This is a genomic window from Burkholderia sp. PvR073, from assembly GCF_054055695.1.
The window spans coordinates 1-113,874 of sequence record NZ_JBSRXO010000009.1; the positions used below are offsets into that span (position 1 = coordinate 1).

A 113,874-nucleotide genomic window follows, 5' to 3' on the forward strand; every position below is an offset into this window, starting at 1 on the left:
CGGATGGATCGCGCGCTGCGCGAGTTCCGGATTCGCGGCGTCACGTCGAACCTGCAGTTCCTCGAGAACGTGATCAACCATCCGGCCTTCATCGCGGGCGAAGTGACGACGCGCTTCATCGACAAGACGCCGGAGCTGCTCGCATTCGCGAAGCGCGGCGATCGCGCGACGAAGCTGCTGCGCTATCTCGGCGAGCTGAACGTGAACGGCAACGCCGAGATGAACGGTCGCGCGCTGCCGGCGCTGCCGTTGCCCAAACCGGTGCTGCCGAAGCTCGATACGGCCGTGGCGATTCCGGCCGGCACGCGCGATCGCCTGCGCGAGCTCGGCCCGGAGAAATTCGCGCGCTGGATGCTCGACCAGAAGCAGGTGCTGCTGACCGACACGACGATGCGCGATGCACACCAGTCGCTGTTCGCGACGCGCATGCGGACGGCCGACATGCTGCCGATCGCGCCGTTCTACGCGCGCGAGCTGTCGCAACTGTTCTCGCTCGAATGCTGGGGCGGCGCGACGTTCGACGTCGCGCTGCGGTTCCTGAAGGAAGACCCGTGGGAGCGCCTCGCGCTGCTGCGCGAGCGCGTGCCGAACATCCTGTTCCAGATGCTGCTGCGCGGCTCGAACGCGGTCGGCTACACGAACTACGCGGACAACGTCGTGCGCTTCTTCGTGCAGCAGGCCGCAAGCGCCGGCGTCGACGTGTTCCGCGTGTTCGACTCGCTGAACTGGGTGCGCAACATGCGCGTGGCGATCGATGCGGTCGGCGAAAGCGGGATGCTGTGCGAAGGCGCGATCTGCTACACCGGCGACCTGTTCGACACGTCGCGTTCGAAATACGACCTCAAGTATTACGTCGGCATCGCGCGCGAGTTGCAGCAAGCCGGCGTGCACGTGCTCGGCATCAAGGACATGGCCGGCATCTGCCGCCCGAAGGCGGTCGCGACGCTCGTGAAGGCGCTCAAGGAGGAAACCGGGCTGCCCGTGCATTTCCATACGCACGACACGAGCGGGATCGCCGCGGCATCGGTGCTCGCGGCGGTCGAAGCAGGCTGCGACGCAGTGGACGGCGCGCTCGACGCGATGAGCGGCCTCACGTCGCAGCCGAACCTGTCGAGCATCGCGGCCGCGCTGGCCGGCAGCGAGCGCGATCCTGGGCTTGATGCCGATCGCCTGCACGAAGCGTCGATGTACTGGGAAGGTGTGCGCCGCTACTACGCGCCGTTCGAATCGGAGATCCGCGCGGGCACGGCCGACGTCTATCGTCACGAGATGCCCGGCGGCCAGTACACGAACCTGCGCGAGCAGGCACGCTCGCTCGGCATCGATCATCGCTGGACCGAGGTGTCGCGCGCGTATGCGGACGTGAACCGCCTGTTCGGCGACATCGTCAAGGTCACGCCGACGTCGAAGGTGGTCGGCGACATGGCGCTGATGATGGTCGCGAACGACCTGAGCGTGGACGACGTGCGCAATCCGGACAAGGACCTCGCGTTCCCCGAGTCGGTCGTGTCGCTGTTCAAGGGCGAGCTCGGCTTCCCGCCCGACGGCTTCCCGGCGGAGCTGTCGCGCAAGGTGCTCAAGGGCGAGCCGCCGTCGCCGTATCGTCCCGGCGACCAGATTCCGCCGGTCGATCTCGACGCGGTACGCACGCAGGCCGAGGCCGCCTGCGATCAGCCGCTCGACGACCGGCAACTGGCGTCGTACCTGATGTATCCGAAGCAGACGATCGACTATTACGCGCACGTTCGCGCGTACAGCGACACGTCGGTCGTGCCGACGCCGGCGTTCCTGTATGGGCTGCAGCCGCAGGAGGAAGTGGCGATCGACATCGAACCGGGCAAGACGCTGCTCGTGTCGCTACAGGGCCAGCACGCCGATGCGCAGGACGGCATCGTGAAGGTGCTGTTCGAGCTGAACGGCCAGTCGCGCTCCGCGCTGGTCGAGCAGAAGACGGTCGTGCAGGCGGGCAAGGAGCGCCACGGGCTGCAGCGTGCCGATCCGGCGAATCCGCTGCATGTCGCCGCGCCGATGCCGGGCTCGGTGGTGACGGTCGCCGTGCAGCCGGGGCAGCGCGTGACGGCCGGCACGACGCTGCTCGCGCTCGAGGCGATGAAGATGGAAACGCACATCGCGGCGGAGCGCGACTGCGAGATCGCGGCCGTGCACGTGAAGCCGGGCGAGCGGGTCGCGGCGAAGGATCTGCTGATCGAGTTGAAAGATCCGACGCAATGCGTGTTGCCGTGAGGCTGACCGTGCCGGGGGTCGCAATGCGCCGGGCTCGCGGCACGTCTCGCACACGCGCACCTTCTCGTCGTCGGTGGAATCCGCGCGCCGGCACGGAATGAATCGGTTTGCTCGAGTGTTGTCGATAGATATCCGCTACCGACCTTGTTCAGGACCGAAATGACCTCTCCGACCGAACTGCTGGATGCTTCCGTGGCCGCGTGGCACGAGTCGATCGACGCGTTTTGTCGCTTGCAGGATGTGGGCTTCGTGGAACGCGGCGTGCATGGAACGAAGGCGATCTACAGTGGCGCGCCCGTGTCCGTGCTGAACGCGGTCATCAGCATGACGCGTCATCCCGATGTCGACGAAATCAGGCTGCTTTCCGGCGCGTTCAGCACGTGCGAAGTGCCGTGGAGCATTCAGACCCGCGACGCGAGCACGCAGGCCGACGAGATCGCGCGGATCGCGGACGGGCACGGCCTGACGCAACGCATCGCGTTGCCGTTCATGACGAAGCGTCTGGAGCGCGCCGCCACGCCGGCGAACAGCGACGGGCAAGCGGTCGTGCGGCGCGTCACGGCAGCGGACAGCGGACGGTACAACGGCGCGCTTGCCGCGGGCTATGAGGCGCCGGAGGGCGTATTTCGAAGGCTGAGCGCGCCGGCCGTGCTGGAAGCCGACGGCATGATGGGCTTTTGGGTGGAGGTCGACGGGATACCGGTCGCGACTTCGTTCGGCGTCGTGCGCAATGCTCAGGTCGGCGTATTCAATGTGTCGACGCTACCGGCCTATCGGCGACGAGGTTACGCGCGGGCCGCGACTCAGGCGGTGCTGGATGCCGCGTTCGAGACCGGCGCGCATACCGCGTTTCTGCATTGCACGCCGGCAGGGCGTCACGTGTACGAGTCGATGGGCTTTAGCACCGGCGAGGAGTGGCAGGTGTACGTCGGTCGCTGAGTGACGCGGGGAGCACGCAGGCGGGAATCGCTCGCGTCGCCGGGCGTTGATCGGCGCTCATTCCATCGCCGACAGTCAAAGCGATCGGGCTTTCGTCTCCGGCAACAGGAGCACCGCAAACAGCACGACGCCATAGGCCGCGCCCGAAAAGATCGCGATGGCCAGCGCGAGGCCGAGCGAATGGCTCAGCATCCCGACGAGGCTCGGGAACAGCGCGCCGATGCCGCGGCCGAAGTTATACGTGAAGCTTTGCGCATTCGCGCGGAAGTTCGACGGATACAGTTCCGTCAGGTAGGCGCCGACTCCGCTGAAGATCCCGCATGAAGAAAAGCCCAGCGGAAAGCCCAGCCACAGCATCTGCGCATTCGACAGCGGCAGCGTCAGGTACAGACACACCGACACAAGCGACAGCGCGGAGAACAGCATGAAATTGCGCCGGCGTCCCCAGAAGTCGGAAAGGTACGCGCCGACGACATATCCGCAGAACGACCCCACGATGATCACGAACAGATAAGCGCTCGTGTTGAGCACGGACAAGTGTCGCTCGATCTTGAGGAAGGCCGGCAGCCAGGTGGACATCGCATAGAAGCCACCCTGGATGCCCGTGCACAGCAGCGCGGCCAGGACCGTGCGGCGCACCTGCGAACGCGAGAAGATGGCCCACACCGACGGCTGGCTCGCGCCTTGTTTCCGGGCGGCGTCCGCCTGCACGAACACGTCGGGCTCCGGCACGTGCTTGCGGATGTAGAGCACGAGCAGGGCGGGCACGATGCCAACCCAGAACAGGCTGCGCCACGCCAGCGACTCGGGCAGGACGGAAAACGCAATGCTGTAGAGAATCGCCGCGCAACCCCAGCCGATCGCCCAGCCGCTTTGTACCAGCCCGACCGCCTTGCCGCGATGTGCGGGCGCGACGATCTCGCCGATCAGCACGGCGCCCACCGCCCATTCGCCGCCGAAGCCGAGCCCTTGCAGCGCACGAAGCACGAAGATCTGCTCGAAGTTCTGCGCGAAGCCGATCGCCAGCGTGCAGACCGAGAACCACAGGATCGTGCCTTGCAGTACCTTGACCCGTCCATATCGATCCGCCAGGATGCCGGCAATCCAGCCGCCCACCGACGAGAAAATCAGTGTCACGGTGCTCAGCAGGCCGGCCTTGCCGCGATCGAGGCCCCACAGGTCGATCAGCGAAGCCAGCACGAAGCTGAACACCATGAAGTCGAACGCATCGGTCGCCCAGCCGGCGAACGACGCCTTGAACGCCCGCTTGCCGGCGGGGTCGAGTTCCGCGTACCAGGACGAGCCGAATCCGGCTCGCAGTGAGACTTCCTCGGCATTTCTTGTTGGCGTCATCGTGTTGTTCACTGGGTGGGAACGGCGCTATCGAAGCGTGGAAGGCGCTTTACGGGCCGCGAGCGCGAGACGCACGACATCCGGCGTGGCCGGGGCTTCGCGGATGCGTACGCCGGTTGCGTGATGGATGGCATTCAGGATGGCCGCAGCCGTGGGGACCAGCGCCGGCTCGCCGATGCCTTTTGCCCCATACGGGCCGACGGCCGTCGGCGCTTCGATGAACATCGACTGCACGTCGGGCATGTCATGCACCGTCGGAATCAGGTAGTCGTGCAGATTGTTGTATCGGCCGGGGTGGTACTTCTCCATCAGCGCCATGCCGATACCTTGCGCCACCGCGCCTTCGATCTGTCCTTCGAGCAGCGTCGGATTGACCATTCTGCCGACGTCGTGCGCGGCCACGACCTTGAGTACGCGGACGCGGCCGCTGTCGCAGTCCACCGCGACTTCGGCCATCTGCGCGCCGAACGCGTAGGTGGCGTAAGGCGAGCCTTGCCCCGACGCATCAAGCGACGTGGTGGGCGGATCGAAGCTCTCTTCGGCCGCGATCACGTAGCCGTGTGCATCGACCGGCAGCGTCCGGAGATCGAGCACCTCGCCATTGACGGCAACACCGCGCGCATCGGCCGAAATCCGCGCGTCGGGTGCCGCGTCGGCGAAGGCGAGCAGCCGGTGGCGCAGCGTCGTGCCGGCGAGGAACGCCGCTCGACCGGTAATGAACGTCTGGCGCGAAGCGGACGTGCGCCCGCAATCCGGCGTCACCGACGTGTCCGGGCCGACGATGTGCAGCCGATCGACCGGTACACCCAGCGCATCGGCCGCGATTTGCGGAATGACGGTGTTCGCGCCCTGACCGGCGTCCACCGCACCCTGGTGCAGGACGATCGTGCCGTCGGGCCGGATGCCGAAGCGCACGGTCGACGGGTTCGGCAACGCGGTGTTGCCGCACCCGTAGAAGAACGCCGCCACGCCGACGCCATGACGCAGGTGGCCTGGCGCCGCCGCATTCAGCGTGGCGATCCGGGCGTGTGCGTCACGCCACGCCGGTCGCAGCGCATCGAGGCAGGCGACGAGCCCCACGCTGTCGTCCAGGACTTGCCCGGTCGGCAGGGTGTCGCCCGGCCGCAGCGCGTTCATCGCGCGGAATTCGAGCGGATCGATGCCGGTGGTAAACGCCAGCTCGTCGATGAGCTGTTCCTGGGACATCGTCGTTTGCGGGACGCCAAAGCCCCGGAATGCGCCCGCGGCCGTGACGTGCGTATGAATTGCACGTGCCCGCGCCGCATAGTGAGGAATGACGTACGGGCCGCCGGCATGCACCGGTACGCGATTGGCGACGGCCGTGCCCCACGACGCGAACGCGCCGGTATTGAAGTCGCCGTCGAACGTCACGGCATGCAGCCGGCCATCGGCATCGGCGGCCATGCTGGACGTCATTCGGCCGGGATGGCGCTTGGTCGAGGTGGCCATCGATTCCTCGCGCGACAACACCATCGCGACGGGCTGGTCGAGATGCCAGGCCGCGATCGCGAGCAGCGGCTGGACCGTCATGTCGAGCTTGCCGCCGAAACCGCCGCCGACCGCGGTCGCCACGACGCGCACCTGCTCCGGCGCGACCGCAAGAATGCGGGCGAGATCGGCGCGATGCGGATGCGGCGCCTGCGTGGACGAATGGATTTCGATGATGTCGCCCACGCGTCGCGCCCAGCCGGCCTCGGGCTCGAGGTACGCGTGCTCGACGAAACTGGATTCGAACGTTGCACTCACGACGTGACGGGCGCCTTGCATCGCGCGTTCCGGGTCGCCGCGGCGCACGTGCCCCTCGATCAGCACGTTGCCGGGACGATCGGCGTGCAGCTGCGGACTGTCGTCCAGTACCGCATCGGCGATCGCGAGCACCGGCGTCAGCGGTTCCCAGCTCACCGGAAAGCGGTCGAGGTCGAGCGCCGCGATGGCGGCGCGCTCGCCGACCACCAGCGCCACCGCCTCGAGATGGTGGCGCGCCTCCGTCTCAGGGAGGACGGGCTGATCCATGTACGGTGTCGCGACACCGTGCAGATTCATGCCGGGCACATCGGCGTGGGTGAGGACGCGGTGCACGCCCGGATGGGCGCGGACGAATGCGTCGAGGTCGCCGAACGCGAAACGCGCGCGGTGATGCGGACTGCGGACCGCGCGCAGGAACAGGCTGTCGGCCGGATAGCCGTCGGCGCCGAAGCGCTGGCTTCCATCGACCTTTTCCGGGCCGTCGAGGCGCGTCAGCGGTACGCCGACGGACGGCCCTTCGGACGGAGGAAGCGTGACGCATCGCGCGGCGCCGCCGCATCCCGCCTCGGTCACCGCGTCGACGATCTTCTGGTAGCCGGTGCAGCGGCACAGCACGCCGTCGATGGCGGCCCGCGCACTGGCGCGGTCGCTCACCTGGCCGGCGTCGATTGCGGCCGCCGCGGCCGTCAGCATGCCGGGCGTGCAGAAGCCGCATTGCACCGCCTGATGCGCGAGAAACGCGTGCTGCAGGCGGCCGCCGCAGCGGGTGCCGTCGGCGAGGCCTTCGACGGTGACGACACGGCGCCCCGCGACCTGTCCGACCGGAATCAGGCACGCGTAGCGCGCGTCGCCATCGACGATCACCGTGCAGCTGCCGCAATCGCCCTGGCGGCAACCTTCCTTGGTGCCGAACTGGCGCAGGTCCGCGCGCAGATGGTCGATGAGCCGCTGCGAGTGGTCCACCGGCAGGCTTTGCCGCGTGCCGTTGAGCTCGAACCAGTCCTGCTCCGGCGAAACCGGCGTGCTGCCGCCCGCGGTGGTTTCGCGAACCTCGGCCAGCTGATCAGGCAGTGGATGCGCCACGTGCGTTCTCCTCGATGCAGCATGTGAAAGCGCGCGTGACCGCCAGCCGCGCGAGATGAATGCGATGCAACGCCGTCGCCCGGCAGTCGTCGACCGGCGACAGCTCGGCAAGAGGGGCCGCCGCGATCACGCCGGCCAGTTCGTCGAGCCGCCGGCCTGCCAGTGCCGCCTCGAGCGCCGGCATCCGGCGCGCCACGTCGGATGCGCCGCCGATCGCAACGGCGACCGCGTCGACCGTGCCATCCGTGCCCACACGCAGCTGCGCGGCGGCCGAAACGACGGCGATCGCCGTGCCGTCGCGATTCGTGCATTTGATGAACGATGTCCGGTCGTGCGCGCGGGGTGGTGCAAACAGCACGGCGACCAGCAGTTCGTCCGCGTGCAGCGCGGTCCGGCCGTTGCCGAGCAGGAATTCGGCCAACGGCAAGCGGCGCACGCCGCGCAGGCTCGCCAGCTCGACGCGCGCGTCGAGCGCGAGGAGCGCAGGGATGCCGTCCGCCACCGGCGACGCATGGCACACGTTTCCGCCGATCGTGCCCTGGACGCGAATCTGCCGGGGGCCGACGCAAGCGGCGGCCGCCGTCAGCGCCACGGGCAGCCATGTCGTCCGGGCGATGGCTTCCCAGGTGCTCGCCGCGCCGATGCGGATCACGCCGTCGTGCTGCTCGATGGCGCGCAATGCGTCGACGCGGCTGATATCCACCCATGCCGAGCGGGCGGGCACGAGGCCGATATCGGCGAAGGCGTCGGTGGCCCCGCAAACGATGCGCGGCCGCGGCTGTGCCGCCAGCCGGCCGAGCACTTCGTCGATGGTGTTGGCGCGAAGATAGTTCATCGCAACGGGGCCTGCATCTTGATGGTCACGAGGGTCGACATGGGCGCCGGCACACGCTCAATCATCGATCGACGCATCCTTGCGGACCACCCGCAGCACGCTGTCGATCACGAACGTTTCCCAATGGCGCACGGCATCCGGCGCGTTCAGCTCCTCCCCGAGGAACGCGGACAACGTATACAGGTTCGATGTATAAAAGTACGCGGTCGAGATGATCAGCAGGAAAACGTCGCGCGCCCTCAGCCCCTTGCGAAACAGGCCTTGTTCGACGCCGTTCTCGAGAATCTTCGCGATGATCTCTACCGCATGCGACGAGTACTCGCCCCTGCGCTCGAGCTTGGACAAGTGCTTGCCCTTGTGCAGGTTCTCCGTGTTGAGCAGCGTGATGAAATCCGGATTGCGCCAATAATAGTCCAGCTTGAAGCGAATCACGGATTTGAGCGCTTCCACGGGGTTCGAAGCATCGGGCGCCATTTTGAGTTCCGCCTCGTCCATCCGTCGGTAGATGCCTTCGAGCACCGCAACGAACAGCCCCTCCTTGCTCCCGTAGTAGTAATAGATCATGCGGTCATACGACTTCGCCAGCCGCGAAATCCTTTCGACGCTGCCGCCTTCGTAGCCGTAGCGCGCGAAGACCTTGGTCGCCGCGTGCAGGATCTTGTCGCGGGTTTCCTGCGCCGCCGCCTCGCGGACACCGGTTCCACGCACAGTCTTGCCTTTTGCTGCTTGAGCCATACCGTTCCTATGGCGGCCGCCAACCCGGCCATGCCGCCTGAAAAAACTTGCACTAGCGCCGTTCTCTGACTTTCGTACAGGGAACGCTACATGAACTCCGGATTCTACGGAACTCTTCTCGCGTTCGCAACCCGACATAAATTTCTATAAGATTCAATGGCTTGCATCCATATTGCGCGGCCGATCCCGCAGCGTATCGAACGAATATCGCTATCTTCACATTTTTATTTCGAGAAAGTGCTGCTAACATTCGTTTGTGGAGTACTCACTACATGAAACGTTAATTTCAGGTTGGCAGAGGCCGCAACCCGGTACGCAGGAGATAGACGAATGAACAACGAACTCGACGATTCCTGCAGCGCTTTCGCTGCGCGGACTACCTGGAAATCGCTCTCCGGCCCGAGCGGCCCTGAAATGACCCCGGTCATCGAGGAACTCATGTCTCAATCGCTTCTCGCACTGGACGTGCAGGTGTTGCGCCAGATTTCCCACACGATGGCGGACGAGGTCGCGCCCGAGACGCGCATCGGGACATTGCTCGAGGCTGCGATACACGGCACGGCGGCGACGTGGGGCGTGATTGCGGTCATGCGCGACGGCGCCTGGGAGGGGGCCGCCAGCGCGACAGCGGCGCCTGCGCCGCCTGCGCCGCACGGGGAGCGGCTGCCGGCCGACCGGTTGCCGGTGCCGATCATTGCCGCCGCCGTGCATCTGCGCGACGGGCTGGTGCTGCGCGACGCCTGCGCCGCCGACCATTGGCGGACCGACGACTATGTGCGCCGTCGCAAGCCCCGCTCGGTGATGTGCGTGCCGATACGCTGCAACGGCGCATTGATGGGTGCGCTGTATCTGGAACACGGGGATTTGCCGGGCATTTTCACGTCGGCGAAAGCCGCGTTGGTCGAGATCCTTGCGCTGCATGCCGGGTTCGTCCTGGACAACCAGCGTCTGCACGACGCGCTTGCCGCTCGGCAGGCACGCGCGGACAGCATCGCGGCAAGGATCGGCGACACGCCTTCCGACGCGGATTGTGCCGAGCGGCTGAAGGCCTACGGCGAGCTGGCGGCTTCGATCGTGCATGAAGTCGCGCAACCGATCACGGCAATCGATACTTCCGCGCGCGCGGGGCTGAAGTGGCTCGATCGCGGCACGCCGAACCTCGACGCCGCGCGCGAGATGTTCGCCCACATCTGCGCGTGCGCCGAGCGCGCGCGCACCATCATCCGCGCGCTGCGCGCCAACGCACGGCACGAAACTCCCGCCTTCGCGACGTTCGATCTCGCCGACGCGCTTTCCGAGGCGGCCGAGATCATGGCAAGCACGCTGGATGCGATGAAGGTGAGCTTGCGCGTCGACGGACTCGCGTCCCCGCTGCCGATGCGCGGCGAACGCATTCAGCTGCAGCAGGCCGTCATCGGCCTGCTGATGAACGGCGCGGAATCGATGCTGTGCATCCCCGAGGAGCGCCGCGTCCTCGTGCTGGCGTGTGAAGCCGCTCAGGATGGCTTGCGGATTCGGATCGACGACAACGGCGACGGCATCGATCCGCGATTGGCGCAACGTATCTTCGACCCGCTGTTCACCACCAAGCCGCATGGGATGGGCATGGGCCTTTCCATCTGCAAGTCGATCGTGGATGCGCACGATGGTCAATTGGTACTGACGCCGCGCGTGGAAGGCGGCACGCGCGCAATGATGACGCTCCCGCGTTTTCCGGTTAGCGGTACAGCGGCCGCACATCAGGCGGCGTGACGCGCAGCGACGCGTGCAGCCATGTCCGCAGCCTATACGAACGTATGCGGCCATCTATCCTGACGGGTTGTGCAGCTAGCTACAGATGCTATGGATGCCGTTGACGCAGCGCCTTATTCTGGTTCCACCGGTACACGAATCGCATCGGTGACGACTCGGGCGACAGGTGATCGAGTCGGCTTCGCGATGTGGCGATGATGCGATTCGCGTGCGTCGCGACGATGCACACGACCGGAACCTGCGTGCCATTCGATACCAGCAACCCAAGGAATCCATCATGAAAATTCGACAAGTCATCCTGAATGGCGGCCTGGCGGCCGTCCTGCTCGCTGGCCTGCAACTGCAGGCATTTGCCGACGAAAGTGCCAATGCGGCGGGCACGGATGCCGCGGTGACGTCCACCCAGACATCCGCCCAGACGAAGAAGGCCACGCGTGCGGCCAATCGCGCGTTCTCGCGGTCGATTCAGAGGACGCTGTCGCGAACGAAGGGGCTGCAAGGGCAAGCGATCACGGTTTTCGGCAATGCCGCGACCGGACAGGTGACGCTGGCCGGCCAGGTGCAAACCGAACACGAAGACCATCTCGCGGTCGAGTCGGCCAGGAAGATCAACGGCGTCAAATCGGTGAAAAGCGAGCTGATGCTGCGTGAGAAAGGCGGCGCCTGAGCGAGGGCGCGCGCATACGCGGGGCCGAATGACGGGGTGTCGGTGATTCGTGCGTCCGCTTTCACATGATCGATCCGATTGATTGGGAGAAGAGGTGATGGGGATGCTGCATGAAGCGGACATCGTGGCTCGCACGTTGATCAATGTCCTGGATCCTTCGCAGGAACAGCGCAGCGTGTGCTTGCGAGCGCAGCGCACGCGATACAAGGCGCGACGCGTCGGGTCGCGTCAATGGAACGAGGACGATGCGCGTGCGCGCACCGAACCGCCTACGAGGATAGCCGTGATGGAACGCCTGTCGTTGTCCATGATCACTGTTTCGTGGAGCGACTCGTGTTCGGGGCGGTATGCCGAGCAAATCTGGTGCAGGAGCCGCGCGCGTGTCCCGTCGATATGTGCGCTGACGGGGCGTGCGATACAACGCGGGGACCCGGTGTTTCGTCCGCGGGGAAGCGATGTCTGTCTGCCCGGGAACCAGCAGCGGATGATTCTTGCCGCGACCGTCCAGTCGTGCATCGATGCGGCCGACGCGATTTAGGCGGGCGTCGAACGGCGGCGAACCGCGGACGAACGCGATGGCGCGTCGTCCGCGCGCGTCGATGCACGCCGGCGCTAGGTCGACGCGACCGTGACGACGACAAGCGCGGCGCCAGGAACACGCTCGGCCAGATCGAAGTGAACGGGAGGCTCGCGCCACCAGCGAGCGAACCCGGTGGGAGCGCGATATCCGACGACGATCATGTCCACGCAGGTTGTCGACGCATGCGCGGCGATAGCATCGGCCGCGCGTCCGAAGCGGAGATAGCCGCGCGCGGCGATGCCGTCGTCCGTCAGTGTGTCGACCGCCCGTTGAAGATCGTGATGGGCGGATTCCGCCAGACGCTGATGGGCGAGCTCGCTGAGCAGTCCGGCCGACCGTGCGTTGGCGGTGACATTGTCGACGATGGCGACGACGTCGACCGGGGCCGACAATGCGCGGGAAAGCGACGCACATCGTGCGAGTGCGGCGTTTGCTTCGTGGGATCCGTCATAGACGAGCAGCATTCTGGACAGCGATGACATCTTCGGCATGAGTGGCGGGGGAATAAGATCGCCCGTGACGGGCACCGGCACAAGCGGTCGGCGTTCGGTCACGTGCGCGGAAGCGGGCGCGACTGCTAACACTGAACACGCGATGGCGATCGTTTATTCCCGTGCGATCGCCCTGCGCCGGCGATCGTGTCGCGGCCGGTTCGCATCGAGAGGCGCGCGACGTCGCGCGTCGATGCGATGTCCCGTCTCCATGCGTGATTCGTCGGATTAGTCGGACACCAACCGAATCGCTTTGCGCGCACGGGAGATCCGGCTCATGATGGTGCCGATGGGTATGTCGAGCGTATCGGCTGCCTGCTGATAGCTGAGCCCATCGACGCTGACGAGCAGCAATGCGGTGCGTTGCGATTCCGGCAGCCGCTCGACGGCGTCGATGATTTGGCGGATGGCCAGTCCGGTTTCAGGAGCGGAGCCGGGATCGGAGACCGTCTCCAGCAATGCGTCGCTCAGTTCGAGCACGAGGCCGTTGCGATGATTGCGTTGCCGCAAGTCATTGAGCCATATCGACTGGATGATCGAGAACATCCAGCTCAGCGGCGACGTATCGGAGCGCAACTGATGCGCCCGCTCGAGTGCGCGCATGCAGGCTCGCTGCACGAGTTCTTCGGCATCGTAGCGATTCCCGGAAATGCGCATCGCGAACGACCACAGACGCGGCAGGATATCGGGAAGCATCGTTGAAAGTTCGGTTCGCTCCATGACGACTCGAGTCCGGCATGGGATCCCCGCTGCACATCGACCGCACGTGCGGCCTCGAGGAATCCCGGCATCTTCGTGGCTTCGCCCGGACGCGGATGCGCGGCCGCCGATGAAGCGCGCGCACGAGCCGGCGAGCATTGCGCCTGCCCGTGCCGGACCTCCGGAAAACGTCGTTGCTTCAATGGCCGGAATAGAGTTTCCTGAGCGCGTCGAGCTCGCCGCTCTGGCGCGCGCGAGCGAGCTCCTGACGCACTTCGGTACGTGTCTTTCCCATCGGCATCGCGACGGCCGGCGCCCATTGGGTCGTGGCCACGGCATCTTGATTCCCTGTCGACGAGTCGACAGGGGCCGCTGCATGGGCGCAGGCTGCGGTAGCAAACGCGACGAGCGCGAAGGTGATCCTTGAGGTCTTCATGTCGGAATCCGGAAGGTGGGTCGATCGAACGGAATGCACGGTATCTGGCGAACGCGGGGGCCGGATGCGCCGGCCGCGTCGCGAATGTCGTCAGAATTCGTCACATCTGTATTGAGCGCCGCAAAGGTATCCCGCATGTGTCCGCGGCGCGGCATTTTGCAATGTCATGTATCGATGCGGACACGCGATACATCCGGATACGAAAGCGCCGATCACGACGCGACGCGAGTGCGCTTCGGCAACTCGCATGCATTGGCCGGCGCGCGTTGTTGCATTGACGATATCGTGCTGGAACAATCGGCGGGTTCGCGTGTTATCACGGGTACCTGGAAGAAGGGCGAGGCGGCCGGTGAGGTGCGACACCGCACGAGCGAAATCGAGTGCGCCCCGCGGCCTGCGTCACGACCGCGGGTTCGAACGAACGGATACAACCCGGCATCCCGCCGCAACACGTGGCCGGTGGCACGGGTGCCGCATGCCGTGCTCCACGTCGCCGTGCCAGCGGCGTTCGAGCTGATGAACGCCACCGTTTCCTTACTGCATTCGCATGATCGAACTTTCGACACGCCGCTTTATCGAATTGAGCCCCGGCCCGCCACGGCTGCACCGTGCGATCGACGACCATGCGCCGTCGGTTCTGGTCGCCGGGCGGGGCGTCGCGGCACCGTCCGCGGTCGCGGCGCTGCAACGCGAATATGTGTTGCGCTCGGCGCTGCACGAACGCTGGTCCGCTGTGCCGCAAGCCATCGTGTCGCACGGTGGCGGCGCCGTGCTCATTCTGGCCGATCCGGGCGGGATGCCGCTCTCCGTTGAAGCTGTCCCGCAGCAGCGGTTGTCCGCATTTCTGCGGCGCGCGATTTCGCTCGCGACCGCGCTGGGCGAGATGCATGCGGCCGGTATCGTGCATCGCGCGCTTGCGCCGCATCGCTTCCTCGTGGATGACGATGATCGTGCGTTCCTGACGGGCTTCGGCTATGCGATCGGCCCCGATGCGACCGATCCGTTGCGCGATACCAGTCTCGAATGGGACGACACGGACTTCGTCTATACGGCGCCCGAACTCGGCACGCGCATGAACCTGCGTGTCGATGCGCGGGCCGATCTTTATTCGCTCGGTTGCATCCTCTATGAGCAGTTGACCGGCGTGCCGCCGTTCGATGCGACCGATGCCGCCGGGCTCGTGCACGCACACGCCACGCATTCGGCACGCGCCCCTCACGAACTCGTTCCCCATGTACCCGAGCAGATTTCGCGGATCGTCGTGAAGTTGCTCGAAAAGGCGCCGGAGCAGCGTTACGGCACGGCCGCGGGGCTCGTCGCCGATCTGCAGCGATGCGAGCAGTGCCTTCGCCGCGACGGTCGCATTCCGATGTTCGCGCTCGATGTTCACGCGGCGCTGCAGCGTCTGCAGCAAGCCGATCACGTGGTGGGCCGCGAACAGGAGATCGACGCGTTGCGCGCGCAGTACCGTGCCGTCGCCGCCGGTGGAGAGATGCGCGTCGCATGGGTTTCCGGCCACTCGGGCATCGGCAAGTCGACGCTGCTGCTGGAGGCCGTCGCGCGAATCAGGCACGACGGGGCGCTGCTCGTGGCTACCAGCAAGGGCGAGGAAGGGCGCCGCGGCACACCGTATGCGATGCTTGCCCAGGCGCTGGAGCCGCTGCTGCAGTTCGTGCTGGGTTGCGCGGACGACGAATTCGACATGTGGCGCGCGCGAATCGGAACGGCCGTGGCGCCCGTCGGACGCACGCTCGCGAGATTCCTGCCGGCGCTCTCGGCGGTGCTGGGCCCGCAGGCGGGGCCGCCGGAGCAATCCGAACTGGCGCCCGGGCTGGAGCGCGAGCGCGTGCTGCAAGCGATCGCCCGGCTGATCGCATGTTTCGCGGCACCGGAGCGCCCGCTCGCGCTGCTGCTCGACGATCTGCAATGGGCCGATGCGGGCACGATACAGGTGCTGGAGCGGCTGGTGCAGCAACACCGCGACACGGCATTGCTGCTCGTTGGCGCCTATCGCGGCAACGAGATCGATGCGGGTCACCCGTTGCGGGCCGGCCCGCTGGCCGACGTTCCCGATGCATTGACGGTGGAACTCGGGCCGCTGAACGAGCGCGCGACGACCGAGCTGATCGCCCACGCGCTGCATCAGGACACCGATGCGCTTCGCCCGTTGTCCGACCTGATCGGGCAGCGAACCGGCCGCAATCCGTTCTTCGTGCATCATCTGCTGCGCCTGCTGGCCGACGAAGGCATGCTCGACTACGACGCGGGCGCCGGCCTGTGGCGCTGGAACATGGCGCGCATTGCCGCGCATCGCGGCGGCGATGACGTCGCGATGATGCTGGCGCGGCAGTTCGAACTGCTGCCGGACGCCGCACGATTCATGTTGCGCCTGCTGGCCTGCATCGGCCAGCGTGCGTCGACGCGCCTGCTGGCCACGGCGGCCGGCCTGAGCGAGCCCGATGCGATCGAGGGGCTGCAGGCGGCGCTCGATGCCGGCAGTCTCCAGCGTGACGGCGACGACTGGACGTTCTGGCACGATCGCATTCGTGAGGCGGCGTATGCGTCGATCCCGGAGGACGAGCGCGCACCGCTGCATCATGCAATCGCGTGCCGTTTTCTGGCGGCCGGCGAGGCCTGCGCCGACACCTTCGTGCTGGCCGCGCAGGCGAACCTCGCCGGCACGATGGTCGCGACACCCGCGCAGCGCCGCGCGTTCGCGCGCGTGAATCTGGAGGCCGGGCAGCAAGCCCGGGCTGCCACCGCGCATCATTCCGCGCTCGGCTTCTTTCGCGCAGCCGTCGATTTCCTCGGCGAACGGGACACCAGCGGCGACGGGCTCGAGGCACGCATGCTGTGCGGCGAGGCCGAGTTCATGACCGGTGCGCTCGAAGCCGCCGAAGCGCGCCTGGCCGAGCTGGAGCGGGTAGCCGGCGACGGCACGTTCGGCGCGGATCTCACGCGCCTGCGCGCGGCGTTGTACACGGCGCTGGGCCGTTTCGATCTGGCGCTCGGCGTCGGCCTTGCGTTCCTGAAGCGCGCCGGCATCGATATCCCACCCCATCCGGACAGCGCAGACGTGCATCGCGAATACCTTCGCCTGCGCGGCTGGCTGGACCGCAACGGGATCGACGCGCTGCGTGACCTGCCGATCATCGCGGATCCGCTGCAGCGCGCGATTGTCGACATCTTTGCCGACCTGATCCCGCCGGCACTCTATTCCGACCAGGATCTGGTCGACATGATTCTGCTGCGCGCGGTGAATCTGGCGATCGAGCATGGCCATTCCGATGCATCGGCCGACGTCTATGTCTGCATGAACCAGATCTTCGGCGTACGTTACGGCGATTACGCCGCGTCGCTGGCATTTGGCGAACTCGCGCTGCATCTGGTCGACGAGCGCGGGCTCGATCGGTATCGCGGCCGCGTATACATGGCGCACGGCACGATCGTGGTGCCGTGGGTGTTGCCGGCGCGCTCGGCCCGCGCGTATATCTCGCGGGCATTCGAGATCACCGTCGAGTGCTGCGATCATACGTTCGCGCTCTATTGCAAGCGCAATGAGGCCACCGGCATGCTGTTCGCCGGCGAATTTCTCGGTGACGTGCGCGATACGGTGACGCACGGGCTTGCGATCGCGCGTGATGCGAATTTCCAGCTCGTGATCGATGCGCTGCTCGCGCAGCAGATGCTGCTGAGGCGGCTACAGGAAGGCGAGAGCGACGATCGCGACCTGTTGGCGCCGCCGGAGGGCAGGCCGCCGACCCTGGTTGATCTCGCCTACTGGGTGTACAGGCTGCAGGCCGCACTGTTGTTCGGCGATCTTCCGGACGCGCTCGACGCGCGTCGGCACGCGGAAGCTTGCGAGCATGCGGCGCGTTCGTTTGCCGAGCGGGCCGATTTGCCGTTCTACGGCGCGCTCGCACTGCTTGCGCTGCCCTGCCGCGATGCGTCCGAGGAGGCTGCGCTGCAGCGCCATGTCGAGCAGCTCGACGTCTGGGCGCGGGCGTGCCCGGAGAACTTCGTCGCGCGACGCGAGCTGGTGCGCGCGGAGCACGCACGCGTGAACGGGCAGCCGCTGGATGCCGCGGAAGCCTATGCGCGCGCCGTGGTGCACGCGGGCAGGCATGGCTTCACGCAGGTCGAGGCGCTGGCGGCCGAGTATGCGGCGCGATTCCATGCGGGGCGCGACACGATTGCCGCGCACGCGTATTTGCGCCATGCGGTGAGCGCATGGCAGCGTTGGGGGGCGCTCGCGAAGGTGCGCCAGTTGCAGGCCGCGCATCCCGATGTATTCGATGCCGGCGCCGGCAATCCCGTCGGGAGCCGGATGCACGCGCTGGACGTGAACGCGGTGCTGCGCGTGTCGAACGCGCTGGCGAGCGACATCGTGCCGGCGCGTCTCGTGGAAACGCTGTTGCGCACGACGCTCGAAAGCGCCGGGGCGGAGCATGGCGCGCTCGCGGTGTTGCGCGAGGGCGTCTGGCATGTACCGGCGCGCGCGGACGTGATCGACGGTACGATCGTCGTGACGCAGGAGGCCGTGTCGTTGACGGCGAGCGTGCTGCCCGTCTCGGTCGTGCAGGCGGTCGCGCGGACGCAGGAAGGGGTGGTGATCGACGATGCATCGGAGTCGCCGGTTCATGGCCAGGATGCTTATGTTCGCCGTCGGCGCCCGCGTTCGGTGATGTGCGTACCGCTGATGCGTTATGCGACGCTCGTCGGCGTGCTGTATATGGAAAACAATCTGGCGGCGCGGATGTTTACCGCGGCCAAGGCGGCGCTGGTGGAGGTGATCGCCTCGCAGGCCGCTTTCGCGCTTGAGAATGCGCGGCTCTATGAGGAGCTGGTCGAGCAGAACCGTCAGCGCGCGCATGCCGAGGAACAGTTGCGTGCCGCACTGGCCGGCCTCGAGCGCGCCAGCCGGCTGACCGCGATGGGCGAGCTCGTCGCGTCCATCGTCCATGAGATCGGACAGCCGATCGCCGCCGTCGACACATCGGCAAGCGCTGCGTTGCGTTGGCTGAACCGGGAACCGCCGGACGTCGGCGAAGCGCGGGAGATGCTCGCGCACATCAACCGGAGCGCGGCGCGGGCCAAGAGCATCATCCAGGCGCTGCGCGCGAAGGCACGCAAGGCCGCGCCGCAGTTTGCGACGGTCGACCTCGCCGAGGCCGTGCGCGAGGCCGCGGCGCTCGTCGCGCGGCAGCTCGACACGCTGGACGTGGTGCTGGAGCTGCGCAGTCACGAGGGGCCCGTTTACGTATACGGCGACCGGATCCAGCTCCAGCAGGTCGTGATCAACCTGCTGACGAACGGTGCCGAATCGATGGCCGAGCTCGAGACGGCGCGTCGTCTTTCGCTTGCGTGCGAAGCGCACGGCGTTGACAGTGTGCGCGTGAGCGTGGAGGATTCGGGCAGCGGCATTGCACCCGATATCGCGGACCGGCTGCTCGAACCGCTTTTCACGACCAAGGAGAACGGGATGGGCATGGGCCTCGCCATCTCGCATTCGATCGTGGACGCTCACGGCGGAACGTTGACGCTGTCGCCGCGCGACGGTGCCGGTACGCGAGCAACCGTGATGCTGCCGCGCGTCGATCCATGATGTGTGGTCCGTCGGCGGGCGACGTGCTGCGGGCCGACAGGTTCTTCGAGTTGTTGTGTTTGAGCCGCTGTGCGGCCACTCCTGAAAATTCATCAGCGAATATCGATGCCGGAAACCAGAATGCCCCACGCGACACCTGATCGGAACAGCCGCATCGTCTACGTCGTTGATGACGACGAATTCGTGCGCGCCGCGCTGATCAGCCTGTTGCGATCGATCGACCTGGAGGTTCGTGCCTTTGCGTCGACGGAAGAGTTTCTCGCGGCACCGAAGGGCGCGGGACCGTCGTGCCTCGTACTGGACGTCAGGTTGCGCGGGCAGAGCGGCATCGCGTTTCAGACGTCGCTGGCGGAGAGCGGCGGTCCGCAGATGCCGCTCATCTTCATCACGGCGCACGGCGATATCGCGATGACGGTGAAGGCGATGAAAGCCGGCGCGATGGATTTCCTGACGAAGCCGTTCCGCGACCAGGACATGATCGATGCGGTGATCGCGGCGCTCGAGCGCGATGCGAAACGGCTGCAGGACGATCACTCGCTGCTCGATCTGCGCGCGTGTTGGGAATCGCTGACGCCGCGCGAATGCGAGGTGCTGCAACACGTCGCGACGGGCCTGATGAACAAGCAGGTCGCGGGCAACATGGGCATCGCGGAGATCACGGCCAAGATTCATCGCAGCCAGGCGATGCGAAAAATGAAGTGCCGCTCGGTGGCTGAACTGGTGCGCAAGATGACTGCGCTCGGCATCAACGTGCCGTCGCGCTAGCGGCGGCGCGGGCGCGGAAAGCCATCGGCGCCGTGCATCGCGCGCCCCGCTCCGAAAAGGCGCGAGCGTCACTCGTTTACCCGGATCCTTCATCGACCGGCCCATGCACGCCCGCCGAGCCTACCCATACGTAGGTATGATGACGATGCCGCGGCGTGGCGGTATGCTGGCAACTTGGGTAACAGTGCTCGGGACGGCCCGTTCCGTCCTCCTCGTCATAAGCAGGGATGCCTTTTTCACTCTCAGCCTCCGATCTCGTGTCCATTGTCGACGACGATCCCTTCGTGCGCGCCGCCGCGGGAAGTTTCGTGCGTTCGCTGGGCGGGGAGGCGCGCGAATTCGCGTCGGGGCCGGCATTCCTGGCGTCCGATGTGGTGTCGCGCACGCGTTGCCTGATCTGCGACCTCCAGATGCCCGAGATGGATGGCCTCGAAGTGCTGGCCCGGATGGAAGCACGCGGGCTGCGCATTCCTACGGTGCTCGTCACGGCGTTCGTCAGCGTCCGCACGTCCGAGCGAGCGCGGGCCAGCACCGCGCTGTGTCTCCTCGAGAAACCGATCGACGCACAGGAGCTCGAAGGCTGGCTCGCCCGTGCGCTCGGATACGGCTGATCGCCGGCCCGCGCTGCAACGGCAACCTAAACCTTCGTAGGGGGTAGATGGCCGCTTGTTTGATGGTGCGAACCCCCGCACGCATGTTTTCATCTTCCCTGTACCGTCCGCCGCGACGGCGACAGGAGAACGAAGATGGCCAACATTCCTACCTTATCGTCCGGAGCCTGGTTTGAGGCTCGGCTCACGCGCTCCATACGCAACTTCAGCCGCGCATGCCGCGAGCATGCACGTGGTCTCGTCGCGTGTCCGGCCCGGCTGTTCGTCGTGGCTGGCGTGCTGTTCGTGGCGGCGGCGCTGTACGACGCTCGCGACCTGCTCGCGAATGCATTGCTCCCCGCCGTCGACCGCGATCTTCTGATGGCGAGCGTGACGGGCGCGATGCTTGCGCTGGTGGCGGCGGTGCTGTGGCTGCGCGCGCTGCGACTGGACGCGGCAATCCGGCAACTCGCCGCGGCACTCGAGGACCATGGGCTGGAAGAGCTGCCCCGTTCGCTGGTCGAGCGCGGCACGCCGTCGATCGCGAGACTGGCCGCCGCGATCAACGACGCGCATCACCAGCATGCGGATCGCGTAACGGAACTGCTGCATGTGCTCGCGGCCTATGCGCATGATCTGCGCACGCCGCTGACGCGCGTGATGCTGCGTAGCGGCATGCTGGAAGATCGCGCGTTGCGCGATGCGATGGAGCGCGACCTGGCCGAGATGGGAGAGCTGATCAACGCGAGCCTTGCCTGCGCACGGCTTCAGTGCAGCGTGGCGGAGCCGCCGCGCAGCGTCGACGTGGACGCGTTGCTCGGCTCGCTGGTCGACAACTATCGCGACGCGGGGCTCGCCGTCGCGCTGGACGGGCGGTTGGACTGTCCGCTCGTGACGTTTCCGCATGCGCTGCGGCGCGTGCTCGTCAACCTGATCGACAACGCACTGCGTTACGGACGCGATGTCCGCCTGTGCGTTCGCGTCGATGCCCGGCGCGTGATGCTTGCGGTGGTGGATTCCGGGCCGGGCATCGTGCCGGCGGAGATGGAAGCGGTCTTCACGCCGTGGTACCGGGCGCCGCAGACAGCGGCGCGTGCGCCGGGATCCGGATTGGGGCTTGCGATCGCACGGCGGCTGACGCAAGCGATGCAGGGCGAGCTGCAGCTGAACAATCGCAGCACCGGCGGCCTCGAAGCGCGCGTGACGTTGCCGCTTGCTGTCGCATGACGGCGGGCAGGCGATGTCGGCGGCGCGGCGTACCGGTATTGCCTCGACTTCCGTTTTCCGACCCGTGCGTGCGGCCGATGCGTTCGGTCGCGCTTGCCTAGACGCTCTCGTCGGTGAGTTCGTCGGCGACATCCTGCCGGCATTCACTCACATGGAGCCGATAGCCTTTCGCGTAGACCGACTGGATCGACCATTCCATGCCGATCGATCGCAGGCTCGCACGCAGTCGGCTGACATACATGTCGACCGACCGGCTCGTGGCCCCGCCGTCCCAGCCCCACACCACCGAATGCAGATCCTGCCGTTGGACGACGGTTCCCAGATGCGATGCCAGATGCCACAGGAGTTCGAATTCCTTGGTGCCGAGCGGGTGCGCGATGCCGTCCGCGACGATGCTGAGGTTCGTGCGGTCGAGCAAATGGCGCCCGACGATCATCTGCCTGCTTTCATTGGCCGACGCGCGAGAACGGCGCAAGAGCGCGCGGATCCGCGCGAGCAGCACCCTGCGGTCGAACGGCTTGACGAGGAAATCGTCAGCGCCAGTGTCGAGAATCCGGACGATATCCTCTTCATTCGAATGGATCGTCTGGAAGATCACCGGCACCGACGGGCTCGCCCGTCCACGGACCCACGCCAACAGCCTGTCGCCGCCGATGCCGGGCAGATCCCAGTCGAAAATCATCAGGTCGGCCCAGTGATCCGACAAGTAGTTTCGCGCATCGAGACCGTTGCCGAAGGCGCTCACATGATAGCCCTCGGTCTTCAGCCACGACGCCAGCAACGATCGCTGGATCACGTCGTCTTCCACGAGAACGATTCGTACTTGCTTGCCCATCATGACTCTCTTTTGACCAGCACAGCCTCTGACGGCCGCGCTTGCTCCATTTCCGGCTGCGTGAAAGCAGCGTCGGCCGTGGTGAGGAGGCGCCTGCCAGCAATCGCCGCGCTCAAGTCCCATCGACTTGAAGTCGGCGCCTCGACACCCGTCTCGCCATCGCACAGAGGGAGAACAATCGTCCTGACGCAAAAATTCCATCGCGGCAGTGTCGCTCCGTGGCTGCTGCCGGACAGGCTGCCGCGTGCGAGCCGGCACGAGCCGGTCGTTGCGGACGCTACCTTTCCTGACGTACAGCGGTTGCCCGTTTGCCGCGAATTCCGTCGCATGCGCGATGCCGCCCGATGTGAGTGATGTCGTTGAGGCATCCTACAACAGGATCAGATCGTGAAAATTGCCCGACGGGCTTTCAATGTATCCAATCCTTTCCGTATCCGTCACGGATACAGAGCGATACAAAAAACCTGTCGATTCACAGGCTATCGTTCGCTTGTTTTGCGTATTACGTGGAAATGGCGTTGGTGCATGTATCGCCGTCGTGCGGCGAAATATTCACAAAAAATGCATGGCGAAATTATTTATATTTATTCAATTCGCATACGCTGACCACTATGTGCTTTCCGCACGCAGCCGACATCGGTCGAGCACCCGCCCGCGATTCAGTGATCGGGCAGCGGCAGTGCGCCGTCGGGCAGTGCCGCGTTCCTGGGCAGCTTGACGAAATCGCCGGGCTGCGGATTCAGACTGCCCGGAATCACGGCGCGCTCGGGTGCGCCAGCCACGCTCGCTGACGGTAGCGGCATCGCAGGCGCCGGCACGGACGGCGACCGATACATCAAGTACGTGGCCGAATAGGGGACATTCAGCACCGAGCCCGCGAGCACGCAGGGCCGGTCGGGCGGCAAGCCGCCTTTCGTCTGCACCCGCAGGATGAGCCCGGTTCGTGCGAACCGGGTCTCGAAAACCTTGTCTCCGCCGTTGAATCGGGCGACGAGACGGGCCCATGGCAAGCTGTCCGGACTCACCGTCGCCTCGGCGTCCGGACGACTCACGACATAGCTGCCGTCGTAACTCGAAAAGTAGCCGCCCGGCAACGCGGTGCCGACACTCTCCCCGGTTGAATCGACGAGCGTCGACTGAACACCGCGATACACCCAGTTCAAGCCATTGTCGCCACGATCGCACCGATACACGACCTCTCCGCCGGCCGTCAGGATGTCTTCCAGCACGTCGTCGGGCGGTACCCTCAGCGACTCGGGCAAGTCGCGATTCATCGGCGGAAGCGGCGGCGCGGCGCACGCGGCGAGCGTGACGATCCACGCCGACAGCATGCGCCATCTTAGTGCGCGCCACCTCATGCAGCCGGTGGCCGCGTCGCTATTCAGGAAAAGCGCGCGTAATTGCTGCATGACTGCCGTTTGCCGACTGGCCGCGATATTACGCACCATAACGAACGCCTCGCGATGAATTGGATGAGGAGCGCAAATCATATTCGACGGAAAAATCGCGGCACGGCCGAGCGCGCCAAATAACCGTGGACGGTTCGCTTGCCGGCAACGCGCTTCGGCTCCAATGTGAATTCGCCTCTGTCGATTTGCCGTGCCCGGTTTGCGGATTCGCCGGTCGATGCATTGCTTCGGGAAGCCGCGTCTCGTGTTGGCGCGCCGGACGTACGATGCGACTCCAGGGCGATCGCGACCGGCCGCGCACGGCTGCCGGATTCGTGGATCGCATCTCACTCGTCGATGGTTTTACGTTACTCGTCCATGAAAGTATCGAGCATCGGGCTGCGTTGCCTTGTATTGATTTGCAGTGCAGGTGCGGTGCAGTTCGCGCGCGCCGACTGCTTCGATCATGCCGCTGCGTATCAGCATGTCAATCCGCTCATCCTGCGCGCCATTGCCTGGCAGGAGTCGCACAACCGTGCCGATGCGATGCACGTCAACGCAAACGGGTCGGTCGACTATGGAATGATGCAGATCAATTCGATTCATCTTTCGCCGCTTTCGCGCTTCGGCGTCGGACGAGAGGCACTCATGTCGCCGTGCAAGAGCGTGTACGTCGCGGCCTGGCTGTTGCGCCGTCAGGTCGACAAATATGGCAATACCTGGGCCGCCGTCGGCGCGTATCACTCGGCGACGCCGTCCCTGCGCGACGATTATGCGCGCCGGATAAGTGGCATTTTGCGGCGCTGGAAGATGCTTCCCGACGATCGGTCGGGCATCCGCACCGCGCAGCGGCCGGAGGCCCGTCCGATCGACGCTTCCACCACGGAACCGGAGCAGTCGACGGTCGTTGCCCGTCGCGTCAACGATCGGCATCGACCGGCCGTCGATGCCCGTTCGGAACTCGAACTGCTGGCGATGCAGGCCGATCTCGAGTTGGGACAGTCGCGCAGATAGCGGCGAGGACGCGCCACGCCGCTCCACGTTGCTGTCATGCGCGACCTCCCGATGCACTAGCCGTTGCCGGGCGAAAGCGCCGGGCCGCTGCGCGCCCCGGTACCGGCATACTCGATCGCAGTCGGTACGATTGCCCCGAGCGCGGCGATGCCGAGCCCCAGATAGTGATTCCAGTTCGCTTTCTCGCCAAGCGCCAACGCCGTGAAGGCGAGACTGAAGATGGCCCGAAAGGCCTCCTGCACGTTGCGGATCGTATAGGCGGACGGGGTGCCTTGCACGGGCGCCTGAGGCAACTTGCCCGCTTCTTTATTGGCCATTTCGGAAAACGTGGTGGAAAGCTGAAGCAAGGGGAATTCGCCCAGCAGAAACCTGACCGATCGCAGCCAGTTTTTGGTCCACGCGCGGTATGGATTGCTGTCGTTCTCCATGCCGATCTTCAGGAAACGTGCGAGGCGTCCGTCGCCCGGTTTGGCGCCGCCGAGAAATTGCCCGAGATTGGCGAACGCTTGCAATACCGAAGACGTCACGCCGAAGATCGCGGCGCGGTGGTTGATGTCCGAGAGCCACGCATTTTGAACGGAAGGGCCGATGGCGCCGAGCACGGACCCGACCGTGCTCAGGATCGCCATCGCAGCAAAGAACGCCGTTCTTCTCGGCGTGGCGCTGTCACGCAATTCCGCTATCGTGCGCTCCGCGTCCTGCGCATGCGCGAGTGCCGCGTCGATTCGGGTCAGGCGTTCGTCATCGTCGGGGAGATCGTTGCGGAACTGACGAACGGCGCTCTGTATCGCCGCGAGATTGCCACTGAACCGCTCGACGTGCGTTCCATAATCGGCTGCGGGCGACGCGGGAAGCATGTCGCCTGGAAGCACTTCATGTTCGCGAGGAAAGATGACCTCGTGCAATCGGGCGATTGAAGTACAGGCATTGTCCAGATCGGCCCTCATCTCGACGAAATCGTGGGCAGGGACGGTGTCGAGCCAGGTATTCAGAGCCGATTCTGGATTCCGTATTCCTGCCTGTTCCGCCGATGCAGGATTCGCCCGCGAAGTGTGGGAGGGGAGGAAGGAAGATCGATCGTCGCCGTGCGGTGCCGATTTCTTCGACAGCGTGTCGAAAACGGGCCGAAGCATGCGAATGATCAAGCCGTTCAACGCACCGGTTTGAAACGCAGCGCCTGCCGCGCTCAGTGCAAATCCGGCAACCTGATAGCCCGGAGGGGGCGCCTGCCCGGTAGCCTTGTTGATGCCGAACAGGATCGCGAGCGCGAACGCCTGGTCGAGCGCCTGCGCAAATCCCTGCAACTGGTTTATCTGACCGCCGGCATCCTTGAATCGTCGTTGCCCGTCGGTCGCAAGTGGATATTCCGTTAGTGCAGCGAAGAGCAGCGCAAGTGCCGATCGGGATGTCACCAGCTTCGTCATTTCCCCGACGTTGTCGAAGCGCACATGGGTCGCCGGAATGAGTCCGGGCAGCGCGTACCATGCCGCATTCTTGGCCGCGATCGCCCCGACTATTTCCGCGAGTGCAATGCCGCGCTGGGTTCTGCTGACCTTCGACGACGCACCGGAGTCGATCTCCGGCGATGCGGCGGCCAACTGTGATTCGAGGTCGCCAACCAGACGTTCGAGCAATGCCTTCACCGGCCCCGCAGCCGCGATGAAATTCTGCGCGTCATCGATCTTTCGACGGTTCTCCTCCGTCAGGCAATCGCTTTCCAGGCCGCGCAGTTCATTGGTGACCCTGCTGTGAAAATTGGCGGCTTTGGCCAGCGAGGCGGTGAGCCGGTGCGTCACCTTTTCCAGTCCCGCGAGCATCGCCCGCGCGTCGCGCACGCCGATTGCCGCAGGCGGATGAGCCTCGACGGCCCGCAGCTCGACGGCATTCGGTTCAAGCGCGATCGCTTCGTGGGAGATGTGCATCGAGGACGTCGTCGATGCCGTGCTGTTCGATGACGGTGCCCGACTTCTTCGGCGATTCTCCGGCGGTCTGGCTGCCGGGGAGTGGTCGCTCCGGCTTATCGCTTGAAGTGCGATCAGGCCAGGGGAGGCGGTCGTTCGAGATCGCGCCGTTTCCGTCGAGTTCGCCGGTGCACCCGCGTCGATCGGGTCGGCCGGGTCCGCCGAAGAGTCTGGCACGCCGGTATTACATAGGCTCGTGGTTCGCATGAGTATCTGCTTTCGTTGTCGATAACGCGCGGAAGCTCAATGATCGGCGGTACATCGTTCGATTGCTCGCGCAGCACGATGTGCGCATCGAAATTGCGAAAGCATTTGCGAGGTGAATGGGCGAGCGGTCTAGCGTCGAAGGCATTGTCTGACCTTGGCCGATGATCGTGCGGATTTTGCGCGGCGTTTTTTTAGAGCGGATGGGGAATAGCCGAACGCCTCGGGTGTTATAGATAGCGGAAACCGTCGCTCCCGCGCGTGAAATCCTGTAGTTATCCGGATGATCGATTCATTTTTGAAGGCCTCTCATCGACTGTGGAACGTCGCCAGATACATTCCGATACGCGACAGACATACGCGAGATACATGGCGGGCTCCCAATGACGCATGACGTCGAGTTCGGCGAGTCCGCGATCCCGCGGACGCACGGCAAACCCCCGTTTTCACGACGTGTGCGGAACCGGACGTCGATCGCAATTGACCGGGAGTACGACAATGCATGACAGCAAGGTTTGGTTCATCACGGGCTGCTCCGGCGGCCTGGGTCTTCAGCTTGCCGAGGCGGTACTTTCCGCTGGCCACAAACTGGCGGCAACGGCGAGGGACGTGACGCGTCTGGCCAGCCTGACGGACGCCTATGGCGATCGGATTCTAGCGATCCCGCTGGACATCACCGATCCGGACGCGGCGCGCGGCGCCGTCAGCCTGGCGGTGGAGCAATTCGGCCGTCTCGACGTGCTGGTGAACAACGCGGGCTACGCCGATCTGGCGTCGATCGAAGACATCACCGACAGCGCGCTGCACGAGCAGATCGAGGTCAACTTCTTCGGCGTGTGCAACGTCACGCGTGCGGCACTGCCGTTCATGCGTCGGCAACGGGCCGGCCACATCATTCAGATCTCGTCGGTGGGCGGAAGAGTCGGCGGCCCCGGGCTCGCCGCCTATCAGGCAGCCAAGTGGGCGGTGGGCGGGTTCTCCGAAGTGCTGGCGAAGGAGGTCCGCGATTTCGGCATCCAGGTCACGATCGTCGAGCCGGGATCGATGCGGACCCGTTGGGCCGGTTCGTCGATGACCATTCCGCCGATCAGCGACGCGTACAAGCCGATCATCGAGCCGGTAGCGGCACGCTTGCGCAGCATCGACGGCATGCAACCCGGCGATCCCGCGCGGATTGCCCGGGCGCTGCTCGGCATTGCCGGATCGCCGACCGCGCCTTTGCGATTGCTGATGGGCGGCGACGCGGTCGCGGTAGCCGGCGCGGCGGCAAGGTTCCGTGCGGAAGAGGACGCGCAATGGCGCGAATTGAGCGAATCGGTTTCGTTTCCGCCGGCGCAGCCCGAATGAAGCCGGCTGCCGGAGACCGCCGATGACCACGCCGTCCGAAGACAATATCGTCGCGCGGGTGCTGCTGAACGTGCTCGATCCGTCCGCCGAGCAGCTCCACGCGTGCACGAAGAAGTGGCGCGTCGGGTACCGGCCGCGCCGTGCAAGCACGGGTTCGCGCACGGCGAGGCGGCCCGTCAACGTCGTGATCGTCAGGCGGATTTCGGCCAGCGCGATCAGTGTCTCGTGGAGCGACGCGTGCCTGGGCAAGTCTACCGAGCAGATCTGGAGCAGAGGTTTCGCCGACGGCGCGGCGGTCTGTGCGCTGACCGGGCGTTGCATCGGCCGCGGCGATCCGGTGTTTCGCCCTCACGCCGGCGAGGCGCGCGTTCCGGTCAGTCGGGAACTCACGATCCTCGCCGCAACCGTCGCGCAGCGTCCCGATCTGCCGCTCGCCGATACCTGAGCGCGTCGCGCGCGCGTGCGGGGACGTGGGCGGTCGTCTGCGCCTATACGAACGTATGCGGCGCATCATCGGAACAGTTCATTTCCTCGATTGCGGATTGTGCGGATCATGTTGCGACGGCCCCGAGCGGCGACCTTTTCGCGTCGCTGCCCGAATCGACCGGAAACTTTGAAACAAGGGGAAGCATGATGGCCGATCCACGCACGATGTCGCCACGCGTCGCCTCGTTCGTGCTGCTCGGCGCGCTGCTGACGGCATGCGGCTACGGCGCGACGTTTCTGCTGTCGATGCATTTCCGTGTAGCGGGCGGAAGCGACATCGACACGGGAGCCGCACTGGCCGAAGCGATGATCGGTGCGCTGATCGGCCTGCCGCTGGTCGCGTGGTGCGCGCACCGGATCGGCGCCGCGCGGGCGACCGCGCTGGCGGCGCTGGTCGTCGGCGCAGGCGTCGTCGGCTTCGCGCTGATCGGGCGCACCGGCTCGCTGAGCGTCGTGCCCGGATTGCTGGTCGGCGTCGGTTGGGGCGGGTTCTGCCTCGCGGCGCCGATGATGATCGCGGAGCGCACGGCGGATATCGAACGTGAGCGCTGGTTCCTGCGGTTCGGGTCGTTTCAGATGGCCGGCGTCGGCGGTGGTCCGGCCGTTGCGGCACTTGCGATTCGCAATTGGCACTGGACGACGGGCGCGGTGTTCTGCACGGTCGGCGCGCTGTGCGCGACGGCTGCGGTGATGCTGGAATGTTTCGGCCGCCTCTCGCCTGCGTCGCACGCGGTTGCGCCGCCGAGGCGGGATCGGTGGGTACGCGAGATGGGCGCGATCGCCCGCACGCCTGCGATCTATCCGATCGCGATCATCGCGCTCGGCTCGAGCGTCTTCTCGGGGCTGATGACGTTCCAGATGTCGATGGCGCAGGGCCCGGGCGTGAAGGCCGGAACGTTTTTCGGTCTGTATTCGGCCACGGTGGTCGTCATCCGCGGGCTGCTCGGTGCGGTCGTGATTCAGATCCGCGTCAGCGCGACGACGCAGATCCTGCTCGGCTTCATGATCCTGAGTGTCGCCGTGACATTCGCCGTGCCGCACAACGCGCTGCTTCATTCGGCCAGCGCCGTGCTGCTCGGCACCGGATATGGCCTCATCTATCCAATCGTGCAGGCGCAGGCCGTCAACAGTGCCGATGCGCGGCACCGGCACGCCGTGCTGACGTGGTTCGTGGCGTCGTATTTCGTCGGCGCATTCGGATTCCCCGCGCTCGGCAGCATGGTGCTGGTCAGCATGGGCAAGACGATGCTGTTGATACTGATCGCGGCATGCGGGCTGGCGGCGCTGCTTCTGTCGATCGTCGAGCACCGCAAGCGGGTATTGCCGGTGGCGTGCTGAACGCACGCGCCGGGGTTCCGGAATCCGTCTGCCGCTGCGACGCGCGACGATGGTCGGCGTCGAGCGCGCACGAGGCGAGCAGCCTCCGACGGTCAGCTCACGGCTTCCTGGAGTATCGCGCGGACTTCTTCGAGCAGTCCGCGAATCGCGCCATGGCTCGTATGCGTGAGACGTAGCACGCCATCGATCGTGCACGCGCCGATGATCTGGTCGTCGGCGAAGCCCGACGTCACGATGGGGCCCCACAGCGCCTTGAGCGACACGCCTTCGTACTCGGAAGCAATCGGCTGATTGCCCAGATTCGACACCATGACGTCGAAGGCCAGCACGGCCGATAGAAACCCGGCCGCATGCTCGACGCTCGGCCGCGCGGACATCACCGCATCGAGTGCCTTCAGTTCCGCCGCCACGCTCGCGCGCGCTTGCGACGGTGCAAGATCCTGTTTGATCTTGCGGGCGGCGGTCCATACATCCGTACCGCGCGGGTGATCGTCGATCGTGATGGTCTGCGTGATGTAGACGCCGGCGGCGACACGCGCGTCGTCGGAGAGACCGCGCAGGTCGATCGGCGTGACGGTTCTCAACGCGCGTTCGGTCCACGCGCTGGACAGACGCCGGCCGGCTTCGTGAACGGCCGCGGCAATCGCGCCATGCACGGTGGTTTGCTCGGCACGTGCGCGGACCACGAGCCGGCGGGTGACGTCGGCGGAAAGCGCAATGGCGTCGACATGCGGCGCTTGCGCGGCGTCCGGACGAAATGGCTTGGGCGCGGGCGCCGGCGCGGGGGGCGGCAAGACGGCGGCGTGGCTCAGATCGGTATCAAGCATGGTCTCCAGCGACGGCACCAGCGGCAACGGTCCCGGTCGCTCGCCCGACAGGATGCGCAACAGATCGTCGATCAGCGATGCACTGCCCATGCCGTCGACCACGGAATGATGCGCAACCAGAATCAGCGTCGAGCTGCGTTCGCCTTGCAGCAAGGTCGCGCGCAGCAGCGGCGCCGCGGATCCGACGAAGCGCGTGGCGATTTCGTGGGCCGCTTCCGCCTGCCACGCAGTCGGGTCTTGCTCGAGCACGCGCAACGGCACCGCGGCGTCAGTCACGCGATAGAAGCCTGAATGCTGTTGCGCGTCGATGGCGATGCAGGTCGATAGCAGCGGATGCCTGTGCTGCAGCGCCTGACACGCCGCATGCCATGCGTCCGGCGAAAAGCGCCGATCGATCTCTGCAACCATCGCGAAATGCGTCGGCCGATTCTGGTCGAGCAGCCAGAACAGATGTTCCGTGCTCCCGAGCGCCCGCACGAGCCGCTGATTGTCCTCGATTTCCTGCGATTGATTCCGCACCGCCTGACTCCCGAAGTGATGGTCTGCCTCAACAGAACAATCGAGGAGGGGGCGCTATTCCGCCATGGCCGGTTCGCTCGACATGTGCCGGACTATTTTTTCCTGTCGTCGGGGTTGTAGGTCACATAGAGCTTCGTATAGCCGGGCGTGTCGAAATGTCCCGTCCATCCCTTCGGAAGCGTGACGGCTTCGCCGGTCTTCACGAGCATCACCGAACCGTCCGACGACGTGAGCTTCACGCTGCCCGCAAGAAAGTACAGGAACTCGTTGTACGGCAGCCCGCGCGGCCCCTTGATTTCCTCATACGACGGCCCGGATCGATACACGCCGGTCTGGTAAGCGTTGTCGGTCGACGTGAACGTCGAGACGTCCGCGCTCGTTTCGCCGCCTTCGTCTTTTTTCACGGCGTCGGCGCGATTGAATATCGCACCGGCAAGGTCGGACCTCGACGCCTTGATCGGCTTGATCGTTTCGGCGTGCGCGTCGACGGAGGTCATCACGCTGCACAACAGCAGCGCTCCGAGGGCGTATCTGGACATCGGCTATCTCTCCTTTGGTTTTTTCGTGGCAGCGACGTTAAGCGTGAACGCGCTGTCGTGGCGCCATTTTGTCGGAAAAACCCGCCTTCGTTTGGCGATCGACCGAAAACGAGACGGCAGTTTTGTTTCTCAATGTGTATGAAACCGGTCTGGATACATGACCTTGCAAAAGCCATTTGTCGAGACACACGTCAGATACGTGGTCTGGATTTAATGCATCTCATCGATCGAATCCGATCAGGGCGCTCGAGACGGCATCGCGAGATCAGCGACCGGCGAGGGCCCCGACAGATTCGCGACAGCCGAATTTATCCAGGAGAACGACATGAAAGTAAAGACGATCGCTTTGGTTTTCGCGGCGTGCGCCGCCGTTGCCGCCACCACTTCCGCTTTTGCGAGCAGCGCCGTCGACACGAGCATCAACGACCATGCCGTCGGGCAAGCGAGCCAATGGGCGCCGAGCGGCAAGGCGCCGAAGGGCAAGACGCGCGCCCAGGTTCGCGCGGAACTGGTGCAGGCGGAGAAGGACGGCCAGCTCGCGGCGCTCGAACAGCTCTACCGCGGCAGTTGATCGCGGGCCTCGCTATTCATCCACCCCATTCGACACGACACCGACCATGAACCACGAAACGAAAATTCTGTACACCGGCGAAGTTCGCACCACCGGCGGGCGCGATGGCGCCGCGCACAGCGCGGATGGCCGCCTGGATGTGAAGCTCTCCGCGCCCGGCTCGGCCGCGCCCGGCACGAATCCCGAGCAGCTGCTGGCCGCGGGCTGGTCGGCCTGCTTCATCGGCGCGATGGGCCTGGCCGCGCAAAAGCTGAAGGTTTCGCTGCCGCGCGACACGCATGTCGATGCGCAGATCGATCTGGCCACGAACGACGGCGCGTACTTCCTGCAGGCACGGCTGAACGTCAGCGTGCCGGGCGTCGACGCCGACGTCGCACAGGCGCTGGTCGATGCGGCACACCAGACGTGTCCGTATTCGAAGGCGACGCGCGGCAACATCGACGTGGTCGTCACGGTGATCTGATACGCGTGCGGCGCTCGACGCGATCGACGCGCCGTTGGCAACTCTCCGGAAGGTGCAATGACCGCATTGACGTGGTGTGCGATTTTTCTGGCCGCGCTGACGGCGATCTCGAAGATGCCGCGCGGGATGACGCTGAGCCTGCTCGCCATCGGCTATGCGATCGCGTTCGCGTCGCGGCAGTTGCAGCCGATCGCGCTCGTGCCGATCGCGCTGCTGGTCGGCACCGGCGTGCTGTTGCAGCGGAATCTGCCGGTCGCCGGCAAGGTCGTGTGCAACGTCGTCTTCTGCGTCATTGCGGTCGGTCTGTTTCAGCATTGGCTGCCGGGTTTCGACAATCTCAGGGTGATTCATGCGGCACGCCTGACGCCGGATGCGGCGCCCTACGCGATGTATCTGAACTTCGACAAGCCGTTGATCGCGTTCTGGCTGGTGCTGGCCTACCCGTGGGTTCTGCCGGAGAAGCCGCTGTCGACACGGGCGATCGCGGCGGTCGTCGCGTGCGCGGCGACCTCGGTGGTCTGCTTCTCGATTGCGTGGTGGGCCGGGGCGATTGCGTGGGCGCCGAAGTGGCCGAATTTCGCGTGGCTGTGGGTGCTCGACAACCTGCTGCTGGTCGCGTTCGCGGAAGAAGCGTTTTTCCGCGGCTATATCCAGGCGGGCGCGACACGGTTGATGCGTGCGCAACCGAATGCCGGCTGGCTGGCGCTGGTGGCAGGCGCCGTGTTGTTCGGCCTTGCTCATTATCAGGGCGGCGCGCTGCTGGCTCTGCTGGCCGGCCTGTCCGGCATCGGTTACGGGCTTGCCTGTCGCGTCGGCGGTCTGCAATCGGCCGTGCTCGCGCACTTCGGCGTCAACCTGGTGCAGTTCGGGTTGCTGACCTATCCATTCATCGCCCGGGCCTGAGCGAACGCACGCTCTGGTACGAGGACCTGTGATCCGGCAGTTCGGGTAATACGCGACGGCGGATGGAATATCTGCGCCGTCCAGCTGTTTACGTGGACTGCAGGGGTGTTGCCCGCTTAATTTCGCCTAAACCCATGGATACACGTCAGATACTGCAGTTCGTCAACGTCGGCTTGGTTGCACCGCGGGAGGATCGACGTAGATGACCGCAGCCGAACTGTCCGCCATGCTCCCCGCGATGCTGCCGCGTCTCTGGACCTTCGCGCTGCGAATCTCCGGTGACCGCCACGACGCCGAGGATCTCGTGCAGGGCGCGTGCGTTCGTGCGCTCGAACGAGCGCATCAGCTACGACCGGGAACCGCGCCGCTCAGCTGGATGTTCTCGATCGTGCAATCCACCTGGCTCAACGAACTCCGCGCACGCAGCGTGCGTCGGCGCTCGGGCATGGACTGGGACGACGACCTGCTCGAAACCATCGCCGATCCCACCGCGCCGACCCTCGAACAGCAGGCGCTGGATGCGCAGATCGTCAGGGCGGTGCAGCAGCTGCCCGAAGCGCAGCGCGTGGTCATGTTGCTGGTCGCCGTGGAGGGGCTCAGCTATGGCGAAGCGGCCGAGGCGCTCGGCGTACCCATCGGGACGATCATGAGCCGGCTTTCGCGTGCCCGTCAGACGATCGGCGCCCTGTTCAGCGATGGAAAGGAACGACCCATGAAAGGCGCAGCGAAGAGTGAGGATCAGGGGGCATGAAAATGGACGACATCCTGCTCATGGCATACGTGGATGGCGAACTCACGTCGCACGAGCGAGAGGAAGTCGACAGGGCGATCGACACGTCGGCCGATATCGCCAGGCGGGTTGCCCTGTTCGAAGCATCGGTGTTGCCCTATCAGTATGCGTTCCAGCGCCAGGAATGGCCGCCGCTGCCGCAGAGCCTGGTCAGCAAGGTCGCTGAAATCGCGCGGGCGTACACTGGGCCTTCGGCGCCGTCCGCGGTCGGCGGCGCGCGTCGCGCGGATGCGCCGGCGTCGCGGCCCGACGCGCGCGCGCCGTCGTCCGCGCCGGTTCGCTCGCGCGTTCGCACGATGGTGCCGTGGCTCGCGGTCGCCTTCGTCGCGGGCGCGTTCTGCTGCGGCGTCGTCCTGCACTTCGCGCCGCAGGATGCGCTGACGACCGCGCGGACGCAGATGTCCCCGTGGATCATGGCGGCCGTGAACTATCAGCGGCTCTATACGCGCGACACCGTTGCTTTCGATTCGTCGAATCTTGCGGCCGCGGCGCATATGGTTGAAAACATTCGCCGCGACGACGGGCTGCGGATCCGCATTCCGGACCTGCGCTCGGTCGGGCTGACATTCAAGCGCATACAGCGGCTGAATTTCAATCACAAGCCGCTGGTGCAGATCGTCTATCTCCCCGAAAAAGGCTTGCCCGTGGCGCTGTGCGTGATGAAGGACGAACGACCCGACACGGCGCTCGCCCGACAACAGGTCGGCAGCATGGAGGTCGTGACGTGGCGCCGTGCCAGGATGACCTATGCGCTGATCGCCGCGCCCGGCGACACCGACCTCGGCGCGATCGGCAAGCGGATCGCCGACAACGGCATGGAAGAAATGCTCGGTCAGCTGCAGCGGGCCGGCCCGGCGATCGCGAGCTGAGGGTTCGCGGCGACACCGTGCGGGCGCCGCGCCCGGTGCGGATGCGTCACGGTTCGCGGGGGCCGTCAGCGGTCGGCGTGATCAGCCGGTTGATGCTGACGCCCATTTGCTGCGCCTGTGGCTGAAGTTCCGCGATGACCTGGCTGGCATCCGCAATCGCACGCCGGCTCGCGACGGAATTGCTGATCCATTCGATCGGCGCCCCCACGCCGCGTAGCGTCTGCTCGCCGAAACGCATTGCGCCCTCGTCCGGATTGGCCTCGCGTCGGCGATTCTTGATATTGGTCACCATCCCCTGGGTCGACGCCGCGACGAACCCGATCAGCGCGCTCGCAAGCGCAAGAACCAACTGAAGGTGGAGCGGGATATGGTCGCTGCCCTTCAGCGCCGCGGAGACGACGCGCCCGCCCGCCAGCGCGCCCGCGCTTCCCAGCACGCCGAGGGTGAAGGTCTGGCCGAGGCGCTGCGACACTTGCGACGTGAACTCGAGGGGTTTCGTGAGCTTGGCGACCGCTTCTTCCCAAGCGAACGCATGCGAGCCATTCAGCGCGTCGTCCAGGAGGGCGCACGTGTCCTCGTGCAGGTTGTCCGTCACGATCAGGCGACGAAGATTGCCGACGTCCCGCTCGTAGGCGGCGATGGTGGCGTCGAGCTCGTGGGTGCGCGTGCTTCGCCCCTCCTCGAGTTCCTCGGGCGTGACCGGGCGCGTCTGCTGCATCTGCGGTTCGTTTCGACGTTCGTTCTTCAGCTTCGACAGTCTGGCGTCGAGGCGGTCGGCCACGCGCTGCACGATGTTCGCTTCCGCCGACACGACCATGTTCCGGCATTTCTCGATGCTGAGATCGGCCGCCGTGATGGTTCCGCGTCGATGGAGACTATCCGCCTTCCCCTCCTCGAAGAGATCGGCGTGCAGCATGTTGAGCTTGTGCTCGAGCTTCAGCCCGTTGACTTCGTCCTTCGCGGCAGCGAAGTGCTGGGCAATCAGCGCCGTCGCGGCGATGAACACCGACACGCCCGTCACGCCGTACCGTGAAGCCTTGTAAGGAAAGACCTTGCCGACCCAGGAGTCCGCCACGTCGGCAGCGGGCTTGCGGATGAACGGCGCGACGAGGCCGCTGCCGGAGCGAACGGTGCGGGGAGCGATCTGCCAGTAGGTGGATTCGCGCTGACGTTCGTGCGCGCCGTCGAGCGCCTGCATTTGATCCGTCAGCGTACAGAGTGCGACGAGATGCGCGAGGTGCTCCTTGCACGTGTTCGAGAGCGCATCCTTTTCGGCATTCGACAGGCTGCACGCGTCGATTTTCGCCGGATCGATCGTCCCGTCCGCCGCGACCAGACCATGACGGGCGAAGAGGTCGGCCACGGTGGCTTCGCTCTCTCGCACGGCCCTTATGCCGGCATCGATCTTCTGCTTGATCTTCGCCTGGGTCGTGCTCGAGTTGACGGTGGTCTTGTCCAGCTTGATTTCGCCGTGGTTCAGCCGCCGGCGATAGTCGATCGATCCAATGACGAGCGATTGGACCGGAGCGGTAACGAGCGGCTGAAATGCAGCCAGCAGAAGACTCGCGATCACGGAATGCCACGGGTTGCGCGCATGGGCGAACGCCAGTGGCGTCGCGATATAGCTGACGATGTTGAAGATCGTGCTGCTGGAAGGGATCTGCAATCCGGCCCGGTATGCGGCTTTTTCCATTCCATGGACCTGCTCCGGCGTGACGGACAACGCGGTGTACCACTCCTGAAGCGCTTCATCGGAGATATGGCGGACGAGTTCCTTGTGACTGGATGGCGAGTTCGGGTCGCTTCGGTGAAGCGGGTTGAATCGAACCGTCTGCAGGACGCGCGCGAGCGCTTCCAGATCGACGTCGCGATTCTTCTGCCGGTCGAGCGCCCGCTGCAACCGTTGCAGATCGACCGGCGTCGTCGCGCGAGCGGTCGCGGGGCTGTCGATCTCGTCGATGTCGTCGGCGTGCGTGCCGGCCATCGACACGCTTTCGCCCGACGCGCGGGTATGCACTGCATCGACATTGCCGGATGCGTGGGGCGCGTCGGAAGCCGGCGAAGCGGGCACGCTCGTTCGCCGGCTCGATTTCGCAGAGGGTGGCGGCGACGACGCGCGTCGCGACAACCCCGCGAGAGGCGTGGCGACACGCGAGCCGGTCGGCGAACCTGTCGGCGAACTTTTGGCGGGCCCGGCGCCGTTATCGGTGTGCGTGTCCGTGGGCGAGGCGAGACGATCGAGCTCGATCGACGAATGGGCGGGCGATATGGCGGTCATGGTCGGGTTGGATCACTTCGATATGCGTAGCGAATGTGCGAACGATTCGAATCGATCGTATTGATCGAATGTGACGCCCGGAAAAAACGCGGCGGAAGTTGCGTTCGACGATCCGAACTGTGATGGCCGCGATTGCACAGGTATCGACCAGACCGCGGGCGATCACGACGTCGACGCGCTTCGCCTGATGCCCGCGGGTTTCGCAATCCGGCGTATCTAATTCATCGCGATGCGCAACGATTCGGCTGGCGTTTCGCAGGACCTGCCACCGGCAAGCGGTCGGGGCATCGACCGATCGCCGTCTCGCCCCGCGATCCATTAGCCGCGCGAGCTGCCGTCGTGCGCCGGCTCGATGGAGCGGCTTCCATTTCCTCGCCTCGACCATTCGCCACGATGAACCCGATCCTTCCGACCCTCCCTCACGTTGACGCCGCGGATGCAGCAGACCACGCGGCACCTGCCGGATCGAAGAGCGTGCGGCCGCGAGCCCGTTCGCTTGCGACCGGTGCGGCAGCGTTCCGTGATCTTGCGTCGGCCAGGCGCTCGAAAAGCGAGCCGCCGCCCACGGTTCGACGGGCCATCGAGCCGGACCGGCAAGATCGTCCGGCCGCGGATGTCGTGCCGCGCGATGGTCGGGACGACGGCGCGTCGCTCGCGGACGCCGACGTGCCCGCTCGACACGGCGCGATGGCCGATATCTGGCGGAAACTGGATTTTGCTTCGCTGTTGAAGCTGCCCGGCACGCACGACGACCACGGCTTTCTCGACCGCATACGCAATGCGGAAACGGGCGACGGAAGCATCCCGAAACTGCTGGGCAAGCTTGGCGCCATCGAGCAGATGATCGAAGGCGCCGGATTCCCGGCCGAATTGAGCCGCACGCTGAAGGCGCAAGTGAGGCTGACGAGACGATCGCTGCAGGAAATCGAAACCGACAAGCACCCGGCCAAACGCGCGGCGATGGCGCTCCTGCCGAATCTGATCCTGGGCGCCGCGGCGCTGGCGGTCCCGTTGAAGTCGAATCCGCGCCAGCAACTGTTCGCGTCGGAGCTCGTCGCGCTCACGTTCAAGACGGTGCTCGAAGGGATCGGCATGGCGCTCACGCCGACGACTGGCGCCGGTCTCGTGAAAGAGCGCGTGATGGCGCGCAACTACGCGAACACGCTTCAGGCGCTGGAATTCGTGCTGCCGACCTTCGTCAAGCCGTCGGCGCATCTGAACCGGAAGACCTGGGTCGACCTGCTCGCGACGGTCGTGAGCACCACGGGGCTGTTCGCGGGATTCATGGGAACGGACATCAAGAATCAATTCGACAAGCGCTTCAGGAACGGCGTCGATCCCGCGTTGGCGAAGCTGGGCGCGGCGCTCCGCGGCGAACGACGCACCACGCTGGCCACCGTGGACGGCGAGGCGAAAGCGCTCCATCGCGCGGCGCTCGGCATGCGGGACGCGTCCATCGCGGGAGACACAAGCCAGGTGAGTCCGCACCTCGGCAAGCAGATACAGCTCGTGCTGCGCGCTTGTGGCAGGCTCGCGGAGATGACGTCGCATACGTTGGGCGAAGGCCGCGCAGCCGCCGGGAGCGGGGGCGAGCCGCCCGATGCGCGCGCGAATCCCGACCGGAATGCCAAGATCGCGCTCGCGCTGTTCACGGCCGCCGTCACGGCCAGCACCGCGCTGCTCACGTTCCCCGACACGATCGGGGTTGTCGATCTCGCGTCGGATGCGGTGTTTACCTCGATCCTGATGACGGTGCTGGCGAACAATCCCGACGTGAGCCGCCACGATGCACTCGAGGAATTCAAGACGTTCGCCGGACTGAGCGTGGTGCTGCTCGTCGTGCTGGCCGGGAACAAACTGGGACACGACTTCATCGATCGAGGCGATCGCGGTCTGGCCGTGGGTGCGTCGGTGCTCGCGTTGCTGAACGCGACCGTGCCGGGAATCGTCGGCGAGAAGGCGGCGAACGCCGTGGAGCGCGCGCTCGCCGGCGCATCATCGATGCGTGTCGCGGATCTCACCGAACCGCTGCGCGCGCTCGGCGATCTGCTGCATCGGTCCGCATTTGTCAACGGCCGCCGCACGCCGGCGGCGAGCGTCGTAGGCGCCAGCCCGGACGAAGCGGGCACCGACGCGCTCGAGCGTCACCGCGGGCACGGCTAGCATCGCGGCCCGCGACGGCTGTCGGGCGTCGCGCCAGAATGTAACAGATTGTCAAACAATAAAAATTCGGCGCGTGCGAAAGGCGAGAATCGCGTCACCGATTCATGGACGACTGAAGTTGTTCGTGCAGCTCCATACGCTGATAGGCGGCGCGTAGCGCGTCGCGAACCGAGATCGCATCTTTCGCGACGAGTTGCGCGAGATGATCGTTGAGCGAGCGCGACATGTTGTCTTCCTTGCGTCGGAGGAAGTCGGCGAGAAACGCCATCTTCGCCGGATCGACGAGCAAGGCGCTGATCTGCTGGTTGTGATTGAACAGCAGCTCGCTCGCCAGTACGAACTGGCTGCCGTCTTCGCTCGGTATCAGGCATTGGCAGATCACGCCGATCAGCGAGCCGGCGAGCGATGCGGCGTAACGCTCGCGTTGCTCCGGCGGGAAGAAGGACAGCAGGCGCGTCAGCGTGTTGAGCGCGCTGCTGGTATGCATGGTGGCGAAGACGAGGTGCCCCGATTCACCGGCTTGCAGAACGGCTTCGGCCGTCTCGCTGTCGCGGATCTCGCCGACCATGATCACGTCGGGCCGCTGCCGCATCACTTCGCGCATGCCGGACGAGAAGCTCGGTGTGTCGGTCGGAACTTCGCGCTGCGAAATGATTGCCTGATTGCCTTCGAGTCCGTATTCGATCGGCTGTTCGATCGTGACGATATGGCAGTTGCGCGTGCGGTTCAGATGGTCGAGCAGCGACGCGATGGTCGTGGTCTTGCCCGAACCGGTGGGGCCCGTGATCAACACGATTCCCCGGGTGCTGTCGAGCATGGTGCGGATATAGGCCGGCAGGCCGAGCTTGTCGAGCGGCAGCGGTTCGAGCGGCAGGCGGCGGATCGAAATGACGGTCTTGCGTCCGGACGACGTGCGAAACACGTGGCAACGAAGCCGGCAGCGGGTCAGTACGAACGGCCGGTCGAGCGCGCCCTGTGCCAAGCGTGTGTCCCATTGTTCGTCGATCGACGCGAGCAGCGGTGCCATCTCGTCGATCAGCACCGGGCCGCCGGGCGCCTCTTCCCAGCCGCGCGGCGTCTTGATCATGATCGGACGATCCTGTTCGATGTGGAGGTCGGTGAATACCTGGTTCTCGTCCACGAGACGAAGAATTTCGCGAATCAGGTCGCGCAGCTCGTTGGGAAGCGATGTCATGGCAAGAGTCGGATCGGCAGGGTAACGAGGGTGTCATCGTGTCAGCCCGCCGGCCGGATGTCCAGTGTCATGCCGATGCGGGCGCAAGGCAGGCAAGCGGCGACGCATGCGAATGCGCATCGCCATCGTGATGAGGTCAGGAACGCAATGCGCATGGTCGTGGCTCGTATGGTGTTGCTGTCGGCGCTCGGCGCCGCGTGGTCGCTCTGCGCATGCGCGGCGCACGCCGCGCTGCCTGATGCAGGTGATGCACGTGACGCGCAAGGGACGCCCGCGCCCATGTCGGCCGTGACGGTTCCGGACGCACAGGCCGGCGCATCGCCGACGCTCGCGAGTGAGCCGGATGCGCCGCGCGCCGCGCAGCCGGAGCGGGACACGCGGCGGACGTGGCGGATCGAGCTGTCGGACCGCACGATGCGTTCCGCGCTCGCGCGATGGGCTCGCGCGGCCGGCTGGCAACTCGTCTGGGAAGCGCCCGGGGATTTCGGCATCGACGCGGAGGCGAGCGTGACGGGCACGTTCGACGATGCGTTGCGCTCGGTCGTCGGCGCGCTCGCGCACTCGAACGCGCCGATCCAGGCGATTCTCTATCGCGGCAACAAGGTTCTTCGGATCGTTTCAAAAGGAGCGGGTTGATGCGGGGTTTGGTGCTGGCATACGCGTTCGCAGCGGTCCTTCTGGCAGGCTGCACGGGGCTTTCGCAACATCTCGCGAATGCGATCGATCGCGATCATGCGCGCACGCAGCGCGTGCTCGCCGATACGCGCGATGGCCATGCGCAGGTCGCGGAGTCGTCGGACGGCGTGATCGTCAGCGACGGGATCTGGCTGTCCGGCACGCCGATGCAACTGGAGCGCGAAGGCACCTTGCCGGCCGTGTTCTCGCAACCGGCGACCTTCGATCGGGAGGTCGGCTCGTTGCGCGAATTCGCGGAGCACGTGTCGCGTCTTTCGCATATCGCGACGCGAGTCGCACCCGACGCGGCGGCCGGCCCGCAGCTCGCGCCCGCAACCGCGCCGTCGGTGCCGGTGCTCGGGGCCTCGCCGCCGCCGCTGCCGACCCTGCCCGGCCTGTCGGGAGATACCGGCGCGCGCCCGTGGGGCGCATCGCAGCGCACGCGCATCGTGTATCGCGACGGCGATCTGCGTGGCTTGCTCGACACGGCGGCGGCGCGCTTCGGCGTGTCGTGGAAATACGCGGATGGAGCGATCGAATTCTTCGTGACCGATACGAGGACGTTCCAGGTCAGCGCGATTCCGGGCGATGCCACCGTGAATGCCAATGTGGTGAGCGGTGCAAGCAGCGACGGGTCGAGTGCGCAGGCAGGCGGCTACGGGCAGGCGGGAACGGCCGGGGCCGGCGCGGGTGCGGGTGGCGGCACGGGCAACGGGACGGCGACCGTCACGTCGAACAACACGGCGAACACCGTCGTGAACTCGCAGCTGTCCGTGTTCAACAGCCTGCGTGCGTCGATCCAGGCGATGCTGTCGCATTACGGTCACGTCGTGTCGTCGCCGGCGACGGGCTCGATCACCGTGACGGACACGCCGGACGTGCTGGATCGCGTCGCCGCGTTCATGCGCGCCCAGAATGCGTCGCTGTCGAAGCAGGTGCTGATCAACGTGACGGTGCTGTCCGTCGCGCAGTCCGCGCAGGACAGCTACGGAATCAACTGGACGGCGGTGTACCAGGCGCTCGGGACGGCCTTCACGATCACCAGCGTGTTTCCCACCACGGCCACCAATCCGGTGTCGCTCGCCGCGCAGGTGATCACGCCGAACAGCCGCGCGGCGGGCACGCAGGCGATCATCTCGGCGCTGTCGAGCCAGGGCAGGGTGCGGCGCAAGACGTCCGCGTCGATCACGACGCTGAACAACCAGCCCGTGCCATTGCAGGTCGCGACGCAGCAGGGTTATCTCGCATCGGTGTCGACGACCAACACCGCGAACGTCGGCTCGTCCACGGCGCTGGTGCCCGGCACCGTCACGACGGGCTTCAACATGACGCTGTTGCCGCACATCCTTGAAAACAGCACGGTGCTGCTCCAGTTCTACACGAACATCTCGTCGCTGATTCAGCTCAGGACGGTGCCGGCGGGCAACGGCCAGTCGATTCAGGTGCCGGAGGTGGACACGCGCAACTTCCTGCAACGCGTGTCGATGAAGTCGGGCGAGACACTGATCCTCAGCGGCTACGAGGGCGTCAACGACGATCTGGCGCAACGGGGCGTCGGTGCGCCGCAGAACTATCTGCTAGGCGGCGGCTTCGACGGTTCGCGGCAGCGCGAAGCCATCGTGATCCTGATCACGCCCGTCGCGATGAACGGCTCCTGAGCGGCGTCGCGCACACGGGAACCGGCAATGGCTACGCAAATCGTTCAGATCGGCCGGCAGCGCTTCGTATGCGGTCTGTTCTGGCAGTCGCTGTCGCGCCGCAGCGAACTGCGCAAGGAAGGCCACGAGCTCGCGAAGAAGCTCGACTTCGCGTTGATGGTGTTGCGCATCGACCGCGGCGTGGCGGCCGCCGGCTTTGCCAATCCGCACGAAGGGGTGCAGGCCGGCGTCGCGTCGCTCGGCGTGATCGTGTCGAGAACGATCGCGCTGCAGGGCGCGTTCTATGACGGGCGCCAGCAAAGCGCACCCAACTGGCTCGGCGCATTTCGCTTGCCGGATGACCGCTGGGCGTACTTCGCCGTGCGTGACGGATCGTTTCTTCCGAACGGCGACTGGGTCGGCAGCCGCGACGAAGTGTTCGAGCGCCTGACGTCCGATTACTCGCTCGGCGGATGGAACGTCGTGATCGGCGACGACGAAATCGATGCGATGGGGTTTCACAACGTCTACCCGCGCCGCATCGAGGACCTGCTCGGCAAACGTCGCGGCGAGCGCGTTCATGTGCCCGGCTGGGCCCGCCTGCGGCCCGTCGCGCATCGCGTGTCGCCGCGCACGGTGGGTGTCGCGGCGGCCGTGCTGGCGTGCGCCGGCGCCGCCGCATACGGCTGGCTCGCGCATCGGCAACACATGCTCGAAGCCGAGCGCGCGCGTGCGTTTGCCGCCGAGCGTGCCAGGCTCGAGCGGGCCGGCGCGCAGGCGACCGACGCGGCTGCGCAGGCGCGTCCGTGGGCCGGCGTGCCGGCGCCTTCGCAATTCGCGCGCACCTGCCTCGATCACTTCACCGAACTGGCGCCGGGCGGCTGGGACCTCGAGCGATTCGTTTGCCAGGCGGGCAGCGTCACCTATCTGTGGTCGCGCAACGGCTCGACGGTTGCGCTGCTGCTGGCCGGAGAACCGCAGGCCCGCATCGACGGCACGGGCGAACACGCGTCGCTCGTGCGGAACGTGCCGGTAGCGGCCGCGGCCGGCGACGATCCGCTGCTGACCCGCACGGATATCGATGCGCGGCTGATCGCCCGGTTTCAGCAATTCGACCTGCCGCTGTCGCTCGCGCCCCTTCCCGATGAACCGCCGGGCGCGCTTTCGACATTCTCCCGGCCCGACCGGCCGCGGCGTGCGTGGCATGCGTCGCGGCTGCAGGCGAACCTCGGCGTGATGCCGCCCGTCGTGCTCGCCGGCTATCTCGACGAACCGGGCGTGCGGCTCGACAAACTGACTTATCAGGCGGGCGCTTGGTCCGCGCAAGGAACCGTCTATGCCAGGTGACTTCAGGATCGTGCTCGGCGCCGCGGCGTTCGCCGGATGTCTCGTGCATGCCGCCGGCTGCCGCGCGGCCGCGGATGCGCCGCCATCGGCACCGCCGGTGCGCGAGGCGCCCGCATCCGATCGACGCACCGCCGACGAACTGATCCGTCTGCAGGAGCAAACCATGTTGCTGAAAGCCGAACTCAGGAAGCTCGACGTGCAGGCCCAGGTGGCCGAGCGTGCCGCGGCGTTGTCGCGCATCGGCAGCAACGGCCGTTTCCGGCCGGGGGACGATGGCGGCGCCGACGTGCCGCGCGTGATCGCGATCGAAGGGCTCGGACGGAATCTGTCGGCCACGCTGCAAGGCGCGGATGGCCAGCAGTTCGATGCCCGCGCCGGCGACATCCTGCCCGACGGGCTGCGGATCGTGTCGGTCAATGCCGGCGAGGTGATCGGCCGCAGGCGGGACCGGGTCGTGCATTTGCGGCCCGGCACGGCAGCGGGCATGTCGGCCGGCCCGTTGCCGCCGGCGAATGGTGGCCCGGGTGGCCCGGGCGTGCCGGGCCTGCCGCCCGGCAATCCGGCACTGGCGAGGGAGTGACGCGATGCAACCCACGAACATCGGAACCGCGGCCGGCCCGGGCGACGTGCCGGCCGGGCGCCACGTCCGCGCCGCCTGCCCGTTGTCCGATGTCGGGCCGTGGGCGGCGAGCGCCGAGGAGCGCAAGCTGCTGTGCCTGCTGGACGACGGCCGCCTGCTCGTCGCGGAGGGCCACGAGATGAGTCCGTTCGTGCTGTCGTACCGCGCGCGTCTCGACCGCCTGAACTTCGCGTATCGGGCTCACGCGGTCAGTCTCGACGAGGTGCGCCGGGCATACGAAGGCATGCGCCGAGACGGCACGGCTGAACGGCTGGACCATACCGCCATGCAGGTCGTCGCGAAGGACCTCATCGCGCAGGCCTGCCGGGAACGTGCGTCCGACATTCATATACGCGTGAAGCAGTTCAGCACCGAGATCCTGTTCCGGATCCACAACGAGCTGGTGCGGGTCAGCGAGCAGCCCCGCGAGCACGGCACGCGCCTGCTCGCCACGTTGTATTCGGCGATGGCGAGCGTGTCGGACAACACGTACAAGCCGAGCGAGCGACAGGACGCCAGCATCGGCGAGCGCGACAAGCTTCCGGAACAGCTGTTCGGCGTGCGCATCGCCACCGCGCCGACCAGCACCGGCAGCATCATGGTGCTGCGCCTGCTGTACAACGATGCCGGCGAATCGGCCGACCTCGAGCGGCTCGGCTTCACCGCGCTGCAAGCCGGACAGATCCTGGCACTGAGCCGATTGCCGCACGGCCTGACGATCTTCAGCGGACCGACCGGATCCGGCAAATCGACGACGCTGCAGCGCGTGCTGGCCGGCCTGATCAGCGAGAACAACGGCAGCACGCACGTGATCACGGTGGAGGACCCGGTCGAGTATCCGATCAACGGCGCGGTCCAGACGCCGGTCGTCAATGCGCCGACCGAGGAGTCGCGCTCGCTCGCGTTCGCCGCCGCGATCGCCAACGCAATGCGGCTCGACCCGGACACGATCATGATCGGCGAGGTGCGCGATCGCGCGTCGGCGCAAGGCGTGCTGCGCGCGTCGATGACCGGCCACCAGGTATGGACCACGGTGCATGCGAGCGGGGTGCTCGCGATCGTCGATCGCCTCGTCGATCTCGGCTTGCCGCTGCGCATGGTGACCGACGAAACGCTGGTCACGGGGCTGGTGAGCCAGCGTCTCGTGAAGGTCACGTGTCCGCATTGCCGCGTGCGGTTTCGCGATAGCGCGGCGGCGCGCGATGCGGCGCTTGCCGCGCGCGTGCTGCGTGCGGTCGGGAGTGCGTATGACCAGGTCTGCGTGCAGGGCGGCGGTTGCGTGCAGTGCGCCGGGCGCGGCACCGTCGGCCGTACCGTGGTCGCCGAAGTGGTGTGCACGGACGCGCGCTTCTTCGCGCTCCTGCGCGATGGTGACAAGTCCGGCGCAACCGATTACTGGCTCAGGGAGTTGGGCGGTCAAACGCTCGTCGATCACGCGCTGACCAAGGTCGCGGCCGGCCTGGTCGATCCGCGGGTGGCCGAGCGCGTGGTCGGTCCGCTCGTGCCGCGCGTCGAACCGGCACGACTGCACGCGGCGGCCGGCGGAGGGAACCATGCGCGTTGACTTGAATCGCCGTTGGGCGCGCCTGCAGGCAGGCTCCGACGCGCGCCTCAGGGTGTACCGGAAGATCGAGAAGATGCTGTCGAACGGGCTGCCGCTGCTGAAGGTGCTGGAGGAGCTCGAACTGCGCGCGGCGCATGAAGGGCGCAAGCCGAACGAGCCGGCCGCGATCATGCTCGGCGAATGGCGCAAGGCGGTGCAGAACGGCGGCACGCTCGCGGAAGGGATGGAAGGCTGGGTGCCGCAGGCGGAGCAACTGGTCGTGATGGCCGGCGAGCAGTCCGGCCGCGTGGAAGCCGCGCTGCGTTCGCTGGTCGCGATCGTGGTGTCGCAGCGCCGCATCCGCGCGGCGATCGTGGGCGGCATTGCCTATCCCGTCGCGCTGTTCGGCATCACGCTCGTTTATCTGTATCTGTTCGGCGCGCACGTGATTCCGCAATTCGCCGCGATCGTGCCGCCGCAGCGCTGGCATGGCCCGGCCCATCTGCTGTACCTGTTGTCGAGCTTCACCACGCAGTGGCTTGGCTACGGCGTCGCCGGCCTGCTGGCCGGCATCGCGCTGCTGATCCATTCGATGCCGCGCTGGTCGGGCCGGTTGCGCACCGCGCTCGATCGCTATCCGCCTTACTCCGTCTATCGGTTGATAGTCGGCATCAGTTTTCTCACGGCGTTCGCGTCGTTGCAGGCGGCCGGCCTCACGGTCGAGAAATCGTTGATGCGGCTCTCGTCGCTCGCGAAGCCGTGGCTGCGCGACCGGATCGACGACACGTTGTTCGGCGTCAAGTCAGGCCTGAATGTCGGCGAGGCGATGAAGCATACCGGCTATCGCTTTCCGTCCGCGGAGATCGTCGACGACCTCTGCGTCTATGCGGAGTACAAGGGCTTCGCCGAAGCGCTGAAGACGATGGCGGACGAATGGATGGAAGCCGGCGTGGAGCGGATCGCCGCGCAGATGCGCGTGCTGAACGGCGCGGCCATCGTCTTGCTGGCGCTGCTGCTGAGCGTACTGATCACCGGCTTTTTCGGCATTCAGCAGGAGATTGCTGCGATGACGAGATCGCTGCATTGAAGCTTGTTTCAACACGAGGCGAGGACGATATGAACCCATTCACGAACTCGAACACGACGGCCGCACCGAACGCGCGGGCCGGGCGCTCCCGCGCATCGCAGCGCGGCGCGTCGCTGCTGGAGGCGATTTCGTATCTCGGGGTCGCGGCGATCGTGGTGATCGGTGCGATCGCGCTGCTGAACGGCGCATTCAACAGCGCGAGCACCAATGCGGTGAATGAGCAGGTGAGCGCGATCCAGAGCGGCGTCAAGAAGCTCTACATGGGGCAACCCGGCGGATACGGAAATCTCGCCAACTCGGTGCTGGCAAGCGCGGGCGTGTTTCCGTCGACGCTCACGCCGTCCGGCGACCAGAACACCGTGACGAACACCTGGAACGGCGCCGTGGCCGTCGCCGGCGCCGGCAGCACCTTCACGATCACCTATGACAACGTGCCGCGCAGCGTGTGCGTGAATGCCGTCACCGCAGGCGGCAACTGGGTATCGATCGCCATCAACGGCAAGACGGAAACCGCGATGCCCGTGTCGCCGGATCTCGCGGCCACGGATTGCAGCTCGGATACGGCGAACACGATCGTATGGACGTCGACCTGACCGATGGCCTGCCCATGCTCGCGCGGCGCCGCTCGTGGCCCGCGGTCCTGGGTGGACCGCCCGGGCGCGGCTCGCCGTGGCTTCGCGCCGCTGAAGCTTGCGCGCGCAGGCGGAGGGGCGCGAACGTGATCGCGATCTGGGTCGCGCTTGTCTTCGGCGTGCTGGGCGGCATGTACGCGCTGATCGACGCCGATTACCAACCGGCGACGATGTCGGTATCCGGCTTCGCGCTGGCGCAGAGCATGAGCACGTACCGCGACGCGGTGGTGCGCTACGCGCTCGATCATCCGGAATTCGAAGGCAGCGTGACAGACGCGGCATTGCGACCGCTGCTGGCGCCGCAAACCCTCGATCCGTTGTGGCACAACTACGTGGCGCCGAACGCGGACGCGCCGGGCAGCCTCGTCGTGATCTACGCGACGTCGGCGAGCGCGACCGCCGCGGTCAGCGCGATCGAGCGATTGTCGCGCGGTTCCGCGCTGGCCGGCGTCGCGCTTGATGGCAGGGTGGTGTCGCGCGGCAACCCGGCCGTGCCGCTGCCTGTCGCGCTGTCCCGGGCCGTGCCCAATGGCATGCCGGTGTGGATGGCACAGGCGTGGTGATCTTGACCCGACACGACATGAAGCGCGCGGCGAATCGACAACGCGGGTTCACGATCATCGAATTGCTGGCGACGCTCGCGATCGTGTCGGCGGTGACCGCCGGCATCGTCGCGATGATCGGAACGTCGCTCGAGGATGCGCGCGGCCAGCAGACGGCCCACTACCAGTCGCAGCTTGCGCAGGCCGCCGCGCAGCTCATCGAGCAGAATGCGGTCGCGCTGGCGGCTGCCGCGACGCCCGACAAGCCCGTGGTGATCAAGCTGCGCGGCGCACCCTATCAGCTGGCGAGCTTTCTGCCCGACGGGGTGGGAGAGCAGAACGCATACGGACAAACGCCGTGCCTGCTGGTCTATGCATCGGCCGGCGGACAGCTGCAAGGCCTGCTCGTCACCGAAGGCGGTACGCCGGTTCCCGATGCGCAACTGGGCTACATCGCCGCGAACGCGGGGGCCGGCGGCGGCTCCATTCCGGCTGCCAACAACGGCACGGGGGCGGCGATCGGCGCGTATGGGTCCTGGCGCATCGCCGTGCCGAATCCGGCCAACGCGGCGTGTTCGTCGACGAAGACGGGCACCGGTCACCTGGCCAGCGAAATCTTTCCCGATACCGGAAACGGGCAGACCGCGGACTTCCTCTATCGCGTCGGCGTGCCCGGCAATCCGGCGGCGAATGCGATGCAGGTGCCGATCGTGCTCGCGCAACAGATCGACTACGCGCCGTGCACGGCGGCGGCGGGGGCGATTGCCGCCGACGCGGGCAGCAACGTGGTGACCTGCCGTAACGGTCAATGGGTGCCCGTCGGCTCACGGCACTGGCGCGATCCCGTGGCGTCCGCGAGCGACCTCGGCGATACGTCGAAGGTGCCCGATCCGCGCATCGGCGACGTCGCGATGACGACCAACACCGGGCGCGCCTACACGTTCAACGGCACCGCGTGGCAGGCGCTGGCGGTCGACGAGCAAGGCAATCTCGCTCTCGGCAACCAGCAGGCGCAGGGCAATGCGTGCACGCCGGACACGGCGAACACGACGCCCGTCACCACCGACGCCCAGGGCCGCGTGCTGTCCTGTCAGAACGGCATCTGGCAGACGCAGTCCGAAATCCTGCCGGGCACGACCTTGACGGAATGCCAGATCATGATGGCGTCGCCCGGCGCGACCGACTACGCGAACTGCGCGGGCCCGCCGTCGGCCAACTATTACGCGCCGCCGTTCTCGTTCAATGGCACGAACGGCACGTTCACCTATTCGCGGCTCATTCCCGTTCGATTGACGAAACCCGGCATCGTTTCGGTTTCCTCATGGGCCCATCTGAACGACAGCCTGTGCGGCCCCGCGCGAGGCGCCCGCGCGCAGGTGTCGCAGGACGTCGACGTGCTCGATGCGTCGAATCGCTCCGTCGCGCATACCGAAGCGCAGGGGCCGACGCTGGTGGACGATTCGGGCGGCATCAGCACGACCCTGAATCACGCGTTGCCGGCCGGCGATTACCAGATTGCGATCCTGACCAACTGGGCAACCTACAACGCGCTGACGACCCCATGGACGAGTTCCTACTGCGGCGAACAGAATCAGACGATTCCGAACACGCCGGTCGTGGGTGGATGGAACGTGAACACGTATTACTGAGCGTGCGATGCGTGTCGATGCCAACCGCGTACCGCGAATTTCCCTCCACGGATCGGAACCTGCGCGGCGACGATGGCGATCGCGCGTTGACGCTGTCACGGCTGCCGCCAATCATGTGGTCAGAGTGATGCCACCCCTTACGACGCCGACCATGAAACGATTTCTCCATGTGATGCTGTTCGCCCTGTCGACACTGGCTTGCCTTGCGGCGTCGGCCGCGCCGGTGCGCTGGCAGACCGCGCAGATCGACTACTCCGCCGACGCCAAGGACATCAAGGAAGTCCTGCGCGACTTCTCCGCGAGCCAGAACATTCCCGCCGATATCTCGAAGGACATCACGGGCAGCGTGACCGGCAAGTTCCACATGACGCCGCAGCGCTTCCTGGACACGCTGGCGTCGTCGTTCGGCTTCGTCTGGTATTTCGACGGCCAGGTGCTCGACATCGTGTTGCCGGAGGAGATGAAGAGTACGCTCGTCAAGCTCGATCACGCGGGCACGGCCGAACTGCGCGACACGCTCGCGGCGATGCAGGTCGCGGATGCGCGCTTCAAGATCACCTACGACGACGCGCACGGCGCGGCGATCGTCAACGGCCCGCCGAACTACGTGAAGCTCGTGTCTGACGTCGCGGCACGGCTGGATTCGCGTACCTCGCATCGCGCCGGCACCGTCGTGCGCGTGTTCCGTCTCAAGCATGCGTGGTCGATGGACCGCTCGTTCAACGCGGACGGCGCGTCCTACACGTTGCCGGGCGTGTCGACGGTCCTGAACAACATCTATCACCCGAATCAGGGTGCGGTCACGTCTCCGGCCGACCCGACCCGCAACGCCACGAACGTGTCGAACGTGCAGCGCCCGAACGCGCTGAACGACGTATCGGGCGGCGGCGCGGGCCAGGCGTTGATGCCGCCGCTGCCGGCCGGCGGGCAGGGGGGCGCCTCTAACGGCGGGGCCGGCGGCAACGCGGCGGGCTTGCTGGCGGGCCTGACCGGCCGGCCGTCCGCGCCGCTCGCCGGTGCGGCCGGCAAGGGCGGGTTGCCCGCGGTCGGCGGGATCGGACAGAAGGACGAGGATCTGCCGGTGATCCAGGCGGATCAGCGCACCAACTCCGTGTTGATCCGCGATACACCCGATCGCATGTATCAGTATCCGGACCTGATCTCGCTGCTCGACGTGAAGCCGCGGCTCGTCGAGATCGAGGCGCACATCTTCGAGGTCGACGAAGGCGCGCTCGCGCAACTCGGCGTGAACTGGACCGCGCACAACAGCCATGTCGATCTGCAGACCGGTAGCGGGCTCGGCACGCAGAACACCTATAACGGCACGCTCGCGCCGAACTTCGGCAATACGACGCTGGCCGGCGGCGTGGCGGCGGCGGCCGCGCCGGCAGGCGCGGTACTGACCACCGTGATCGGCAACGCGGGCCGCTATCTGCTGGCCAACGTGTCGGCGCTCGAAGCCGACAAGAAGGCCAGGATCGAGGCGAGCCCGAAGGTCGCGACGCTCGACAACATCGAGGCCGACATGAACAACGAAACGCAGTTCTTCGTGCGCGTGTCCGGATACACGTCGGCCAGCCTGTTCAGCGTGTCGACCGGCGTGTCGCTGCGCGTGCTGCCGATGGTGGTCGAAGAGAACGGCCGCCGGCAGATCAAGCTCGATGTCGCGATCCAGGACGGGCAGCTGAGCGGTCAGTCGGTCGACAACATTCCGGTGATCACCAGCAGCAACATCAACACGTCCGCATTCGTCAACGAAGGCGAGGCGCTGCTCGTGGCCGGCTACAAGACCGACAGTCGCACGCACGGCCGGACCGGCGTGCCGTTGCTGTCGAAGATCCCGCTCATCGGCGGCCTGTTCCGCTATACCGATCGCGACGACAGCCACATGGAACGACTGTTCCTGCTGACGCCGCGGATCATCGACCTGTGACGCGGCCGCGGCGCATGAACCCGACGAGCGCGACATGACGGCACCTTCGCATCCGCGCGCGGCGGCGATGGACACGGACGCGCCCGGCATCGCCGGCGACGAGCTGGCGGCGCTGCTGGACAGCCAGCCGTGGGGAACGATCGCCGTCGATGACGAGCGCCGCGTGCTGTTCGCGAGCACCGGCGCGGCGCGCCTGCTGCAACGGGAGATCGTGGTCGGCTCGTCGCTCGATGCGCTGTTGCGGGCCTGCGGGATCGCCGACGTCGCGGAGCCGGCGCAGACGGAGGACGCGAGCCCGTCGGAAGACGCGGGCGGCCAGGGTGTCGAATTCCAGGTCGGCGACACCTGGATCTGGCTGGCGCGCAATCAGGCCAGCGGCGGCGGTCGGATTGCGACGACCTTCGTCCTGGTGGACGTCACCGGGATGCGCCGCACGCTCGACCAGCGCATGGAGTCGCTGCGCTTCATGTCGCACGATCTGCGTTCGCCGCAGAACTCGATTCTCGCGATGACCCAGCTCCACGAGACCGATCCCGCCGCGTTCGACGCGTGTGGCGGGATGGCGCGGATCGGCGAGCTGGCGCGCTACGCGTTGTCGCTCGGCGATCAATTCATCTTCACGTCGGTGGAAAGCGGATTGCAGCGTCGCGACCTCGCGCGCTTCGACTTGTGCGAAACCGTTCGCAGCGTGATCGCGCAACAGGATGTCGCGGCCGTCTATCGCGGCGTGCCATTGCAGCTGTGGATGGTGGAAGACGCCCGCATCTGGATGACGGGCGTGCGCACCTTCGTCGCGCGCGCGCTGCAAAATCTCGTGGACAACGCGATCCGGGCTTCCACGCCGGGCAACGCCGTGACCGTGTCGGTGAATGCGGAGGACGGTTTCGCGGTCGTCACGATCAGCGACGCGGCGGGCGGCTTGCCGGGAATCGCCGCGCAGCGCGTGATGAGCGACTTCGAAGCGCTGGCCGATCGCTCGTCGGCGGGGTCGGGGCTGGGTCTGAAGCTGACCTCCAGGATCGTGAATTTGCATGGCGGCACGCTGCTGGCCCGCGCCAACCCGCGCGCCGGGACGGATTTCGTCATGCGGCTGCCGTGCCTGTCCGCGCGACGCAATACCGGCCCGCTTCCCGGCGGGCTGTCGACCGGCAGCGGCCTGACCGCGCTCGAGCGCGCGGACGCGCTCGCATGCGCCGCGGCGCAGGCCGGCTCGCGAGAGGACCGCCGCGCTCAGGAACCGCACGAGCGCCTCGAGCACGGCGATGGTGACTGACATGGCCCGCTTGCGGGAATGCGTGCGTCGAAGGCGCGGCGATTTTCGACCGTCATGGGCTGCGTTCCTTCGGCGTGTCGCGCGAGCGACGGCGGTCACGGCGATCTTCGCGCTGCTCTGCGTGTCGCTGCCCGGCACGCCGGCCTACGCGGGAAGCGCGGCGGCCGCCCCGTCTCGATCGGTATGTGCACGCCAGGCGCGACCCTCATGGCATCTCGCCCGGTTTCACTACGAGACGCCGGGGGCGAGCGTCGCCGATGCGCTGAGCGCGCTGTCCGACGCGACCGGCGTACCGATTGTCGTCGACGGCCGCGTGTCGGGTCGCCTGGATGGACGTTTCGATGCGTCGCCGCAGGACTTCGTCGAACGGCTCGCGCGCAACCATGAACTGGACACGTACTTCGACGGCACCGTGCTTTACGTCAGCCCGCTGGGCGCGCGGCGCACGCTGACGCTTCGCCTGAACTTCGCGCGGCCCGCCGTGCTGCGCGCGTTGCTCGCGAAGAGCGGTGCGGCCAGCCCGTGCTTTCCGCTCGTCAATGGGGCGGGCGGCGCGATCGTGACGGTCAACGGGCCGCCCGCGTACCTCGAGCGCGTCGAGCGCGCCGCGCGGCAGGTCGACGGCAGCGCGAGACGGCGCGTGACGACGGCGGTGCGTGCCGTCGCGCTGCGTGTCGGGACGGCCGCCGATCGCGTCACCGTGGTCGATGGCCGGCAAATCACGGTGGAGGGGGTGGCGGCACGCGCGCGATCGCAACTGGCGCCGGTCGATGCCGCCGCGCTGGGCGCGGTCGAATACGAGGCACCGCTGCCCGTGGTGAGCGCCGATGCACGCACGAACACCGTGCTCGTGCGCGATCGCCCCGAGCGGCTCGCCCGTGACCTGCGTGTGCTCGCCAGGCTGGATGTGCGACCGAAGCCGATCGTCGTCGACACGCTGATGGCCGATGTCGCGGCGCTCGATCTGGCGCGTCTGCCGCTCGGGAAGTCGCTCAGTGCGATCGGCATCGCGTCGAACAGTGCGGCCATGCTCGTTGCCGACGGCGACGCGCTGCGGCGTGGCATTGGCCAGTTGAGCGCCGAGCAGCGCGCGCGCATCGAACTGGATCAGGCGCTTGCGACCTACGACGGCGCGGCCGTTGCGTTCCGGGAGCGCGCCGGTACGCCGTTCGTGGCGGCAAACGCGGCGCCCACGCACGATGATTCGTTGCGCGCCGCGCGAGCGGCGGCGGATCTGTCGCTCGTCGTCATGCCGTCGTCGGGCGCGAATGCCGCGCGCCGTGAAACGACGCTCGCCGTCGAATGGCGGGTGCGCGACGACGTTCAGGCCGCCCGAATGACGCTGGCCCCCACGCAAGGCATCGTCATGCTCGAGCCGACGGACGCGCAGCGCACGCGGATCGTGTTGTTGGTGCCGCGGCAAGTCGATCAGCATTAGGCCGTCGACGACACTGATGGGGCGAACGGCAGATCGAGCATCCGGTGCGCCCAGGCTACCGACGCGCGGAGCATCGGTGGATCGGCTGTTCGGCGGTGCGTCGGGTTCAGCAGCATAGTCGCGTCCGCCACGTCCGTGTCACACGCGATTTCGCGTATCGAGCCGCCACATCGCTTTGGACGTACCGCATGCGCGCCACATTGGCCATCGTTGCAATCGACTCGTCACCCACATCAAGTCGAGGAAAGCGTCAAATGAACACTCATCCGATACTTGCGGACGCAACCACGATCGCGCTGCGCAACAACCTGCCTGTTGGACGCACGCTGCCGGCGACCGAATATCGGCATGACCCCGTCTGATTGTTCCGATACCCATTGGAAGCCGTTATGCCCATCACCCCATACGACGCCTCATCCGTCAACGCTTCGCCGTCGCTTTCGACGCTCGAGCCACTGTTTCCAAGTCAATCCGCAGCCCATGCGGGGATATTGCACGGTTCGCGACGGCCAGGCGGCAACAGTCACGGCCCGCTGTCGGGACTGACCTCGCGTGGAAGCGCTTCGAGACTCGAGGAGGCGCGCTTGGCGCCCATTCTCGAGCAGATCGTCGCGCCTCAGCCGGGGATGTCCTTTCCGATCGTGCAGGCGGCAGGCAAGACGCCGTCGCGCAGGGCGGCCGAGCTTTTTCAAGAGAAATTTCAGGCAACGGTGCTCAGGCAGCCAGGAAGCGTCAGGGCGAGCCGCGAAGACCTGGGTATTGCCGGGCATCAGCTCGCGATGGTTGACATTGGCGGAGAAGGCCAGAAGACGGAACAAGGTGCGAAATTGATGAAGAGCGGCAACGTGCATGCGATCAACGTCAATGCGCAATCGGTTGCGTCGCCCGGCACATTCGTTTTGCAGACCGACCCATCGGCGGCGCCGGTGGCGCGAAGCCGCTACCCGATTCCGAATCTCGTCAGACCTGCGAATCGTTGGCCCGGACAGAACGACGCGGCTGACGGCTTTTTGCCATTCGAAGACGGCTTCTCCAATCTGACGATGACGGAAGGTGCGCCGGTATTCGATTACCACGTCAAGGAATTTGCGAGGGTAACCGCCCCGCACGGCTGGATGATATTAGCGGTCGACGATAGCTTCGCTGGCCGGCTCGATCGTCTGGCGCAAGCCCACAACGGAGGGACAGTATGGAAGTTTCCTCCCAGAGACGGTGAGATGAACCGTTACGTCATTCCGCCGCGCACGGCGCTTGATCACCGCGAAGTGGCGAGCCAGTACAAGGCAATGTGGCGGGACGCGAACGCGCACGATGTATTCGATGTGGCGCAGACTATCGCGTTGCATCGAGTGAGCGGCCTCTCGCTCGACGAAGCCCGGAAGGCGGCCGCCGGCCTGCGCGACGTCAATGGCGTCATCGATCTATCGAGAGCGGCACAGCCTGTCCGGCAGCACGACGAGCTTTGAAGTGTTGCGCGTACTCGTGGGTCTGCGACCGAATGCATGACCGGACGCAGGATGATTGTAACGAGCGTGAATCCGCACGCGACCGACTGCCGGCCCGGGCCGGCCTATTTCTCCAAGCTCGACGAGCCGACTGGAAGGCTGCTGAAAACCCCACCGAAGCACGCCATTGGATGGCGTGATGTCGCAAGGGCGCCTGTTCAATTCGATGGCCGAGGGGGGTGATCGGCGCTGTTGGCAGCGAACGGTTCGTCGGTCACCGGTGTCGGCTCGGGCGTGCCCCCCGGGGCGCCATCAATCGGTTGCAGCCAACTGCGCGGCAGGGCGGAAGGGCGACGGCCTTCGCGAGGATATGAATCGGGAGCGTTGCCGTGCGCCGGGTTCTGAATTGAACCGTGCGGGACTGGAGGAAACGTAAACGTATGGTCGGGAAGAGGTGCGAGCGACGGGCGCCGAGACGTGGACGGATTGCCGCCGGCAGGCACAAGCGACGGGCGGCGAGACATGGACGGAATACTGCCGGTCGGTGCAAGCGACGAGCGGCGAGACATGGACGGACTGCCGGCAAGACTCGAAAGTGATGGACGTCGAGAGTCGCCGTCGGCCGAAGCCCAGTCGCTTTTAGGCGTAATACCCAGATATTTGTAAAACCTGGCCAGTTGGTCTTCGGAATCGATAATCTGCCACGTGCCCCGATCACACATCGCGACCGGAAGCGACGACGTTGCCACGCGTTCGTTGATTGGCTGGTCGCGCTCGTGGTTCTTCATGTGGGCCACATAGTTGTATTGTGAACCGTGCTGCACGACGTGTCGCGCCTGATCGTCATAAGGACGCTCGCGATCGATCGCCCCGATTGCACAGTTGAGCGCCTGTAGGGCTGACGTGTCTTGTCCCTCGCTATGCGGGGCCCGGCGGCCGCCCAGATTCAGCGAATCGTGGATATCGTAGTCGCCGGTGTATAGGGCTACCTCACATCCTTGTAGCCGAAAAAGCGGCTCGAGACTCTCCCTCAGTTTGTTGTCATCCAAGGGGAAGACCGTCCGCCCATTATCTAAAGACTGCAGACTCACGTCCGACGCACCCAGCCTCGACGGGTCCACGTAAAGACCGCTGAGCCGACGCGGCTCGGTCCCGTAATGGCCGACGAGTCCGGCTATGCCATGCGCCTGCATCTCGGAGAAACGGCGCTGGCCTTCCTCCTGGTCTCCATATACGTCGATCATCGACTGCACCTTGATGGTTTTTTCAAGGATGTCATGCGGCTTCGGGAGCGCGCCGGCTTTCAACCACTTCAACGTCTCGGGCCCCGCGGGCCTGAAACTGACGGCGATATTCATGATGCGGGCCGCCTCGGTGATCGCGCGCAGATGATCGGGAAGCACGTAAGTTTTCGTGATCTCCGTTTCCACGTCGGTCAGTTCACGGTCCTTTCTGGCTAGCACAGCCGTCTGGATCGTTTGCGCTTTCGATTCCGACAGTGCGAAGGACTGTCGTCGCTCGATCGATGTGGTCGACCCCCGCCGATTGGGTGTAACGGCCGAGTGGACGGCGCTTCCTTTCCGCGGGCGCAGGGCCGACAGAGGACCTGCCTGCAGGGGGCTGACCGCCGGGTTATCGCGATTCACCGGGTCGGGTGGAGCATTCACCGGGTCAAATGGGTTGGAAAAGGAAATGGGTTCGATATTCGTATTCGACATGGCGTGAAACGCGAACGTGAGTGAACAGGCTTCGATAATGAGTCGTCCGCCGTGTTGAAGATGACCAGCAAACTAAGGTTTCGCGCGAAATGCGAAGTGCGCTGGATTCGCGACGGCCGTCGTTGGCGAATATGCTCGACAGGCCGTGATGCGAGCGATACGCTCCCCGTCGATTCGATACAAAGCGATACACGCCAGACAAACCCCCGATACATCGTCACTTTCTAATTCCCCCTAGGACCGGCCGACGGCCGTCCGCACGACGTGCGATCCCCGAACCCGAGACGGGAGCGCGCGACCGACGAATTGAAGGTACACAAGGTGTGGGGGAAATCGGACATGTCAGAGAATTCGGTTCCGCGTGAAATTGCTCACGCGAACGGTGCACCGGTCAGCGACAACGTCAACATCCAGACGGCCGGCCCGCGCGGACCCGCGCTGCTGCAGGACGTCTGGCTGCTGGAAAAGCTCGCGCATTTCGATCGCGAGGTCATCCCGGAGCGCCGCATGCACGCGAAGGGCGCTGGCGCATACGGCACCTTCACCGTGACGCACGACATCTCGCGCTACACGAAGGCGAAACTGTTCTCCGACATCGGCAAGCAGACGCCGATGTTCGTGCGCTTCTCGACGGTGGCCGGCGAGCGCGGCGCGGCCGATGCGGAGCGCGACATCCGCGGCTTCGCGTTGAAGTTCTACACCGAGGAAGGGAACTGGGATCTGGTCGGCAACAATACGCCGGTGTTCTTCTTCCGCGATCCGCTGCGCTTTCCCGATCTCAATCATGCCGTCAAGCGCGACCCGCGCACGGGGATGCGCAGCGCGGAAAACAACTGGGATTTCTGGTCGCTGCTGCCCGAGGCGCTGCACCAGGTGACGATCGTCATGAGCGAGCGCGGCATTCCGCGCTCGTACCGTCACATGCACGGCTTCGGCAGTCACACCTACAGCATGATCAACGCGGCGAACGAACGGACGTGGGTGAAGTTCCACTACCGCTCGCAGCAGGGCATCGAGAACCTGACCGACGCGCAGGCCGAAGCCCTGATCGCCACGGATCGCGAAACTCATCAGCGCGACCTGTTCGATAGCATCGAAGCCGGCAATTTCCCGCGCTGGACGCTGTATATCCAGGTGATGACCGACGCGCAGGCGAAGGCATTCCGGTTCAACCCGTTCGATCTGACCAAGGTATGGCCGAAGGCCGAGTTTCCGCTGATCGAGGTCGGCGAATTCGAGCTCGATCGCAATCCCGACAACTTCTTCGCCGAGACGGAGCAGGCCGCGTTCTCGCCCGCGAACGTCGTGCCGGGCATCGGGTATTCGCCGGACCGGATGTTGCAGGCGCGCCTGTTTTCCTATGGCGATGCGCAGCGATATCGACTCGGCGTCAACTTCGGTCACATTCCGGTGAATGCGCCGAAGTGCCCGTTCCACAGCTATCACCGCGACGGCGCGATGCGCACCGACGGCAATCTCGGCGGCGCGCCGTCGTACTGGCCCAACAGCAAGGGCGCATGGTCGGACCGGCCGCAGTACAACGAACCGCCGCTCGAACTCGACGGGGCGGCCGCGCATTGGGACCATCGCGCCGATGACGACCATTATCAGCAGCCGGGCGATCTGTTCCGGCTGATGGATGCACGGCAGCGTCAGCGCCTGTTCGATACCACCGCGCGGCAGATCGCCGGCGTGTCGCAGGAGATCCGGCAGCGTCACATCGACAATTGCTCGCGGGCCGATCCGGCCTATGGTGCGGGCATTGGCGCGGCGCTCGCGCGGCTCGCCGCCGAACGGGCGTAGCACGCATCGTCAGCCGGCCGGGCGCTCGACGCCGAGTCGCGCATAGCCGTGGAACGCGCCCAGTTGAATGCGCCGCGCATCGTCCTTCGCTAGCTGGAGGTCGGGGATGTGCGTCAGCAGGCCGCGCAACACGGCTTCGAGCTGCATGCGCGAGAGCGCGACGCCGATGCAGCCGTGCGGCCCGGCACCGAAGGTCAGGCTGCGTCCGTCGGCGCGATGAAAGTCGACCGTGTCGGGCGCGGCGAACTCGGCCGGATCGCGATTGGCGGACCCGAGCAGCAGGATGAGCTGATCGCCGCGCCGGATCCGGCAGCCGCCGAGTTCGGCGTCGGCCTGCGCGTAACGGAACAGCGCCTGCGCCGCCGGATCGTAGCGCAGCAGTTCGCGAACCGCGCGCGGCACCAGGCCGACATCGTCGCGCAGCGCTTGCCATTGATTGGGGGCCTGGAGTGCCGCGGCGATACTGTTGCCGATCGACAGCAGTGTCGTGCCGTATCCGGCGATGAACAGCAGCAGAACGTTCATCGCGATCTCGCGGCGGCTGATTTCCCCACGCCGTTCGAGCGCGAGGAAATCGGCAAGCGGATGGGCAGGGTCGCCGCCGTCGCGGCAAGCGTCGATGCACGCGTCGATGTCGAGCAGGAAGCGTTCCGTGTCCGCGACGGCCTGTCGGTGTTCCGTGGCGTTCAGCCGCATGAAGCTGATCAGTTGCCACGCCCCCCGCGACGCGCGACGGTACGCATCGGCCGCGCTTTCCGGAAAGCCGAGCAGAAAGCAGACCGTTCGCACCGGCAGCTCGCGCGCCAGTTCGGCGACCAGGTCGAAGCGCGCGCGGCGATGTAGCGGCGCCAGCAGGGCGGCCACCTGCGCGTCGATGTAGTGCTGCACGGCGATCAGGCGTGTCTTCGAGAACATCGGCGCCAGCAATCGCTTCAGGCGTTCGTGGTCATTGCCGTCGCTGAACAGGATCGTGTCCTTGAACCCGAGCGGGTCGGCGGACGGGTTGTCGAACGCCGGCGGCAGGCAGGCGAAGGTGCGATCGCCCAGCACGTCGAGCACATGCCGATGCGACGAGACGAGCCAGCTGCCGCTCGCATCGCGATAGACGGGTGCCGATCGCCGCAGCCGCGCATAGACCGGATAGGGATCGGCGTCGCCGTTGCCCAGAATCGAAGGCAGCAAGCTGGCCGCATCGCGATGCGCGTGATCGATCGGGTCGGTCATGGGCGTCGTGCCGGTGAAGCCGGTCATTCGTCGGACAACGCCGCGCGCAACGCGTCGGCGGCATCGCGATGCGCGTCGCAGGCTTCCGGCACCAGCGTTCCCATCGAGAAGAAGCCGTGGATCATGCCCGGATACACGCGCAGCGCCGCCGTATTGCCATGGGACGCGAGCCGGCGAACGTAAGCTTCATGCTCGTCGCGCAGCGGATCGAATTCGGCCGACACGATCCAGGCCGGTGCGAGGCCGCGCCAGTTGGTGGGCGCGTTGCGCTCGCCGTCCAGCGGCGCGAAACGCCAGTCGTTTCGGTCGTCGGGCGTGACGAGGTACTGCTCGCGTAGCCAGCGAATCAGGTCGAGCGACAGAAAATACCCGTCGCCGTAGCGTCGATGCGCGTCCGTGTCCAGCCCGGCCGCGAGCGCGGGATAGATCAGCAGTTGCTGCGCGAGCGTGATGCCCGCATCGCGGGCTTCGACCGCGCAAATCGCGGCCAGCGTGCCGCCGGCGCTTTCGCCGCCGATCGCGAGCCGCGCCGGATCGATCCCGAACGTGATCGCGGCGCGTTTCAGCCAGTGCAGCGCGTCGACCGCGTCCTCGACCGCGCACGGAAACTTGTGCTCGGGTGCGAGCCGATATCCGGCGGACACGACGGCGCACTGCGCGTCGGCGGCGAGCATGCGGCACACGGCGTCCGCCGTGTCCAGCCCGCCGACGACGTAGCCGCCCGAGTGGAAATAGAGCAACGCGGGCAGGAGCGCGCCGAGGCTCGGCTCGGCGGGATAGTAGATGCGCGCGGGAAGCTGCCGGCCGCCGCGCGCGTCGAACCGGACGTCTTCGATGCGATGGACGGGGCGCGCCTGGATGTCGCCGAGCCGCGTGTAGTAGTCGAACCACTGGCGTGCGCTGGGCACGTCGAAATCGCTGAGGCGCTTCGCGCCGGCGGCGCTCCGGCGCGCGAGAAACTGCCGGATGCTCGCGGGCGCGGATGCGAGGGCGGCGTCGTCAGGCTCGATGATGGTCATGAAAGAACCTCGCTAGGACTCGTCAGGATGGGTGAGGCGAAACGCCGTGTACTGAATGCCGTGTCGTCACGGCGCGGCCCGCGTACGCGGCGTCACGCGCGCAGCCAGAAGTAGTCGCCGGCGACGATGCCTTCGAACATCTCGTCGGTAGATTCGATGATGTTGCTGCGCCAGTAGCGCCCGTGTTCCGCGTAATGCGACAACAGATCCGCGACGACCTGGCCGTCGACGTCGTGTTCCAGCGGCAGACGAACGATCAGGACGATGCCGCCCGTGTCGGTGTCGATGCCGAGCTGCGCCTGGTCCTGCGCGTAGATCACGAGGTTCGCTTCCAGCATCAGCCGGAACACGACGAGCGTGCGCCCCGCGCTGACGGTGCCGTAGTGGAAGTTGACGTACATCGCCTGCGGATCGTTCTCGAAGTGATCCAGCTGGACCTCGAATCCTTCGACCTCGATCGTGCGGGTGCTCAGCACGTGATCCGGGTCGGGCAGGCCGACGACGCCGCACACGTCGCGAACGACTTCCGCGTATAGCTCGATGCTCATGCCGGGTGTCGATGGAAGGTCGATCGTGCGGACGGAAACGCGATGCCGAAGCAGCCGGCGCCGTGCACGCGGCACGGACGCCGGCCGCGTCGGCCGTCAGCCTTTCTTCGCCGCGTTTTCGACGTCATCCGCGGCAGTTTTGGCGAGGTTCAAGACCGACATGACGAGTGACATCGTCACTTGCATCATGGCCATCTGAATCATCGCCGGAATCATTGCGCTCGTGGCGCCCTCTGCCGCACCGGTTGCCGCGCCGGCCATCGGTCCAAAAGACATGGTAGTACTCCTCTATTTCAAGAAATGATCAAGATCGCGCGGACGGCGTGGATTCGCCAACCGCTTCGTTGCCGGCATGCACCGGCCGCTTCCTGCCTGCTGCCTTCCCTGCTTCCTGCTTGCTACATTCGTTGCCCGGCGCGTGCCGGACGATTTCAGTCACGCGACGCCGTTCAGTGGAACGACGCGTGACCTTCGGGCGGAAGCTCGCGCAGTTGCTGCACGATGCTGCGCGCGGCGACCATGCCCCGATAGATTTTCTGAAGGGTGGCGCGATCCTGCATGTCGGTGCAGGCGCTCGTCGCATCGCTGACGCGCTTCGCGCAGCTGTCGAACGCCTGGTCGATGCGCGCCGCGCCGTCGGTTGATTCGAGCGTGCGCTGCAACTGCTTGAGATCGTCGCGAATGGCTTCGAGGTCTTGGTACATGATCGGACTCCTGTGGGGTGACAAACGTGGACGAGCTGAGCGGGCGACGCGTCAGCGGCTCTGCGCACGGATCGGCGTGACCGATTCGCGCATGACGGTCGCGCCATCGCCGAGGTCGGGCGGCGCGCCCGGAAACAGATGTTTGACGCCATCCGGCGTCTGCACGTAACGGGTGTCGCCGACGGCCATCATCGACGTATAGACCAGCGACGGAATCGCGGACGGGGCTTCCGTCACGTCGACATCGATGCGTCTGACGTTGCCGTCGAGATCGGCGCGCAGGCGGTTCAAGCCGTCACGGAACTGCGTGAGCGACGGAACCGCGCCATTGATCGAGAAGACGCCGCCTCCGGCGTACGACACGCGCAGCCCGTCGATGCCGAGCGAATCCTGGATGCTCGCGACATCCGACTGGGCGACGTCGTACGCACGCGCCACGTTGCCGCCGAGCCGCGCCAGCAGCGTGCGCACGGCGACGTCGTCGGCGGAAGTCGACACGATGCCGTCGACGACGACCGTGGCGCCGTGATCCTGCGCATGCAGGTCGGCCAGCTTCGCGTCGTGCAGCGCGGCGTTGATCTGTTGCGCGAGCGCGGCTGCGGTGCGCGGCCCGGTCGCGCCGGGCGACGGCCACAGGCGGGCATAGACGAGTGTTGCGCCCGCTGTCAGGAACGCGACGAGCATCGCGCCCGCGCCGATCACGCGCACCGTTCGGCGCGCCGAATTCGGCGCGACCTGGCCGGACACTGTCGGTCGCGACGCGGCCGCGTCGCCGTTGTACATGCTCGCGAGCAGCTGGATGTCGGGCGGCCACGCGGCGTCTTCGTTGCCGAAGCACAGCACCGTCATGCCGAACGGAAACGGCACGAAGTCCGGAATCAGCACCACGACCGGGTTGGCGTCCGGCGCGCCGGCATCGTCCGGCGAAGCCGGCGCTTCCGGCGTGTGTTGCGCGCGAACGATACCGGCATCGTCGATGTCGACGACGATTTCGTCGTCGTCCCAGTCGGTAATGCAGATGTCGGTGTCGTCGTCCTTGCCGATCCGGTATCGGCCCGGCGTGAGCCGTGCCTGGATGCCTGCATGCGTGCCGGTCAGGATGCGCAGGATTTTCATGCCGATGGGGTCCGGGTTCGTTGAGCGTTGAGATCGAATCGCGTGGTGCCGAGCAAGCCTGACGTCAGTCTAGACATGCGCTCGGGCGCCGGCGGCGTGCGCGCGAAGTCATTGCGTGGGGTCCGAAGCGTTGCCGGGCGCGCGCGGCGCCGGCGTGCGCAGCAGCACCTGCACGTGACGCATCGAGCGCTCCGCAAGCGTGCCGCTGAGCGGGCGCCGGGCGCTCAGCACCATGAGCGGCAGCAACGCGTTGAAGCTCGCCTGCCGGTCGCCCGGTCGCGCGCCGGACCGGGCGCCGCCCAGGCGCGCCTGCGAGTCGATCAGGTCCTGACGCACGGCCGCGAGGTTGTCGTCGAACGACCCGGTGAGAAAGTTCGCGTCGCGTCGCGCGTGCAACAGGTCGAGCGTGGTCGACAGCGCCTGCCGCGACGGGTGCGCGATCGTGCCCTGGCGCAGCGATTCGCCGATCGAGAAGAAGCGGTCTGCCGAGGCGGTCCGCAACGCATCGTCGCGCAACATCGGCAGGCCGAGCGCCGCCGTATCCGGTGCGTGTATGGCCGTATGCGTGGCGTCCGATACGGAATCGCCGCCGCCCGACGCAGGGGCGCCGCTCACGGCACTCCGGCGCCGGACGGCAAACGCGTCCGGCGCCTTCGCCGCGCGCGGTGGCGGGCCCGGTCGCCCGTCGCGCTGTCGCTGACGTCGCTGCTGCTGTTGCTGCTGCTGTTGTTCCCGGCCCTGCTGTTGCCGGCGCTCCTTGTCGCGGCCTTGCTGCTGCTTGCCTTGCTGGTGGGAGCCGCCGTCGCGTCCTCGCTTGCCGTCCGAATCGCGGTGCAACGCGGCGACCCGCCGGTGCGTGACGCCCGACGCGCTCATGCGCGCCAGCAGGTGCTGGGCCTTGCTGGCGCCGTGCAGGGTCTTCGAGCGCGTGCCGTGACGAAAGGTGCTGTGACGGTACTGCCGCGCCTTGCGGCGCGCGTGATGCGCATGCAGCGCATGCTGCTGCGCGTCGTCGATGCGCGCCTGCTCGTCGAGCGCGGCCGGATTCGGCCGCGACGGGATCCGGGAGACGCTCACGACGGCACCGCGGTGGTCATCAGCTGCGTGGCGAAGCGCAGGATCGCGGCGCCGCCCCATGCACCGGTCAGCGCCAGCACGGCCAGTACCGCCACGAGCTTGAAGCAGTGGGAAATCGACTGATCCTGCAGCGACGTGATCGCCTGCACGAACGAGATCAGCAAGCCTGCCAGCGCCGACACGGCGATCGTCGGCAACGACACATAAAGGCAGAGCAACATGCCCTGGGTGGTCAGGCCAATCAGGTCGTCGGTATTCATCGGCGTTGCCTTATCGGTAAGTGAGGATCAAGCCGTGGATCAGCGTCGACCATCCGCTCATCGCGACGAACAACAGCAGCTTGAACGGGATGGCGATGTTGGTCGGCTGAAGCTGGTTCATGCCCATCGCGAGCAGGATGTTGGCAATCACCAGATCGACCACGATGAAAGCGATGTACAGCAGGAAGCCGATCTTGAAGGCGTCGGCCAGCTCGGACAGCGTGAACGCCGGTGCGAGCACGATCAGATCGTCCTCGTGCAGCTGGTTGGCCATCGCCTGCGGCCAAACGACATGCGCGGAACGCAGGAAGAACAGTTTCTCGCGCTCGCGTGCATGCTGCTTGAGGAACGCGCGAAACGGCTCGCGCGCCGCGCCGAACGCCTGGATCATCGCCTGGGATGGTTCGGGCGCAACCTGCTCGTGACTGAGCGTCTGCATCGCGCTCATGCCGATCGGCGCCATCACGTAGAGCGACACCAGGATCGCGATGCCGTTCAAAACCATGTTGGGCGGCACCTGCTGCACGCCGAGCGCGTTGCGCAACAGGCCCAGCACCACGACGATCTTCGCGTACGAAGTGACGACCATCGCGATGAAGGGCACCAGGCTGATCGCCAGCACGGCGATCAGCAGGCCGGTGAAGTCACTGAACTGAATCATGACCGTTCGCCATGTGAACGATGCGCACGCCGAGGTGCTCGCCGACGGTCACGAGCTCGCCGGTGCCGATCACCTGGCCGTAGGCGAGCAGCCGCACGCGCGCGTCGCGCACCGTGCCGGGGAGTTCGAGCACGTAACCGGAGCGCAACGCCGACAATTGAACGAGCGGCAGCGTGATGGTCTCGATCTCGAAGCGAACGGGTAGCTCCAGATCGTCGATCGACGCGGCGACGGGGAGGTCGCCACCATCGAGCGTGGCGTCGGTGCGGGAATTTTCCTGGGTCATTTGAGGGTCCGTGTTGATGACAAGTCGTGAACCGTCGAGCGTCGCGCGAACGTGAAACCTGCGCGCGCCGGGGGCGCCGAGATACACGTCTACGTGGTCCGCCTGCTGCGGCATGTCGAGCAGCGTGCGCAGCGCCGCGGGCGCGACGCGCAGGACGACATCGCCGGGGCGCAGCCCGTTCAACGTCTGCACGCTCAGCGTCCGCTCGCCGATACCGAGCGAAGCCGGTATTCCGATCCGGCTGATGCAGCTGGCGAACGGCACGCGTTGCGGCGCGATACGCCGTTCCATCGTGTCGATCCACGCGGGGGCAATCCGGTCGAGCACGCATTCGAAACGGTGGCCGTCGAGCGTGAAGCGCAGCGCGAGCGCCGCGCGGACGGCCGGGGCCGTGCGCAGCTCGGTCACGTGCGCATCGGCGAGACCGACCGTCTTCAACGCGTCGAGCAACGGCTCGGAGATGATCGCGGCGACGGCATTCCTGAGTGACGCGGCGAGCGCGGCGTCCTCGGACATCATCGAGCCGGTCGCGATGCTCGCGAGTGCCGGGTAACAGGCGAGATCGATCGCGATCGCGGCGGCGGTGCCGTTGGACTGCAGCTCGAGCGAGCCGGGCATCTGCCAGTTCGCGGGCGCGGCTTCGGTGATGTCCCAATCCTGCAGGTCGAACTCATGCGCGAGCAGCGCGGCGATCCGGGCATCGCACAACAGCCGGCGCAGGCGGGCCGTGTGCGAATCGAACTGCGGCAACACGCCGACCGAATCGGCGAGGCTTTTGACCATTGCATCTGGCTGAGGCATTTTGTTTCCGGTTCTGTTGTGTCGCGGCGCGGGATGTCCGTTGCGATGCGTGTCGGTTTTCTGCGTCGCGCGGCGGATCATCGGGTTTCGATCGCGACTTCCCGCGGCATCCTCAAATGCGCGAGGAGCGATACGAGGCGCTGCTTCAAGGTGTCTTCGTGGCGGCAGATTAATGCCCGGACCGGCTCCGACGACGTTTCGAAACGAAGCACGAGGTCGAAATGCGAAAGCGTCAGATGCAACGCGCATTCCGGCAGCAGGGACGGGTCGATGCGCAGGTGAATCGACCAGTTGCCGTGCGCAACCACGGCCTCGTCGGTGCAGAAATCGGCGATCCTGTCGGCGAGAAAATGCATCAGGCCGGCGACGCGCGCCTCTTGCCGGGACAGCGCCGTGAGGAACGGCCTGGCCAATTCGTCGAGATGACGTTCGCGCAGTGCGTCGGCCTGTGCGTCGACCGGTGACGGCGCCGCGCGATCCTGCGGCGCGGCGTCGTCGACGTCGCGCGCCTGGCGTTCGGCCGGCGCTTCGCGGGCCGGGTCCGGCGGCACGTCGTGCGGCGTGCGGGCGCCGCGGCCCGCACGGTCGTCGCCGCGCAGCCGCGCGCGGCGCACCAGCGCGGCATAGTCGATACCGGCGCGCTGCCCGTTCGGCGCGGGCCGGCGCGCCGGCATCTCGTCGGCGTCGGGCGCCGGAATGATGCGCGGATTGACGATCGGAGGGGTCACCGCGTCTCCGTCACAGCGTGATCCGTCCGAGCGGACGCAGTTCGACGTGTTCGGCCAGCTCCTGATACGAGTAGACCGGCAGCCATGCGAGGCGGGTGGTGATCATGCGGCGCACGTAGCGGCGTATGTCCATCGACGTGACGAGCGCGATGCCGTCGCGCGGCAGCTCGCCCGCATATTCGGCGATGCTCGTGCAGAGCTGCTGGATCTGGTCGGGCGACAGCGCGAGGAAATTGCCGGTCGGCGTCTGCTTGATCGACTGGCGAATGAACTGTTCGACGTCGTTGCCGAACAGCACCGCATCGAGCGCCGGCGCGCCGCGACTCGCCCGGTACGCGATGTAGCGCGAGAGGTCGCCGCGGACGTATTCGACCAGCATCAGCGCGTCCTTTTCCTTCGGCCCCCACACGATCAGGCTTTCCATGATGCCGCGCGCGTTGCGGATCGACAGCTGCTCCTCGAGCAGGCGACGCAGCACGTCCGCGATGCGTTGCAGCGGCAGCGCCTTCTGGACTTCGGCGACGAGGCCCGGGTAGTCGGCGCCGAGCTGGTCGAGCACCCATTGGGTTTCCTGGATGCCGACGAAGAGATGCGCGTGCGTGCGCAGCAGCTCGACGGTCTCGTTGGCCACGATTTCCTCGGTGCGCCAGATCGTCGTGTTCGGCGGCACGTCGCGTTCTGCGAGCCAGTGGCTTTGTGCGTGCCCGCCGGCCGGCCCGGCCGTTTCGCAGCGCGACGCGAGCGCGGAATCCGCGGGCGCCTGCGCGAGCATCACCTTGCCGGCCGGCATCTGCACGCGCGCGTAGGGCACGTCCTGCAACAGGATTTCATACGTATGCGCGGCAAGCGCGTCGCTGGTCCACATCGTGATGCCGGGAAACGGCAGGCCGATTTCCTCCTGCAGGCGCGCGCGCCGCGCCTCGAACGCGAGGTTGAGGGCGGCAGGCGACAACCGGGCGACCAGATCGGGCGCGAGCCGCACGCCGATCGCGCTCGCGAACTGGGGGGCGCGCGGCAGGATGCTCGGCGCGTCGCCTTTCGCTCCCGCACGTTGCAGCGCGGCGACCTTCTCGCCTCTCTGCTCGTCGTGCGCGCCCTTGCGATGAATCCGGTATCCGGTGAACGCCAGGATTGCCGACAGCAGCAGGAACAGCGGCCACGGGAAGCCGGGCACGATCGCGAAGCCGAGCAGGAGCACGCTGGCGAACCACATCGCGTGGGCGTTGCCGGCCATCTGGCGAATCAGCTCGTCGCCGAGCGAGCGGCCGCCGCCCTCCGAGGTTTCGTCGGACACGCGCGTGATCATGATGCCGGCCGCGACCGAGATGAGCAGCGATGCGATCTGCGACACCATCGCATCGCCGACCGACAGAATCGAAAAGCGGTTGGCGGCGTCGGCGGCGCTCATCGAGTGATAGGCCACGCCCACCGCGATGCCGGCGACCATGTTGACGAGCGTGATGATGAGGCCCGCGATCGCGTCGCCCTTCACGAACTTCATCGCGCCGTCCATGCCGCCGTAGAGCTGGCTTTCGACCGCGAGCCGCGCGCGTTTGCGGCGCGCCTCCTCGGGCGTCAGGAGGTTCGCCCGCAGGTCCGCGTCGATGCTCATCTGCTTGCCGGGCAGCGCATCGAGCGTGAAGCGCGCGCCGACTTCGGCCACGCGTTCCGAGCCTTTCGCGATGACGATGAACTGAACCGTCGTGATGATCACGAACACGACCAGCCCGACGATCAGGTTGCCGCCCACCACCAGTTCGCCGAAGCTGTCGATGATGTGACCGGCGTCGGCATGCAGCAGGATCGACTTGGTCGACGCGATGTTGAGCGACAGCCGGAACAGCGTCGTGAACAGCAAGGCCGACGGAAACGACGACAGCGACGTGATGGTCGGCACGTACATCGTCACCATCAACAGCGTCACGCTCAGGCAGATGTTGATCGAGAGCAGCACGTCGATGATGTCGGGCGGCAGCGGCAGGATCATCAGCGAGATGATCGCGACGATCAGCGCGGCAATGCCGATTTCGCCGCTGGCGGGAAGTTTGAGCGATTTCAGCATGGAAGACCTCCGTGGCAGGATCAGGAACGGGAACGGGTGCCGGACGATGCGCCGTCATCCGGCGGGTGCGCGGCGCCCACGGAGCCGACCCAGCGCAGAACGGCCGCGACCACCTCGAACAGCTCCTCGGGAATCGCATGATTCACGCCGACGCGGTGCAGCGTGCGTGCGAGCGGCGGATTCGCGACGATCGGCACGCCGTACAGGCTGGCGAGCCGGCGCAATTCGCCGGCGTCGGCATCGACGCCGCTCGCGACGATCACCGGCAACGGATGTTCGGCGGGCGCGTAACGCAGCGCGACCGCATAGTGGGTCGGGTTGACCACCATCACGTTCGCGCCCGCGACGGCCGCTGGTCGCGGATCGCCATTGATCATCCGCTTCGCGAGCTTGCGGCGCTCCTGCTTGATCTTCGGATCGCCGTCCTGGTTCTTGTGCTCGCGCTTGACCTCGTCCTTGGTCATGCGCTGCGAGAGCAGGAACAGCACGTGCTGAAGTTTCCAGTCGCCGATGCCGATCACGAGATACGTCACGCACGCGACCGACAGCACCGTCAGGAGCGCCGACCACAACACGGCCGACAGCCGGTAGAGCGGCTCGTAAAAGGCCGCGGCGGCGAGCGGCAGGATGCCGGCGATGGTTTTCCACAGCACCGCGCCGAGCACCACGGCCTTGAGCGTCATCTTCAGCAGGTCGATCAGCGAACGCTTCGAGAAGATCCGCTTGAGGCCGGCCGCCGGGCTGATCGCATCGAGCTTGGGCATCACCGGCTCCAGCGACACCTTCAGACCCACCTGCATCGCGGAAGCCAGCGCGGTGGCCAGCATGCCGAGGGCGGCAAGCGGGACGCAGATCGACACGCCGATGCCGAACAAGTGGAACAGCGCGGAGTCGAGCGCTTGCGGCGAGCGATCGGTCGCGGTGAAGTCGAGCGCCGCATGAACGGCCTCGCGCAGCGAATCGAACAGCCAGAAGCCGGCGGTGTGGAACGCGACGAGCATGGCCAGCAGCGACGCGGCGCCGACCAGATCGGTGCTTTTCGACACCGAACCCTTGGCGCGTGCGTCTTTCAGTCGCTTGGCTGTCGGTTTTTCCGTCTTGTTGCTCATCGTCGCTTCGATTCGTGCGGCCCATGCAGGCAATGGCACGCACGATAGTCGTCGCCGCGCGGCGAGCGAACCGCGAAAGCGAAGCCGCGCCGGCAGCCGCGAAGCGGCCCGCCGAATGCAGCGCGCGGTGCGGCACGGGCCGCGCTTCATCCGCGCACGCGCGCCGCGGCAGCCGATCGATCTCGACGCCGCCACGCTTCGCATGCGTTCTGCTCGCTTCGCCTCCGGCACCGGGCCAACCCTGCCGCGTTTGCTACTTTTGTCTCCACCGGCCCAGGCCGCGATCCAGACCGCTCATTCACCGGAACGCCAACATGAACCAGATACATCAGTACCCGACATGCACGCACGAACTGTTCGGTGCACTCGTCGAGATCGTCAGGATGTCGGTCGTCGACCAGTTCCCGACCACGCGTATCGACGTCGACGACGTCGAGCATCTTCTCGAGGCGTTGCACGTGATGCGCCCGAATCTGCCGGAACTCCATCTGTTCGACGGCTTCGTGCACGTCGTGCGGGGCAACTGGCGGGAGGCGACCGCGATCTTCCGCGCGCTGGTCGACCAGTCGGTGGGCTTGCCCGGCAGCAAGGCGATGCTGATCTACTGCCTCAGTTCGAGCGGCGACGGCGACTGGCGCATCGTCGCGAACCAGCTGCTGGACGATGACGGCGTGACGCCGCAAGCGCGCATGCTCGTTCACGCGGTGATGGCTCGCAACGATGTCGAGCAGGCGGGCGAGTACGCGCTCGCCAGCGGCGAATTCGTCGAACCCGAATCGCTGAAGCAGCTGCGGGCTGAGTCGGTGTCGGGTGAAGCGGGAAACGGGGCATCGGGTTCGGCTGCGACCGAACCGCCGATGTTCGACGGGCAGTATCTGCGCCTTTGATGGCCTGCATAGGAGAATGCGATGAATCAGGCTTTATCGTCGTTGACGCTCGACATGATGCGGATCCAGCCGACTTCGATCCCGCATCAGCCCGACGTCCACGTTGCGCCCGTGTCGGCGCATGTTGCCGACAGCTTCGAGGCGATGATGCAGCGCGGCGTGATGGGGCCGTCGTCGGGCACCGGCGACAGCGCGGGCACGATGATCTCGGAGATCGTGCGCGGCGAGGACGCGGCATTCCAGACCGTATCGAACGACATGCTGTACATGATCCACAACGTCGATGCGATGTCGCCGGGGGAACTGACGGCATCGGTGGTTCAGCTGCAGATCGAGGCCGCGAGCCTGCAGGTCGACATGCAGATGAAGATGAGTGTGGTCACGTCCTCGAAGGATGCGATCGAAACCCTGATGAAGAATCAATGACATGAACCTGGGTGCCGAACCGAAACGCCGGTCGATGCGTGGCGCCGCGCTGTGCGCGATGCTGGTCCTGTCGATGTCGCTTGCCGGATGCGAGAAGGAGTTGTACGGCAATCTTTCCGAACGCGATTGCAACGAGATCGTCGCGACGCTCATGCAGGCCGGAATCGGGGCGCACAAGGTGAGCGCCGACGGCGGCAAGACCTGGAGCGCGAAGGTGGAAGAGAGCGACATCGTGCACGCGATGGACGTGCTGCGCGAGCACGGTCTGCCGTCGCGACGTTACGACGATCTCGGCGCGCTGTTCAAGAAGGACGGCCTCGTGTCGACGCCGATCGAGGAGCGCGTGCGATTCATTTACGGGGTGTCGCAGGAGCTGTCCGACACGCTGTCGCGGATCGACGGCGTCGTGATCGCGCGCGTGCATATCGTGCTGCCGGACAACGATCCGCTGTCGAACAAGGTCAAGCCGTCGTCCGCGTCGGTCTTCATCAAGTATCGGCCCGACGCCAACCTCGCGACGCTCACGCCGCAGATCAAGAACCTCGTCGTGCACAGCGTGGAGGGACTGTCGTACGAGCAGGTGAGCGTCACGTCGGTGCCGGCCGATCCGATGGAGACGGTGGCCGTCGACAAGACGTCGGGCAACCTGGCGATGATCGCGCTCGCCGCCGGCCTGTTCGTGACGGGCGGGGTGGTGCTCGTCGTGACGAAGCGGCGCCGCGGGCCGGCGGCCGAGGCCGGGCATGGCGCGACCGGCACGACCGGCGCGACCGGCGCGAGCCGCGATGCGCCGGCGAAGGCGGGGCCGCTCTCCGCGATCGGCGGGCTGCTCAGGCAGGCCATGCCGGGCAGGACGTCGCGTTGACGCGGCGAGCGCCATGCCACTTTCCCCGCGAGATCAGACCATGCGCGACATCGAACGGTACGGCAGCGTCGCGACGACGCTCGCGGCGCGGCTGACGGGCTACGAGCGCAATCGCGGCGCGCTGTTCGCGTGGATGGACCCGGGCTGGCTGCACGATGCGCTGGCGATGCTGGGCGACGCGCGCGGCGTAGCGAGTCCGCACACGTCGCGGATCGCGCATGCGTGGCTCGCGGCGGCCGGTTGCCCGCCGCCGCCGCTCGATGCGTTTCGCTGCGAGAGCGCCGCGCTCGCCGCGTTGCCGATCGAGGACGCGCTGGGCGCACTGTGCTTGCGAGCGCTGCATTTTCGCCGCGCGGAATTGCGCTACTGGGTCGATCGCGACAGCCGCGAGCAGATCGCCGGCTGGCTGGGGCGCCGCGGCTTCGCCGCATTGCGATGGTTGATCGAAGCCGGCAACCCGCCCGGCATCGACCGGCTGATGCGCGACCACGGCATGGCGCCGCTCGGTGAACTCGACATGCCGACCCTTGCGTGGGAAGGATTCTGCCTGTTCGCGCACGCCGGCTGGTGCGATGCGTCGTCGCCGCTTGCGTTGCTTCGCTTCGTATGGCACCGGGATGCGCAGCCGCCGGCGTGGCTGGGCGCAAGCGACGCGGCCGGCCACCGTGACGACGCGATGCAGGTCATTGCCCGTCTTCCGGACTTCTATCAGGAGCAGACATGGTCATCTGGTTGAGAAATGCGCATGACGAACGGGCTGCCGAGGCCGCGCCGCAGGCGATCGGCGTGGACGGCGACATCGTGCGGCGCGAGGCGTTCGCGCAGCTGGTCGATCTCGACGACGGCCATGCCAGGCTGCGCGAACGGCAGCGCGACGTGCTGGCGATCGCGCGTGACGAAGCCGCGCGGATCGTCGCGGCGGCGCGGGCCGAGGCGGACGCGATCCGCGCCCGCGCGCAGGACGAATTCGATACCGGCCAGCGGCGCGGTTACGAAGCCGGCCGTCAGGACGCGCTGGCGCAGTGGTATCGGGAGACGGCCGAATCGCTCGCGCGGCGCCGCGATCTCGAGATGTCGCTGCGCCGGCGCATGGCGGACATCGTCGTGCTGGCCGTCGAAAATATCGTCGCGAGCGAGCGGCCGGAGGCCCTGTTCGCGCGGGCGGCCGATTCCGTCGATCGCATCGTCGACGCGAGCTGCCATCTGCGCGTGCGCGTCCATCCGGACCAGCGCGAGCTCGCGGCCGCCGCGTTCGAACGGGCGGCGGCCGGATGGTACGAACGCGGCAGGCCCGTGCCGATCACCGTGCTGGCCGACCGCGCGCTCGAGCCCGGCGCGTGCGTGTGCGAAACCGACATCGGCCTGATCGACGCGAGCCTGGGCGCGCAGATCGATGCGGTGCGCCTCGCGGTCACGCGCGCGTTGCAGCGCACGGAGGACGCCGGCGCAGCGCCGCACGAGGCCGCCGCCGTTCTCGAACGGCCGGAGGAACTTACCGATGCCGGGTCCGACGTCGAGGCCGGCGACCGGATGCGCGACGACTCGTCGTACGGCGCGGGCGAACTGCAGCCGGACGCCGAACAGGAGTTCGCATGAAGCCGGACGGCGCGTACACGGCGTTCGGGCACGACGCCGACGAGTTCGCGCGGCTGCACACGTTCGCCGATTCGCTCGCGCAGGAGCTGGGCGAGGGCGCCGCGCGGCCGAGCGGCAAGGTGCTCGAGGCGATCGGCACGCTGATCCGGGTCGGTGGCATCGACGTGCGGCTCGGCGAGCTGTGCGAGTTGCAGACCCCGCGCGGCGCGTTGATGCAGCTCGCCGAAGTGGTGGGCTTCTCACGCGATACGGCGCTGCTGTCGCCGTTCGGGCAGCTTGCGGACCTGTCGCGCGAGACGCGCGTCGTGGCGCTGCGTCGCCCGCTCGAGGTACCGGTGGGCGACGCGCTGCTCGGTCGCGTGATCGACAGCCTCGGGGCGCCGCTCGATCACCGCGGGCCGATCGATGCGAAGGCGTTCCGGCCGATCTACGCGCCCCCGCCCAATGCAATGAGCCGGCCGCTGATCGAGCGCGCGCTCGCCACCGGCGTGCGCGCGGTCGACGGCATGATGACGCTGGGGGAAGGGCAGCGCATGGGCATCTTCGCGCCGGCCGGCGTCGGCAAGAGCACGCTGATGGGCATGTTCGCGCGCGGCACCGACTGCGACGTGAACGTGATCGCGTTGATCGGCGAGCGCGGGCGCGAGGTGCGCGAGTTCGTCGAGCAGATTCTCGGCACGGCCGGCATGGCCCGTTCGATCGTCGTCTGCGCGACGTCGGACCGATCGTCGATCGAACGCGTCAAGGCCGCGTACGCGGCGACCGCGATAGCGGAGCATTTCCGCGACGCAGGCAAGCGCGTGCTGCTGATGATGGACTCGCTGACGCGGTTCGCGCGCGCGCAGCGCGAGATCGGCCTGGCCGCCGGCGAACCGCCGGCGCGTCGCGGCTTCCCGCCGTCGATCTTCGCCGAATTGCCGCGTCTGCTGGAGCGCGCGGGCCTGTCGGAGCGCGGCTCGATCACGGCGCTCTACACGGTGCTGGCCGAAGACGAATCCGCCAGCGATCCAATCGCCGAGGAGGTGCGCGGCATTCTGGATGGGCATATGGTGCTGTCGCGGGACATCGCCGCGCGCAACCAGTATCCGGCGATCGACGTCGGCGCCAGCCTGTCGCGCGTCATGCCGCAGGTGACCGACCCCGCGCATCGCGAGGCGGCGGGCCACGTGCGCAAGCTGATGGCGAAATACCGGGACATCGAAACGCTGCTGCAGCTCGGTGAGTATCGCGAGGGCGGCGATCCGCTGGCCGACGAGGCCGTGCGCAAGCGCGATGCGATCCACGCGTTCCTGTGCCAGCGGACCGACGAGCCGAGCCGGCAGGCGGACACGCTGGACGCGCTCCGTCAACTGTACATGGACTGACCCGGCCGACGGCCGGCCATCGAATGGAGCACTGACGATGCAGGATCGGAGCAGCAAGGCCTTTCGGATCGTGGTGGGGCGTCTCGAGCGCCTCGACGCAACCTTGCGCGAAACACTGCGCGCACGCATCGACCTGCTCGATGACGCGCAGGCGCGCCTCGACGAGCATCAGGACGCCATGGCGCGTGTGCGCGACGAACTGGCGCGTCAGGACGAGCGGATCAAGCGCCTGGTCGGCGGCGGCGGGCCCGTGCGCATCGACGAGTTGCTCGGCTGGCAGGCGCAGCGTTCGCGCGTCGCCGCCGAGCACGATTCGATGCGGGTGACGCTGAACGCGTTGCACGACGAGATTGCACGCATCGAGGAAGAGGTCGCAGAGGCGCGTGCGGCGATCGTCCGCAACGACGCCCGCATCACGCTTTGCAAGCAGCGTCTTGCCGCGCTGCACGCGCAAGCCCAGCGGGACCTGGACGACATGCTGGACGAGGAAACCGAAGAGGGCGTGGTGGCACGCATGCTGTCGCGGCGGCGCGCGCGCCCCGATGCATTGACGCGGAGACAGGGATGAACGTATTCGAGAGCGGTATTCCGCAATTCGGCGGCGTGCTGCTGCAGTTCTTCACGCTGGTCGGGCTGTGCGGCGTGCGCCTGCTGGTCATCATGATCGTCTTTCCGCCGACGTCCGATCAGGTCCTGCAAGGGACGACGCGCAATGCGATCGTGATGCTCTGGGGCGCGTACATCGCGTTCGGCCAGCAGGCGCTGATGCCCGCGCTGAGCGGCTGGCATCTCGTGCTGCTCGGCGCGAAGGAGGCGCTGATCGGGCTCGTGATGGCGTTCGTCGCATCGCCCGTGTTCTGGGTCGCGGAATCGGTCGGCACCTACATCGACGACCTGACCGGTTACAACAACGTGCAGATGTCGAACCCGAGCCAGGGACAGCAAAGCTCGTTGATGGCGACGCTGATGAGCCAGTGCGCGTCCGTCGCGTTCTGGACGCTCGGCGGGATGACCTTGCTGCTCGGTGCGCTGTTCGAGTCGTATCGGCTGTGGCCGCTCGACAGCATGACGCCCGTGCCCGCCGCGATGGTGCAGATGTTCGTGATGCAGCAGACCGATTCGCTGATGGAAACGGTCGCGAAGGTCGCCGCGCCCGCGTTGCTGCTGTTGCTGCTCGTCGACGTGGGCATCAATCTCGTCAGCAAGACCGCGCAGAAGCTCGATCTCGTGTCGCTCGCGCAGCCGGTCAAGGGCGGGATTGCGGTGCTCACGATCGCGCTGCTGATCGGCACGTTCATCGGCGAGGTGCGCGATCAAGTGGCGCTCGTGCATATCGGCGAGCAGATTCGCGAGCTGGCGACGCCTCACGCGCGGCATTGACGGCAACGGGGCGCACCCGCCCCGAACGCGCCGCCGGGCATCGGATGCCCGGCGCGACGGTTCACTAGAATGCGCCCGCGACCCGTGCGGCGCCCAGGCCCGTTCCGACCAGAACCGACGCGATTCGCACGGCGGAGTCGATCTGATGCCGGATGATCGCCTTCTTCCGGCTGCGATCGTGTTCCAGCCTGTTGGCCAGGTCGATGTGGAGATCCGCCATCTCCTTGATGAACCTCGGCTTGCTGAGACGCCCCTGAACGAACAGGCGCACCTGTTCTTCCACCTTGCGTTCGAAATCCGGCACCACGTTCTGCATGTAACCGCTGTCCTTGCCGCTGTAGGGCAGCCGGGTCAGGGCCAGTTCGTCGTCGCGCGATTCGACCAGTTTGCGGATCTCGTCGAGTGCCGCGACCGTGGCGGCCGTCAGGTCGATCGACCGTTGCTCGAACGACTGCCATTTGCCGGTCACGCCGTTGTACGCGACGACGGCCTTGGCGCGCGCCGCGGTATCGTCGGCGGACGCGCCGTGCGGTTGGATGGTGACCTCGCCGTAGAGCTGGTTGGCATTGGCCGACCATTCGAAATTCGTCCAGTAGTTTCCTCGCTCCCCGGTCACCTCGATGATGTAGGTGGTGGTGTTCAATCCGGATTCCGAACGGAACCCCGAATCGCTGACCTGCCTGATCCTTGCGTGGTTCCACTCGTGGACCGGGTCGGCCTTGTGCGCACCGAGCGTCGACTCGACCGCCTCGTAGTGTGCCGGGAAGGTGGGCCGTGCGACAGCAGGCCGGGGTAGTGCCGGAGGCAAATCGATCACGCGATAGAGTGCGTCGTTGCCGGCCGGCTGGGTCGACGGAAGCGGCCCGGGTTGCGTGACGGCGCTGCCCATCAGCAAGGCCGCCGTGTTGGCGTCGTTGCCGTGCTCGCCGAGAAAGGCGGCCGCGGCACTCGCCGCCAGCGTCCAGGCCGGCCGTGTGCCGGGGGCGGGGATGCCTGCGCTCGCCACTTGTGCGTAGGCCAGCTGCCGTGCCCGGGCAACGGCCGGTTCGGAGGATCCGGCACCCCAGCGCGCCGCCAACAGATGCGCGGCGACCAGCGAATCCTGATCCGTTGCGCCGCCCAGCGCGGCAAGATGCGCGGTCGCGGCCGCGCGGCGAGCCATCGCCTGGTCGCCATCCGCGCCGAACGTTTCGCATGCCGCGCGCGCCGCGACCATCGCGGCGCCGTGCCGGTTCGGCGCGGCGGTGCGGGCATCGGTCAGGGCTTGCACGATGACGTCGCGACGCAGCCGTTGCTCGTCGTCGTCACCGACGAGCGCGACCTGAGTCGCGGCGTTGTCGTGGCTTTTTCGGGCCTTTTCGTAAGCTTCCTGCACGTCCAGAAGCTGGATACGTTCATGGATGAGACGCTTCTCGTACGCGACGCGCTCATCATCCTGCTGCTTCGCCGACGTCGTGGGCGCGTGCCAGCCTGCCAGCGAAAGCGGCAGCCAGCTCGAGCGGGACACGGGCTGCTCCGGTGGCTGCTCGGCCACCACGGCTGCCACTTGTGCGTGCGCGTGAGCGAGCGCGGCTTCCGCTTGTCGGAGCGATGCTTCCGTCCGGCTCTTATCGGCTTGCAGCGTGTCGATCGCGCGTCGTGCTGCCGCATCCGCGGCCTCCGCGATGTTCACGCCGGGCGTTTTCTCGATGAACAGTTCCCGGGCGGCCGTATTGATCGCCGTGAGGTCCGGCCCCAGTGCGCGTCTGTCCATGGCCTTGACGGCTTCACGCATGCTCGCGAGACCCTGCGTTGCGTCGTCGTAAGCCTGCGCGATCGCGCCGAGTTGTCCTGCCGTCGCATGGTCTGGACCGGGGGAATGCATCGATTCGGCGGTGCGCACGACTGCCTGCGCGACGCGCGCCGCCGCGGCGTGGTCGTACCCGGCCCGTCGCGTCAATCCGGCGCTTGCGCCGGCCGCGGCATAGCCGGCCGGGCCGTCCGCGCCGAGGTCGGTCCGCTGGTCCGACGCGAGCTGCTCGGCGAGCACGATCGCTTCGTGCGCGGGCATGCCGGCGCGGAACGCGTGGATCGCGGCAGCCTTCATGGAATCGAGGCGGGGCGAGCGGCCCCAGCGGTGTTCGAGTTGCGCGACGATCGCCGTTTCGAACGGATCGGCGGAGATGGCATGGCCGGCAAGCTGAATCGTCCGGCCCGCGCTCAGATCGGCGCCCAACAGGCGATACCGATCCGCGGCCGCCTTCGTGCCGACGACCCGCTCGACCACGACCGGCGCGCACGGACCGTCGATGGCGGGTACGGTCATCAGCCGGGCCTGGCAGAACTCGCGCGTCCCGATCCGTACGATCCCGGAGGAGCGGGCCGGTTGATTCAGCGCATCGAATGCGTCCGCGGCGAGCCAGTTGGCCGACGCCTTGGCGGGTTGCTGACCGAACACGGCCCATTCGCCGTTCGGCGTGCTGAAAAGCTCGATCGTCGTATCGGGCGTGAGATTCGCGGTGACGGGATGAAACCCGCTGAATGTGCCCGATTTTCCGGTTTCGGCGGCACGCTCGGCGATCACCCGGACGCGATCCGTTTTCCCGTCGGCAGACTGAAGCACCATCGTCCGAACGACAAAATGTCGCTTGCCGACGGTGATCGTCGTCGCGTCGTCATTCCCTCGACCGTTGCTGATTTTCGGTTGCAGCGTCGCGAAGTCGACGCAATCCCCGATGGCGCGCTTCACCGACGACACGCTGACCCGTTCGGCGATCCGGCTCGGCAATTCGGCGAGCTTCTGTGTCGCATTGGCGAATCGATTGATTCCTGCGGGCCGCGCGAATGCGGCAGCCGCGCTCGAGCGCGGTGCCGGCGCGGCATGCGCGTCGTCAGCCGGCGAAACAGGCGACGACGTCTCGCGTCGTTGTCGCTGAAGACCTCCGAGGTGTGGGGGGAAATCGGCGCGAGACGGCCGAGAAACGGATCGGGACGCGCGCTGCTCCGCGTCGGCGGCCGGTTCGCCGATCTCGGTCGTATCGGCTTGGGTGGGCGGGGATGTTCTCATGTGCGATGGGATAGGCGACGAACGAGCCGGTGAGCACGCCGCTTCGCCGACACGCGATGCCGCTCATGGTTCGGTGTGGTCCTGAACGGCCGGGAACGGCGCGTGCCGCGACGCCAGTCGCCGCGCGATGCGCGACGACGTGTCGTTGGCGCCACGGGTGATGGCGAACAGCAGCGCGTCGCCGGCGGCGAGGTTGCGATTCGGGCGCGGCTCCCAGTTGGTCAGCCTCGCCTCGAGGGTGAATCCGAGCCGCGACATCGTGCTGGCCGCGGGGCCTTCGGGCGCGCAATACGCGTGGATACGGTACAGCTGCGGCTGCGTGAGCAGCCAGTCGATCAGCATCAACAGCGCGGCCAGCCCCGCGCGTCGTCGCCGATGGCCTTCGCAGCGGCTCGTGACGACGCCGATCTCGGCGCGCGGCGGCGCGGGCGCGAGATCGATCGCCGCCACGAGGCGGCCGGTCTGCAAGTCCTCCATCGCCCAGGTGAAGCGCGTCTTGCTGGACCAGCCGAGCTGGCAATGGCGGATGAACGCGCGCGTTTGCGCGACGTTGCGATGCGTCGGGAACGGCAGCCATTCGGTGACGGCGGGGTCGCCGAGCAACGCGTGAAAGAGTGCGTCGGCATCGGCATCGACAAACGGGCGCAAGCGCAGCGCGTCGGTTTCGATGATCGTCGGCGGACAGAAGGTATTCATCGCTGTTCCCCGCGTCAGCGCGCCAAGGTTTCGGAAGGCGTTTCCTTGAACATCTTCCGATAGCCGTTCAGGAGCGTCGAACGATGCTGCACGCCCCAGCGGTTGGCGATTTGCAGCACGCTAGGGGCCAGCGTGTCGTCCGCCATTAGTTCGTCGCGAATGTGTTCCATCCGTTGGCGGCGGATCAGCTCGCTCGGCGTGATGCCGAGATGGGTCTTGAACGCGAGCTGCAGCGCGCGTTCGGTGACGCCGATATGCGTGGCGACTTCGCGCACGGACAGATCCGGGCGGTCGAGACATTCGGTCAGGTAGCGGTACGCGCGGCGATATTTTCCCGGCAACCGTGCGCTGATGTCGTCCGCGACGGGTTCGGCGCGCTCGGCGGATGCGGATGACAGCAGCGAGCCGTCCTCGCGCACGTGCTTGATCGAGAGCAGCGCATAGCGGCCATACAGCTGCGAATAGTCCTGCAGACGCCCCTGCTGTTGACGAACCTTCGATTGGCAATAGAGATACTCGAGATACCAGCGCGCATGCTGGTTGCCGGGCATCGACGTGTCGTTGAACATGCGCAGCATCGTTTCGGCGACCCGGGTCGCGTTGCCGGCCAGCGCGGCGAGCGCGACTTCCAGGCGCAGCGCGCGATGGTAGTCGTGCAGTCCGGCCCCGACGCTCCAGCGCAGATACACCTCGATGCGCTCCAGCACCGCCTCGCTGCCGCGCGCGAGCGATTGCAACTGCTGAAGATAGTCGGCGCGCTGCGCGAGCACGGCGATCATCGGCGTCTGTTCGTCGGACAACATCGACATGCCGCCGACCTCGTTCGCCGCCGGTTCGAGGACGACCGGGTGCCCCGAGTGCCAGTAGATGTGGTCGGCGATCGGCTCGCAGGCGCGCAGGTGGTATTGCGCGAGCAGATCCCGGCGCAATGCATCCACCAGCCGGCGCCAACGCTTGTCCGGCGCGGCGACGGCCAGCTCCGACATCATGTCGAGGCGCGTGCGTGCGCCGTCGAGGCGGCCGAGATGGAACAGCACGAGCGTCGCGCCGACGAGGCTTTCGAGACGTTGCGTCGGCGACGCTTCATCGTCGTCGGCAATGCGCTTGAAGCACATCAGCGCGGTGCCGAACCGGTTGCGAAACAGTGCCTGCCAGGCTGCATTGCGGCTCAGTGCCGCCCGGACCGCGACGCGCTCGCCAGTCAGCGCCTTCTGCACGCGACGATACGTTTCTTCCGCGTCTTCATGGCGCCCCAGCACGAGCTGGACGTCCGCATACGCCTGCAATGCTTCGACGTCCGGCGCGCCCGCCGGTCGTTCCGTGTCGGCGCGATGGGCGGCGAGGTTCGCCGCGTCGAGGAACTGGCCCGCGAACATCTTGGTACAGAACGTCGACGACGTATCTGCCGACGACAAGGCCGATGCGATAGCGAAATAGAGGGTGGACAGCATGGCGTGCTCCTGTCGGAAAAGCGGTTGAGGTGCGAACGGATGACAGTCATTTGTCGAGTACATCGTTGCACCCGGGGTCCGGGTGTTCTGCGATCTTTGACGTTCTGTTACCGTTGGCTGGCCGCTCCGACGGGGCGAAGGAGCGCGGCGGGTGGCCGGCGCCACGACCCACCCGTCACGCATCCGTGACGCTTCGCGCATGCTTACTTCCTTGAAAGCTCCTCGATCTTGTGCGCGATTTTCACCGCGATTTGCAGGACTGCGTTGAGAATCGACAGGGCGATATCGGCGAACTGGCCTCCCATGTTCGCGAGTTGCGGTAACCGCTGCTGCAGCCAATGCGGTTCGGCCGGTTGCCCGTGCGACGTTACCCCGGGATGTAGCGGCATTTGCTGCATCAGCGGCTCGGGATGCGCGCCCGGATGATGTGCATGAAACCCGGGCGGCGGCCCGGGCGGTGGATCGTAGCGCTGAACGCCATCGGACTCGGGCTTCCACCCTGGCGGTGGACCGGGCGGCGGAGCGTAGCGCTGAACGCCATCGGACTCGGGCTTCCACCCTGGCGGTGGACCGGGCGGCGGGGCGTAGCGCTGAGCACCATCGGACTCGGGCTTCCACCCGGGCGGCGGCCCCGGCGGCGGAGCGTAGCGCGTCGCGGTTTCCCCGGCCGGGTGCGGCGAGGCCGGCGTGTAGGGTGGCGGCGGATCGGGCGCAATCGATGACGATTCCGCGTCCATCCTCGGAGGTGCCGACGCCGGCCGCAGACGCATGGGCGAAGGCGCACGCTGGCGCCCGAGGCCCTGCAAGGAAATCGCGTCGCTGGCCCTCACGGGGCGCGGCGCGAAGATCGAGGGTGCGTCGTTCACCGGCGTCGATGGGCCGGTTGATCTTGCCCGGGCTGCCGGAAACGGGCTGACCGATATCCGGCCGCGCGAACGGAGGCTGTCGGCTCCTGCATGTTGAAGGCTCAGCAGCGCTGCCGAGACGGATTGCGATCGCGACCGTGGAGACAGCGATCCGCCGTCCGGATGAACGGCACTGCCCGGTCTGGAATGCTCGCCGATGGATTCGGTGTTACTGGGCGACGGCGCTGCGGTTCTGATGGATGCCACGTGATTCTCCCAGCACAGGAAAGGGGTGTCGCGGTTATAGCCCCGCATGGCCACTCGTCGCGTCAGCGGGACGAAGTCTCGTGGCGCGACCCGAACGCCAGGCCAGCGAGCCACGGCGAACACCGCCCGCGGCTTCGGGCGCGCGAAGCAACACGCGCCAATCCGAATCTCACGCCACGTGGCGGTGCTGGCGCGATGGACGTCGATCACGGTCGTGGTTACTTTTCATCCGGCACGGCGACGGCGCACGGTGCGTGTGTTGTCCGTGCGCGCCGGCCGGACATGGACCGGACTGTGCGCGCGCCGTGCATCCATGCCGACCATTCGACCCATCGGATCCAACATGACTCGTCGATATTTCCAGCCGTCGCGGCCATGGACACGCGGCGGCCGCTGCACCATCGCACGCGGCATGGCCGCCGTCGTGCTGTCCTGTTGCCTGACCCCGTGCGCGTTCGCGGATTGCTTCGACGCGGCGGCGAACTATCAGGGCGTCAGTGCTTACGTGTTGCGCGCAATCGCCTGGGTCGAATCGCGCGGCAACCCGGCGGCCGAGCATCGCAACGGCAACGGCTCGATCGATATCGGGGAACTGCAGATCAATTCGATTCATCTGCGCGAGCTGGCCGGCTTCGGCATCGATGCGCAGTCGCTGCGCGACGAGTGCGTGAACATCTACGTGGCCGCCTGGCAGCTGAAGAAGCAGATGCTGAAACACGGCAACACCTGGGAAGCCGTGGGCGCCTACCACTCCGAAACGCCGAAGCTGCGCGATGCCTATGTGCGCCGGATTCAGCAGACGTTGACGCGATGGGGTAGCGGACCGGCGCAGTTCGAACCGTGAGCCGGAAACGGCGCGCGGCGCTTGCGGCGGGACGCGCCGCGCTTCGCGACAAGAGGACCAAAATCATGACATTCATTCGAAATGCCTGGTATATCGCCGCATGGAGCCACGAGCTGTCGACGGAAAAAGGGCTCGGCCGCACGCTGCTGGGTGAAGCCGTGATGCTGTTCCGCGACGCGCAACATGGTGCGCGTGCGCTGTCGGACCGTTGTCCGCACCGCTTCGCGCCGCTGCACAAGGGCGATGTCCGCGACGGGACGGTGGGCTGTCCCTATCATGGCCTGCGCTTCGACGGCACGGGCCGTTGCACGCACAATCCGCACGGCGACGGCCGCATTCCGGCTGCCGCGCACGTGCGCAGCTTTCCGGTGATCGAGCGTCATGGCGCGGTGTGGATCTGGATGGGCGACGCCGCGCTGGCCGACGCGGGCGCGTCCTTGCCGGACTTCTCGTTCGTCGATCCAGAGGATAACGAAGTGAGCACCGGTTATTTGCTGACGCGCGCGCATTATCAGTTGAGCGTGGACAACCTGCTCGACCTCAGCCATTTCCAGTATCTGCATCCGGACACGCTCGGCAGCGACGCGATCGCACGCGATCCCGGCCGCGTCGAGCAGGACGGCGACACGGTGCGCTCGTCGAGGCGAACGCAGGCGGAACGGTTGCCGGCGTTCGTGGCGCGTGCGTTCGGCGTGCCCGACGGCGTGCGCGCGGATCGCCATCTGGAAGTGCGCTGGGATCCGCCGTCGCTGCTCGCGATCGACGTCGCGGTGTGCCCGAGCGGCGCGACCCACGGGCGGGTATCGCGCTCGGCGCATCTGCTGACGCCCGAGACGGCCGCGAGCACGCACTATTTCTTCGCGTTCGGTTTGCCGAAGGCGCTTGGTCCCGCGGCGCGCGTGCTGGTCGATTACGCGGTCGCCGGGCTGATGGTGCCGTTCCGCGATGAAGATCTGCCGATGCTCGAGGCGCAACAAGCGGCGCTGGGCGCAACGGATTTCTGGGCGCAGCGGCCGGTGCTGCTCGCCAGCGACGCAGGCGCGATTCGCGCACGCCGGATCGTCGAGCGTCGGATAGCGGAAGAGGCGCGCTGCGCGAGCGCGTGAGATTCCGGTTCGTGCGGGCGCGTGAGCGGAATAGAGAGGGGCCGGCGTGGAGCATGCCGGCCCCTGTCGTGCGTTCGGGGAGGCGCGCTCGCGCGCACCGCGCGCGAGCGGCAGCCGGCGTCAGCCGAGTTGGCCCAGCCATTGCCCCCCGATGCTCATCGGACTGATCAACGGGCTCAAGATGTTCTGGGCCGAATGGCTCTCGGTCGGATCGAGCGCAATACTGAGCGGGTTCCGGATCGTGCCGCCGAGCGAGAAGACTTGCGACGCAATATATTCGCGGCCCGCCTTCTTCGGATCGGAGGAGTCTCCGTCCAGTGCACCGCCGGTTTCGTGCGCGATCGAGTAAGCGCCGGCGGACGTACCGTTGTGGCCTTTCGACGAGAAATCGTACTCGTGCGCCGCCGGTCCTTGCGTCAACAGTTTGGATGCCTGGTCTTTCGTGATCTCGCCCTTGTTGATCGCCATCTGCAGTTGATTGATCACCTGCTTCTTCTGCTTCGGATCGTTGGCGCTCTTGTCGAAGTTTTTGGCGGCGTCCGGATTCTTGCTGCTCCAGTCCTTCAGCGCCGACTGGTACTGCGGGTTGTTTTCACCCGGCGTCATCGCGTTCTTCATGTCATCGGTGAATTGCTTCGAGTATTTCTTGACATTGTCGTCAATGAACTTCCGAATATCGTCGCCGTACTTGTTGGCGTCGTTCGCGATGGATTTGTTCCAGTCATCGACGTTCGGAGTATTGGTGGTATTGGGCATTTCGACGGACATGGCATTCTCACTGGAGTTGGAAAGGTGCGAACCTGCCGTGTTTCAGGCGGATGTACGCACCGAGCAATCTAGCCAAGATCGCCGCGATTCGATAACCGCTTGCGAAGCGGGTGAGTTCCATGCGAACGAGATGCCGGCGAATGCCGGCAGCGCGCGCCACGCGCTGATCGGTCGTCGAACCGGGGTGGTGGCGGCATCGGCTGGATGCCTGCGCGCATGCCGCGTTCTGCCGATTCGCGTTGGCGAAGGTTCGCGCATCGATATCCCGCTTCGTCTGCTCGACGTGAAGCCGACGGCAGTGCACGTAGCATCCGCACCATCGATTCCGATCCGTCCATCAAGGTACATTCGCCATGCCATCGTCGATTCGCTCTGCCTCGCCCCCTCACGATTTTGCACACGGCGATGACGTATCGCACGCACCGTCGCATAAGCCTGATACAAGGGGCTCCACGGACAAGAGTCCGGAGATCGCGTCATCGCCGTTGTCGAGGCTGCCGTCGCGCAGCCCGCGACCGGCCTCGTCGACCGACGCCGCTGGCCGCCGAAACGCGTCGCCTGCCGGGCGTCGCTCGACGGCGACGGGGCGGCCTGGCACTCCCGATGCCACGCGCGTGCGCGACGTCGAACCGCCGATCGAAATGAGCAGCCTCTCTCGCACGACCTCTGCCGCTCGTTCTCATTCGAGCACCGAATCGAGCGGCGACGAGATCACGTTCAAGATGCCGCCGCCGTGCGGCGGCACGCTGAGCGTCGGTGCGGACAAGCACTTGCGCTGCGATGACGACCAGGGCGTGCAGGCCATGCTTGAGCTCATCGCGCACCTGGATCCCTCTTTAAAGGTGTCGACGCTCCCGCCCGGGGCACGCATCCAGGTCGAATGGGACGGGAACCTGATGGACAAGATGGGCCTGTTCATGAAACTTGCGGGCGGCAACCAGCTGTTGGCCACCGATCTGTTGCGCGATGCCATTGCCAAGCCGCTGCACGCATTTACGCCTGATGCCCGCGTGCCGGGGACGAATCAGCACCCGAGCGAATTCATGCGCAATATCGGCCTGCGCATTCATGTGACGTCGGATAGCGCGCTGGCCGCCCGTCTGCAATCCGTGCTGACGGCGCCGGCCGACGATTCGGAGCGGAGCAGACGGGTAACGAAATTCCGCCACGATTTTGGCGCGATGTCGCTGCTGTTGCTTGCGACCAACAAGGACTTCAACAAGGAATTGACGTATGGCCTGGGCGCCAGCCTGGTCGGCACCGGTGCGATCGGCGCGGCCTTCGAGTACGGCATCTGGGGCAGCGTCAAGGAGGCCATAGGCCGCGAACCTGCGGCACGAGGGGGCCCCTACCTCGATTCGCTGACACCGCTGGTCGCCGAAACGTTCGATTCGATGGTCATCAAGCGGCTGATGGAGGTGATGAAGGGCGGCCGCTTCGTGCCGGAAGACTTGGCCACGGCGTTGGACGACCTGAAGGGCGCGGCCTATTCCGGCTCGATCGCGGCCCTCGGTTCGATTCCGAACAATCTCGTGCGCCAGGCGGCTATCGAGGCGAGAGACAGCGGCAATCATGGTCTTGCCGTCGCTCTGCTGGCAGTGAAACAAGGCACCAACCTGCTCGCGACATGGACGTCCGGCGCGATGGTCCCGCTGGAAATCAAGGAGGATCACGAGAAACTGGTCGAGGCCAAGATGGCCATGATCGCGGCCGGGACGATTCCGCCGCCGGCCGCGAACGATGTGCGCAAGCACGTCCAAGCCGAAGCGCTCAATACCTTGCGCGCGGCCCGGGGAACCGGATCGTCGATCCGTTCGATGGCCACCGGCGGCGAGATTGCCGCAACGCTCGGGTTGTTCCTGTCCGTGTTCGAACACCTGGGCTACATCCCGAACTCGGTCGAACAGCTCATTACGCTGATGTACTCGACGCCGACCGAGGTCATCAGCATGCTGTCCACGATGCTGACCGAAAGGTGGGTGGGCAGCGGGTCCAACCATGTGGACGCCCGGGTTACCACCGACCACGCCAAGCAAAGCGGCATGCTGCGCCAGATTTCGCGATCGGAGAGCACGTCGCTCGCCGAGCTTGACCGGATCGCCCGGCCCGCTGGCGAGGTCAATGCCCAAATCGGTTATGGCGTCACGTTGGTGCTCGGCGGCGCGATGGGGCTGCTGGAAGCGGGCGCCGGGCGCGGCGCGCAATATTTGCGCACGCTCGGACGGGCCGCGCAGGCATTGCCCGGTGCAACACAGGCCCATGTGCTACAGCCGATCAGCGACAGGGTCGCGATGGCAGTCGACGTCGCTACCCGCACCATCACGAACGGTGCACGCGAGCAGCCGCGACGCACGGCGCCGACCGATGGCGACATGGTTTGACTGTTGTGGCGCAGATCGAGTGGTTCGTTGAATCGCATGACAACGCGGCAATTTTGGGGGCATTGCAATGAGATCTGGTGATGTGACGCAGTCGTTCCCGGCTTCTGTCGATGCACACCCGGACGAGGCGACCTCTCCGAGTCGGTCCGGCAAAAGTTCGGTGAGACGTGACAGTCGTGTCTCGTCCGCCTTGGCTGAACTGTCGCAAAGTCATCCGCAGATATCGAGCGCTGGCGGCGAGCGTGATCGAAGTACGCCTTTGGCGCCGAGGACCCGCGAACTTCACCCGAAACGCCTTGCGCAATTGCCGAACAACCCGGCCGCAGACCTGCGTAACGAGCGCAGGAAGTGGGGCGAGCGTGGGTCCGGTACGGCGGTACTGCTGCCGGCCGGCTCGCGGGACCCGCGCGATCTTTCCGACATCCCGGTCCCCATCGTGCCGGAACGGGCGAAATCGGCGGGAGACCCGACCGGGACGGTTGCTCCCCAACACGCTCCCGAGTCCGTGTCGGAGCCGACGATCGCAGAACCACCGCCGGCCCAAGCTCACCCCCCGCGGCCGTCATCGACCCGGCAGTTATCTCCGTCAATCGAGTCGGCGATGACGAGGTCCGAGGCTGCGCCGTCGCTGCCGCCGTCACTCGCGGAACATGCGCTGTCGGCAGCACGTCATTCGGCGCTTCGGCGCGTGGCCGCCAACTTCGGCACCGCAATTGCGCGCGAAGGGGCCATTACCCTGGCGACGACCTATATCCGTGAAGTCTGCGGGCATGAGGTGGCGAGATGGCTGGAACATTCGCCTCAGTCCACCAAGATCGCGGTATCCGGCACGATTCTCGGCGCCACTGCGTTGCTTAACGTACTGGTGTTTTTGAAACAACGTAGAGACGGGCGGGCGAATACCTGGACGAAGTTTGGACAGGCGAGCAACGTTCTGTGGCTATCGGGCGCCGGCGTCGCTGCCGCCACCACGGGTGGGTTCGGTGACGCGGCCGCGCTGTTGGCGAAGGCGACGGTGTATCCGATCTCTCGCGATATGCTGAATGTGTTCGTCCGTCTCGGCGACAATCGGGACCCCGGAAAAACCGCGCCGAACAGAAAAGCCGTGCTGGCGGACGCGGCAATCTATTGCATCAATCAGTTGGTGGTCAATACATTCCAGGGCGTGGGCGCATCGCACTCCGGCACGAGCGCGGCGACGGCATCCGGATCGGTCGCGCATGCGACGCCTTCCCTGCTTGCCTTTTCGGGCGCCAACGCATTAGGCGAGACGATGGACGCGCTGTGCTATCCCGCGCTCACTGCATTTTTCGACAAGTTCGATGTCGCCCCGACGCTGATGAGCGGCGTGCGGGAGGGAATGCGGGCGGTCGGGAACCTCGAGCTGACGGCCAGCCTGCACCTCCCCTTTGTCGCGAATGCCGGAGACGATCGATCGAACGGTCGCTGGGTCGGCCGCGCGAGCCGGGAAGATTTCGCGGACAAGGCGATGGGGGCCATGCTCGGGCGCCAATCGCTTTTCGTCGCGTTGTTCGGTCTGATCGGCGCGATCAGCCAGGTCGGGCCGGCTGCGAAGCTCGGCCCGAAAGAGGCCGCGCTGGTGACGAATGTGTTGGCCGCGCTGGCCATCGCATTCATGCTGCCGGCTTTCGTCGGTGCGGCGAGCGCGTCGCCGCGGCGGCAGCGGCCGACCGACGATATCGAGGCCGGCGTTACGGATCGACCGTCCGACGCGACCTGACTGCCTGCCCCGGTCGCCCCCACGCGATCGTCGCCCGTCACGAACGCGCCGCGGCCTTGGCTTCCAGCATCTTCACGAGCAGATGGAGTGTCCGATTGACCGGCGTGCCGATGCGTGCGGCCAGACCGCGCCGCACGACCGCGCCGTTCAGATGGTCGATTTCGCCGGGTTTGCCGCGCGCCAGATCCTGCGCGGTCGACGAATACTGGCCCGGGGGAATCGTCGCCTCGATGTGTGCGACGATATCGGCCGGCTCGTCGTCGACATGCACGCCTTCGGCCGCGGCGACGGCGATGCATTCAGCGACGATCGCGCACATCGTTTCGCGCAATGCGTCGCGATGCGGCATCTCGCCCAGCGGCAGGTGCACGATCGCGGAAATCGCGTTGTATGCGCAGTTGAGCATGAACTTGCGCCAGAGTACCGCGCCCACGTCGTCGGCGATCCGGGTGGGAATGTCGGCTGCGCGCAGTACTTGCGCGAGCCGTTCGCTGGACGGCGACGCTTCGATCGCGAGATCGCCGCGGCCATGGTGGAGCAGATGCCCGGGGCCGGCCATCTCGCTCGCCACATAGACGGCCGCGCAAATGACCGGCTGCGCTATTTCGGCACGCAACAGCGCCGCGTTGTCGACGCCATTTTGCAGGCTGACCACGATGGCGTCCGGCGCCAGCACATGACGCAACCCGCGCGCGGCCTCGGCGGTATCGCCCGCTTTCACGCAGACGAAGACCACATCGGCCGAGCCGGCCGTGGCGATGTCGGTCGACGCATGGGCGGACACATGCGTGTCGAACGTGCGCGTCTGAATGCGCAAGCCGTGGTCGCGGATCGCGTCGACATGCAGCGGACGGCCAATGAACCCGACCTCGTGGCCGTGCAGCGCCAGCATGCCGCCGAAGTAGCAGCCGACCGCGCCGGCGCCGAGGACTGCAAACCGCATGATGTCTCCGAGGGAATCAATGAACATGTCATGCGCGACCAGGCCGCATGGCTGAAACAGGCACGTCGGCCCATCCATCCACATCAAACACGCGAGACCGTCGGTTTATTCCCGGCACCGCTGTGACGCCGATAAATCGATGCGCGACGGAATGACGCGAACGCGTCGCGTGTTCTCGGGAGGTGGCACGTCATCGGATCGGCATGCCGATCCGAAACCCAACCTCTTCCAGGAACGAATTCATTGAACGCGTCTCAGATTCCGCTTGCGCCGCCCCGTCCGCTGACAGGCAGCGACCACCGAACGCTGGTGCTCGCCGCGCTGGGCGGCGCACTAGAGTTTTACGACTTCGTGATTTACGTGTTTTTCGCGACGGTCATCGGTCAATTGTTCTTCCCGCAGTCGATTCCCGACTGGCTGCGCCAGGTGCAGACGTTCGGGGTTTTCGCGGCCGGCTATCTCGCGCGCCCCCTCGGCGGCGTGATCATGGCGCATTTCGGCGATCTCGTCGGCCGCAAGCGCATGTTCACGATGAGCGTGATGCTGATGGCACTACCGACGTTGATGATGGGGTTGCTGCCGACCTATGCATCGATCGGCGTCGCCGCGCCCGTGCTGCTCCTGCTGTGCCGTGTATTGCAAGGCGCGGCGGTGGGCGGCGAGGTGCCCGGCGCGTGGGTGTTCGTGTCCGAGCACGTGCCGCCGCGCCATGTCGGCTATGCGTGCGGCCTGCTGACGGGCGGCCTCACGCTCGGCATCCTGCTCGGCTCGCTGATCGCGGCAGGGATCAACCAGCACTACTCGCATGCCGCCATCGGCGCGTATGCGTGGCGGATTCCGTTCGTGGTCGGCGGACTGTTCGGAATCCTGTCCGCATTTCTGCGACGCTGGCTCAATGAAACGCCCGTGTTCATCGACATGAAGCGAAGCCGGGCGCTGACCCGCGAAGTGCCGTTGAAGGCGGTGCTGCGCGATCACGGCAGGGCCGTGCTGGTTTCGATGATGCTCACATGGACGCTGACCGCCGCGATCGTCGTCGTGATCCTGATGACGCCGACGCTCGTCGCCAAGCGTTTTCATATCGAGCCGGCGCTCGCGCTGCAGGCCAATTCGGCCGCGACGCTCTGCCTGACCATCGGATGTATCGTCGCCGGTACGGTGGCCGGACGCATCGGCACCGCCCGCACGATCTTCTGCGGCTGCCTGCTGCTCGGCGCATCGTATTTTTTCATGCTCCGACAGCTCGCCGTCGATCCGTCATTGCTGCTGCCGCTGTACGCGGTATCCGGCTTCTTCGTCGGCGCGGTGGCGGCGATCCCGGTCGCCATGGTCAAGGCGTTTCCGCCGATCGTGCGTTTTTCGGGGATCTCGTTCTCGTATAACGTCGCGTATGCGCTGTTCGGCGGCCTGACGCCGGTGTTCGTGTCCGTGATGCTGAAATCGAACCCGCAGGCGCCGGAGATTTATGTGGGCGCGCTGTGCATCGTCGGCGCGCTGGCAGGCTTCGCGTTGCGCCCGGCGCGCTAGGCCGCGGCTGACAGGGATGGCGACCCGGCCGCGCGTCATGCGCATCGGCGGCCGGGCCGCACGTGTGTGCGAGCCGCGCCGCCGGTGCCGGCATCCGCGCGGCGGGGTTCCGACCGAACGCGGTTCGGGGCGCTCACCGGGCACATGGCAATCTCGGCGAAGCAATGTTTCGGGTTGCGAAGCAAGCCGATCCGGCGTCGCGGTTTGCGTTGTATCGGCACGCGCTCTTGCTTACCTTTCGTATCGAGCGGCTCGATACTGTTTTGAAGACGGGAACCGGTCGGCCTGAAAATCTTGAGGTGGGGAGCGTCGATGGTCAACAGAATCACCAGTGCATTGGTGCCGGTCTTGGAGGCCATGCACGAGGCGCACGCCATTGCGCGTACCGTCCGTACGACGCACCGGCCGGCCGGCCCGCTTGCCGACCTCGCTGCGCTAGCGCCCCGCGCTGCCACCGATGCCGTTGCGCGGCAGCGCAGCGCGCTGTCCGCGCCAATGCTGCGTCCTGGGCGTCCGGGCGCCGCGACACCGGCGATTGCCGCGGTTTCGATTCGACGCCCTCCAGCCGAAGCGACCGCCGCGAGTCGGATGTTTGCGGCCGCGGGCTCGGCGTCGCCATCTGCGCCGATGCCGCCAACCCGTGATTCGGTCCTCGCACAGCTGCACATCGACCGGCCCCGGCCGGCGGTCCACGTGCCGCGGCCAACTGCAACTGCGTCATCGCACGCAGCGCGGTCGCGAACCTTTACCGACTTGCGGCCCCCCGCCACGCTCGCGGAAGAGCAGGCGCAACTGCGCCTCGCGCTGGAGCAGAGCCGCACGGAAGCCTTTCTCAAGGACCTGCCTGCAATCGACGAGCATTTCGACGCCGGCGCGACGGCTCACGGCGGCCGCATCACCGATTGGGACGACTTGCCGGCCGAAAGACAACAACTCTATTCGAGCAAGTTCGAGTACTTACAGGAAGCAGTCGCTGCAAGCATGACCTCGCCTCGCATCGAACGGGCACTGACGCAGGCAGGGATGCGCGCCGTACCGAATGACGGCATCACCCCCGGTGGCACCAACAACTGTTTCCTGATATCGGTGCTCCAGCATGCGACCGGCAACTTCGATTCGTCGCATCCTGAGCTGGTCGATCAGTATCGCGAGATTCTCAATAAAGTTCCGGGCGAGCGTCTCCGCGACGGTGAAAAGCTCTCTGCCGGTAGCGCACCCGCACGGAGGCTGGTCAATCTGATCAACGCCGATCCCGGCGTGCAGCCGAAATTGAAGGTCGAAGTCATATCGGAACTGAACGGCGTCGTCCACCGGGACAGTCTCGGGTCCACCGAGCCGGACGCGCGTAAGGTCGTCATCTGGGATCGAGGCGGCCATTTCGAAGCCGTGACCGGGCCGCGCGACGATCGGGACCTGCGTTGACGCGAAGCGGCGCGTGTCGACCGTCGTCGATGTTCATGTGCGACGCCGGCGGCGCTGCCTGAGCGCGTCGATCGGCCTATCTCCGGGCGCCGCGCGGGCACGCGATTTGCGTCGCGAAGAAACCGGCTTCGGAGACATTCCATGAAACGACGTTGGCCGCTCCGCCCGCTACTCGCGATCTGTGCGTTCGCAACGTTCGGCGGGCAACGGCGGAACGGCCTACCGGCAGACCGACGCGTTCGCGCTGGAAGCCGAGCACTTTCCCGATTCGCCGAACCATCCGTCGTTCCCGACGACCGTGCTCAAGCCGGGGCAGACGCTGCATGAGGTGACGGTATGGAAGGTGAGCGCGCGATGACCGCGTGCAGGCGCAGCGGGATGCGGTACGTCAATGCGACGACACATACACCGCATCGTCGAACGCCGCTGGAATCGCGAACTGCGCGCGCATGCGCTTCGTCTCCTGCGCGGGCGTGAGCCCGAACAGCCGCTTGAATTCCCGGCTGAACTGCGACGGGCTCGTATAGCCGACTGCGTAACCGGCCGCCTCCGCCGTCAGGTCCTGGCGCACCATCAACAGGCGTGCCTGATGCAGTCGCGTCGACTTCAGGTACTGCATCGGCGACACCTGCGTGATCGCCTTGAAGTGGCTGTGGAAGCTCGGCACGCTCATCCCAGCCTCGCCGGCCAGTCGCGACACGTCGAGCGCCTGCGCGTAGTCGGCGTGGATCACGCGCAGCGAACGGCCGATCCGGCCGAACTGGCCGCGCATCGCCAGCGCGTTTCTCATCGCGCTGCCCTGCGCGCCGGTGAGCACGCGGAAATACAGTTCGCGCAGCAGCCCTGGGCCGAGCACCGCCGCTTCGAGCGGCCGATGCATCGCCTCGACGAAACGCAGCACGCTCGCCTGCATCGCTTCGTCCATCGGCGTCGACATCATGCTCCGCGGCGCCTGCACGGGCTCCGCGATCCCCGCGCGGTCGATCTGCGCGGCCAGTTCGGCGGCCATCGGGAAATCGAGGTGCAGATACAGCGCGAGCAGCGGGTGCGCCGCCGTCGCGTCGGTTTCCATGCTGAACGGCACGGGCACCGATACGGCCAGATAGTGATCCTCGTCGTACAGATAGCGTTCGCCGCCGAAATAGCCGCGCTTGCGACCCTGGCACACGATCACGATGCCCGGGTCGTACAGGACCGGCGTGCGCGACAGCGCGCGGTTCGAACGCAGGATGCGCACGCTCGGCAGCGCGGTCAGGTTGTAGCCTTCGTCGGGCGCCAACGCGTGCAGCAACGCGATCAGCCGTTGGCGGCCGCGCGCGGGCAGCGACGGCGATCGGGGCGAGGAGGGTGCGGCGCTCATAGTTTTATGCAAGAAAATCAGCAGAATCGGGCTTATTCGGCTTAGATCGTCAGACTAGTATGCATGCTTCGATCAACATTTGGGAGAAGCTCACATGGCATCCGGTAACGTCATGCTCATCACCGGCGTCAGCAGCGGTTTCGGCCGCGCGCTCGCGCAGGAGGCGCTGGCAGTGGGTCATACGGTGGTCGGCACCGTGAGAAGTGAAGCGGCAAGGCAGGCGTTCGAAGCGCTGTCCCCACAGGCGGCCATCGGGCGCGTGCTCGACGTGACCGACTTCGAGCGCATCGACGGCGTCGTCGCGGACATCGAGGCGAGCGTCGGCCCCATCGACGTGCTGGTGAACAACGCCGGCTACGGGCACGAAGGCATCCTGGAGGAGTCGCCGCTGTCGGAGATGCGCCGACAGTTCGACGTGAACGTGTTCGGCGCCGTCGCGATGATGAAGGCCGTCGTGCCGTTCATGCGCGAACGCCGGCGCGGGCGCATTCTGAACATCACGTCGATGGGCGGCCACATCACGATGCCGGGCATCGCGTATTACTGCGGCAGCAAGTTCGCGCTGGAAGGGATTTCGGACACGCTCGGCCAGGAGCTCGCGCCGTTCGGCATCGCGGTGACCGCCGTCGCGCCGGGCTCGTTCCGCACCGACTGGGCCGGCCGCTCGATGACGCGCACGCCGCGCTCGATCGCCGATTACGACGCGACCTTCGATCCGATCCGGCAGGCGCGCGAGGAAAAAAGCGGCCGGCAACTGGGCGATCCCGCGAAGGCCGCGCGCGCGATGCTCGCGGTCATTGCGGCGGACCGTCCGCCGGCCCATTTGTTGCTCGGCAGCGATGCGCTGCGGCTCGTGCGCGCCAAATGGTCGGCGCTGGAAGACGAGATGCGCGCATGGGAGGCGGTGACCGTGTCGACGGACGGTTGACGCGCAATGGCTCGCGTGTGACGAATCCGCGGTTGGTTGCGTGACGCGCGGATGCAGTCAATCGTGGCCCGATCGAACGATCAGGCCTCGGGACGCGAGCAAACGGCTTCGATGTTGTGCCCGTCCGGACCGATGACGAACGCGGCATAGTAGTTCGCGTGATATTGCGGGCGCAGGCCGGGTGCGCCGTTGTCCTTGCCGCCCGCTGCCAGCGCCGCACGGTGGAACGCGTCGACCTGCGCGCGCGTGTCGGCCGCGAATGCGAGGTGAAGATGGGCCGGCTTCTCGGCGGTCTGGAACAGGCACAGCGTCGGCTTGCCCGGCACGCCGAGTTCGACGCCGTAGGTCGGCACGCCTTCGTCGAGGACCGCCACGCCGAGCGGTTCGAGTGCGTTGAGAAAGAACGCCTTGCTGGCTGCGTAGTCGCTGACACCGAATTTGACGTGATCGAACATGAGTGTCCCTGAAGTGAGTGGGGCTGCACGGCGGATCCGACGCGATATTGCCATACGGCGCGGCGGCCCGCCGGGCCTCGTTCATGCCGGATGCAATCCGCTTCATGACAGGGTCGCAGTTTTCCGCTACAACGTGAAAGTGCCGCGTCGATCGGCGCGGTGTGCCGCCGCGCCGCGATTCGTGCCGACACCCGCCCGGGTGCTCGGCCGGCACGCGTTCATCTACCCCAAAGGAGCCTGCAGCCATGCCTTACATCACCACGAAGGACAACGTCGAGATCTTCTACAAGGACTGGGGCGCGAAGGATGCACAGCCGATCGTGTTCCACCATGGCTGGCCGCTGTCGTCCGACGATTGGGATGCCCAGATGCTGTTCTTCGTCCAGAAAGGCTATCGCGTGATCGCGCACGATCGCCGCGGGCACGGCCGCTCGGCGCAGGTGTCCGACGGCCATGACATGGATCACTACGCGGCGGATGCGTTCGCGGTGGCCGAGGCGCTCGACCTGCGCAACGCGGTGCACATCGGTCACTCGACCGGCGGCGGCGAAGTCGCGCGCTACGTGGCCCGGCACGGCGAGCCGGCCGGCCGCGTCGCGAAGGCGGTGCTGGTCAGTGCGGTGCCGCCGCTGATGCTGAAGACGGACGCGAACCCGGAAGGCCTGCCGCTCGACGTGTTCGACGGCTTCCGCAAGGCGCTCGCCGACAATCGCGCGCAGTTCTTCGTGGATGTGCCGAGCGGCCCGTTCTACGGCTTCAACCGGCCCGGTGCGACGGTGCACCAGGGCGTGATCCAGAACTGGTGGCGCCAGGGCATGATCGGCAGCGCGAAGGCGCACTACGAAGGGATCAAGGCCTTTTCGGAAACGGACCAGACCGAGGACCTGAAGGCGATCACCGTGCCGACGCTCGTGCTGCACGGCGAGGACGACCAGATCGTGCCGATCGCGGATGCCGCGCTGAAGTCGATCAAGCTGCTGAAGAACGGCTCGCTGAAAACCTATCCGGGCTACTCGCACGGCATGCTGACGATCAACGCGGACGTCCTCAACGCCGACCTGCTGGCTTTCGTGCAGTCGTAACGGTGTAAACGGTGTAACGGGTAGCGACGCATGCCTGCTTCGGCGGGGTGCGTCGCCATTGTGCGGGCGGGATGCGGTCGCCGCGTTTGTGCCCGCTAGTCGTTGCGCAGGAATACGACGTAGCCGCGAAACCACGGATTCGCCGCGAGGTACGGCGGGGCGTCCCACTCGCCGCCCTGGATCACGCCGATGCGAAACGGCAACTGCAGCCGTGCGACGCGCGGCAGGTAGGCCGCATGGTCGGGGATCGTGCTGCGCCCCTGGTAGGTCTGCACGACCACTTCATCGACGATCCCCCTGAGCTGGTTGACCTGGTCGGTATCGATGCGGCTGCTCCAGTCGAGCAGCCCCGTGATGCTCAGCCGGCAATCGGCGGGCAGCGTCTCGCGCAGCGTCCGCAGGAATTCGAGGTAATCCTGCAGGTGGCGCGTGCGCGCGTCGAAGTCGATCTGGATACCGGTGATCGTGCGGCCCGACGCGCGCCAGCGCTCGAGCTGCGCGAGCATGATCCGCGTCACGCGCGGCGTCCAGCGCAGCGTATGCGCACGATAGACGAGCCACACCCGGGCGTTCGGCGCGGGCGGCAGCGCGACGCCCTGCGCGATGACGCGTACCTGCGACTCGTCGCGTGGCGACGCTTCGATCTGCCCTTGCAGCACGTACAGGGTGCGCGCGCCGCTGACGACCGACTGCGGCTTCACACCGGCCCACAGCCAGAACGCGTCGTACCGTGCGGCATCGACGGTGCCGGCCAGCGCGATGCGGCCGGCGAGCAGCAGCGCGACACACGCGATGCACGCGATGCACTTCACGCGGCGCTCACCAGTAGTAGCGGAGCTTCTGCGCCCACGGGGTGCCCGGATAGGCGGTTTTCAGCGTGTCGAACCAGCGCTTGCGCGTGTTCTTCGGCACGTCCTTGCCGCCGCATTCGTTGGAGCCGCCCGGCGCATAGCACTTGATCGAGCGGTAGAGCGCGTACGCGCGGTCGTGCGGGTTGGCCTGCGCATCGGCGATCACGGTCACGTAGCTCGACATCCGCTCGTACGGCTTGCCCACGAACTGCGACGGCGCGCCGCCGAGCGTCGGCGGCACGCGCGTGGCGGCCGCCGCCGACGCGTTGCGCATCCACGGCGGCACCGGGTCGCCTTCGAGGCCGGCCGCGGGCGGATGAAGGCGCACGAAATCGGCGAGGCAGTTCAGCCCTTTCGCATCGGCGGGATTCTGCTGCAGCGCCGCGGCGATCTCGCGCGCGGACGGGCACACGTAGCCGTCTTCGTTCCTGGCGCCGGCGGCGATGAACGGTTTCAACGGATCGGCGGGCGCGCCGGACACCAGCGCGGTATCGGCGATGAAATCGGCGTAGTGCGAACGTGTGAGCTCCTTGTACAGCAGCGTGTATAGCGCGGTGTCGCGCAGCGCGCCGCCGGTCGCGTGGTTCTGCGCCTGCGTGCGCAGCAGGTCCGCATTGGCCGAGCGCTGCAGCAGGACGGCCCGGATCGCGGCGTTTTGCACGAACGAATCGTCGGCGAACACGTCGTTGACGAGCCCGGCCTGCTCCAGGTTGATCGCGAGCGCGAGTTCCAGTGCCTCGCGCTGGAAGCGCAATTTCGCGAGCGGAATCAGGTCGCGCCACAGCTGGCGCGCCTTGTCACCCTGGCCGCTATCCTCCAGCGCGAACGCGCGCAGCGCCTGCTGGCTCAGGCCGAAGTAGTCGAGCGGCACGGCGGGCGTGGGCGGCAGCAACTCAAGCGCGGCATCGGGCTTGCGCCCGATCTGCACATACCAGGTGGCGAGCAGGTAGTCGTACAGCGCGGGCGCGTTCGCGAAGCGCGGTTTCTGCGCCTGCAGGTCGTCCAGTGTCAGCGGCTTGCCGCGGCTCGAATCGCTGCTGTCCGACGTACGCATGCGCAGCAGGTCGACGGTCGCGAGCACGGTCGGCGACTGGATCTGGCGCGCATCGAGTTCCGACCCGAACAGCAGCTTGCTGTCGAGTTCGTTCGCCAGCTGCATCAGCGGCACGTTCGACGTCGCCGGCGACCAGCGCGCGAGCGCGTGACCGTAGAGGTCGGCCTGCTGCGCGACGTCCCCGCCGAGCCATGCGACGCGGCGCAGGAGCCCCGTCGCGGAGACCGCATAGCGCCCCTGCGGATACACCTTCAGGTAGGTGCGAAACACGGTGTTCGCGGCGTCGAGCGACACCTTCGTGACGCGCGCGCGTGACGGCGTCGGGCTGTCGTTGTCGAATGCGTTGGCCTGCGCGGCGTTCAGTTGCGCGCGCCCGGCCATATAGAGGCCGGTTTCCTTCAGCCACGGGTTCGCGCTGTGCGATGCGCTCGCGAAGGCCCGGGTCGCGGTGAGGAAGTCGGCGCGGTAGAACGCGTTCGTGCCGTCGAGGTACGCGGCGAACTGCTGGCCGAGCGGCGACTTGACCGGCGGCTTCGTCCACGCGGCGCTCGCGCCGCCCGCGGCACATGTTTTCTGCGCGATGTCGGCGCGCGCCGCGCGCAGGCGGGCGGCTTCGTCGGCGGGAAGGCCGCCGGCACCGCCCAGTGCGTCGTTGAACGCGTCCGCGCCCGATTCCATGCTGCGACAGATGCTGCCTTCGCCGTCGGCGTACCGGTTCGACGGCGCATCGGCGTCCGCTGCGCCGCCGGTCGGGTCGGACGCCTTCTGGCCGATATCGATCCACCCGGAAAAATCCATCGGGAACGGCACGATCATCTGGCTGATCCGGTCTTTCGGCGGAATGGTCTTCGGGTCCGGAAACACCCGCGCGACCTTGGCGCCGTCGACCATCATCAGCATCGCGTTGATGCGCGTGTCGTTCGCGGGGCTCAGCATCGGCACGTTGCCGCACGAGTACGTATTTTGCCGGAGCGTGGGCGGCACGTTGCAGCTGTCGTCCGAGCTGGCGTGGGCGGCGGGCAGGCAAAGCAGGCTGGCCGCCAGCGCGGCGAGCAGGTTTCGGTTCAGCGTCGGGTTTCTCGGCATTTTTCTTGTACTGGGTGGGGCCGCGAGGGCCGGGTCTCTCAGCGGGCATTTCGGCCCGGCGCGTATCGTACCTCACGCGCCGCTTCGGTCGCCCGCGTGCAGGGCGGCCCGGCGAGATGGAAGTCCACTCACTGTAGACGCAACGCCACCTTGAATCCGGAGCGCATGAATTAAGATGCAGCCGGCAGTGACGGACATCCGACGATAGACGACATGCGGTCGTCTTCGCCGTCCGACGGGGGTGGTCTGCAGAAGGCGGCGTTCGGGGCGATCCGCGCGACGGAATCGATCCTGACGGGGACATGAAACGGCGCCGCCTTGCGTGCCTGTTCAATAGTATTGCTAACTGATCGGCCGACCGACGCGATGCGGCGTTTCGGCCAACGGCAGACGAGAGCATGCCGGAAAACGAAAACAAGAGGATTCCGATGAAACCCATTACATGGTTGGTCATGTCAGCCGTTCTCGCGCTGAGCGCATGCGGTGGCGACGACGTCGCCACGAACGGCGGCGCGTCGTCGGCGGCGCCGGGCAATCCGGGTTCGCCGTCCGGGACGACACCGCCCGGCGGCGGTTCGAGCGGCGGCCCGACGGGCGGCGGCACCGCGCAGCCGCAGGCCGGCTGGTCGACGGCCGTCGTGGTGGACGGCAAGGGACCGGAAGGCGACCCCAGCGTGACGATCGATGCGAGCGGCAATGCGCTCGCCACTTGGATGACCCTTGGCCCGGCCGGCGCGAACGGCGACGAAATGTGGGGTGCGCGCTATGTCCCGGGCTCGGGCTGGGCAAGCGCGACGCGGCTCGACACGAGCGACGGGTCGCATTCGATGAACGGGCTGACCGGGGTTCCGCCGCAACTGGTCGGCAACGCGAGCGGACAGGCGGTCGCGTTCTGGACGGAATGGATGCCGGGTCCCAACACGTACGCATTGTGGGCGCGCCCGTACAGCCCGGGTACCGGATGGGGCGCGCCGCTCGAGCTGGCGGCGGACATGGCCGGTTCGTCCTATACGGCCGGGATCGACAGCCAGGGCAACGCGCTCGTCGCCTGGACGCAATCGATCAGCCTGCTCGATACGCGCATCGCATGGACGCGCTATACGCAGGCGGGACAGTGGTCGCCGACGGCGCTGATCCAGATGCCGGTGCAGACCGGGCCCGGTGCGGTGACCGGCGATACCGACAACGTGAGGCCGATGATGTCGGTGCTGCAGTCCGGCCGCGCGGTGCTCGCGTGGCGGCAGACCAACCATACGCAGTCGGCGCTGTGGACGGCCACGTACGACGCGACCAACGGCTGGACCGACGTCAACCAGGCCGTATCGAACTCGAGCCTGTTCACGACCATCATCTCGCCGGTGGCCGGCATGGACGCGAAGGGCAACATCACGCTGCTCTGGGGGCAGCTCGACGTGACGGGCGGGCAGATCCTCACGGCGACGATGTCGCAACGCTACGTAGCCGGTACGGGTTGGCAGCCCTCGCAGCCCGTGGCGCCAGCGATCGCGGAGCCGACGGGGTTCATCGCGACGCCGATGCTGACCGTCAACGAAAACGGCGTGGCCGCCGCGATGTGGGCCGAAGGGGGCGCCGTCCTGCAGGCGAGCGTGTCCGATGCCAGCGGCAACTGGGGGCCGCTGCAGCGGCTGACGGAGCACCTGAACGGGGCGGCCCCCCAGTATCCGCCGCTGGTGATCGACGCGGGCGGCAACGTGACGGTTGCATGGCAGGACACGGGCTTGCCGGGCGCGTCGGCCGTCATCGCGGCCACCTACCGGAAAGGGGCGTGGAGCGCGTCGACGGTGGCGGCGCAGAGCGCATCGTGGCCGGCGCTGGCCGTCAACGGCACGGGGTCGATGGCGCTCATCTGGCAGTCGTATGTCGCGAGTATCGGCAGCCAGCTGCAGTCCAGTTTCTATACCCCGGGCTCGTAAATCGCGTTGCGCGGGAAACCGAAGGAGAAGTGATGAAGAATACCTTGCATTGCACCGTCCGGACCGCGCTGGGCGCCGCGGTCGCGGGCCTCGTGCTGTCCGCGTGCGGCACGACGCAGATGAACATGGTCGACGTGCAGACGTCGACCGCAAAGACGCTCGGGCTCGCGTCGTCCGACGAGATCACCATCGCCAACGTGCAGTACGGGAAGAAGGACGGGCTGGGCGGCCAGAAGGTGAGTTACGCCGCGACGACGGGCAAGGGGCGGCGTTTCGGCTGTACGGTGTTCATGATTCCGGGGCTCACGCCGATCGATCGGCCGACGTACAACAACTGGGAGTGCCATCCGCAACGCTGATGGCCGCGATCACGACGACGCCCGCCGCAGGGCGTCGGTCGACCGCTTGGGTGGACGATATGCCGCGCCGGTCTTGCGCCGGCGCAATTTGGTCCGATAATCAACGAACCGATTCATTCCTTCCCGTCGGCTCGATAAAAAAAACGTCATGGATCAAGCGGCATTCGTCCCTGTTTTCAAGTTTCGCACGACCGATTACCCCGAGCCGGACCGGTTCCACGTCTGGGTGAAGGACATGCTGTGCGACTACCGGCTGGATGACGCCGGCGGCCACGGCCCGTTCGACGCGCAAGCGAGCGGCGCCGCGCTCGGCCCGCTGATCCTGTCGGGCCGGCAATGGCGCTCGCGCGCGCCGACCTATACGGTTCACCGGACCACCCGGCGGATCCGGCTCGACGGGCAGGATTCGATCCGCTTCACGCTGCTGCTCGGCGGGCGGCTCGCGAGCCATACCGGCGGCCCCGAGCTGATCAAGCGCGCCGGCGACGTGTTCGTGTACGACGTCGCGCAGATCAACGACTGCCGGGTCGACGCCGGCGACGTGATCAGCCTGGTCGTGCCCAGATACCTGCTGCCGAGCCATGCGGCGCGGGCGCACGGGCAGACGCTGACGAGCGGCGTGGGCCGCCTGGTCGGCGACCAGATGCTGTCGCTGTTCCGCAACCTGCCGGACCTGCGCATGCACGAGGTGCCGAGCGTCGTGCAATCGTTGTTGCTGCTGCTGGCGGCGGCGGTTGCGCCGAGCGCACAGGCACTCGACGACGCGCGCGGCCCGATCGACAACGCGCTGGTCGAGCGCGTGCGGCGCTACATCGACATGCACCTGCTGGAACCCGACCTGACGCCCGACCGGATCTGCCGGGACATCGGCGTGTCGAGGGCACGGCTCTATCAACTGTTCAAGGAGGACGGCGGCGTGATGCGGCAGATCACGCGCAGGCGTTTGCGTCACGCCTACCACGTGCTGGGCGATCCGCAGCGCCGCCATCGGCGCATCGCGGAAATCGCGTGGGCGCACGGTTTTCCCGACGAGAAGTATTTCCACCGGCTGTTCAAGGCCGAGTTCGGTCATACGCCGAAGGAAACGCTCGAGTGTGCGGCCGCGCCGGTGCTGCTGCCGTGCGATGCGGCCGACGATCGATGGGGCGACGGCGGCCGGCTGGCGGGATGGACGCTGCCGTTCGGCGTGCTCACCAACTGAGCGGGCCGCGCGGTGCCGTCGCGCGGCGACCCGCTTCGGCCATCACGCGCACGCGCTGCTCGCGACGCCGCCTTCGTCTGCGTCGTCGATCGCGGCGCGCAAGTCGTCGATTGCCACCATCAATTCGCGCACCTGCCGCAACGACGGGTATTGATGCAGCACCGCATGCCATTGCGGCTGCGACAGCAGCGCCTGCCAGATCACACCGAGGCCGGACGGATCGGCGTCGGGCTGCCGCGCGAGCGCGCTGGCGTATTCGAGGCTCGCCTGCGCCGACAGCAACTGCATCCGGCTTGCGGCGCCCAGCAAGCGCGGCGTCGCGTCCGCGGACGCATCGCAGCAATAGAGTACTTCCCGCTGCAGCGCCGCGTCGTCGGTCGTCAACGCGCGCAGCGACGCGCCGTGCACGCGCACCGTGCCCTGGTGCGTCTCGAACGAATAGATCGTGTCCGCGTCGGCCTGCGCGAGCAGGTTCAGGCCGCGCAGCAGTCGCGGCAAGTCGGTCGTCGCGGCGTCCGCCGACGCCTTCGCCTCGACGAGGAAGCGCACGTTCCACACGGGCGCCGGTTCGTCGCCGCGCGTGCGTTCGAGCAGGATCGCGTCCCATTCGGTCTTCGCGCGGTCGTGGCGGCCCGGTATCGCTGACGGCACGCGCATCGACGTGACCACGCGGTACGTGCGCCGCTCGTCCAGTGCGTCGAGCCGGCGGGCCAGTGCGTCGAGCGCCTGCGCGGCCAGCGCTTCGACGGCCGCGCCGCGCTGCTGGGACGCAACGCCCTGCGCGACCGCGACCGTGCTGCCTTCGAGCGGCCCTTGCCGGACCCACAGTGCGCGGTATCGACGGACGTGCTCGTCCGATGCCAGCGCGTCGAGACGCAGCAGGCGTTCGAGTGCGGCACCGTCCTTCAACTTCACGATGTCCTGCTCGAAAGCGGTGTCGGTCGCCATGCCGGGCAGCGCGAGCAACTGCTCCAGCGTGGCATGGAGCTCGCCCCACGAGGCGGACGTTGCGGCCGCATGCAACCGCGCGAGCCCGTCGCGTTGCCACGCCTGGGCGCTGCGCTCGAGTTTGGCGGGATGCGCGATCGCGTTGACCGCCGAGTGCAGCGCGCGCCGATCCTGCTCGGCGTGCGCGTGCAGCGATGCGTATTCGCGCACGCTCGGCGCGTCGTGCCGCAGGACCGACGCCTGAAACGCGTGATCGCCGGAATGCGGATCCATCGCAGCGCGGATCATGTGCGCAAGGGCATCGATGAAGCGCTGCCGCAGAGCCGTGCCGGGAGACCGGCCGTCGGCCAGCATCCGGCGTGCGTCCTCGATCACGCGCGCAAGGGTCGCCGCCGGGTGCGCGGCATCGGCCGGCGTCGACGCACCGTCGAACGGCGGCAGCCGGTAGCGGCGCGTGACGGTGAGCAGGATTTCGTCGAGCAGGGCGGGCAGCGGTGTCAGCGACATGGCGGGTATGGGCGTGAAAGCGGTTCGCGTGCCCGCGGTTCGAACCGCGGGCGACGATGTGCAACGTTATCACGCCGGACCGGACGAAACCGACCGGCGGACCGCGAAACGCGAGCGGCCCGGCATGCGGCCAGCGATGGCTCGCCGCCAACCCGCCGTCGTGGATCTGCTTCAACGCGTGACGCCGTCGACGTCGTTCGGAGCGTGCTGCACGTTCATCAGGATCGCCGTCCGCATCGACGCGGCCAGCCCGCCAGCCCGGGCAGCGTCGCCCGCGACCGGTTACGCCGTCAGCGTCACCGACAGGCTGCCGAGCTCGCCGAAGCGCACGGTCAGCGCGTCGCCGAGCGGCACGTCGATCGCGCCTGCATACGAGCCGGTCGTCACGATCTGGCCGGCGCGTGCGCCGTCACCGCGCGACGCCAGGAAATTCACCAGCCATACGAGCGGCTTGAGCGGATCGCCGTCCGGATGGCGGCCGTCGATCGTGCGATTCAGTGCGCCCTCGAACGACAGCGCGAGCGTCTCGAGCGGCACGTTCAGCCCGTCCGGCACGACCGGGCCCACGCACAGCCCCTGGTTGAACTGCCCGTCGGCGAGCAGTTCGAACTTCGACGCGCGCGCAGGCTCCGCATAGCGGCAGCCCAATACCTCCAGCACGATGCGCACTTCGCGGATCGCGCCGCGCACGTCGTTCTCGTCGTACGGCTGCGCGCGGGCGGGCAGGTCGCGCTCGAGCACGAAGGCGATTTCCGGCTCGATCCGCACGATCGGGCCGCCGACGACGCGGTACGGCGCATCGGCTTCGCGAATCGTCGACGCGAAGATCGGCGCGACGATCACACGGTCGGGCGGGGGCAGCGCGCATTTCCATCCGCCGATCGTTTCGCCGAGCAGGTCGGCGACGCGATGCTGGATCGCAAGCGCGGTGTCGACGTTCTCGGGGCGGAAGGCGTCGGGCAGCAGCGGGCCGGGCACGCCGGCATGGCGGGCGGCGACGAGATGCTGGGCGGCGCCGTCCACGCGTTCGGTAGTCGTTGTCATGTCGGTTGAGCGAGTTGAAAGTGAACCGGCAAAAAGGGGCCGGACGAAGATCGCAGCTCTGATGATAGCGCCTTCGGCGGCATGGCTGCTCGGTCGCGCGGCGCGGCTGAATGCATCCCCGCGGCAGGGAGGCGGGCGCGCCGGCAACGTCGCGGCGCATGTATTCAAAGCATCCCCCTCGTTGCGCCGGCCGGAAGCTGGTCCGCGCGGCCGTGGCCGCCATCGCTTGCATCACCGGAACCACGTGGCGCTTTGCCGCACGACCGGCGTCGGGCGGACCTTGATCGCCGTCAACCTTCGAGCCCGCCGTCGGCCGATGATGGGGACATGGCCGCGTGCCACCGCGCGCGGCAACTCACCCCAGCGAGGTTCGTATGTACAAGAAGATCATGGTGGCCATCGACGGCAGCGCTTCGTCGAAACAAGCGCTTGCCGAGGCCGTGAAGGTGGCGCTGGCGGGCGATACGCACGTCAGCGTCGTGTACGTGGTCGACAAGTCGGTACTGTTTACGTACGCGGGCCGCTTCGATCCGCACGCGCTCGTCGAGGAAATCCGCGACGACGGGCGCAAGGTGCTGCGTGAAGCCGAACAGATCGTCGCGCTGGCCGGTGCGAAGGGCGAGGCCGAACTCGTCGAGACCGAGAGCATCGGCGAGGACATCTCGGAACGCCTGCAGCGTTACGTGAAGGAGCATGGCATCGATCTCGCGGTGGTCGGCACGCACGGGCGGCGCGGCATCCGGCGCGTGCTGCTCGGGAGCGTCGCCGAGCGCTTCGTGCGCGGTGCGACGTGCCCGGTGCTGCTGGTTCGCGGCGACGACGGCGACGTGCCGGCGTCCGCCACGGCGGCCTGACGCGAGGGGCGCGCGATGATACGTCGCCAGTACCGGATCGTTGTCGCGGCGATCGCCGTGTTCGTGTCGCTCGCGGGGATGATGGCCGTCGTGACCGGGCTGCTGTTCGACGAAGCGATCGCGCTGCGCGGCGGTGCGATCGCGATGATCGTCGGCGTCGCCGGTTTCGTCGTGATGCTCAACCCGGGGCCCAAGGGCGAAGGGTGATGCGGGAAGGCGCCGGTCTTCCTGAAAGGGCGCGTGCCGGCGCCCGGCAGTGACCGGCGGTGTCCGACGATCACTGCCTGCCGCGTGTGGCGGGCCCGTGACGTGTCAGGTGCCGGTCGTACCGGACGCTGACGCACCGGCCTCGGCAGGCTTTTCCTGCACATTCAGCCGCTTCAACGTTTCCGCCAGCTCCGCGTTCTTCGGCTGAATCTTGCGCGCCTGCGCGAACGCATCGCGCGCTTCATCCTGGCGGCCCAGCTTCCACAGCACCTCGCCCTTGTGCGTCAGGCCGGTCGCCCAGGCTTCGTGCGTGTCGCTGTCCGCTTTACCATTCTTCTCGAAGATCGCGATCGAGCGGTCGAACCACGTGAGCGCTTCGTCGTTGCGGCCGAGCCGATACAGCGCCCAACCCTTGCTGTCGAGCGCATACGCATCGTCGGGCGCTTTCGCGAGATGCGCGTCGATCATCGCGAGCCCGCGATCGACTGCGACGCCCGCGTCGACGAGCCGATAGCCGGTGTCGTTCAGGCGGTCGTCGGGGATCTCGCCGAGGTCGAGCACGGCGGCCACGCGGCCGGCGTCGCGTTCTTCGGTCGCGAGCGACAGCAGCTTGATGACGATCTGTTGGCGCAACTCGCTGCCGATCCGGTCACCGTTGGCGACCAGGCTGCCGAGGTATTGCGTGTACAGGTCCGGCGCGCCCGGTTCGTTCGCGCTGTTCGCAATTGCCGCACCGGGGCCCGCGCACCAGTCGGTGTCGGCCGAATCACCCAGCATCCCGGTGTACAGATTGACGGTGCGCGGCGTGCGTGACTGCGCGTAGTACGTGTAGCCGTTCGCGTCCGAGTGGCCGCACGCCAGATATTCGTGCTCCATGTCCAGCAGGTAAGGGAAGCCGCCGAGCGGCGCGTCGCCGCCCGAATCGACCAGCCGGAACGATTCGCCCAGGTCGCCGTCGCCGATCACCGGGTTGAACACCCACTGCTTCTGCGGATGCGATTTCGGCAGCCGGATCCGCACGGTGCGGCCGGCGTCGTCGGTCGTGCCGAAGACCACGCTGTCGTGCTGGCCCGGCTTGACCGGCAGGCCCGCGATGACCTGGCCCGGCAGGAACAGCCGGTAGCGCGCATTCGGCAGCGGCTGGTGCGTGACCGGGTCGCGCAGCACGAACTGATGGACGTAAGCGCCTTTGCCGAGCGACGTCGTCGGCGCGATATAGGTGCGGGCGTGAGCGGCGGGCAGCGTGGCGCAGCCGATCACGGCGGCAATGCATGCGGTGAAAAAGCGTGATGTCATGAAAATGCGGTTCTTATAGGTAAAAGTGTTATTGACCGACGGCCGGTAAACCTTCGAATGCATGGCGCAGTCTTCTATAAACAGCGTGCTGCGGGCCGGCGATTACCCGACGGGAATCGCCGTTCATTCAATGCCATTCGAGGCGGATCGCGCCCGACCGATCCATGGGGAAACGGACGGGCAGGTGCAGCGGAGCACCCGCGCGCAGCATAACAGGTGGTACTGCTCAATCGGCGGCGATTGAAATCCGATGGTCCTTTACAACCGGTATTTCATTTCCTTGAATAATCAGGGTTTGCGAAAAGACCGGAAAAAAACGGGCTTCTCGGCTTCTCGCGCAGTGCTTCGTACTCCTGCTATTTTTATAGCGCGAACCGTCTGAAGCATCCGATGGTGCGCAGCGCGCTGGTGAAGCTGTGGCGCGCACGCCGCCGCACGCTCGCACCGGTCGACGCCTTGCGCTCGATCGTCGAGGATGACCACGTGCGGCGTTCGTACCAAAGCCGGGCGCGGGCTCGGCGGCTTCCTGCTGCCGAGCCTGTTCGGCATGCTGCACGACCGACTTCATGTTCCTGTCGGGGATCGTGTGGGTGTCGCGGATCTTCATCCACCTGTCGGAAGCGCGGCGCACGCCCGTGGCGGGCCGACCGCTGTTGCGCGATACCGGTAGCGCCCGGCATCGCGCAGGGCGCGTACCGCGCTTCGGGCGTTTGCGACCGTGCGCAGTTCTGTCAAACTTGCGCCCATGACACCGCGCCTCACCCTGCCGCCTTCCTCCGATTCCGCGCCCGCGCTCGCGGGTTTTCCCGACGCCGACGAACTGGCCGCGCTACGTGCGTGGTACGCGGGCATGACCGTGCGCCAGGCCGTCGAGCGCTACCTGCCCGGTCGGCTCGGTGAAGGGCGCTCGGCGCGCGGCGTGATCGGCGCAATTCGGCGTCGCCTCGTGCGTGTCGCGCGGCAGGCCGGACGGCCCGATCTCGCCGAGCAGCTCGGTCATGCCGACCGCGAGCGCATGCAGATGGCGAAGGCCGCGACCGATGCGATCGGCGTGCTGCGCCATGCGCGCGCGCCCGCGCCGCAGATCAGCGACGACGTCGGCCTGTGGCTGCCGGCGCGTGCGGTCGCCGCGCTGCGTGCGCACGGGATCGCGACGCTGGCCGACCTGACCGTGCGAATTCCGCGCCGGCGCCAGTGGTGGCGCGCGATCGCGGGGCTCGGCGTGGCGAGCGCGCGGCATATCGAGGCGTTCTTTTCCGCGCATCCCGACCTGACCGAGCGGGCGCGCGCGCTGATCGCCGCGACGCCGCGCGGCAGCATCGTGCCGTGGGAGCAACTGAAGCTGCCGCACGAGGTCGACGGATCGGCCGGCACGTTCCGCGCGCCGCGCGCCACCAGCACGCTCGATGCGGACAACGACTACGCGGCCGTGCACGCGTGGCTGTCGCTGCACGAATCGGCCGCGACGCGGCGCGCGTACCGGAAGGAGGCCGAGCGGCTGATCCTGTGGGCGATCGTCGAGCGCGGCCGGGCGCTGTCGTCGCTGACGACCGAGGATGCGGTCGCGTATCGCGCGTTCATCCGGCGCCCGACGCCGCACGAACGCTGGGTCGGCCCCGTGCGGCCGCGCGGCGCGCCGGACTGGCGGCCGTTTTCGGGCGGGCTGTCCGCGCGCTCGGCCGCGTACACGTTGTCGGTCCTCGGCGCGCTGTTCCGCTGGCTGATCGAGCAGCGCTACCTGCTCGCGAATCCGTTCGCGGGCGTCAAGGTGCGCGACACGCGCGGCGCGAATGCGCTCGACACGTCGCATGCGTTCACCGAAGGCGAGTGGCTGCTCGTGCGCACGATCGCGGACGGGCTCGAGTTTCGCAAGGACAAGCCGTCCGGCGCGCCGGGATCCGGCTGGACGCCCGCCGCCGCGCAACGGCTGCGCTTCATCCTCGATTTCGGCTATGCGACCGGACTGCGCGCGAGCGAGCTGGTCGGCGCGACGCTCGGCGACATCGATACGGACGCGCACGGCGACGCGTGGCTGAAGGTGATCGGCAAAGGCAGCAAGGCCGCGCGCGTCGCGCTGCCGCCGCTCGCGCGCACGGCGCTCGATCGCTATCTGGTCGCGCGCCGGCTGCCGGTCACGCCGGTGCGCTGGCGGCCCGATACGCCGCTGATTCCGAGCCTCACGGAAGACGGCGCGGCCGCGATCACGAGCGTGCGGCTGTGGAAGGTGATGCAGCGGTTCTTCGCGCAGACGGCCGCGCTCGTCGATGCCGACAACCCGGCGCTCGCGCAGAAGTTGCGGCAGGCGAGCCCGCACTGGATGCGGCATACGCACGCGACGCACGCGCTCGCGCGGGGGGCCGAGTTGACGACGGTGCGCGACAACCTGCGGCATGCGTCGATCTCGACGACGTCGATCTATCTGCACGGAGATGACGTGAAGCGGGCGCGGCAGATGTCGAGTGCGTTTTCGGCTGACAAATAAGCGCGACGCGAACGGATTGAACGGAACGACACGGCATCGATGACGGTCAGAACGGTTATTCGGTCACGGAGCGGATGGATGGCATCGAGTCAGGGAACCGTCGATTTCATCGTCGAGCAGATGGCCTTAGCCGGCACGGTGTCGGCCCGCAAGATGTTCGGCGAATACGGGATCTACTGTGACGGCAAGATGGTTGCACTGGTGTGCGACGACCGGTTGTTCGTCAAGCCGACGTCCGACGGGCGTGCGTTTGTCGGTGCCTGCGACGAAGCTTCAC

General features: G+C 66.7%; 98 protein-coding genes and 4 pseudogenes (1 of these 102 only partly in view). 61 read left to right on the plus strand and 41 right to left on the minus strand.

What is annotated here, in order from left to right; genetic code table 11:
* Window positions 1-2,244: pyruvate carboxylase (locus ACVK00_RS24105; protein ID WP_456826962.1), on the plus strand; the 2,244-nt coding region annotated here is incomplete at its 5' end.
* A gap of 159 nt (window positions 2,245-2,403) precedes the next feature.
* Window positions 2,404-3,183, plus strand: a complete 780-nt coding sequence (locus ACVK00_RS24110; RefSeq protein ID WP_284901005.1) for a GNAT family N-acetyltransferase — start codon at window positions 2,404-2,406, stop codon at window positions 3,181-3,183.
* Between the two features lie 75 nt (window positions 3,184-3,258).
* Here the strand turns inward: ACVK00_RS24110 and ACVK00_RS24115 are convergent, their stop codons facing one another.
* Genes ACVK00_RS24115 through ACVK00_RS24130 form a run of 4 tightly spaced genes read right to left on the minus strand, consistent with a single transcriptional unit; the run spans window position 3,259 to window position 8,956 of the window.
* A complete protein-coding gene (locus ACVK00_RS24115; protein WP_284901004.1) occupies window positions 3,259-4,536 on the minus strand; it encodes an MFS transporter in 1,278 nt (425 codons plus the stop codon).
* A 27-nt stretch (window positions 4,537-4,563) separates the two neighbouring features.
* Window positions 4,564-7,386: a molybdopterin-dependent oxidoreductase gene (locus ACVK00_RS24120; protein ID WP_284901002.1), complete on the minus strand. Its 2,823-nt coding sequence runs from the start codon at window positions 7,384-7,386 to the stop codon at window positions 4,564-4,566.
* On the minus strand, window positions 7,367-8,221 hold the full coding sequence (locus ACVK00_RS24125) for an FAD binding domain-containing protein (protein WP_284901000.1): 855 nt from the start codon (window positions 8,219-8,221) through the stop codon (window positions 7,367-7,369). Before ACVK00_RS24125 ends, ACVK00_RS24120 begins: the two co-directional genes overlap by 20 nt.
* Before the next feature lie 57 nt (window positions 8,222-8,278).
* Window positions 8,279-8,956 carry a TetR family transcriptional regulator gene (locus ACVK00_RS24130; protein WP_228910552.1) on the minus strand — a complete coding sequence of 226 codons (678 nt, stop codon included), beginning with the start codon at window positions 8,954-8,956 and terminating at the stop codon, window positions 8,279-8,281.
* A 330-nt stretch (window positions 8,957-9,286) separates the two neighbouring features.
* Here ACVK00_RS24130 and ACVK00_RS24135 point away from each other — a divergent pair, with 330 nt between their 5' ends.
* The 3 genes from ACVK00_RS24135 (at window position 9,287) to ACVK00_RS24145 (ending at window position 11,913) form a co-directional block, all read left to right on the plus strand.
* Complete coding sequence (locus ACVK00_RS24135) at window positions 9,287-10,708, plus strand: GAF domain-containing sensor histidine kinase (protein WP_284900997.1); 1,422 nt, start codon at window positions 9,287-9,289, stop codon at window positions 10,706-10,708.
* Between the two features lie 277 nt (window positions 10,709-10,985).
* On the plus strand, window positions 10,986-11,375 hold the full coding sequence (locus ACVK00_RS24140; protein WP_284900995.1) for a BON domain-containing protein: 390 nt from the start codon (window positions 10,986-10,988) through the stop codon (window positions 11,373-11,375).
* A gap of 97 nt (window positions 11,376-11,472) precedes the next feature.
* Window positions 11,473-11,913: a DUF3331 domain-containing protein gene (locus ACVK00_RS24145; protein WP_284900994.1), complete on the plus strand. Its 441-nt coding sequence runs from the start codon at window positions 11,473-11,475 to the stop codon at window positions 11,911-11,913.
* Between the two features lie 74 nt (window positions 11,914-11,987).
* Here the strand turns inward: ACVK00_RS24145 and ACVK00_RS24150 are convergent, their stop codons facing one another.
* From ACVK00_RS24150 to ACVK00_RS24160, 3 genes are all read right to left on the minus strand, one after another.
* Window positions 11,988-12,419: a universal stress protein gene (locus ACVK00_RS24150; RefSeq protein ID WP_284900993.1), complete on the minus strand. Its 432-nt coding sequence runs from the start codon at window positions 12,417-12,419 to the stop codon at window positions 11,988-11,990.
* A 255-nt stretch (window positions 12,420-12,674) separates the two neighbouring features.
* Window positions 12,675-13,166, minus strand: a complete 492-nt coding sequence (locus ACVK00_RS24155) for an RNA polymerase sigma factor (RefSeq protein ID WP_284900991.1) — start codon at window positions 13,164-13,166, stop codon at window positions 12,675-12,677.
* Between the two features lie 178 nt (window positions 13,167-13,344).
* Complete coding sequence (locus ACVK00_RS24160; RefSeq protein ID WP_354123394.1) at window positions 13,345-13,581, minus strand: DUF4148 domain-containing protein; 237 nt, start codon at window positions 13,579-13,581, stop codon at window positions 13,345-13,347.
* A 547-nt stretch (window positions 13,582-14,128) separates the two neighbouring features.
* On the opposite strand from ACVK00_RS24160, the gene ACVK00_RS24165 reads away from it, so the two are divergent.
* From ACVK00_RS24165 to ACVK00_RS24180, 4 genes are all read left to right on the plus strand, one after another.
* Entirely contained in the window at window positions 14,129-19,186 is a 5,058-nt protein-coding gene (locus tag ACVK00_RS24165; RefSeq protein WP_284900988.1) for a trifunctional serine/threonine-protein kinase/ATP-binding protein/sensor histidine kinase, read from the plus strand.
* A gap of 120 nt (window positions 19,187-19,306) precedes the next feature.
* Window positions 19,307-19,951, plus strand: coding sequence for a response regulator (locus ACVK00_RS24170; protein ID WP_435521301.1), 645 nt, complete (start codon window positions 19,307-19,309; stop codon window positions 19,949-19,951).
* 227 nt (window positions 19,952-20,178) lie between these two features.
* A complete protein-coding gene (locus ACVK00_RS24175; protein WP_350227452.1) occupies window positions 20,179-20,562 on the plus strand; it encodes a response regulator transcription factor in 384 nt (127 codons plus the stop codon).
* A gap of 135 nt (window positions 20,563-20,697) precedes the next feature.
* A complete protein-coding gene (locus ACVK00_RS24180; RefSeq protein WP_228910561.1) occupies window positions 20,698-21,768 on the plus strand; it encodes a sensor histidine kinase in 1,071 nt (356 codons plus the stop codon).
* Window positions 21,769-21,865: 97 nt separating this feature from the next.
* On the opposite strand, the gene ACVK00_RS24185 is transcribed toward ACVK00_RS24180, so the two are convergent.
* On the minus strand, window positions 21,866-22,603 hold the full coding sequence (locus ACVK00_RS24185; RefSeq protein WP_228910885.1) for a response regulator transcription factor: 738 nt from the start codon (window positions 22,601-22,603) through the stop codon (window positions 21,866-21,868).
* A 387-nt stretch (window positions 22,604-22,990) separates the two neighbouring features.
* Between ACVK00_RS24185 and ACVK00_RS24190 the strand changes: the two genes are divergently transcribed.
* Complete coding sequence (locus ACVK00_RS24190; protein ID WP_284900982.1) at window positions 22,991-23,209, plus strand: hypothetical protein; 219 nt, start codon at window positions 22,991-22,993, stop codon at window positions 23,207-23,209.
* Between the two features lie 53 nt (window positions 23,210-23,262).
* On the opposite strand, the gene ACVK00_RS24195 is transcribed toward ACVK00_RS24190, so the two are convergent.
* A complete protein-coding gene (locus tag ACVK00_RS24195) occupies window positions 23,263-24,051 on the minus strand; it encodes a DUF3455 domain-containing protein (RefSeq protein ID WP_284900981.1) in 789 nt (262 codons plus the stop codon).
* 318 nt (window positions 24,052-24,369) lie between these two features.
* Between ACVK00_RS24195 and ACVK00_RS24200 the strand changes: the two are divergent.
* A pseudogene (locus ACVK00_RS24200) lies at window positions 24,370-24,810 on the plus strand (lytic transglycosylase domain-containing protein); the annotation flags it as partial.
* A 251-nt stretch (window positions 24,811-25,061) separates the two neighbouring features.
* On the opposite strand, the gene ACVK00_RS24205 reads toward ACVK00_RS24200, so the two are convergent.
* Complete coding sequence (locus tag ACVK00_RS24205; RefSeq protein WP_284900980.1) at window positions 25,062-26,927, minus strand: hypothetical protein; 1,866 nt, start codon at window positions 26,925-26,927, stop codon at window positions 25,062-25,064.
* 741 nt (window positions 26,928-27,668) lie between these two features.
* Between ACVK00_RS24205 and ACVK00_RS24210 the strand changes: the two genes are divergently transcribed.
* From ACVK00_RS24210 to ACVK00_RS24220, 3 genes are all read left to right on the plus strand, one after another.
* Window positions 27,669-28,517 (plus strand): SDR family NAD(P)-dependent oxidoreductase, encoded by an 849-nt coding sequence (locus tag ACVK00_RS24210; RefSeq protein ID WP_228910565.1) that lies wholly within the window; start codon window positions 27,669-27,671, stop codon window positions 28,515-28,517.
* Between the two features lie 22 nt (window positions 28,518-28,539).
* Complete coding sequence (locus ACVK00_RS24215) at window positions 28,540-28,962, plus strand: DUF3331 domain-containing protein (RefSeq protein WP_228910566.1); 423 nt, start codon at window positions 28,540-28,542, stop codon at window positions 28,960-28,962.
* Window positions 28,963-29,147: 185 nt separating this feature from the next.
* A complete protein-coding gene (locus tag ACVK00_RS24220; RefSeq protein ID WP_228910567.1) occupies window positions 29,148-30,341 on the plus strand; it encodes an MFS transporter in 1,194 nt (397 codons plus the stop codon).
* A gap of 92 nt (window positions 30,342-30,433) precedes the next feature.
* Here the strand turns inward: ACVK00_RS24220 and ACVK00_RS24225 are convergent, their stop codons facing one another.
* Together ACVK00_RS24225 and ACVK00_RS24230 are read right to left on the minus strand one after the other, a co-directional pair.
* Window positions 30,434-31,687 carry a condensation domain-containing protein gene (locus tag ACVK00_RS24225; RefSeq protein WP_284900977.1) on the minus strand — a complete coding sequence of 418 codons (1,254 nt, stop codon included), beginning with the start codon at window positions 31,685-31,687 and terminating at the stop codon, window positions 30,434-30,436.
* Between the two features lie 92 nt (window positions 31,688-31,779).
* Window positions 31,780-32,226, minus strand: coding sequence for a cupin domain-containing protein (locus ACVK00_RS24230; RefSeq protein WP_354123395.1), 447 nt, complete (start codon window positions 32,224-32,226; stop codon window positions 31,780-31,782).
* 325 nt (window positions 32,227-32,551) lie between these two features.
* Here ACVK00_RS24230 and ACVK00_RS24235 point away from each other — a divergent pair, with 325 nt between their 5' ends.
* From ACVK00_RS24235 to ACVK00_RS24255, 5 genes are all read left to right on the plus strand, one after another.
* On the plus strand, window positions 32,552-32,797 hold the full coding sequence (locus ACVK00_RS24235; protein WP_284900973.1) for a DUF4148 domain-containing protein: 246 nt from the start codon (window positions 32,552-32,554) through the stop codon (window positions 32,795-32,797).
* Between the two features lie 46 nt (window positions 32,798-32,843).
* Window positions 32,844-33,260 carry an organic hydroperoxide resistance protein gene (locus ACVK00_RS24240; protein WP_228910570.1) on the plus strand — a complete coding sequence of 139 codons (417 nt, stop codon included), beginning with the start codon at window positions 32,844-32,846 and terminating at the stop codon, window positions 33,258-33,260.
* 57 nt (window positions 33,261-33,317) lie between these two features.
* On the plus strand, window positions 33,318-34,163 hold the full coding sequence (locus tag ACVK00_RS24245) for a CPBP family intramembrane glutamic endopeptidase (protein ID WP_354123396.1): 846 nt from the start codon (window positions 33,318-33,320) through the stop codon (window positions 34,161-34,163).
* A 202-nt stretch (window positions 34,164-34,365) separates the two neighbouring features.
* The gene (locus ACVK00_RS24250; RefSeq protein ID WP_006751176.1) at window positions 34,366-34,914 is read left to right on the plus strand and encodes an RNA polymerase sigma factor; all 549 of its coding nucleotides are present in this window, start codon (window positions 34,366-34,368) and stop codon (window positions 34,912-34,914) included.
* Complete coding sequence (locus ACVK00_RS24255; RefSeq protein ID WP_228910572.1) at window positions 34,911-35,822, plus strand: anti-sigma factor; 912 nt, start codon at window positions 34,911-34,913, stop codon at window positions 35,820-35,822. The genes ACVK00_RS24250 and ACVK00_RS24255 overlap by 4 nt, the downstream gene beginning before the upstream one ends.
* A 46-nt stretch (window positions 35,823-35,868) precedes the next feature.
* On the opposite strand, the gene ACVK00_RS24260 is transcribed toward ACVK00_RS24255, so the two are convergent.
* Window positions 35,869-38,100 carry a hypothetical protein gene (locus ACVK00_RS24260; protein WP_284900968.1) on the minus strand — a complete coding sequence of 744 codons (2,232 nt, stop codon included), beginning with the start codon at window positions 38,098-38,100 and terminating at the stop codon, window positions 35,869-35,871.
* A gap of 132 nt (window positions 38,101-38,232) precedes the next feature.
* On the opposite strand from ACVK00_RS24260, the gene ACVK00_RS24265 reads away from it, so the two are divergent.
* Window positions 38,233-40,263 (plus strand): hypothetical protein, encoded by a 2,031-nt coding sequence (locus tag ACVK00_RS24265; RefSeq protein WP_354123397.1) that lies wholly within the window; start codon window positions 38,233-38,235, stop codon window positions 40,261-40,263.
* A 94-nt stretch (window positions 40,264-40,357) separates the two neighbouring features.
* Here the strand turns inward: ACVK00_RS24265 and ACVK00_RS24270 are convergent, their stop codons facing one another.
* Complete coding sequence (locus tag ACVK00_RS24270; protein WP_228910575.1) at window positions 40,358-41,458, minus strand: type IV pilus twitching motility protein PilT; 1,101 nt, start codon at window positions 41,456-41,458, stop codon at window positions 40,358-40,360.
* A gap of 153 nt (window positions 41,459-41,611) precedes the next feature.
* On the opposite strand from ACVK00_RS24270, the gene ACVK00_RS24275 reads away from it, so the two are divergent.
* From ACVK00_RS24275 to ACVK00_RS24335, 13 genes are all read left to right on the plus strand, one after another.
* The gene (locus tag ACVK00_RS24275; protein WP_228910576.1) at window positions 41,612-42,094 is read left to right on the plus strand and encodes a toxin co-regulated pilus biosynthesis Q family protein; all 483 of its coding nucleotides are present in this window, start codon (window positions 41,612-41,614) and stop codon (window positions 42,092-42,094) included.
* Window positions 42,094-43,791 (plus strand): PilN family type IVB pilus formation outer membrane protein, encoded by a 1,698-nt coding sequence (gene pilN, locus ACVK00_RS24280; protein WP_284900964.1) that lies wholly within the window; start codon window positions 42,094-42,096, stop codon window positions 43,789-43,791. Before ACVK00_RS24275 ends, pilN begins: the two co-directional genes overlap by 1 nt.
* Window positions 43,792-43,818: 27 nt before the next feature.
* Entirely contained in the window at window positions 43,819-45,117 is a 1,299-nt protein-coding gene (pilO2, locus tag ACVK00_RS24285) for a type 4b pilus protein PilO2 (RefSeq protein WP_284900963.1), read from the plus strand.
* Between the two features lie 43 nt (window positions 45,118-45,160).
* Window positions 45,161-45,697, plus strand: coding sequence for a type IV pilus biogenesis protein PilP (gene pilP, locus ACVK00_RS24290; protein WP_284900961.1), 537 nt, complete (start codon window positions 45,161-45,163; stop codon window positions 45,695-45,697).
* Between the two features lie 4 nt (window positions 45,698-45,701).
* Window positions 45,702-47,300, plus strand: coding sequence for a GspE/PulE family protein (locus tag ACVK00_RS24295; protein ID WP_284900959.1), 1,599 nt, complete (start codon window positions 45,702-45,704; stop codon window positions 47,298-47,300).
* Window positions 47,290-48,366 carry a type II secretion system F family protein gene (locus ACVK00_RS24300; protein ID WP_284900958.1) on the plus strand — a complete coding sequence of 359 codons (1,077 nt, stop codon included), beginning with the start codon at window positions 47,290-47,292 and terminating at the stop codon, window positions 48,364-48,366. The genes ACVK00_RS24295 and ACVK00_RS24300 overlap by 11 nt, the downstream gene beginning before the upstream one ends.
* A gap of 29 nt (window positions 48,367-48,395) precedes the next feature.
* A complete protein-coding gene (locus tag ACVK00_RS24305; RefSeq protein ID WP_284900957.1) occupies window positions 48,396-48,959 on the plus strand; it encodes a type 4 pilus major pilin in 564 nt (187 codons plus the stop codon).
* Window positions 48,944-49,561 (plus strand): type IV pilus biogenesis protein PilM, encoded by a 618-nt coding sequence (gene pilM, locus ACVK00_RS24310; RefSeq protein ID WP_284900955.1) that lies wholly within the window; start codon window positions 48,944-48,946, stop codon window positions 49,559-49,561. The genes ACVK00_RS24305 and pilM overlap by 16 nt, the downstream gene beginning before the upstream one ends.
* 2 nt (window positions 49,562-49,563) lie before the next feature.
* Complete coding sequence (pilV, locus tag ACVK00_RS24315; RefSeq protein ID WP_354123398.1) at window positions 49,564-51,189, plus strand: shufflon system plasmid conjugative transfer pilus tip adhesin PilV; 1,626 nt, start codon at window positions 49,564-49,566, stop codon at window positions 51,187-51,189.
* Window positions 51,190-51,340: 151 nt separating this feature from the next.
* Window positions 51,341-53,122, plus strand: a complete 1,782-nt coding sequence (sctC, locus tag ACVK00_RS24320; protein WP_284900953.1) for a type III secretion system outer membrane ring subunit SctC — start codon at window positions 51,341-51,343, stop codon at window positions 53,120-53,122.
* Window positions 53,123-53,156: 34 nt separating this feature from the next.
* A complete protein-coding gene (locus ACVK00_RS24325; protein WP_284900952.1) occupies window positions 53,157-54,395 on the plus strand; it encodes a sensor histidine kinase in 1,239 nt (412 codons plus the stop codon).
* 1 nt (window position 54,396) lies between these two features.
* The gene (locus tag ACVK00_RS24330) at window positions 54,397-55,833 is read left to right on the plus strand and encodes a hypothetical protein (protein WP_284900951.1); all 1,437 of its coding nucleotides are present in this window, start codon (window positions 54,397-54,399) and stop codon (window positions 55,831-55,833) included.
* Between the two features lie 584 nt (window positions 55,834-56,417).
* Window positions 56,418-57,299, plus strand: coding sequence for a hypothetical protein (locus ACVK00_RS24335; RefSeq protein WP_284900950.1), 882 nt, complete (start codon window positions 56,418-56,420; stop codon window positions 57,297-57,299).
* A gap of 197 nt (window positions 57,300-57,496) precedes the next feature.
* Here ACVK00_RS24335 and ACVK00_RS24340 read toward each other — a convergent pair whose 3' ends face one another.
* The gene (locus tag ACVK00_RS24340; RefSeq protein ID WP_354123400.1) at window positions 57,497-58,996 is read right to left on the minus strand and encodes a hypothetical protein; all 1,500 of its coding nucleotides are present in this window, start codon (window positions 58,994-58,996) and stop codon (window positions 57,497-57,499) included.
* Window positions 58,997-59,335: 339 nt separating this feature from the next.
* Between ACVK00_RS24340 and ACVK00_RS24345 the strand changes: the two genes are divergently transcribed.
* Window positions 59,336-60,799, plus strand: coding sequence for a catalase (locus ACVK00_RS24345; protein ID WP_284900948.1), 1,464 nt, complete (start codon window positions 59,336-59,338; stop codon window positions 60,797-60,799).
* A 9-nt stretch (window positions 60,800-60,808) separates the two neighbouring features.
* On the opposite strand, the gene ACVK00_RS24350 is transcribed toward ACVK00_RS24345, so the two are convergent.
* The 13 genes from ACVK00_RS24350 to sctU all read right to left on the minus strand — a co-directional run bounded on the left by ACVK00_RS24350 (window position 60,809) and on the right by sctU (window position 72,394).
* Entirely contained in the window at window positions 60,809-62,050 is a 1,242-nt protein-coding gene (locus ACVK00_RS24350) for a cytochrome P450 (protein WP_354123401.1), read from the minus strand.
* Entirely contained in the window at window positions 62,047-63,042 is a 996-nt protein-coding gene (locus ACVK00_RS24355; protein WP_284900945.1) for an alpha/beta hydrolase, read from the minus strand. The genes ACVK00_RS24350 and ACVK00_RS24355 overlap by 4 nt, the downstream gene beginning before the upstream one ends.
* 92 nt (window positions 63,043-63,134) lie before the next feature.
* Window positions 63,135-63,590 carry a type III secretion system chaperone family protein gene (locus ACVK00_RS24360; RefSeq protein WP_284900944.1) on the minus strand — a complete coding sequence of 152 codons (456 nt, stop codon included), beginning with the start codon at window positions 63,588-63,590 and terminating at the stop codon, window positions 63,135-63,137.
* Window positions 63,591-63,686: 96 nt separating this feature from the next.
* Complete coding sequence (locus ACVK00_RS24365; protein ID WP_228910593.1) at window positions 63,687-63,866, minus strand: hypothetical protein; 180 nt, start codon at window positions 63,864-63,866, stop codon at window positions 63,687-63,689.
* A gap of 173 nt (window positions 63,867-64,039) precedes the next feature.
* Window positions 64,040-64,294 carry a type III secretion system protein gene (locus ACVK00_RS24370; protein ID WP_284900943.1) on the minus strand — a complete coding sequence of 85 codons (255 nt, stop codon included), beginning with the start codon at window positions 64,292-64,294 and terminating at the stop codon, window positions 64,040-64,042.
* A gap of 51 nt (window positions 64,295-64,345) precedes the next feature.
* Window positions 64,346-65,410 carry an HrpD5 family protein gene (gene hrpD5, locus ACVK00_RS24375; protein WP_284900942.1) on the minus strand — a complete coding sequence of 355 codons (1,065 nt, stop codon included), beginning with the start codon at window positions 65,408-65,410 and terminating at the stop codon, window positions 64,346-64,348.
* Window positions 65,411-65,518: 108 nt separating this feature from the next.
* Entirely contained in the window at window positions 65,519-66,487 is a 969-nt protein-coding gene (locus ACVK00_RS24380) for a hypothetical protein (RefSeq protein ID WP_284900941.1), read from the minus strand.
* Window positions 66,484-66,747, minus strand: coding sequence for a type III secretion system export apparatus subunit SctS (gene sctS / locus ACVK00_RS24385; protein WP_043188506.1), 264 nt, complete (start codon window positions 66,745-66,747; stop codon window positions 66,484-66,486). Before sctS ends, ACVK00_RS24380 begins: the two co-directional genes overlap by 4 nt.
* 10 nt (window positions 66,748-66,757) lie before the next feature.
* Window positions 66,758-67,408: a type III secretion system export apparatus subunit SctR gene (gene sctR, locus ACVK00_RS24390; protein ID WP_228910597.1), complete on the minus strand. Its 651-nt coding sequence runs from the start codon at window positions 67,406-67,408 to the stop codon at window positions 66,758-66,760.
* Complete coding sequence (sctQ, locus tag ACVK00_RS24395) at window positions 67,392-68,495, minus strand: type III secretion system cytoplasmic ring protein SctQ (protein ID WP_284900940.1); 1,104 nt, start codon at window positions 68,493-68,495, stop codon at window positions 67,392-67,394. Before sctQ ends, sctR begins: the two co-directional genes overlap by 17 nt.
* Before the next feature lie 77 nt (window positions 68,496-68,572).
* On the minus strand, window positions 68,573-69,223 hold the full coding sequence (gene sctP / locus ACVK00_RS24400; RefSeq protein WP_284900939.1) for a type III secretion system protein SctP: 651 nt from the start codon (window positions 69,221-69,223) through the stop codon (window positions 68,573-68,575).
* 10 nt (window positions 69,224-69,233) lie between these two features.
* Window positions 69,234-71,285: a type III secretion system export apparatus subunit SctV gene (gene sctV, locus ACVK00_RS24405; protein ID WP_354123403.1), complete on the minus strand. Its 2,052-nt coding sequence runs from the start codon at window positions 71,283-71,285 to the stop codon at window positions 69,234-69,236.
* A gap of 20 nt (window positions 71,286-71,305) precedes the next feature.
* A complete protein-coding gene (gene sctU / locus ACVK00_RS24410) occupies window positions 71,306-72,394 on the minus strand; it encodes a type III secretion system export apparatus subunit SctU (protein WP_228910601.1) in 1,089 nt (362 codons plus the stop codon).
* Window positions 72,395-72,708: 314 nt separating this feature from the next.
* On the opposite strand from sctU, the gene ACVK00_RS24415 reads away from it, so the two are divergent.
* Genes ACVK00_RS24415 through sctT form a run of 8 tightly spaced genes read left to right on the plus strand, consistent with a single transcriptional unit; the run spans window position 72,709 to window position 78,912 of the window.
* Window positions 72,709-73,281 carry an HrpB1 family type III secretion system apparatus protein gene (locus tag ACVK00_RS24415; RefSeq protein ID WP_175698935.1) on the plus strand — a complete coding sequence of 191 codons (573 nt, stop codon included), beginning with the start codon at window positions 72,709-72,711 and terminating at the stop codon, window positions 73,279-73,281.
* A gap of 21 nt (window positions 73,282-73,302) precedes the next feature.
* Window positions 73,303-73,707 (plus strand): hypothetical protein, encoded by a 405-nt coding sequence (locus tag ACVK00_RS24420; RefSeq protein ID WP_228910603.1) that lies wholly within the window; start codon window positions 73,303-73,305, stop codon window positions 73,705-73,707.
* Window position 73,708: 1 nt separating this feature from the next.
* On the plus strand, window positions 73,709-74,572 hold the full coding sequence (sctJ, locus tag ACVK00_RS24425; protein ID WP_284900937.1) for a type III secretion system inner membrane ring lipoprotein SctJ: 864 nt from the start codon (window positions 73,709-73,711) through the stop codon (window positions 74,570-74,572).
* Between the two features lie 40 nt (window positions 74,573-74,612).
* Complete coding sequence (locus ACVK00_RS24430) at window positions 74,613-75,308, plus strand: type III secretion protein HrpB4 (protein ID WP_284900936.1); 696 nt, start codon at window positions 74,613-74,615, stop codon at window positions 75,306-75,308.
* The gene (gene sctL, locus ACVK00_RS24435) at window positions 75,293-76,168 is read left to right on the plus strand and encodes a type III secretion system stator protein SctL (RefSeq protein ID WP_284900935.1); all 876 of its coding nucleotides are present in this window, start codon (window positions 75,293-75,295) and stop codon (window positions 76,166-76,168) included. The genes ACVK00_RS24430 and sctL overlap by 16 nt, the downstream gene beginning before the upstream one ends.
* A complete protein-coding gene (sctN, locus tag ACVK00_RS24440) occupies window positions 76,165-77,532 on the plus strand; it encodes a type III secretion system ATPase SctN (protein ID WP_228910607.1) in 1,368 nt (455 codons plus the stop codon). Before sctL ends, sctN begins: the two co-directional genes overlap by 4 nt.
* A 37-nt stretch (window positions 77,533-77,569) precedes the next feature.
* Complete coding sequence (locus ACVK00_RS24445; protein WP_284900934.1) at window positions 77,570-78,100, plus strand: hypothetical protein; 531 nt, start codon at window positions 77,570-77,572, stop codon at window positions 78,098-78,100.
* Complete coding sequence (sctT, locus tag ACVK00_RS24450) at window positions 78,097-78,912, plus strand: type III secretion system export apparatus subunit SctT (RefSeq protein WP_284900933.1); 816 nt, start codon at window positions 78,097-78,099, stop codon at window positions 78,910-78,912. Before ACVK00_RS24445 ends, sctT begins: the two co-directional genes overlap by 4 nt.
* A 64-nt stretch (window positions 78,913-78,976) precedes the next feature.
* On the opposite strand, the gene ACVK00_RS24455 is transcribed toward sctT, so the two are convergent.
* From ACVK00_RS24455 to ACVK00_RS24470, 4 genes are all read right to left on the minus strand, one after another.
* Window positions 78,977-81,958, minus strand: a complete 2,982-nt coding sequence (locus tag ACVK00_RS24455) for a hypothetical protein (RefSeq protein ID WP_284900932.1) — start codon at window positions 81,956-81,958, stop codon at window positions 78,977-78,979.
* A 63-nt stretch (window positions 81,959-82,021) separates the two neighbouring features.
* Window positions 82,022-82,654 carry a GNAT family N-acetyltransferase gene (locus ACVK00_RS24460; protein ID WP_228910611.1) on the minus strand — a complete coding sequence of 211 codons (633 nt, stop codon included), beginning with the start codon at window positions 82,652-82,654 and terminating at the stop codon, window positions 82,022-82,024.
* 14 nt (window positions 82,655-82,668) lie between these two features.
* The gene (locus ACVK00_RS24465; RefSeq protein WP_284900931.1) at window positions 82,669-84,105 is read right to left on the minus strand and encodes a helix-turn-helix transcriptional regulator; all 1,437 of its coding nucleotides are present in this window, start codon (window positions 84,103-84,105) and stop codon (window positions 82,669-82,671) included.
* Between the two features lie 203 nt (window positions 84,106-84,308).
* A complete protein-coding gene (locus ACVK00_RS24470; protein ID WP_175669530.1) occupies window positions 84,309-84,503 on the minus strand; it encodes a hypothetical protein in 195 nt (64 codons plus the stop codon).
* 1,126 nt (window positions 84,504-85,629) lie between these two features.
* Here ACVK00_RS24470 and ACVK00_RS24475 point away from each other — a divergent pair.
* Both ACVK00_RS24475 and ACVK00_RS24480 read left to right on the plus strand, forming a co-directional pair.
* On the plus strand, window positions 85,630-86,061 hold the full coding sequence (locus ACVK00_RS24475) for a lytic transglycosylase domain-containing protein (RefSeq protein WP_105832312.1): 432 nt from the start codon (window positions 85,630-85,632) through the stop codon (window positions 86,059-86,061).
* Between the two features lie 65 nt (window positions 86,062-86,126).
* Entirely contained in the window at window positions 86,127-87,167 is a 1,041-nt protein-coding gene (locus tag ACVK00_RS24480) for an aromatic ring-hydroxylating dioxygenase subunit alpha (RefSeq protein WP_284900929.1), read from the plus strand.
* Window positions 87,168-87,287: 120 nt separating this feature from the next.
* Here the strand turns inward: ACVK00_RS24480 and ACVK00_RS24485 are convergent, their stop codons facing one another.
* Window positions 87,288-87,935, minus strand: a complete 648-nt coding sequence (locus tag ACVK00_RS24485; RefSeq protein ID WP_228910616.1) for a hypothetical protein — start codon at window positions 87,933-87,935, stop codon at window positions 87,288-87,290.
* Between ACVK00_RS24485 and ACVK00_RS24490 the strand changes: the two genes are divergently transcribed.
* The 3 genes from ACVK00_RS24490 to ACVK00_RS24500 all read left to right on the plus strand — a co-directional run bounded on the left by ACVK00_RS24490 (window position 87,934) and on the right by ACVK00_RS24500 (window position 92,057).
* Window positions 87,934-88,344, plus strand: coding sequence for a hypothetical protein (locus ACVK00_RS24490; RefSeq protein WP_284900927.1), 411 nt, complete (start codon window positions 87,934-87,936; stop codon window positions 88,342-88,344). The genes ACVK00_RS24485 and ACVK00_RS24490 overlap by 2 nt on opposite strands.
* Window positions 88,345-88,549: 205 nt before the next feature.
* The gene (locus ACVK00_RS24495) at window positions 88,550-90,316 is read left to right on the plus strand and encodes a hypothetical protein (RefSeq protein ID WP_284900926.1); all 1,767 of its coding nucleotides are present in this window, start codon (window positions 88,550-88,552) and stop codon (window positions 90,314-90,316) included.
* 601 nt (window positions 90,317-90,917) lie between these two features.
* Window positions 90,918-92,057, plus strand: a complete 1,140-nt coding sequence (locus ACVK00_RS24500; protein WP_284900925.1) for a hypothetical protein — start codon at window positions 90,918-90,920, stop codon at window positions 92,055-92,057.
* A 37-nt stretch (window positions 92,058-92,094) separates the two neighbouring features.
* On the opposite strand, the gene ACVK00_RS24505 is transcribed toward ACVK00_RS24500, so the two are convergent.
* Window positions 92,095-93,000 carry a ketopantoate reductase family protein gene (locus tag ACVK00_RS24505; protein ID WP_284900924.1) on the minus strand — a complete coding sequence of 302 codons (906 nt, stop codon included), beginning with the start codon at window positions 92,998-93,000 and terminating at the stop codon, window positions 92,095-92,097.
* A gap of 243 nt (window positions 93,001-93,243) precedes the next feature.
* Here ACVK00_RS24505 and ACVK00_RS24510 point away from each other — a divergent pair, with 243 nt between their 5' ends.
* From ACVK00_RS24510 to ACVK00_RS24520, 3 genes and pseudogenes are all read left to right on the plus strand, one after another.
* Window positions 93,244-94,527, plus strand: coding sequence for an MFS transporter (locus tag ACVK00_RS24510; RefSeq protein WP_284900923.1), 1,284 nt, complete (start codon window positions 93,244-93,246; stop codon window positions 94,525-94,527).
* 312 nt (window positions 94,528-94,839) lie between these two features.
* Window positions 94,840-95,949, plus strand: coding sequence for a flagellar biosynthesis protein FlhF (locus ACVK00_RS24515; protein ID WP_284900922.1), 1,110 nt, complete (start codon window positions 94,840-94,842; stop codon window positions 95,947-95,949).
* A 199-nt stretch (window positions 95,950-96,148) separates the two neighbouring features.
* Window positions 96,149-96,307, plus strand: a pseudogene (locus tag ACVK00_RS24520) (aldose epimerase family protein); the annotation flags it as partial.
* A gap of 30 nt (window positions 96,308-96,337) precedes the next feature.
* Here ACVK00_RS24520 and ACVK00_RS24525 read toward each other — a convergent pair.
* The gene (locus tag ACVK00_RS24525) at window positions 96,338-97,309 is read right to left on the minus strand and encodes an AraC family transcriptional regulator (RefSeq protein WP_284900921.1); all 972 of its coding nucleotides are present in this window, start codon (window positions 97,307-97,309) and stop codon (window positions 96,338-96,340) included.
* Between the two features lie 94 nt (window positions 97,310-97,403).
* Here ACVK00_RS24525 and ACVK00_RS24530 point away from each other — a divergent pair, with 94 nt between their 5' ends.
* Window positions 97,404-98,237: an oxidoreductase gene (locus ACVK00_RS24530; protein WP_284900920.1), complete on the plus strand. Its 834-nt coding sequence runs from the start codon at window positions 97,404-97,406 to the stop codon at window positions 98,235-98,237.
* Between the two features lie 80 nt (window positions 98,238-98,317).
* On the opposite strand, the gene ACVK00_RS24535 is transcribed toward ACVK00_RS24530, so the two are convergent.
* Window positions 98,318-98,692, minus strand: coding sequence for a VOC family protein (locus ACVK00_RS24535; RefSeq protein ID WP_284900919.1), 375 nt, complete (start codon window positions 98,690-98,692; stop codon window positions 98,318-98,320).
* A gap of 245 nt (window positions 98,693-98,937) precedes the next feature.
* On the opposite strand from ACVK00_RS24535, the gene ACVK00_RS24540 reads away from it, so the two are divergent.
* Window positions 98,938-99,774 carry an alpha/beta fold hydrolase gene (locus tag ACVK00_RS24540; RefSeq protein ID WP_228910626.1) on the plus strand — a complete coding sequence of 279 codons (837 nt, stop codon included), beginning with the start codon at window positions 98,938-98,940 and terminating at the stop codon, window positions 99,772-99,774.
* 95 nt (window positions 99,775-99,869) lie between these two features.
* Here the strand turns inward: ACVK00_RS24540 and ACVK00_RS24545 are convergent, their stop codons facing one another.
* Together ACVK00_RS24545 and ACVK00_RS24550 are read right to left on the minus strand one after the other, a co-directional pair.
* A complete protein-coding gene (locus tag ACVK00_RS24545) occupies window positions 99,870-100,577 on the minus strand; it encodes a DUF3142 domain-containing protein (RefSeq protein ID WP_284901013.1) in 708 nt (235 codons plus the stop codon).
* Between the two features lie 16 nt (window positions 100,578-100,593).
* Window positions 100,594-102,765, minus strand: a complete 2,172-nt coding sequence (locus ACVK00_RS24550) for a hypothetical protein (protein WP_284900918.1) — start codon at window positions 102,763-102,765, stop codon at window positions 100,594-100,596.
* A gap of 428 nt (window positions 102,766-103,193) precedes the next feature.
* Between ACVK00_RS24550 and ACVK00_RS24555 the strand changes: the two genes are divergently transcribed.
* The 3 genes from ACVK00_RS24555 (at window position 103,194) to ACVK00_RS24565 (ending at window position 106,259) form a co-directional block, all read left to right on the plus strand.
* Window positions 103,194-104,699 carry a hypothetical protein gene (locus ACVK00_RS24555; protein WP_284900917.1) on the plus strand — a complete coding sequence of 502 codons (1,506 nt, stop codon included), beginning with the start codon at window positions 103,194-103,196 and terminating at the stop codon, window positions 104,697-104,699.
* Between the two features lie 32 nt (window positions 104,700-104,731).
* Window positions 104,732-105,058 (plus strand): hypothetical protein, encoded by a 327-nt coding sequence (locus ACVK00_RS24560; RefSeq protein ID WP_284900916.1) that lies wholly within the window; start codon window positions 104,732-104,734, stop codon window positions 105,056-105,058.
* 148 nt (window positions 105,059-105,206) lie between these two features.
* Window positions 105,207-106,259 carry an AraC family transcriptional regulator gene (locus tag ACVK00_RS24565; protein WP_284900915.1) on the plus strand — a complete coding sequence of 351 codons (1,053 nt, stop codon included), beginning with the start codon at window positions 105,207-105,209 and terminating at the stop codon, window positions 106,257-106,259.
* A gap of 42 nt (window positions 106,260-106,301) precedes the next feature.
* Here ACVK00_RS24565 and ACVK00_RS24570 read toward each other — a convergent pair whose 3' ends face one another.
* Entirely contained in the window at window positions 106,302-107,714 is a 1,413-nt protein-coding gene (locus tag ACVK00_RS24570; protein ID WP_284900914.1) for a 3-deoxy-D-arabino-heptulosonate 7-phosphate synthase, read from the minus strand.
* Window positions 107,715-107,996: 282 nt separating this feature from the next.
* The gene (locus ACVK00_RS24575) at window positions 107,997-108,758 is read right to left on the minus strand and encodes a 2-keto-4-pentenoate hydratase (protein ID WP_166722952.1); all 762 of its coding nucleotides are present in this window, start codon (window positions 108,756-108,758) and stop codon (window positions 107,997-107,999) included.
* Between the two features lie 374 nt (window positions 108,759-109,132).
* Between ACVK00_RS24575 and ACVK00_RS24580 the strand changes: the two genes are divergently transcribed.
* Together ACVK00_RS24580 and ACVK00_RS24585 are read left to right on the plus strand one after the other, a co-directional pair.
* The gene (locus ACVK00_RS24580) at window positions 109,133-109,612 is read left to right on the plus strand and encodes a universal stress protein (RefSeq protein ID WP_228910633.1); all 480 of its coding nucleotides are present in this window, start codon (window positions 109,133-109,135) and stop codon (window positions 109,610-109,612) included.
* A gap of 15 nt (window positions 109,613-109,627) precedes the next feature.
* On the plus strand, window positions 109,628-109,819 hold the full coding sequence (locus ACVK00_RS24585; RefSeq protein WP_228910634.1) for a DUF2964 family protein: 192 nt from the start codon (window positions 109,628-109,630) through the stop codon (window positions 109,817-109,819).
* 105 nt (window positions 109,820-109,924) lie between these two features.
* On the opposite strand, the gene ACVK00_RS24590 is transcribed toward ACVK00_RS24585, so the two are convergent.
* The gene (locus ACVK00_RS24590) at window positions 109,925-111,115 is read right to left on the minus strand and encodes a tetratricopeptide repeat protein (protein ID WP_284900913.1); all 1,191 of its coding nucleotides are present in this window, start codon (window positions 111,113-111,115) and stop codon (window positions 109,925-109,927) included.
* Between the two features lie 327 nt (window positions 111,116-111,442).
* Between ACVK00_RS24590 and ACVK00_RS24595 the strand changes: the two are divergent.
* From ACVK00_RS24595 to ACVK00_RS24610, 4 genes and pseudogenes are all read left to right on the plus strand, one after another.
* A pseudogene (locus ACVK00_RS24595) lies at window positions 111,443-111,644 on the plus strand (hypothetical protein); the annotation flags it as partial.
* Window positions 111,627-111,759, plus strand: a pseudogene (locus tag ACVK00_RS24600) (MFS transporter); the annotation flags it as partial. The pseudogenes ACVK00_RS24595 and ACVK00_RS24600, both read left to right, overlap by 18 nt.
* 101 nt (window positions 111,760-111,860) lie before the next feature.
* Window positions 111,861-113,597: a site-specific integrase gene (locus ACVK00_RS24605; protein WP_284900912.1), complete on the plus strand. Its 1,737-nt coding sequence runs from the start codon at window positions 111,861-111,863 to the stop codon at window positions 113,595-113,597.
* Window positions 113,598-113,675: 78 nt separating this feature from the next.
* Window positions 113,676-113,874: the 5' portion of a TfoX/Sxy family protein gene (locus ACVK00_RS24610; RefSeq protein ID WP_284901011.1), read on the plus strand. 125 nt of this gene lie beyond the right edge of the window; only the first 199 of its 324 coding nucleotides appear in the window; the start codon lies at window positions 113,676-113,678; its stop codon lies off the right edge, out of view.

What these genes read in the sequence shown, in the direction of transcription:
- ACVK00_RS24110 (WP_284901005.1), top strand. Translation starts at nt 2,404, where the DNA reads ATGACCTCTCCGACCGAACTGCTGGATGCTTCCGTGGCCGCGTGGCAC.
- ACVK00_RS24115 (WP_284901004.1), bottom strand. Translation starts at nt 4,536, where the DNA reads ATGACGCCAACAAGAAATGCCGAGGAAGTCTCACTGCGAGCCGGATTC.
- ACVK00_RS24125 (WP_284901000.1), bottom strand. Translation starts at nt 8,221, where the DNA reads ATGAACTATCTTCGCGCCAACACCATCGACGAAGTGCTCGGCCGGCTG.
- ACVK00_RS24130 (WP_228910552.1), bottom strand. Translation starts at nt 8,956, where the DNA reads ATGGCTCAAGCAGCAAAAGGCAAGACTGTGCGTGGAACCGGTGTCCGC.
- ACVK00_RS24135 (WP_284900997.1), top strand. Translation starts at nt 9,287, where the DNA reads ATGAACAACGAACTCGACGATTCCTGCAGCGCTTTCGCTGCGCGGACT.
- ACVK00_RS24140 (WP_284900995.1), top strand. Translation starts at nt 10,986, where the DNA reads ATGAAAATTCGACAAGTCATCCTGAATGGCGGCCTGGCGGCCGTCCTG.
- ACVK00_RS24145 (WP_284900994.1), top strand. Translation starts at nt 11,473, where the DNA reads ATGGGGATGCTGCATGAAGCGGACATCGTGGCTCGCACGTTGATCAAT.
- ACVK00_RS24150 (WP_284900993.1), bottom strand. Translation starts at nt 12,419, where the DNA reads ATGCTGCTCGTCTATGACGGATCCCACGAAGCAAACGCCGCACTCGCA.
- ACVK00_RS24155 (WP_284900991.1), bottom strand. Translation starts at nt 13,166, where the DNA reads ATGGAGCGAACCGAACTTTCAACGATGCTTCCCGATATCCTGCCGCGT.
- ACVK00_RS24160 (WP_354123394.1), bottom strand. Translation starts at nt 13,581, where the DNA reads ATGAAGACCTCAAGGATCACCTTCGCGCTCGTCGCGTTTGCTACCGCA.
- ACVK00_RS24165 (WP_284900988.1), top strand. Translation starts at nt 14,129, where the DNA reads ATGATCGAACTTTCGACACGCCGCTTTATCGAATTGAGCCCCGGCCCG.
- ACVK00_RS24170 (WP_435521301.1), top strand. Translation starts at nt 19,307, where the DNA reads ATGCCCCACGCGACACCTGATCGGAACAGCCGCATCGTCTACGTCGTT.
- ACVK00_RS24175 (WP_350227452.1), top strand. Translation starts at nt 20,179, where the DNA reads ATGCCTTTTTCACTCTCAGCCTCCGATCTCGTGTCCATTGTCGACGAC.
- ACVK00_RS24180 (WP_228910561.1), top strand. Translation starts at nt 20,698, where the DNA reads ATGGCCAACATTCCTACCTTATCGTCCGGAGCCTGGTTTGAGGCTCGG.
- ACVK00_RS24185 (WP_228910885.1), bottom strand. Translation starts at nt 22,603, where the DNA reads ATGGGCAAGCAAGTACGAATCGTTCTCGTGGAAGACGACGTGATCCAG.
- ACVK00_RS24195 (WP_284900981.1), bottom strand. Translation starts at nt 24,051, where the DNA reads ATGGTGCGTAATATCGCGGCCAGTCGGCAAACGGCAGTCATGCAGCAA.
- ACVK00_RS24205 (WP_284900980.1), bottom strand. Translation starts at nt 26,927, where the DNA reads ATGCACATCTCCCACGAAGCGATCGCGCTTGAACCGAATGCCGTCGAG.
- ACVK00_RS24210 (WP_228910565.1), top strand. Translation starts at nt 27,669, where the DNA reads ATGCATGACAGCAAGGTTTGGTTCATCACGGGCTGCTCCGGCGGCCTG.
- ACVK00_RS24215 (WP_228910566.1), top strand. Translation starts at nt 28,540, where the DNA reads ATGACCACGCCGTCCGAAGACAATATCGTCGCGCGGGTGCTGCTGAAC.
- ACVK00_RS24220 (WP_228910567.1), top strand. Translation starts at nt 29,148, where the DNA reads ATGATGGCCGATCCACGCACGATGTCGCCACGCGTCGCCTCGTTCGTG.
- ACVK00_RS24230 (WP_354123395.1), bottom strand. Translation starts at nt 32,226, where the DNA reads ATGTCCAGATACGCCCTCGGAGCGCTGCTGTTGTGCAGCGTGATGACC.
- ACVK00_RS24235 (WP_284900973.1), top strand. Translation starts at nt 32,552, where the DNA reads ATGAAAGTAAAGACGATCGCTTTGGTTTTCGCGGCGTGCGCCGCCGTT.
- ACVK00_RS24240 (WP_228910570.1), top strand. Translation starts at nt 32,844, where the DNA reads ATGAACCACGAAACGAAAATTCTGTACACCGGCGAAGTTCGCACCACC.
- ACVK00_RS24245 (WP_354123396.1), top strand. Translation starts at nt 33,318, where the DNA reads ATGACCGCATTGACGTGGTGTGCGATTTTTCTGGCCGCGCTGACGGCG.
- ACVK00_RS24250 (WP_006751176.1), top strand. Translation starts at nt 34,366, where the DNA reads ATGACCGCAGCCGAACTGTCCGCCATGCTCCCCGCGATGCTGCCGCGT.
- ACVK00_RS24255 (WP_228910572.1), top strand. Translation starts at nt 34,911, where the DNA reads ATGAAAATGGACGACATCCTGCTCATGGCATACGTGGATGGCGAACTC.
- ACVK00_RS24260 (WP_284900968.1), bottom strand. Translation starts at nt 38,100, where the DNA reads ATGACCGCCATATCGCCCGCCCATTCGTCGATCGAGCTCGATCGTCTC.
- ACVK00_RS24270 (WP_228910575.1), bottom strand. Translation starts at nt 41,458, where the DNA reads ATGACATCGCTTCCCAACGAGCTGCGCGACCTGATTCGCGAAATTCTT.
- ACVK00_RS24275 (WP_228910576.1), top strand. Translation starts at nt 41,612, where the DNA reads ATGGTCGTGGCTCGTATGGTGTTGCTGTCGGCGCTCGGCGCCGCGTGG.
- pilN (WP_284900964.1), top strand. Translation starts at nt 42,094, where the DNA reads ATGCGGGGTTTGGTGCTGGCATACGCGTTCGCAGCGGTCCTTCTGGCA.
- pilO2 (WP_284900963.1), top strand. Translation starts at nt 43,819, where the DNA reads ATGGCTACGCAAATCGTTCAGATCGGCCGGCAGCGCTTCGTATGCGGT.
- ACVK00_RS24295 (WP_284900959.1), top strand. Translation starts at nt 45,702, where the DNA reads ATGCAACCCACGAACATCGGAACCGCGGCCGGCCCGGGCGACGTGCCG.
- ACVK00_RS24300 (WP_284900958.1), top strand. Translation starts at nt 47,290, where the DNA reads ATGCGCGTTGACTTGAATCGCCGTTGGGCGCGCCTGCAGGCAGGCTCC.
- ACVK00_RS24305 (WP_284900957.1), top strand. Translation starts at nt 48,396, where the DNA reads ATGAACCCATTCACGAACTCGAACACGACGGCCGCACCGAACGCGCGG.
- pilM (WP_284900955.1), top strand. Translation starts at nt 48,944, where the DNA reads ATGGACGTCGACCTGACCGATGGCCTGCCCATGCTCGCGCGGCGCCGC.
- sctC (WP_284900953.1), top strand. Translation starts at nt 51,341, where the DNA reads ATGAAACGATTTCTCCATGTGATGCTGTTCGCCCTGTCGACACTGGCT.
- ACVK00_RS24325 (WP_284900952.1), top strand. Translation starts at nt 53,157, where the DNA reads ATGACGGCACCTTCGCATCCGCGCGCGGCGGCGATGGACACGGACGCG.
- ACVK00_RS24330 (WP_284900951.1), top strand. Translation starts at nt 54,397, where the DNA reads ATGGCCCGCTTGCGGGAATGCGTGCGTCGAAGGCGCGGCGATTTTCGA.
- ACVK00_RS24340 (WP_354123400.1), bottom strand. Translation starts at nt 58,996, where the DNA reads ATGTCGAATACGAATATCGAACCCATTTCCTTTTCCAACCCATTTGAC.
- ACVK00_RS24345 (WP_284900948.1), top strand. Translation starts at nt 59,336, where the DNA reads ATGTCAGAGAATTCGGTTCCGCGTGAAATTGCTCACGCGAACGGTGCA.
- ACVK00_RS24350 (WP_354123401.1), bottom strand. Translation starts at nt 62,050, where the DNA reads ATGACCGGCTTCACCGGCACGACGCCCATGACCGACCCGATCGATCAC.
- ACVK00_RS24355 (WP_284900945.1), bottom strand. Translation starts at nt 63,042, where the DNA reads ATGACCATCATCGAGCCTGACGACGCCGCCCTCGCATCCGCGCCCGCG.
- ACVK00_RS24360 (WP_284900944.1), bottom strand. Translation starts at nt 63,590, where the DNA reads ATGAGCATCGAGCTATACGCGGAAGTCGTTCGCGACGTGTGCGGCGTC.
- ACVK00_RS24365 (WP_228910593.1), bottom strand. Translation starts at nt 63,866, where the DNA reads ATGTCTTTTGGACCGATGGCCGGCGCGGCAACCGGTGCGGCAGAGGGC.
- ACVK00_RS24370 (WP_284900943.1), bottom strand. Translation starts at nt 64,294, where the DNA reads ATGTACCAAGACCTCGAAGCCATTCGCGACGATCTCAAGCAGTTGCAG.
- hrpD5 (WP_284900942.1), bottom strand. Translation starts at nt 65,410, where the DNA reads ATGAAAATCCTGCGCATCCTGACCGGCACGCATGCAGGCATCCAGGCA.
- sctS (WP_043188506.1), bottom strand. Translation starts at nt 66,747, where the DNA reads ATGAATACCGACGACCTGATTGGCCTGACCACCCAGGGCATGTTGCTC.
- sctR (WP_228910597.1), bottom strand. Translation starts at nt 67,408, where the DNA reads ATGATTCAGTTCAGTGACTTCACCGGCCTGCTGATCGCCGTGCTGGCG.
- sctQ (WP_284900940.1), bottom strand. Translation starts at nt 68,495, where the DNA reads ATGCCTCAGCCAGATGCAATGGTCAAAAGCCTCGCCGATTCGGTCGGC.
- sctV (WP_354123403.1), bottom strand. Translation starts at nt 71,285, where the DNA reads ATGCTGAAATCGCTCAAACTTCCCGCCAGCGGCGAAATCGGCATTGCC.
- sctU (WP_228910601.1), bottom strand. Translation starts at nt 72,394, where the DNA reads ATGAGCAACAAGACGGAAAAACCGACAGCCAAGCGACTGAAAGACGCA.
- ACVK00_RS24415 (WP_175698935.1), top strand. Translation starts at nt 72,709, where the DNA reads ATGAACCAGATACATCAGTACCCGACATGCACGCACGAACTGTTCGGT.
- ACVK00_RS24420 (WP_228910603.1), top strand. Translation starts at nt 73,303, where the DNA reads ATGAATCAGGCTTTATCGTCGTTGACGCTCGACATGATGCGGATCCAG.
- sctJ (WP_284900937.1), top strand. Translation starts at nt 73,709, where the DNA reads ATGAACCTGGGTGCCGAACCGAAACGCCGGTCGATGCGTGGCGCCGCG.
- ACVK00_RS24430 (WP_284900936.1), top strand. Translation starts at nt 74,613, where the DNA reads ATGCGCGACATCGAACGGTACGGCAGCGTCGCGACGACGCTCGCGGCG.
- sctL (WP_284900935.1), top strand. Translation starts at nt 75,293, where the DNA reads ATGGTCATCTGGTTGAGAAATGCGCATGACGAACGGGCTGCCGAGGCC.
- sctN (WP_228910607.1), top strand. Translation starts at nt 76,165, where the DNA reads ATGAAGCCGGACGGCGCGTACACGGCGTTCGGGCACGACGCCGACGAG.
- ACVK00_RS24445 (WP_284900934.1), top strand. Translation starts at nt 77,570, where the DNA reads ATGCAGGATCGGAGCAGCAAGGCCTTTCGGATCGTGGTGGGGCGTCTC.
- sctT (WP_284900933.1), top strand. Translation starts at nt 78,097, where the DNA reads ATGAACGTATTCGAGAGCGGTATTCCGCAATTCGGCGGCGTGCTGCTG.
- ACVK00_RS24455 (WP_284900932.1), bottom strand. Translation starts at nt 81,958, where the DNA reads ATGAGAACATCCCCGCCCACCCAAGCCGATACGACCGAGATCGGCGAA.
- ACVK00_RS24460 (WP_228910611.1), bottom strand. Translation starts at nt 82,654, where the DNA reads ATGAATACCTTCTGTCCGCCGACGATCATCGAAACCGACGCGCTGCGC.
- ACVK00_RS24465 (WP_284900931.1), bottom strand. Translation starts at nt 84,105, where the DNA reads ATGCTGTCCACCCTCTATTTCGCTATCGCATCGGCCTTGTCGTCGGCA.
- ACVK00_RS24470 (WP_175669530.1), bottom strand. Translation starts at nt 84,503, where the DNA reads ATGCAGCAAATGCCGCTACATCCCGGGGTAACGTCGCACGGGCAACCG.
- ACVK00_RS24475 (WP_105832312.1), top strand. Translation starts at nt 85,630, where the DNA reads ATGGCCGCCGTCGTGCTGTCCTGTTGCCTGACCCCGTGCGCGTTCGCG.
- ACVK00_RS24480 (WP_284900929.1), top strand. Translation starts at nt 86,127, where the DNA reads ATGACATTCATTCGAAATGCCTGGTATATCGCCGCATGGAGCCACGAG.
- ACVK00_RS24490 (WP_284900927.1), top strand. Translation starts at nt 87,934, where the DNA reads ATGGCATTCTCACTGGAGTTGGAAAGGTGCGAACCTGCCGTGTTTCAG.
- ACVK00_RS24485 (WP_228910616.1), bottom strand. Translation starts at nt 87,935, where the DNA reads ATGTCCGTCGAAATGCCCAATACCACCAATACTCCGAACGTCGATGAC.
- ACVK00_RS24500 (WP_284900925.1), top strand. Translation starts at nt 90,918, where the DNA reads ATGACGAGGTCCGAGGCTGCGCCGTCGCTGCCGCCGTCACTCGCGGAA.
- ACVK00_RS24505 (WP_284900924.1), bottom strand. Translation starts at nt 93,000, where the DNA reads ATGCGGTTTGCAGTCCTCGGCGCCGGCGCGGTCGGCTGCTACTTCGGC.
- ACVK00_RS24515 (WP_284900922.1), top strand. Translation starts at nt 94,840, where the DNA reads ATGGTCAACAGAATCACCAGTGCATTGGTGCCGGTCTTGGAGGCCATG.
- ACVK00_RS24525 (WP_284900921.1), bottom strand. Translation starts at nt 97,309, where the DNA reads ATGAGCGCCGCACCCTCCTCGCCCCGATCGCCGTCGCTGCCCGCGCGC.
- ACVK00_RS24530 (WP_284900920.1), top strand. Translation starts at nt 97,404, where the DNA reads ATGGCATCCGGTAACGTCATGCTCATCACCGGCGTCAGCAGCGGTTTC.
- ACVK00_RS24535 (WP_284900919.1), bottom strand. Translation starts at nt 98,692, where the DNA reads ATGTTCGATCACGTCAAATTCGGTGTCAGCGACTACGCAGCCAGCAAG.
- ACVK00_RS24540 (WP_228910626.1), top strand. Translation starts at nt 98,938, where the DNA reads ATGCCTTACATCACCACGAAGGACAACGTCGAGATCTTCTACAAGGAC.
- ACVK00_RS24550 (WP_284900918.1), bottom strand. Translation starts at nt 102,765, where the DNA reads ATGCCGAGAAACCCGACGCTGAACCGAAACCTGCTCGCCGCGCTGGCG.
- ACVK00_RS24555 (WP_284900917.1), top strand. Translation starts at nt 103,194, where the DNA reads ATGAAACCCATTACATGGTTGGTCATGTCAGCCGTTCTCGCGCTGAGC.
- ACVK00_RS24560 (WP_284900916.1), top strand. Translation starts at nt 104,732, where the DNA reads ATGAAGAATACCTTGCATTGCACCGTCCGGACCGCGCTGGGCGCCGCG.
- ACVK00_RS24565 (WP_284900915.1), top strand. Translation starts at nt 105,207, where the DNA reads ATGGATCAAGCGGCATTCGTCCCTGTTTTCAAGTTTCGCACGACCGAT.
- ACVK00_RS24570 (WP_284900914.1), bottom strand. Translation starts at nt 107,714, where the DNA reads ATGTCGCTGACACCGCTGCCCGCCCTGCTCGACGAAATCCTGCTCACC.
- ACVK00_RS24575 (WP_166722952.1), bottom strand. Translation starts at nt 108,758, where the DNA reads ATGACAACGACTACCGAACGCGTGGACGGCGCCGCCCAGCATCTCGTC.
- ACVK00_RS24580 (WP_228910633.1), top strand. Translation starts at nt 109,133, where the DNA reads ATGTACAAGAAGATCATGGTGGCCATCGACGGCAGCGCTTCGTCGAAA.
- ACVK00_RS24585 (WP_228910634.1), top strand. Translation starts at nt 109,628, where the DNA reads ATGATACGTCGCCAGTACCGGATCGTTGTCGCGGCGATCGCCGTGTTC.
- ACVK00_RS24590 (WP_284900913.1), bottom strand. Translation starts at nt 111,115, where the DNA reads ATGACATCACGCTTTTTCACCGCATGCATTGCCGCCGTGATCGGCTGC.
- ACVK00_RS24605 (WP_284900912.1), top strand. Translation starts at nt 111,861, where the DNA reads ATGACACCGCGCCTCACCCTGCCGCCTTCCTCCGATTCCGCGCCCGCG.